Below are 115,343 nucleotides of genomic sequence, written 5' to 3' on the forward strand. Positions count from 1 at the left end.
TCTTTCCGATCCGATTTCCTCGGTGCTTTCCAGGTTCCCGCTCTCGCGTTTCCCTTTCCAGCGGTTCCGACTTTATCAGAGATTCTGAGTCGGAATTTCCGCCCCCTCCGGGGACTGATTCCGAGGCACGAAGCGCTCGGGTTCCCGGTCAGGCGGAGCCGTAAACGTACTGGAGCGGGGCGCCTCGATGCAAATCGAGGCGCCCCGCTCCTGGTTCACGCAGTCGAACGTCCGACGGACCGTCAGACCTCCACCACCACAGGCAGGATCATCGGCCTGCGCCGGTACGTGTCGGAGACCCACTTGCCCAGGGTCCGCCGCACCAGCTGTTGCAGCTGGTGGGGCTCGACCACACCGTCCTGGGCAGACCGCTCCAGTACCTCCGTGATCTTCGGGATGACGTCCGCGAAGGCGGAGTCCTCGATGCCGGAGCCGCGGGCCTGGATGTGCGGGCCGCCCGTGATCTTGCCGGTGGAGGAGTCCACCACCACGAAGACCGAGATGATGCCCTCGTCTCCGAGGATCTTGCGGTCCTTGAGCGCCGGCTCGCCCACGTCGCCGACCGAGAGGCCGTCGACGTACACGTATCCGGCCTGGACCTTGCCGGAGATCTTGGCCTTGCCCTCGATGAGGTCGACGACGACGCCGTCCTCGGCGATGACGATGCGGTCGTGCGGGACGCCGGTGAGGGCGCCCAGTTCGGCGTTGGCCCGCAGGTGGCGCCATTCGCCGTGCACCGGCATCAGGTTCTTCGGGCGGCAGATGTTGTAGAAGTACAGCAGCTCGCCGGCCGAGGCGTGGCCCGAGACGTGGACCTTGGCGTTGCCCTTGTGGACGACGTTCGCGCCCCAGCGGGTCAGTCCGTTGATCACGCGGTAAACCGCGTTCTCGTTGCCGGGGATGAGGGACGACGCCAGGATCACCGTGTCGCCGTCGACGATGCGGATCTGGTGGTCGCGGTTGGCCATCCTCGACAGGGCGGCCATCGGCTCGCCCTGGGAGCCCGTGCAGACGAGGACCACTTCGCTGTCCGGGAGGTCGTCGAGGGTCTTGACGTCCACCACCAGGCCCGGCGGGACCTTGAGGTAGCCCAGGTCGCGTGCGATGCCCATGTTGCGGACCATCGAGCGGCCGACGAAGGCGACCCGGCGGCCGTACTCGTGGGCCGCGTCCAGGATCTGCTGGATGCGGTGGATGTGGCTGGCGAAGCTCGCCACGATGATGCGCTTGCGGGCGCCCGCGAAGACCTGGCGCAGGACGTTGGAGATGTCCCGCTCGGGCGGGACGAAGCCCGGAACCTCCGCGTTCGTCGAGTCCGAGAGGAGGAGGTCGATTCCCTCCTCGCTCAGGCGTGCGAAGGCGTGTAGATCGGTGAGGCGGTTGTCCAGCGGGAGCTGGTCCATCTTGAAGTCGCCGGTGTGGACCGCCATGCCCGCGGGAGTGCGGATGGCCACGGCGAGGGCGTCGGGGATGGAGTGGTTGACCGCGACGAACTCGCAGTCGAAGGGACCGATGCGCTCGCGGTGCCCCTCCGCCACCTCGAGGGTGTACGGGCGGATGCGGTGCTCCTGGAGCTTGGCCTCGATCAGGGCGAGGGTCAGCTTGGAGCCGATCAGCGGGATGTCCGGCTTCTCGCGGAGCAGGAAGGGGACGCCGCCGATGTGGTCCTCGTGGCCATGGGTGAGGACGATGCCCTCGATGTCGTCGAGGCGGTCCCGGACGGACGAGAAGTCCGGCAGGATCAGGTCGATTCCGGGCTGCTCCTCCTCGGGGAAGAGCACTCCGCAGTCGACGATCAGCAGACGGCCGCCGTACTCGAAGACCGTCATGTTCCGGCCGATCTCGCCGAGACCGCCGAGCGGGGTGACCCGCAGGCCGCCTTCGGGGAGCGGCGGGGGCGGGCCGAGTTCAGGATGCGGATGACTCAAAAGACTCTCCTCACCACGCGCGCCACGTACCGGTCGGGCACGTGGCGCGCGTGACGTTCGTGCAGAAGCAGTTGTCGTTGTGTGTAGTGCGCAGGCACCGGTGGCCCGCTTATTCAGTTGTGGAGTCTGCTGCGCGGCCGGCGCGCGAAGTCTGGTGTTAGAGCTGTACCCCGCCGGCGGCAAGATCGATCTTGAGCTGCTCGATCTCCTCGGGTGAGCACTCCGCCATGGGGGCGCGCAGCGGCCCGGCGGGCAGGCTCTGGAGGGCGAGCGCTGCCTTGGTCGTCATGACGCCCTGGGTGCGGAACATGCCGGTGTAGACCGGGAGCAGCTTCTGGTGGATCTCGGTGGCCTTCTGGACGTCGCCGGAGACATACGCGTCGACGAGGGCGCGCAGATCGGGGGTGACGACGTGGCCGACGACCGAGACGAAGCCGACCGCGCCCACGGAGAGCAGCGGCAGGTTCAGCATGTCGTCGCCGGAGTACCAGGCGAGGCCGGAGCGGGCGATGGCCCAGCTGGCTCGGCCGAGGTCACCCTTCGCGTCCTTGTTGGCGACGATGCGCGGGTGCTCGGCCAGGCGGACGATCGTCTCGGTGTTGATCGGGACGCCGCTGCGGCCGGGGATGTCGTAGAGCATCACCGGCAGCTCGGTGCTGTCGGCGATGGCCTTGAAGTGCCGGTACAGGCCTTCCTGCGGGGGCTTGTTGTAGTACGGCGTGACGACCAGCAGACCGTGTGCGCCCACCTGCTGGGCCGCGCGGGCGAGCTCCAGGCTGTGGTGGGTGTTGTTGGTGCCGACTCCCGCCACCACGTGGGCCCGGTCGCCGACGGCCTCCACTACCGCTCGTACGAGGTCCGCTTTCTCCGCGTCGCTGGTGGTGGGGGACTCGCCGGTGGTGCCGTTGATGATCAGGCCGTCGTTGCCTGCGTCCACCAGGTGCGCGGCGAGCCGCTGTGCGCCGTCGATGTCGAGTGCGCCGTCCGCCGTGAAGGGCGTGATCATGGCGGTGAGGACCCGCCCGAAGGGGGTCTGCGGAGTGGAGGTCGGAGCCATGGGTTACACGCTACTCGTTGCGCACGGCCGGGTCTGCCCTCGGGGGGTGCGGGTAAGTCCGGACAAATATGGAGCCCGGCACTGCCTGCTCGGGGGTTCAAGCAGTGCCGGGTCCGTTTGATCAGGCTAGATGAACTTCTCTAAATGCCGCAATACGGACACTTCATGAGGCTGACGCCCGCCCCCGTGCCAGGGACTCGTTACGGCGCCACACGGCCGTTGGCATTGAAGGCGGCGTACGTCAGCGGCATGAGCCTGGCCCACTCCGCCTCCATCTTCTCGCCGACCATCTCGATCTCCCGCTGCGGGAAGGACGGAACCTTGGCCAGCTCGTGCTGGGTGCGCAGACCGAGGAAGTGCATGAGGGAGCGGGCGTTGCAGGTGGCGTACATCGAGGAGAACAGGCCGACGGGGAGGACGGCCCGGGCGACCTCGCGGGCGACGCCGGCGGCGAGCATCTCCTGGTAGGCCTCGTACGCCTGCCGGTAGGAGTCCTCCATGGTGCGGCCCACCAGCTCCTGCTGGGCCTGGGTGCCCTCCACGAAGACGTACTTGCCCGGGCGGCCCTCCTGGACCAGCTTGCGGGAGGCGTCGGGGACGTAGAAGACGGGCTGGAGCTCCCTGTAGCGGCCGCTCTCCTCGTTGTACGACCAGCCCACGCGGTGCCGCATGAACTCGCGGAAGACGAAGATCGGGGCGCTGATGAAGAAGGTCATCGAGTTGTGCTCGAAGGGGCTGCCGTGCCGGTCCCGCATCAGGTAGTTGATCAGGCCCTTGGAGCGCTCGGGGTCCTTCTGCAGCTCCTCCAGGGACTGCTCACCGGCGGTGGAGACGCGGGCAGCCCACAGCACGTCGGAGTCGGCCGCGCTGTGCTTGACCAGCTCGACGGAGACATCGCTGCGGAAGCTGGGCTTGAGGTCGTCGGCGGGGGTGTCGGTCACGGCTCGGGGGGTCCTTCCATCACTTCTGCGGGCGGCGCCCACTCTACGGGGCGGCACTGACAACGGGGCGTTCGGTGCCGGGTCGCGACATACGTCGGCGAACGTCAGCGAATTTCTGTGAATTCGGTGAAACCGGGCACCTTTTGGGGCACTCGCTCGTCTGTCTTGGTGACGGTCACCCATACGATCCAGATGCTCCCGAGAGGAGAAGACTCCCGATGTTCCGTCGGCGCGAGTCCGTACCCTTCGCCTTCCTCGCCGAAGCCGACCGATTCCGCAGCAATGTCGCTCCCCCGCCCCGTGAGCGGCCCTCCGCCGGTCAGATGGCCGGGCGCTGGCTGCTGGGGCTCACCATCGTCGCGGGGCTTGTGGGCTCGCTGGTGGTCGGTATGCCGGCCCTGTCGACCGACACCGGCTCACCGGCCCAGCAGTCCCAGGCGTCCCAGGGGCGCTGACCCCTTCGGACCCCCAAGGGTGGTGAGCGGGGACCCGGCTCGATAGCCTCACCGGGCACAGCCCATGCATGGATTGAGTGAGGACCAGCCGTGCCCCTGCCCTTCCTGACGGCCGATCGCGCTTTCGAGGCAGCCGACGACGTCGCGCTGCCCTTCGACGACCACGAGCGCTGGCGGCGGCCCTACCGCCCCGGTCCGTGGCGGGTGGGCGCGGCCGCGCTGTGGCTGCTGCTCGCCTCGTTCGTGCTGTTCGCGGCCGTCATCATCGCCCTGACCGGCACGATCAACGAGGCCGGTGTCGTCTTCGGCCTCGCGTTGGCCATCATCGCCGGTGCGCTGCGGCTGCTGCGCATGGGCGTGTGGGTGAGCTCGCGCGGGCTGCGGCAGGTCAAGTTCCTCGGCACACGGACGGTGCCCTGGGAGCAGGTCGCCGCGGTGCGCACGGTGCAGCAGCCGGTGCGCTGGCTGGGGCTGCCGCGCACGGTGCAGGGCCAGGGGCTGATGCTCGTACGGCATGGTCGTGGCGCGGACGACGTGCCGATGCTGATGACCACGCACAACGCCGACTTCCTCGCCCGGGGCGCGGCCTTCGACCGGGCCACCGACTCCATCGAGGCGTGGGCCGCGGAGAACGCGCGCGGCTGACCGCGCGGAGCAGGCGAAGGGGCCGGTCCGCCTGAGCGGACCGGCCCCTTCGGCATACGGCCGGGTAGGCGCCGTACGGATTCGGCGTACGGCGCGGTCGGCGCCGTACGGAGTCGATCAGGCCTCGACGGTTCTGCCGTCGTGCAGGGCGATGGCGCGCTGCATCGCCTTGCGGGCGCGCGGGGTGTCCCGGGCGTCGTGGTAGGCGACCGCGAGGCGGAACCAGCTGCGCCAGTCGTCCGGTGCCGCCTCCGTCTCGGCCTTGCGCCTGGCGAAGACCTCGTCGGCCGAGTCACGGTCGATGCGCCCGCTGGGCGTGCGCTTCAGCTCGTCGACGGGCAGACCGCCCTCGGCGTCGAGTTGGGCGGCCAGCGCATTGGCCCGGCGGACGAACTGGGTGTTCTTCCACAGGAACCACAGGCCGATCACCGGCAGGATCAGCACCGCCACGCCGAAGGTGACGGTGAGGACCGTGCCGGACTGGACGAGCATCACGCCACGGCTGCCGACCAGGACGAAGTAGACGACCAGGACGGCGGCCGTTATGGCGTAGGACAGCTTTGCGCGCATCAGCCCAGGTCCAGGAAGTGTTCCAGGCCGAAGGTGAGACCCGGAGTGGTCACCACGCGGCGCGCGCCGAGCAGGATGCCCGGCATGAAGCTGCTGTGGTGGAGGGAGTCGTGGCGGATGGTGAGGGTCTCGCCCTCGCCGCCGAGCAGGACCTCCTGGTGGGCCAGCAGTCCGCGCAGCCGGACGGAGTGGACGGGGACGCCGTCGACGTCCGCGCCGCGCGCGCCGTCCAGGGACGTCTCCGTGGCGTCCGGTGCCGGGGCCGTGCCCGCCTCGGCGCGGGCCGAGGCGATGAGCTGGGCCGTGCGCGTGGCCGTGCCGCTCGGGGCGTCGACCTTCTTCGGGTGGTGCAGTTCGACGACCTCGACCGACTCGAAGTAGGGCGCGGCGATCTGCGCGAACTTCATGTTCAGGACGGCCCCGATGGAGAAGTTCGGCGCGATGAGCACGCCGGTCTCCGGGGAGGCGGCCAGCCAGCCGTTCAGCTGCGCGAGGCGGTCGTCGGTCCAGCCCGTCGTACCGACGACCGCGTGGATGCCGTGGTTCACGCAGTAGTCGAGGTTGGCCATGACCGAGTCGGGCGTGGTCAGTTCGACGGCCACCTGGGCGCCCGTCTCCGCGAGGGTCTCCAGCTTGTCGCCCCGGCCGAGGGCGGCGACCAGCTCCATGTCCTCGGCGGCCTCGACCGCCCGTACCGCCTCGGAGCCGATACGGCCCTTGGCGCCGAGGACCGCCACGCGCAGCTTGCTCATCTCTTGTGCTTCCTTCAGCAGGGGGTGGTCAGGCGACGGCGTCGTTCAGCCGGGACGCCTGCTTGTCCTTCAGCGGGCCGATGACCGACAGCGAGGGCCGCCGGCCCAGGATGTCGCGGGCGACCGAGCGGACGTCGTCCGGGGTCACGGCCGCTATCCGGGTCAGCATGTCGTCGACGGACATCTGCTCGCCCCAGCACAGCTCACTCTTGCCGATCCGGTTCATGAGCGCACCGGTGTCCTCCAGACCGAGGACGGTGGAGCCGCGGAGCTGGCCGATGGCGCGGTCGATCTCGTCGTCGGACAGGCCGTGTTCGGCGACGTGGTCGAGTTCGTCGCGGCAGATCTTCAGCACGTCGTGGACCTGCGAGGGGCGGCAGCCCGCGTACACGCCGAACAGGCCGCAGTCGGCGAAGCCGGAGGTGTACGAGTAGACGCTGTAGGCCAGGCCGCGCTTCTCGCGGACCTCCTGGAAGAGGCGGGACGACATGCCGCCGCCCAGGGCCGTGTTCAGCACACCCAGCGCCCAGCGGCGCTCGTCCGTGCGGGCCAGGCCGGGCATGCCGAGGACGACATGGGCCTGCTCGGTCTTGCGGCCGAGGAGTTCGACGCGGCCCGCGGTGCGCAGGGCACGGCTGCCGCCTCGCGCGGCGATGGGGGCCGCGTCGCCGTTCTTGAAGGCACCGGCCTTCTCGAAGGCCGCGCGGACCTGTCGTACGACCTTGTTGTGGTCGATGTTGCCGGCGGCCGCCACGACCAGGTGCGTCGGGTCGTAGTGCTTCTTGTAGAAGCGGCGGATGCGGTCGGCGGTGAGGGCGTTGACGGTGTCGACGGTGCCGAGGACCGGGCGGCCGAGGGGGTTGTCGCCGAACATGGTGTGCGCGAACAGGTCGTGCACGCAGTCGCCCGGGTCGTCCTCGGTCATGGCGATCTCTTCGAGGATCGCGCCCCGCTCGACGTTGACGTCCTCTTCGAGGATCAGCGACCCCGTCAGCATGTCGCAGACGACGTCGATGGCGAGCGGCAGGTCGGTGTCGAGCACACGTGCGTAGTAGCAGGTGTACTCCTTCGCCGTGAACGCGTTCATCTCGCCGCCGACGGCGTCGATGGCGGCGGAGATGTCCAGGGCGGACCTGCGGGTGGTGCCCTTGAAGAGCAGGTGCTCCAGGTAGTGCGTGGCGCCGTTCAGGGCCGGCGTCTCGTCGCGGGAGCCGACGTGCGCCCAGATGCCGAAGGTCGCGGAGCGGACCGAGGGCAGGGTCTCGGTGACGATGCGCAGGCCGCCCGGGAGGGTGGTCTTACGGACGGTGCCGATGCCGTTCTCGCCCTTGATCAGGGTTTGGGTACGGGCGACGGCCCGCGCCTCCGAGGAGGTGCGGGCCGTCGCCGTGGAGCTACTCGACGTCACTTGTCGGAGTCGTCCTTCTTGTCCTCGGAGGCGTCGGCCCCTTCCTCGCCCTCGATCACGGGGACGAGGGAGAGCTTGCCGCGGGAGTCGATCTCGGCGATCTCGACCTGGACCTTCTGGCCCACGCCGAGGACGTCCTCGACGTTCTCCACGCGCTTGCCGCCGGCGAGCTTGCGGATCTGCGAGATGTGCAGCAGACCGTCCTTGCCCGGGAGCAGCGACACGAACGCGCCGAAGGTGGTGGTCTTGACGACCGTGCCCAGGTAGCGCTCGCCGACCTCCGGCATGGTCGGGTTGGCGATGCCGTTGATCGTGGTGCGGGCGGCCTCGGCGGCCGGGCCGTCGGCGGCACCGATGTAGATGGTGCCGTCGTCCTCGATCGTGATCTCGGCGCCGGTGTCCTCCTGGATCTGGTTGATCATCTTGCCCTTGGGGCCGATGACCTCGCCGATCTTGTCGACCGGGATCTTCACGGTGATGATCCGCGGCGCGTTCGGGGACATCTCGTCCGGCGTGTCGATCGCTTCCATCATCACGTCGAGGATGTGGAGGCGGGCGTCACGGGCCTGCTTGAGGGCCGCGGCCAGGACGGAGGCCGGGATGCCGTCCAGCTTGGTGTCGAGCTGGAGGGCGGTCACGAACTCCTTGGTGCCGGCGACCTTGAAGTCCATGTCGCCGAAGGCGTCCTCCGCACCGAGGATGTCGGTGAGGGTGACGTAGTGGGTCTCGCCCTCGATGTCCTGGGAGATCAGGCCCATGGCGATACCGGCGACGGGGGCCTTCAGCGGCACACCGGCGTTCAGCAGCGACATGGTGGAGGCGCAGACCGAGCCCATGGACGTCGAGCCGTTGGAGCTCAGAGCCTCGGAGACCTGGCGGATCGCGTAGGGGAACTCCTCGCGCGTCGGCAGGACCGGGACCAGTGCGCGCTCGGCGAGGGCGCCGTGGCCGATCTCGCGGCGCTTCGGGGAGCCGACGCGGCCGGTCTCGCCGGTGGAGTACGGCGGGAAGTTGTAGTTGTGCATATAGCGCTTGCGGGTCACCGGGGAGAGGGTGTCCAGCTGCTGCTCCATGCGGAGCATGTTGAGGGTGGTGACGCCCAGGATCTGGGTCTCGCCACGCTCGAACACCGCGGAGCCGTGCACGCGCGGGATGGCCTCGACCTCGGCGGCGAGCGTACGGATGTCCGTGACGCCACGGCCGTCGATGCGCTTCTTCTCCTTGATGACGCGCTCACGGACCAGGGTCTTGGTCAGCGAGCGGTACGCGGCGGAGATCTCCTTCTCGCGGCCCTCGAACTCCGGCAGGAGCTTCTCGGCGGCGAGCGCCTTGACGCGGTCCAGCTCGGACTCGCGCTCCTGCTTGCCGGCGATGGTCAGCGCGGAGGCGAGCTCCGGCTTGACGGCGGCGGTCAGGGCCTCGAGCACGTCGTCCTGGTAGTCCAGGAAGATCGGGAACTCGCCGGTCGGCTTGGCGGCCTTCGCGGCGAGGTCGGCCTGGGCCTTGCACAGGACCTTGATGAAGGGCTTCGCGGCTTCCAGACCGGCGGCGACGACCTCCTCGGTCGGGGCCTCGGCGCCACCCTGGACCAGCTTGATGGTCCCCTCGGTGGCCTCGGCCTCGACCATCATGATCGCGACGTCGCCGTCCTCCAGGGTGCGGCCCGCGACGACCATGTCGAAGACGGCGTCCTCGAGCTCGGTGTGCGTCGGGAAGGCCACCCACTGGCCGCGGATCAGCGCGACGCGGACGCCGCCGATCGGGCCGGAGAAGGGCAGACCGGCCAGCTGCGTGGACGCGGACGCGGCGTTGATCGCCACGACGTCGTACAGGTGGTCGGGGTTGAGCGCCATGATCGTGGCGACGACCTGGATCTCGTTGCGCAGGCCCTTCTTGAAGGACGGGCGCAGCGGGCGGTCGATGAGGCGGCAGGTGAGGATCGCGTCCTCGGAGGGACGGCCCTCACGGCGGAAGAAGCTGCCGGGGATCTTGCCGGCGGCGTACATCCGCTCCTCGACGTCCACCGTCAGGGGGAAGAAGTCGAGCTGGTCCTTGGGGTTCTTGGAGGCGGTGGTGGCCGACAGCACCATGGTGTCGTCGTCCAGGTACGCCACGGCGGAGCCGGCGGCCTGCTTGGCCAGGCGGCCGGTCTCGAAGCGGATGGTGCGGGTGCCGAAGGAGCCGTTGTCGATGACGGCCTCGGCGTAGTGGGTCTCGTTCTCCACTAGCGTTTTCTCCGTTACTTTTCGTCTTTTGTCCTGACCCGCCCGTGTGGCGGGGGGACGTACGCGGAGAAGCGCTCCATCTGGTGCGGGCCGGTCTTCGATCGAAGCACCCGGGGTTGATACCGCCCGGGGGCCACTACCGAGGACCGGCGGCGGCGAGGTGCACTTCTCCTCGTGGTACTGCGTTGTGCTACCACACTACAAAGTAGGTGTGACACTCCGCACGTTTCTGCACGTACGGCAAAGGGAGCGGCCCCCGATCCTCCGGGAACCGCTCCCCTCATGACGTCCTACTTGGCGCCCGCCGCACCACGGCGGATGCCGAGGCGGTCGACCAGCGTACGGAAGCGCTGGATGTCCTTCTTCGCCAGGTACTGGAGAAGACGGCGGCGCTGACCGACGAGGATCAGCAGACCACGACGCGAGTGGTGGTCGTGCTTGTGGGTCTTGAGGTGCTCGGTCAGGTCGGAGATCCGACGCGAGAGCATGGCGACCTGGACCTCGGGGGAGCCGGTGTCGCCCTCCTTCTGGCCGAACTCGGTGATGATCTGCTTCTTCGTAGCGGCGTCGAGCGGCACGCGTACTCCTCATGAGTCTTCTGTTGCCACCGAGTGCCCCTGGTCTGCTTCTCAGGGGGGCTTCCATGACTCGGGAGGCGGGGATCCGTAGGGCGCTTCCCCCGGTGGACCGGGGGCGCGTACACAAACGGCCGTCACACAGAGTACCAGCACGCGGGCACGCCCTTGACCGGCGGGCCCGCGCCCCGGCGGCGGTCAGACGCCGCCGCGCACCTTGCCGTAGACGTCGAGGACGGCCAGGCAGATCGGGACCAGGGAGAGCAGGACCAGCGAGTCGGCGAGGTCGAGCATGCGGCCCCAGAAGGGGGACAGGCCCTTCTGCGGGACGATCAGCGCGATCGCGATCAGCAGCAGCACACCGGCCCCGACGGAGGCGCCGAGCCACAGGGTGCGGACGTCGACCGGGCCGGAGTCGCCCTGGAGCAGATCGATGACGATGTCGGCCGGCGGCGAGATCGCCAGGCCCAGGACCAGCAGCGCGAGCGTGACGACACCGGCCACGAACAGGCACGTGACCTGCGCGGTGTAGCGGAACAGGCGGGCCCGCAGCATCGCGGCGAGGCCGGTGCACAGGGCCAGCAGCTGGGCCCAGCCGTTGTCGCTGAAGCCGAGCACGGCGCCGCCGGCGCCGATGATCACGGCGGCGCACCCGCCGACGAGGCCGAGCAGCAGTTCATGGCCGCGGCTGGTCTGGGCGACGATGCGCTGGACGTCGACGGCCTCGACGTCGCCCTCGCGGCCCTCACGGCGGGCGCGGGCCAGGTCCTCGGGGTTGCGGAAGCCGATCGGGAGCTTGGCGAAGCGGGAGGACCAGCCGGGCAGGAAGCCGACGACCGCCAGCGCGACGACCGAGGTGCCGGCGGCGATCTCCCGGGGCTCGGCCTCGGTGAGCACACCGCAGAACACGGCGAGGGTGCCGATCGCGGAGGCCAGCGCGGCGGCCACGAACGGGGCGTCGCCCTGCGGCAGCAGCATGATCAGTACGACGGAGCAGAGCAGGACGGCGACACAGCCGACGAGGAACTGGATCCGGCCCGGACCCTCGCCCGCGTCCTGCGGAATGGCGCCGGAGCCCGCGATGAGCGCGTGGGGCAGCGCCGAGATACCGAGCGCGACGGCGGAGCCACGGTCCTCGTACACCCGGGCCCGCACACCGGCGAGCGACATCAGGGCCACCGCGGTCACGCCGGCCAGGATGCCCTGCAGGCCGTGCATGTCGTGGCGCAGCGGATCCGCGAACCAGAAGACGAAGCCGAGCATGATCAGCAGCAGCGACCCCGCGACCAGGCCGGCGACCCGCATCAGGTTGTCGTTCCAGCTGCGGACGTCCTGCTTGACCGCGGCGGCGATGGCGTCGACGACGTCGTCGTGCACGGCCGGCGGCAGGGAGTCGGCGAAGGTGCGCAGCAGCAGCACCTCACCGTCCCTGACCCGGTGCTCCAGCAACGAACGGCTCGCGTCGAGTACTTGGCCCTCGCGGGTCACGAGGTGGTAACCGGCGGGACTGGTGTCCGACTGGACCAGGCCCGAGAGTCTGATGATCTCGGGAAAGAGGTCCTGGACCGGCAGGTCCTCCGGCAGCGCCACATCGACGCGACTGTCCGGCGCTGCGATGGTGATTCGGCAGAAACCTGTCGAAGTCCCCGTGCTCACCTGGTGTTCCCCCTGCTAGACAAGGCTCTTCGCACCGCTCCTACGGCGCGGGTCGCCACCTTATCCGCTGCCACCCCCGCGACAGGACCTACCTCCCGCATTCCTCCCAGGACCTGCGCCGCATCTCCATCCGCCTGCCTCCCTCGGGCACCCGGCGCATCAGTAGGATCGACCTCTACGCGAACGACGCCTACGCGAACGAAGAACACGTCGCGGTACACGGGGGCGTCGGTGCCAGGACGTACGTATCAATCGCGAAGGATGAGTGCATCGGTGAGCGTCGTCATCATCAAACGGCCACCGCGGATAGTGCCACCGGCCGTCCCGGACGGCGAGGTCAAACTGGAGACGCCCCCCGAGATCCCTCGCGAGGGCGACGAGAGCATGCTCATGAACCTGCTGCCCATGATGGGCATGCTGGGTTCGGTCGGTTTCTTCTTCATGCCCAACCTGCCCTCTTATATGAGGGTGGTCGGCGGGCTGATGCTGGCGTCGACGCTGGCCATGGCCATCGCCCAGTTCGCCAAGTCCCGGCAGGGCGGCGGCGCGGGGATGGCCCAGGACCGGCGTGACTACTTCCGCTATCTGGAGCAGGTCCGCAAGGACGTGCACAAGACCGCGGAACTCCAGCGGCAGAGCCAGCTCTTCCAGCACCCCGACCCGGAGCAGCTGTGGGCGGTGGCCGCCGACGGCAAGCGGCTGTGGGAGCGCCGTCCGACCGACGCGGACTTCGCCTCCGTGCGGATCGGGCGCGGTGTGCAGCAGCTGAACACTCCGCTGGTCGCGCCGGAGACGGCGCCCAAGGAGGAGCTGGAGCCGCTGACCGCGGCGGCCATGAAGGCGTTCCTCGACGCGCACGGGAGCCTGTCCGACCTGCCGGTCGCCATTTCGCTGCGCGCCTTTTACCACGTCACGATCTGCGGCGAGTCCGACACGGTCTACGGCAACGCCCGCGCGAGCCTGTCCCAGCTGGCGACGCTGCACTCGCCCGAGGACCTGATGATCGCCGTGGTGGCGCATCCCTCCGCGGCCGCTGACTGGGACTGGATCAAGTGGCTGCCGCACAGCCAGCACCCGAAGACCAAGGACGGGGCGGGCTCGACCCGGCTCCTCTTCGACGACCTCGGGGAGTTGGAGGAGGCGCTGGCGGACCAGCTGGGCGACCGGCCCCGCTGGAACCGTGAGGCCAACCCGGTCTACGACCAGCCGCACCTGATCGTGGTGCTTGACGGCGGCACCGTGCCGCCGGACTCCGAACTCGCCAGCAGCGAGGGCCTGCAGGGCGTGACGTTCCTGGAGATCTCGCCCGGTCCGCTGGAGGAGGAGCTGCGCGCCGGTCTGACGATCTACGCCAAGCCGGACCGGATGCGGCTGTTCGTCGGCCACGAGTCCGCCTACACCGGCAAGCCGGACCTCCTCAACCCGGCGCAGGCGGAGTCCCTGGCGCGGCAGCTGGCCCCCTTCCGGGTCGGCTCGGCGGAGGAGGGTGAACCCCTCCTGTCCAACCTGGACTTCACCGACCTCATGGGCATCGGCGACGCGGGCACGGTCGACGTCTCCCGCACCTGGCGTCCGCGCACGCTGCACGAGCGGCTGCGGGTGCCGATCGGTGTCGGCGAGAACGGCGAGCCGGTCATGCTGGACCTCAAGGAGGCCTCGCAGGAGGGCATGGGCCCGCACGGTCTGTGCGTCGGCGCCACCGGTTCCGGCAAGTCCGAGGTGCTGCGCACGCTCGTGCTCGGTCTCGCGGTGACGCACTCCTCGGAGACGCTGAACTTCATCCTCGCGGACTTCAAGGGTGGTGCGACCTTCGCCGGTATGGCGGACATGCCGCACACCGCGGCCGTCATCACCAACCTCGCCGACGACCTCACCCTCGTCGACCGTATGCGTGACTCGATCATGGGTGAGACGCAGCGCCGGCAGGAGCTGCTGCGCTCGGCCGGCAACTACGCCAACCTGCACGACTACGAGAAGGCCCGCGCCGCCGGCGCCGCGCTGGAGCCGATGGCCTCGCTGGTGATCGTGCTCGACGAGTTCTCCGAACTCCTCACGGCCAAGCCGGACTTCATCGACATGTTCATCCAGATCGGCCGCATCGGCCGATCGCTGGGCATCCACCTGCTCCTGGCGTCGCAGCGCTTGGAGGAGGGCAAGCTGCGCGGCCTGGACACCTACCTGTCGTACCGGATCGGTCTGCGGACCTTCTCCGCCGCCGAGTCCCGTACCGCGATCGGTGTCCCGGACGCCTATCACCTGCCGTCGATTCCCGGTTCCGGTTATCTGCGCTACGACACCGACACCATGGTCCGCTTCAAGGCGGCGTATGTGTCGGGGCCGTACCACGGCGAGGGCCCGTCCCGTGTGCACCGGTCGACGCAGCTGCGGCCGGCGCTGTTCTCCGCGGAGCACGTGGCGCTGCCGCCGCAGCCGGTGATCGAGGAGCCGGAGCCCGACAACCGGGTGGACGACGCGCTCGCCGACACCGTCCTGGACGTCCTCGTCAGCCGCATGATCAACCAGGGTCCGCCCGCGCACCAGGTGTGGCTGCCCCCGCTGGAGGAGGCGCCGTCGGCGGAGCAGCTGCTCCCGCAGCTCGCCGTCACCCCGGAGCGCGGCCTGACCGCCCCCGACTACACGGCGCTCGGCCGGCTCAACGTGCCGGTCGGTCTGGTCGACAAGCCGTTCGAGCAGCGGCGTGACGTGCTGTACCGGGACTTCGCGGGTGGTGCGGGCCACGGTCTGTTCGTCGGTGGTCCGCAGTCCGGCAAGTCGACGCTGCTGCGCACGCTCATCTCGTCGTTCGCGCTCACCCACACGCCGTCCGAAGTGCAGTTCTACTGCCTGGACTTCGGTGGTGGCTCGCTGATCTCGATGGAGGAGCTGGCGCACGTCGGCGGCGTCGCGAACCGTCTCGACGCCGAGAAGGTACGCCGTACGGTCAGCGAGGTCGAGGGCATCCTCAACGCGCGCGAGGAGTACTTCCGCGAGCACAACGTCGACTCGGTCACGACCTACCGTCAGCGCCGGGCCGCCGGTCAGCTGCCGGACCAGGTCTGGGGTGACGTCTTCCTCGTCATCGACGGCTGGGCCACGTTCAAGACCGACTACGAGATGCTGGAGGCGACCGTCACGGAGATCGCGACCCGCGGTCTCGGCTTCGGTGTGCATGTGATCCTGACGGCGAGCCGCTACACCGAGGTGCGGCCGGCGCTTAAGGACATGCTCCAGAACCGTATCGAGCTGCGGCTCGGTGACCCGACGGAGTCGGAGATCGACCGCAAGGTCGCGCAGAACGTCCCCGCAACGGTGCCGGGCCGTGGTCTGACGCCGGACAAGCTGCACTTCATGACGGCGCTGCCGCGGGTCGACGGCTCGTCGGCGACGGAGGACCTGTCCGAGGCGACGTCGATCCTCATCAGCGGCATCAACGAGAACTGGCAGGGCCAGCACGCTCCGGCCGTACGACTGCTGCCCACGATGATGCCGGCGGAGCGCCTGCCCAAGGGCTTCGAGCACCCGGAGCGCGGTGTCGCCATCGGTATCGACGAGTCGTCGCTCTCCCCGGTGTTCGTGGACTTCGAGACCGACCCGCTGTTCATCGTCTTCGGTGAGAGCGAGTCCGGTAAGTCCGCGATCCTCAGGATGCTGGTCAAGCAGATCACCGAGCGCTACACGCCGGACCAGGCGAAGATCGTCATGGGTGACTACCGGCGTGCGCACCTGGAGGGCGTGCCCGACTCGCACCTGTCGCGGTACTGCGCCTCGGCGCCCGCCCTCACGGAGACGCTGGAGGGCCTGGCCGGCTCGATGCACCGCCGGATGCCAGGACCGGACGTCACGCCCGAGCAGCTGCGCAACCGCAGTTGGTACAGCAGCCCGGACGCGTTCGTGATCGTCGACGACTACGACCTGGTGGCGACCGGCGTGAACCCGCTGGCCCCGCTGCTCGAGTACCTGCCGTTCGCCCGTGACATCGGGCTGCGCGTCATCATCGCCCGTGCCTCGGGCGGTGCGAGCCGCTCGCTGTACGAGCCGGTGATGCAGCGGATGCGCGAGCTCGGCGCCCAGGGCGTGGTGCTCTCCGGCGACCGGTCCGAGGGCCAACTGCTCGGCAACATCACCGCCACGCAACTGCCGCCCGGCCGTGGGTACTTCCACACGCGTCGGCGTGGTGGGCAGCTGATCCAGACGGGATGGCTGCCGAACCGGTTCTGAGGGACGGTCCGGCAGGGCCGAGGGGCGGCATCCGGTGGGTGCCGCCCCTTTCCGTTCCCCATTAAGGTGACGGCTGGACATAAATGACGAGCCACGGGGGGCAGTTGTGCCGTCGGACTACATGGATTCCGATCCCCAGGTCCTCAAGACCGAGGGCTTCCACATGTTCAACGCCGGAGTGGACTTCGCCAAGGCCGTGACGGCCCTGCAGAACGGGCTGACCGCGCTGGAGAAGGGCGACACCCCACCCTGGGGCGACGACGACATCGGCGAGAAGTTCGGCGTCGTCTACGAGGGGCTGCGCGACGGCATGTACGAGTCGATGGCCAGCCTTGCGGAGCGCATCGCCGGAATGGGCGTCGCCTTCACCAAGATGGGCGTGGCGCACGAGCTCAACGAGGCCGAGCAGGACGCCATCTGGAAGCAGACGACGGCCCAGTACGACGGCCAGGTCGAGGTGCCGACCGGGGTCGCGCACGCGAGGCTGCGACCGCACCAGGACCTCTGATCCGCGACGGGCGGGTGCGGGGCGAGCGACGCCAGTAGGGTGAGACGCGTTCGTCGTTCGCACGTCAGGAAGAGGCCCAGCAGCATGACCGAGGCACGGGACAACGAGGTCGGGACTCAGGCGGAGGACATCAAGGCGCGCAAGGAACGGGAGCGCGACGAGCTGTACGCCCTCGACATCTCCGGCGTCGAGTGGCACTGCGCGCCCGGTACCGAGCAGGACGAGGAGCGGGTCGAGATCGCGTACCTGCCCGAGGGCGCGGTGGCCATGCGGTCCTCTCTCGACCCGGGCACCGTGCTGCGGTACACCGAGGCGGAGTGGCGGGCGTTCGTGCTCGGGGCGCGGGACGGGGAGTTCGACCTGGAGGCGGCGCCGCGCAACGGTGGGCCGGTGGCCGACTGAGCGCTCCGCTGGGAGTGCCGCGCTATGCCGTCTTGCGGCTGCGGCGGCGTCGTGGCTGGTCGCGCCCACGCGGCAGAGCCGCAAATCGGTACTGCCCCGCGCCTCTTGAGGGCGCTGCCGAACCGCAGCTCCGCGCCTAAGATCGGCGTCGTACGCGATGGCATCCGCGAGGGCGGAGGACGGGGACCCATGACCGGCTCGACCGAGGACTACGCACCTCACCCCCACATAGGTGGCCGGACCGCCGCACTGCGCGCGCTCGCCGCATGGCGGGTGGCCGCGCCCGGCGCTCCGCGCGTGGTCGTGGTCACCGGCGGTTCCGGCAGCGGGCGTTCGCGGCTGCTCACCGGGTTTCTGATGCTGTGCGATCCGGGGTACCGCAAGCAGCTGCCGCTGGACGAGATGGATCCGTCGACGGTGCCACCGGAACTGCCCGCGCCCGCGGTACCGGCCGCCGAAGGGCTCACCGCCGCCCAGCTTCTCTGGCTGCTCGCCGACCACTACGAGCTGCACGCCGGCAGCACCGAGGACGTGTTCGCCGAGCTGGCCGGGCTCGCGGAGCCGGTGACCGTCGTCGTGCCGGATGTCGACCGAGCCGGCCCGGTGCGGTCCACCGGTGAGCCCGCCCGGCTCGTCCGGGAGGTACTGGCTCGGCTGGCCGCCGCCGGGACGGTCCGGCTGCTGGCCGAGGTACCGCGTCCGCAGGCCGCCGAGCTGGCGGCGGGGCTGCCGTCCGGCACCGTGCAGGTCATCGACCTCGACGAGCCGGAGTGGGCCGACCCCGAGGTCCTGGTGCTGCACGCGCAGGCCGCGCTGAACCCGGAGCACGGCGCACCCGAGCTGCCGTTCACCGTGGATCCCGCCGCCCGCCTCGCCCTGGGAGCGGCCATCGGCCGCCGGGCCGGGACCAGTCCGCTGGTCGTCCAACTCGCCGTCAACTGCCTCCTGATGGCTCCGGAGGGCTTCGATCCCGCCGACGAGAGATACCTGCCGACGTCCGTCGGTGAGGCCCTGGACCTGCATGCCGTGCGGCTCGGCGCCGACCCGCGGACTCTGCGGCTCCTGCTGGCACCGCTCGCCCTGGCCGAGGCCGACGGCATACCGGTCCACCTGTGGGCACGGCTGGCGAGCGCGGTCGCCGGGCAGGACATGAGCCGGGCCATCGCGGACGGGATGCTGCTCGCCGGGCCCTTCGTGCAGCCCCGGGAGGAGGAGACGGACATGGAGGACGGCCCGCGTACGGTGCTGGGGCTGCTGCATCCGGCCGTCGGGGACGAGATCCGCGCCGGTCTGCCCAGCGTCGGCGCCGCGCAGACCCAGGTCGCGATGGCGCTGCTGGAGGCCGTGCCGGAGCAGGACTGGAGCAAGGCCGACCCCTATGTGCGCGACCACATCGCCGGCCACACCCTGGAAGCCGGGCTGCTCCCCCAACTCCTCACGGATCCGGCCCTGTTCGTGCATGCCGACCCGGTGCCCCTGCGCGCCGCCGTGGAGGCCGTGCCGGCCGAGGACCTGGGCGCACCGGCCTGTACGTACCTGCGTACGGCGCCGCTGCTGACCCGTACCCGGCCGCCCGCACGGCTGCGCGCCGCTCTGCTGGAGACGGCGTTCGTCGAGGACGGCCTGCCCGAGTACGCGGACGCGATACACCAGCGGCTCGGCCTCGAACTGCCCTGGCGGACGCTGTGGAGCCTGCCCGTCCCCGGTATCAGCGCCGTGACGATCGGCAGCCTGCCCCACCCCGACGGTACGGCGACTGAGGTGGCCGTGCTGGTGGTCCCGGCGGGCACGCCCGGGGCGCTGCCGCTCCATGAGTCCGGCGGGGAGTCCTCGGCAGGTGCGCCGGAGGAGGAGTCGCGTCCGGCGGTGCTCGTCCATGGCCTCGTACAACCCGGTGTCCTCGATGACGTCGACCCCCGGCAGATCGTCCGTCCCTCCGAAGACGAGCGTGCCGCCGCCCCGCTGGGCCTGAGCCGAGGCGCCGACTACCTGCGCGTCTGGGAGCGGGCGGATCGGAAGGTCGTGGCCGCCCTGCTCTCCGACACACCCTTCACCGCGGCCGACCTGTCCCCCGACGGCATCCTGCTCGTCGCCACCGAGCGCGGGGCCAAGGCCCTCCGCATACGTGCCGCGGACTCGGAGATAGCCTCGTAGGCACGTGGACGACACCCGCGTGGAGGCCCGCACCACAGCTCCACACCGCCTTCCACTCCCCTCCCCGACCAGCCCCTTCGAAGGAGCCTCCCCGTGACCAGCCAGGAGCAGGCGCTCGCCGTCGCCGACCGTTGGCTCAACCCGGAAGGCTCCACGGAGCCGCGCCGCGAGGTCCGGATGCAGGAGTTCGACCTGGGCTGGGTCGTGTGGGCGGCGCCCGCGGAGCCCGAGCGTGACCCGGAGACCGGCGAGCGGCGGCCGCCCGCCGAGATCGGCAACGCCTGCGGGGTCGTGGACCGCCGTACCGGCGAGCTGACGGTCTGGCCGTCGGTGCCGGTCGACGAGGTCGTCCGGATGTACCGGCAGAAGCACGGGGGCACATCCGAAGGGGCCGCCCGTCCGGTCACCGGGCCCGGCAACACGGCCGTCTTCACATACGTGGACCCGGCCAACGGCGAGGAGAGCACCCTCTTCCGCACCTCGGCCCCGGGTCTGCCCCCCGCCGAGTACCAGGCGTGGGGGGAGCTGCGGCGGATGAACGTACCCGCCGACAATGTCCTGGCCGTCCACACCGACCTGCGTCCCAGCCTGCTCCCCGGCGGCTACACGGCCGAGCTCCTCAACACCTTCCGCAATGCCCGGCTCTCCTGCTCCCAGTCCTACGGCGCCCGCCCCGAGGCGCGTGCGGAAGGCATCGCGGCATTGGTCGAGCAGGTCGAGACGATGCACCGGATCGCCGGGCAGCAGCCGCCGCCGCAACCGCACCGGCTGCCGGTTCCCGCGCAGGTGACGCCCGCGGAGCCGCTACGGGACGTGGCCCTGGGCCGCCATCTCGTCGAGGTCTTCGGCGAGGACGGCGTACGCCGCTACGACGCCGACACCATCGCGGACAGCCCGCTGCCGGAGGCCACCGGGGCCACGCTCACCTGGGCGGGGCTTCCCGTCGACCTCCCGCTCTTCTTCACCGCCGACCGGCCCGACGCGCCTCCCGCGGGCGGTCTGTTCACGGACGTCGCCACGAATCTGCGCGAGCGGCGCAGCCCGGCCGGCGAGGAGAAGATCGGCGCCCTGGCGCACCTGGTCCGGATCGGCTTCGACGGCGTCGCGGTCATCGCGGTGCAGTACCTGCCGGGGGCGGGGCAGCCGGACGGTCTCGGCGCGGTCTGGGCGGTGGATCCGGTCACGGCCGCGGCCCGCTACGTCAACGTCTCGGTCGCCGCCTTCGCCCGCTCCCTGAGCCTGCTCGCCGCCGCACGGGAGCGGATGCGGGAGCTGGACCCGGTGGCGGCCGGTGCGGAAGTGGCCGCGTTGCAGGAGCAGTTGGCGGCTGTGGACGCGTCGGCGCTGCAGAACGCCGAGACGTGGTGGTCGCTGATCGTCGAGCAGATGTGGCACGGGCTGTTCTGACCGGCCACCACGCCCGACACACCGGCTACGCCGATTACGCCCCGCAGAGAGACCTGTGACTTCGGACCACCACCCGGCGCCGCCGCCCACCACCTGCGAGCAGGCCCTCACCATCGTGCGCGGCCGCTACGCGCAGCCCGAGCTCCCGGACGGCACTCCGGCCGAGCTGCGCGTGGAGGAGTTCGACCTCGGGTATCTGGTGTACGCGGTGTTCCCGCCCGTCACGGACGCCGCGGGCCGGCCGCGGCCCGCTCCGCCCGGCGGCAGCAAGATCGTGGTCGCCAAGGACACCGGCGAGACCGTCACCGTGCCCAACTTGCCGACGGCGGCGGCCATCGCGCTGTACCGGAAGCAGCGCCGGTCATGACACCGGTACCCGAGCGACGCCTCCACCTCTCCTGACCGGTTCCCACACAGCTCGCCCCCGGTGCGCGCTCGGCCGACGCCGGAGGGTAACGTGCGCCCGTCAACTTCGCGTTGATCTCCATCCGTTCAGCCAACCACGGGGTCCGCCAAGCATGTCCACGCCTCCTCCGCAGTACCAGAACCAGCCGCCGTACGGGCAGCCGCAGCAGCCGTACGGATACCCGCAGCAACCCCAGCAGCCTCAGGCTCCGTACGGATATCCGCAGCAGCCCCAGCCTCCCGGCGGGCCGCAGCGCCCGCAACCGGGAGCTGCCTTGCGGGCTGTGAAGTCCGCGGTCGTCGTCCTCGCAGTGTTCGGCGCCATCGGCTACTGGGTCTGGGACTACAACACCAGCCCCACCGGCGGCAAGGCGAAGGCGGAGGCGTCGGAGTCGGCGGCCGCCGCGGAGGCCAAGACGCACGACCCCGAGATCGGGGACTGCGTCAAGGTCGCCGACCCCAAGGGCGAACCACTGCCGACGGTCGTCGACTGCGGCTCGCCCGAGGCCGAGTACAAGACCGGGGCCCTGCTGCCCGGCCAGGACCAGGAATGCTCGGCGGAGTACGACTACGGCATCCAGTACCGCAACAGCCGGGGCTTCGACTACACGTTGTGCTTCACCAAGGCCTGACCCGGAATCGAACGGGTCAGGGCATCGCGTCCGCCAGCGACGCACCCGCCGCCGCGAGGATGATCGCCATCATCGCCAAGCGGGTGCGTCCGCGCCGCGCCGCCTCCACGCCGAGACCGGCGGAAGCGAGACTCAGGCCGTAGATCACGGTCCCCACCCCCACCTGCGTACCGCTCTTGAGATGCACCACGATCACCACGAGGCAGACGAGAGCCACCAACGCCCCGGCGCCCATGAGCCCACCGCGCGCGCTCCGTGCCTGCTGGGACCGCTGTCTCGCGAACCCCGGATCCGATTGCCCCGCGAAACTCGCCCTGAGTTCATCCATGCCGGGCCGTGCCGGATCACCCTCGTCGCCTCGAAGCTTCGTCTGGACTTGTTCCCCGCCGCGTTCCCGGCCGTGCGTCGTCATGAGGAGGGAGCGTAGGCCAGTTCGCTAAGCTCACGCACCATGTTGCCTTCGCACACGCCCTCCCCCGCGCCCGACGCCACGGTGATACGGATCGGCCGCCGCGGTGCCATGACCGGGCTCCCCTGCTCCGTCCTGCTCATCGCGCTGGGCGCCGTCGGCGTCATCGGCACGATCGTGGTTGCTACCGGGAACCAGAAGGGAGCGTCCGGCCCGGCCGGATACGTCGGCCTCGTGTTCATGTCGCTGCTCGGTGTGCTCGGGGTGTTCCTCTTCTTGGCCAACTGGGCGAACCGCCGTGCCCGGGTCCTGGTCGACGCCACGGGCCTGTGGGTCGAGAACGGAAGAGCCCGCAACGTCGTCCCCTGGCAGAGCCTCGCCGGAGTCGGCCTGTACTGGAGCAAACTCGGCCGGAGCCAGAAGGTCTACTCCCTGGAACTGTTCCCCAACGGCCCCATCGACCAGGACGACCCGGTCCTGTGGACCCTGGTCCGCGACGAGGAGCCGCTGCACCCCGGGCTGCCCCGCCTGCGTCACCGCCTCCCCTTCCCCGCCCCCTGCCGGCAGGAGATGGTCTCGGCGGTCCAGCAGTACGTCCCGCACCTCTGGCTCGGCGAGTCCGAACGCGCGACGGGCCACATCGGCCGACCCGACATCCAGGGACACCGACAGCGCACTCAGGGCCGTACACAGTGAGCCGTCTCCTGTAGCGCCACGCCCGGCAACGGCGGCGACCTGCAACGGACTTGTGACAGCCGACACCTCAAGTCGTCGGCGGTTGAGTCCGTAAACTTTGCGGACGGCTGTACTCCTGTGTGAATTCCCTTGGCTGGTGAGGGAGGGGTACGGCCGTGCTGTCCGACGGGGGTGTCTTCTGCTGTGGCGATGATGTTGCCGGACGAGCTCGAGTGGGTTCTCGAGATGCTGGGCTACAGATGGCCGACGGCGAACGAGGACAAGCTCAGAGACTGCGCCGCGCTGTGGCGGGAGTTCGGCGAGAAGGTCAACGGGCTCCACACCAAGGCGAACAGTGCCGCGCGCCAGGTCACCGCCCACAACGCCGGTGAGTCGATCGACAAGTTCACCAAGACCTACGAGAAGTTCGACGGCGGTGGTGGAGGAGACGGCTACCTGCGAAGCGCCGCCGAGGCCGCGTTCCTCGTCGCGAACGTGCTGGAAGCCTGCGCCTACCTCGTGGAGTTCGCCAAGTGGGCGGTGATCGCGCAGCTGATCGCCCTGGCGATCGAGATCGTCGCCGCCCACGCCGCCGCGCCCTTCACCTTCGGCCTGTCCGAGGTCGCCGGCCTCGGCGCCACCCAGGTCACCCGCCTCATCGTCCGACGCCTCCTCGACGAGCTCAAAAAGGCCATGATCGAGGCGATCGTGGAGACGTTGAAGGAGCCCGCGATCTCGGCGATCGAGGCGATCATCTCCGACCTCATCCGCCAGACCGTGAACGTCGGCTTCGGCGCCCAGGAAGGCTATGACGTCGGCGCCACCATCAAGAAGGGCGGCGAGGCGGGCCTCGACGCCCTCCGGCAGAGCCCGCAGACCTTCGCGGAGGGCGTGCGCGACAGCCTGGGGCAGAAGGCCGGCAGCCGGGCCCGGAACGCGATCGACAGCCGCATCGACGGGTACGACGGGCCGTCGGGGGGTGACCTCGGCAGTGACTCCGGGTCGGAGAGCCCGAAGTCCTCCTCGGATTCCTCTTCCTCGGACTCCTCTTCTTCGGATTCGTCGTCCACTTCGGATTCGTCGTCCACTTCGGATTCGTCGTCCTCCGACTCGAGTTCGCCGGGGTCCGACTCCAACACCTCGACCCGTGCGGGCAACGGCAACATTCCCGGCACGAACATAGGCAGCGGCATCTCGGCCGACACGGGCGGCAACGACATCGGCGCACCCAATATCGGTGCCGGCCCCGACTCCGGCTCCGGGTCAGGCCCGGATTCCGGGAATCCGTCGTCCTCCGACAGCCCGTACTCAAGGCCTGGTCCCTCTACGGGGCCCTCCCTGTCGGACTTCGACGACCCCTCACCCGGCGGTCCCTCGTCCAACGGCTCCGATTCCAGCAGTTCGAACAGCACTCCGAGCACGTCCGGCCCTTCGCACTCGGGCGGTGGCCCGTCCGTCTCCGGTCTCTCCTCGCCGAGCCCGCATTCCGGCCCGGCCCCCACATCGTCGGGTGGACCGTCGTCCTCGCCGGGCAGCGGCTCGATCGGCACCAACATCGACAGCCTGGCCGCCTCCACCCCCACGCAGTCCAACGCGGCACCGACGCCGACGGCCGACTCCTCTCCCTCCGCTTCAGGCGGCCGTTCGGACGGCGGCTCGGCCATACCTACGTCGCCCACGGCACCTTCCACCGGGGGTGCGGCACCGGGTGGGCACCACAGCCCGGGCGGCTCCGGCGGCAGTACGTCCGCCACGAGCCCGAATCCCCACTCGGGCCCGGCGAGGAACCCTTCCACCGGCACGCCCTCCACCGCAGGGACCGGGCCCGCGTCCACACCCAGCCCCACGTCACCGACGACACCTCGGAGCACTCCGGCACCGACACCGGACGGCCGGACACCCGGTACAGCGGATGGGCGTACGTCGAGCACGCCGGACGGTCGCATACCGACCCAGCGCCCCGGGAGTACGACCCCGGGCGACGGCAACGCGCCCCGGAACACGCCGGGCACGACGCCTGGCACCACGCCGGGTGACCGCACTCCGCCACGCATCAACCCGGGGACGTCCACGCCGGGTGACCGCACTCCGCCACGCACCAACCCGGGGACGTCCACGCCGGGTGACGGCACCACGCCCCGCAACTCCGCGGACTCGTCCGGCGGCACCCGTACCCGCCCTCCGGGCCAGGGTCAGAGTCCGGGTACGGCCACTGCGAACCAGGCCCCGTCCCAGTCGGCTCCTCCCAGGACCGCATCGCCGTCCACCAGCAGTCCCACGACCCCGCCCGCCACATCGACCGGCACCGGTCCCGGGCACACGTCGACACCGAGCGGCAGCACGCCGAACTCCTCGCCCTCGCCCTCGCCCCAGCCCGGCGCCACCAGTCAAGGCACGCCCGGCACCCCGAACCAGCCGAGCAGCGGCTCCGCCCCCAGCAGGCCGCCCCAGCACCCCACGGGGGGCACGCCGAACACCCCGAACCAACCGGGCGCGCAATCCAGCACCCACCAGCCCCCGGCGAACACCCCGAACCAGCAGCAGCAACAGCCTCAGGTCGTCGCGGTCCCGGTCCACCACGTGACCACCACACCGAACAACCAGCCCCAGCAGTCCAGCCCGGACTCCACACCCGGCAACCCCAGCCAGCAGCACTCCTCCGACAACCCGAAGCCGAACGAGACCCCGACCCCGGCCTCGGAGACTCGCAACACCAACCCTCCGGGCGGCGTCACCGACCCCACCCGCGCCGAGCAGGACGCCCTGGAGAACTCGGTCCCGCGAGACGAGAACGGTGACCCCACCCGGCCGCCGGACCCCGCGGACGGCCCTTGGGTGGAGCGCATCAACGGCGAGGGCAGGGACGCACCGGGCCGCAACAACAACTGCGTCGACACCGCCCTGTCCACGGTCGACACCTACGCCGGCAACCCCACGGCCGCGGGGGCGCGTACCCCGGACCTGGACGCGGACGGCAACCCGTCGGACCGCGGCGAGAAGGGCGGCCGCGACCGCATCGAGAACACGCTGGGCGCCCGTTTCAGCGACATGGGCAACGGGCGCGACGCGTTCAACCGCCTGGAGAACACCCTCCGCGACAGCGGCCACGGCTCGCAGGCCGTGATCATCACGCAGGACGCCAACGGGCGGGCCCACGCGTGGAACGCCGTCAACCACAACGGCAAGATCACATACATCGACGCCCAGACGGGGCAGCAGAGTTCGAAGCCACTGCACAGCGGGAACAACGGGGTCTTCGCGATTCCGCTGGACGGGAACAGGCAGCCGGTCTCGCCGGACAGGGGACCCACCGGTGACCACTCACGCCCCGACAGCACCAGCCGCGCCGATCGGCAATCCGCCACCACCCCTGCCAGAGCAGACCGACGGCCGCCCGAGGATCCAGCAGGCGCAGACCCGAAGAAGGACGGCCAGAAGCTACCCGACGATCCGACCCGGGAGGAGCGCAACACGTCGTTGCCCAAGCCGGAGTCCAGGACGGAGGAGCAACAGAACCTCTCTCCGGACTCGCCCCAACAGACGGTGCGCAATTACCCGGGCGACGACCAGCACGAGCACAACGAATACGACCCGGACGCTCCGCGCGGCCTGAAGGTCCACCGCATCGGGCTGGACCCGGTCCACGACAGTCTCAGGAACTGGGCGGATGAAGGCCGCCTGACCCCCCTCCTGCAGAGTGCTGCGGAGCGGATGGACGCGTACAACCAGGCACGTGAGAATGGCGATACGGACCTACCGCCCACCGCCTTCACGCGGCAGGAACTGGAAGACGCGCTGGGCGACGACTTCCGTCAGATGAACGACGGGCAGCGGTACGCCGTTGTGGCCTCGCTAGCCCGGCTCAGCCTCGGGTTCCACGAGAGCCAGGGTGTGGGACACAATCCCGAGCACGACCGGGACGGCCTGCCGTACGCGGACTCCAAACGCCCCGACGGTACGCCCGACGTGGCCGCCGACAACGATCGAGCTCGCAGCGCGGAGGCCCGGGACGAGGCCAACGCGAAATTCCCCAAGAAATACCGTTCGGATCCGGAGACCAACAAGAACATCGCCGAGCTCCATCATCGATTCACCGGACAGAAGAAATCCAATCCAAGCAACAACGACATCAATGCCCTCATCGACACCCTGGGCCCCCATAAACCAGACTTCTCCGGCAAGAACTACGCTGTCATCGAAGTGGTGGACAACAACGGGAACAGCACGTTCGTCGTTGACTCGTCGGTCCCTGCAGACCCCACCGGTGTCAGTCCCCGGCACTCGGAGAAACATCTCCTCGACTGGTTCGACCGGACGAACTCCGGCCCCGACGGCACGAAGTACCGGATGGCAGGCCTCTACACGGAACGTGAGCCGTGCGGTTCCGGGCAAGGGCACGCCGACTGTTCGACACGACTGCGGACGCACCCGGAATTGAAGGACGGCAAGGTGCCCGTCTACTACAGCACCACGTACCGGACCGATCCCGAAGGCGTGGCCCTGCGAGACGCAGAGCGCACCAAGTTGAAGAGCCAGCAGGAGAAGAGCGGACTCACCGACCAGCAGATCAGCAACAAGGTGAAGAAGATACGCACGGAGAACGAAGACGAGATGCAGGCCGAGATGGATCACCACCTCTCAGCCATCGGAGCGGTTTGGGCGAAGGCTATGCTGCACATCGATCCGCCGCAGTAGGGAGCCCAGCCTCGTGTCCGAGTCGTCCCCAGACCCCGAACGCTTCGCTCCGCCACAGGCAGTTGCACAAGTTCGCGACTGGTGGGGCGACGGCGCTCCCAAAAAGAAGCACCTGGACGTCGTCAGCCTCACCAACGCCACGGGCGTTCTTGAGGAAGTGCACCGGCACATCACCCAAAGCGTGCTGCTCAACGCCACGGAAGCGGGTGCGGAAGACGTGTTCCGAGACGCTCTCCGGCTCATAGGGGTGCCTGATGACCAGGCGCGGCCCTACATCTGGCGCCAGTCCGCCCGTCGGCACGGGGCCGGCAAGCTGGTCCTGATCACGCACGCGGGACGGGCCGGGCTCACCCGCAGGTCCGCTCAGTCGGCTCTCGTTCGCGACCGCGTGGCGGAGCGTCTCGCCCTCACCGGACCGAGCGTTGTGGTCGATACGCTGCCACCGGATCCTGACGCGTGGCCGCACCGTTGGCCCTCGCTCTGGCTGGACGATACGTCGCCCGACGGCGCCCAGAACACACTCGCGGCGGCAGTCGTGACCGCCTCGCAGTCCCCGCAACTGCGCGCGCTGGCACTGTCCGAGCCTCGGCGTGTGCCCTTGGAGGTGTGGAGCGAGTTGGCTCGGGCGGCCGGAGCCTCGGATTTCGACGAGGCGGCGCTGCGCGAGCTTGCCGACCGTTTCTCCGAACTCGTCACCCTCGCCGACGCGGAGGTCTCGTTCGCCGACGAGGCCGTGGCCGAAGCACTGCGTCGCGAGACGCCGGCGGAGTTGAGCGAGCGGGTCAACAGCCACATGGTCCGGTGGCTGCGAGGGCTCGCTCCCCGGCTGCGGCATCCGGACGGATGGGCCGCCACCGGTCCACTCGGGCGTTACGCCGCGCATGGTCTGGCCATGCACGCTGTGCAGGCAGGGGAGTTCGACGCACTGCTGCGAGAAGGCGGCGTACTCGCCAACCTTCCGCAGAACGCCCTCTTGGACGCTGCTCACTGTGCGTATGACGGTTCGGTGCCCGGTTCGAACGCGGCCGCCGACACGGCGTACACATGGATGTACGGGGTGGCGCCGACGGATCAGGGCGAGTGGGCTGCGTGGCTGCACCTGATGGCGATGGCGCGAAACGACAGCGAGCTGTGCGTCGGCATCGAACAGTCCGGCGTACGTCTTCCTTGGAAGGCCCGGTGGACGCGCTGGCGGCCACCGGGCGGATACGACCTGGAATACCTCGAACCCGGTCCGGTTTACACCCTGTTCGAGGTGCGCTGGCGCGATCGCCCGGCGGTGGCCGCGAAGGCCTCGGACAAAGGGGTGCGGGTATGGGACGCGGAAACTTCGGAGCTCCTGGCAGGCCCCTGGTTCGACGAGGTCTTCCCCGACGAGGCCGTGAATGCACTGACTTGGCCGCCGGAGACGGGCTGGGCCGGTCCCACCAGTCGCAGGGAACTCCTGGCTCACGACAACAGTGAGGAAGGACCTGAGAGCGAGTTCCTGCCTGTTTCACTGCGTCTTGGCAATCTGACGGTCTTCGCCGGCCCGGGAGGCATCTTCGCCGTGGAAGGCGCAGATACGGCAGCAGAGCACGTGATTGCTCCACTCCGTGGGGCGCCGCTCCTCGGCGCAAAGATCGCTGCAGGCCCCACTCTGCCCATGAATGCCCCCACGACGACCGCTGCCGATCTGGCAAAGCTCTTCCCTGAGGCGCCCGTCCTGCGCACCCCACCGGAGAGCCTGCCGACCGGGCTCACCGATGAAACCGCCCGCCGGGTACTGACCAGTGTCGGTCTTCCCGTCATGCAGGAAAAGGGAATCCGGCTGGAGCCCGAGTACGAACGTTTCCTGTGGGAGTTGCCCTGGACCAAGGACATCGAACAGCCCGCAGAAAGTGGCCCCTTCTTCCAGATCGGTCTGTGGATGGGCGCCGAGATCGTGATCGACGGCCCCTCCGGGCACGTCCTGCGCATGCCCCGTAGCGCCGATGAGAGTGGACTCGACGGCTTCCTCGTCGCAACGTCCCTCGACCACTTCCTGGCCATGGTCACTCAGTGGATCGCCGGACGCCGTATTCTTGGAACGCTGGACAACGGGGACGAAGAACATCTGTTCCGGCAGCACATCGAAGACGCGGTCTGGGAAATCGACGCGGCCGGCTCCCAGTCCGAAGCGTGGACGTACGCATTGCACAACGACTGACACTGGAAACCGCGTTCGTCGAAGACGCTGACCTGCCCGCGTACGCCGAGGCCATTCGCGACCGGCCCGTACCTGCCCCTGTCGTCTCTCCTCGCTACCCCTTCGCCTCTCGACACCCCAGTATCTCCCGTCACGTGCGAGAGATGCCGGTGGATAGTCCGCGCCAGTCAACTTCGCGCTGCCCTCGACTCGTTCACTCACATCACGGGAACTCCCGGGCCTCGAAGGGCAGCGGCTCGCCCCGGAACCGCGCGGCCACGGTCGGCCGGCCACCGCCCACCCCGACGTGACCAACCTCCGTTTCCAGAACGCCCTGCCCATCTGACCCTGACACTGGTCGACACCTACGCCGGCAATCCCACGGCTGCGGGGGCGCGTACCCGGACCTGGATGCGGACGGCAACCCGTCGGACCGCGGCGAGAAGGGCGGCCGCGACCGCATCGAGAACACGGCTGGGCGCCCGTTTCAGCGGCCTCGGCAACGGACACCTTGTGGCAATAGAACAGGAACCGGCAGGGCGAACTGTTCCGACTATCGCAGCCATGACATGGAGCGAGACACTGGCGATTCTCGCGCCCGCACCAAGAAGGCGCGGGAGAATCGCCCCGAGGAACAGCAGGAAAAACCCCCGGAAAGGTGATCTCCGCATCTCGTACGGAATCGGCTACATCAAGGGCGACATGGGGAACGAGGCCGCGGCCAAGGAAGCCGAGTACGACAGTCGGCGGAGTGGCGGGAAGCGATCAAGGAAGCCAGGGCCGAGGACATCGCCATGCGCCAGCAGGTGAAGGCGATGACCGACGAGCAGATGGTGAGATATCGCGGCGAGTGGTTGCGGGCTTGGATGAAGGCAGCGGGATCGGGAGCGGAGTGAGCCGCTGAACCCTTCGGATACCTTGGACGATCAGAACGCGAACGCTGAAGCGAGGAATCGAGTGGAACTGACACCCGAGCGGGCACTCGAACAGGCCGAAGCCTGGCTGGCAGAACCCCATCGCGTGTACCGAACCCTCGCCGTCCGGGGCGTACCGGGGTCCGGGAAGACTGCCTTGCTCAGCGAACTGGCAGCCCGGATCCCGGGAGCCGTCCATGTCGACTGCCGAGGCAGGACCGCTGATGAAATCGCCGATCACCTCCTGCGCGCCTGGGGTGTCACCGGCTCACCGGCCTCACTCGTTGCCGGTGCCCAGCGCATTCGGGTTGACGGCGTCGCGCTGCTCGGTAACGTTCAGTGGGCCGGCGAGTTCGTGACCTCAAGCGAGGCAAGCCTGATCAGCGGGCGCATGATCCGTACGCTCAAGCAGTTCTCGCGGCCGACCTTGCAGTTCGTGGTCGAGCGTTCCGCCGACAAGCCCTGGGTGCCGGCACCCACACGCAATGACATCGTCCTGACCTCGCCGGACGACGCAGAGACCCGGTCCGGGGAATGGCAGGACATCCTCACCCGGCACCCCGCTGTCCTGGCCCTGGCGACAGCAGAACTCCGCACCGTCTCCCTTCCTGTCTGGGTGGAGCTCTGCCGATGCCTGGGCATTCAGACGTCGTCCGGCGAACTCGTCGAACTCGCGCAGTCCCTCTCCGATCGCCTGCTCATCACTGAAGTCCCCGGCCTGGGCCACGAGTTCGGATTTCAAAGCGAATCGGATCGGCATCGCATCAGACTGCTCCGTCCTGTCGATCAGCGCAGTCTGCTCTCCGCACTCCTGGATCCGTTGAAGGCACGCGGTGCGACAGCATGGGAAAGTGTCGGCCCCACCGGTGTCTATGCCGCGCGAGCAGCCGCGCTCCATGCCTCCCGTGCGGGCCTCCTCGACACTCTGCTGGCTGACGGTCAGGTCATCGCGAATCTCGATGCGAAGGGGTTGTTGCAGGGCATGGCCGCGACCTGGCCTCGCGGTATTCCGCAGGGTGGCCTTCCCATCGATGCCCACTATTTCGAGCAGCTGGGGCTTGCGGCCGCACCGCATGCGGAGTGGGTGGCGTGGCTGCATCATGCGGCACTCAACCGGGGGGATGAATCGCTGGCCCGGTCGATCGTCGCCGAGTCCGGGGTCGAACTCCCCTGGAAAACCGTCTGGACCAGATGCCGCCCGTTCGGAACTTTCGGACGGTCGGAGCAGTCGGAAGAGCCCGAGAACGCACGAGAGTTTCCGGAGCTCACGGAGAGCCATTCCTGGCGCCTGCGTGCCGTAGGGCCACCGGTACGCCACATCTTCGACGGGCGCCCGGGCACCTCGCGCCCCTTCAGATCCAAGGCCGTGTCCGATGCGGAATGGCTGATCTCAGGCCCCACCGGCCCATTCGTCGTAGACGTAGCAACCTCCCCAGGGGAACAGCCTCACCTGGAGGCGCTGCCGGAACCGTTAGTCGGCCCCATCACCGAGGCAGCCCTCTGGCGCTGTCCTGCCCAAGCCGTGGCACCGAACGCTCCCACTCGCTCATGGCTGGAAGGCTCGTTCGGGCAAGGTACGTGCCGGGTGCTTTCAGCTGACGACCTGCCGGCCGGTCTGAGCGATTCGGACAGTCGGCAATTCCTCACCAGCGTCGGTTGGCCCTGCTTGACGGACCAACTGCCCTTCGTTCGCACGGCCGACCTGGCGAAGACGGGGCTGGTGGAAGTCCCCTGGCCGGATGACGTGGATCCTCCGGAGAGCGAGGGCCCCTTCTACTCACTTGCCGAATGGACGGGCGGTAGCGTGCTGCTCGATGGCGGGACCGGTGCCGTCGTCCAGGACTACAGCACGGGATACAGCTCGTTGACCTTGTCCACGAGTCTTCGCCAGTTCGCCACCCTTCTCTGCCTGTACCACGAATTCCTGACCAGCCCCTTCCCTACGCCCGCCGAACGCGAGGATGCCCGTCGCAGCCTGTGGCAGTGGGCGGAGGACATCGACCCGGCGACCGAGGACGCAGATCACTGGGAGCAGGTCTTCGACGGCGATCTGGACTCCTGGGGCACCGAATAGCCCGTCCCAGATCGACCCGTCGGCGGGATCTTCCGAGCCTTGGAAGACCGCATTCGGTGGAGGGTGAATGCTCAGCACGGCCCGCAGGAAGCCGCCGACCAGATCCGCGCGCAACTGGGATTCTGCTCCTCGACGGCCCCACCGGCCGCCCCGTACTTGGATCAGTACAGCGAGAACCCCCCGCTGTGACGCCCCTGCCCCTTCTTCGGCGGCTGGGAGGACTGGGTCTGCGGGCCCTTCTGCTCGGGGGACTCGGACGACGGGCCGCCGCCGGCGAGTGGCTCACCATGCCGGACCCGGTCACGCTCCTCCTCCGAGAGCGACTCCCACTGGCCGCGCAGGGACGCCATGCCTCCGCCCAGGGCGCGGGCCACGGCGGGGTCGTCCAGGGCATCGCGCAGGGCGAGGCGGCCGGAGAGCATTCTCTTCGCCGCCTCCTGCATGTCCTTGCTGACGCCGTCGGTCTCGGTCAGTTTGCGCAGGGCGGAGTTCAGCGAACGGATCTGCCCCGGTTCGAGCGCCTCGTCCAGCACGCCTCGCTCCTGCGGAGAGCCGTGCGGGTCGGGTGAGTTCTGCGGTTGCCTGGTCATGTCGTCTCTCCTCGTTGCCCTTCGCCTCTCGACACCCCAGTATCTCCCGTCACGTGCGAGAGATGCCGGTGGATAGTCCGCGCCAGTCAACTTCGCGCTGCCCTCGACTCGTTCACTCACACCCGGGAACTCCCGGGCCTCGAAGGGCAGCGGCTCGCCCCGGAACCGCGCGGCCACGGCCGGCCGGCCACCGCCCACCCCGACGTGACCAACCTCCGTTTCCAGGGCGCCCTGACCATCTGACCCTGACATTTGTCAGGACCGCTCAAGCCGCTCCCTTCTCTAGGGTTCGAGTCGTCTCCAGGCCCCGCTCGCATCGCATCGGTCGCGTCACGGGGCACCCTCCACAGCCAGGAAGAGACGGCCATCATGCGCCTGTTCCGCTCCACCCTCGCCACGGCCGCCGCCCTGTGTGCGGTCGCCACCGGCGTCGTACTCACCCAGCCCGCGCAGCCCGCACAGGCCGCCGCCTCCGACTGCGAGGGCGGCGCCCGCGGCTTCCGCGACCACCCCGACAACGCCGAGGGCGACACCGGCAAGCCGCGCAGCTTCAACCTCGGCAACGCCCGCTTCACGCTGGAGAAGGGCGTCTACGTCGGCCAGCAGATCGCCTTCGGCAAGATCAGCGGCGAGACCCGGCCCGGCGACAAGGTCTGGATGGACTGGCGTGCGGACGGCTGGGACCACGACAACGCCGTGTCGCCCTGGCTCCAGTGCGGCCCCTTCACCGTCCGGTCCGCCGGGCAGAGCCTGACCACTCCGTTCCGGCGCACCAGCACCGATCCGCAGTACCAGTTCCGGGTCTGCGGCTCGCTGATCTCGGACGGCCGCGTGACCTGCTCCGACTGGTGGTAGACCCGGCAGACCCTGGATCCGCGTCGCGTTCCCCGACTTCCCGCTCCTCCTCGCGCTTCCCTCTCCTCCTCGCGAAAGGCATGACCATGCGCAGACTCCTCCGCGGCGCCGCCGCGTTCGCCCTCGCCACCGCCGCCGTCCTGACCGGCACCACCCAGGCCCAGGCCGAGGGCGGCACGTGGGACGGCTGCCCGTACGGCGCCGTCTGCATCTATCCGCAGAACACGGTGCCGGTGGACAACCCGCACCCCAGCCACATCTTCTACTCGTACGGGTTCCACCCCATCTACAACCAGTACGGCAACCACTGGGTCTTCAACAACCAGTACGACGGCGCCCTCGTCGAGCTGTGCAAGTCCATCAACACGGACTGCCACGAGTCCATCCCTCCGCAGGAGGGCTGGTACGTCGACCTCACGCCGATCAACTCGCTCCACCTCAGGGAGCACTACCAGTGAGAGCCCTACCAGTGAGGCGCCGGCTCCTCACGTCCGCCGTCACGCTGCTGCTCGTCGGCGGCGTGGCGGGGTCCGCCGCGGCCGACGCCCCGGCCTGGCGGCCCTCGCAGGCCGCCGCCGCGTCCGTCCACGTGCCCGATGGCGTGACGGCGGGGGCGGCCGTCTTCGACCGGCAGACCGGCACCTTCACCGAGCAGCTCAACACGAGCGCCCGCTTCCGGTCCGCCTCCGTCGTCAAGGTGCTGCTGGCGCTGGACTTCCTGTGGAACCGGGGCCCCGACTACACCGTGCCCGCCGCCGACCGCGCCCTGTTGGAGCCGATGCTGCGCAGTAGCAACGACCAGGCGGCCAGCCACTACTGGTCGACGAACGGCGGCTCGGCGATCATCAACCGCATGGCCGACCGGCTGGGCCTGAGCGACACGGCACCGCCGCCCGCCGGGTACGAGGGCTACTGGGGCTACACCTCGCTCTCCGCCCGCGACACCGTGACGATCTACCGCTACCTCCTGGACAAGGCGCCGGGCCCCGTGCGCGACTTCGTGATGGGCAACCTGCGCCAGTCCACGCGATGCGCCTCGGACCGCTTCGACCAGCACTTCGGCATCGCCGGGGCGTTCGAGAAGCCGTGGGCGGTGAAGCAGGGCTGGGCGGGGTCGTCGTACGAGGAGGGCACCTGCGGTACGGGGGCCGCCGCATCCCGTACGTCAGTCCAGGCCCAGGCCCCTGCCTCGGCCCCGCGCTCCGCCCCTGCTGCCGCGGACGTGGACCTGACCCGACCGGCGCTGCACAGCACGGGAACGGTGGGCGCCGGTGACCGGTTCATCGTGGCCGTGTTCACCCTGCACCCGGTGGGGACGTCGTACGGAAGGGCGTACACGGACATCGGCCGGCTGACCCGCTCGCTGCACGTGCCGGGCGCGGCGCGGCCGGCGGGGTGGTGGTACGGCACATGGAGCGACCATGTGAACGTCCGCCCGGATCCGTCCACCTCGAACTCCGCGATCACTCAACTACCGGCGGGAGTCGAGGTGTTGGTGGGCTGTCAGAGGAAGGGACAGGAGGTCTCGGTGCCGCCCTACACCAACGACTGGTGGGCGTATCTGCCCCAGTACGGCGGCTGGATCTCCAACATCTACATCAGCTCGCCCGACAACAAGATCCCGGACGTCAAGGAGTGCTGAACCGGTGAGGCAGCGGCGCAGGGGACCGCTGCCTCACCGCTCGTACGCGGCGCCGGCCCTCTTTCCTGAACGGGTTCGGCGCATCTCGCCATCCTCCGCTCCCTTCACACCGCCCGCTCCGCCCCCGACGGCCCTCTCCCGATCTCACTGATAACTTGCTGTTCCTATTTGTTCACTCCGTGGGAATCCAATGAGCCAGCCGCCCTTCCAACCGCCCCCGCCGCCGTCACAGCCCCCGCATGACCCCAACAACCCATACATGCAACCGGCTCCGCCACAGCAGGCACCGGGATTCGGCGCGCCGCCGGTCCCTGGGCAGCCTCCGACGCAGCCCGGCCAGCCTTCGATGCAGCCCGGAATGCCGCCTGTCCCAGGACAGCCGATGTACCCGATGCAGCCCACCCCGCCGTTCCAGGCGCCCTACGGGCAGCGGCCGAACGCAAGCGGTCATCCCGTGGGGGCGGTCTTCCTCGGATTCTTCGCTTCGGTCGTCGTCTCGCTGCTCTACAGCGGTCTCATCCTGGCCACGTATGAGGACTTGACGGTCACCCAGGCCAACACCATGTACCTGGTCCACGCGCTGATCAACGGAGCGATCGTCGGCTGCCTGATCGGCCTGGTGGGTCACCGCAACACGGGCGCCCACGTCAGCGGGGCCGTCATCGCCGCGGCCGGCGCCTTCTTCGGCTTCACCAACGCCCTCCCGCTGATCATCGCCGACCGCCAGTCGCCCGCCGCCATCGGGGACATGATGGAGGCCGACCCCTTCATCCCCGCCAAGGCCTGGTGGAACAACGAGTTGGACGGCGGAGTCGACTGGTTCTCCCCCTCGGCCTGCTCCTCGCCGCGGCCGCGGCATGGGGTCTCGCCTACCTCATCGGCCGCAGGCGCCGCGCGATGTGATCGCTCCTTAGTTGCCACCCCGGGACACCGGGGCGTCCCGCTCGGCACGCTCACGAGCCAGATCGGCCCGCTGCCGCGCGTCCCACTCCACGAACCGGGCCCTGGAGTCCTGACGCTCCGCGTGGGTCTGGTCGTCGGCCGCCCGACGGATCTCATGCATCCGCTGGAACACGGCCTCGGTACAGCGCGGATCCCGAAAGGCGTCCTCGACATCGACGCTCCCGCTCAGCACGGACCGGGCCATCTCCCGCAGGTCCGGGCTGAGCGAGGTCGCATCGGCGATGGTGCGCAGGGAGCAGTGCAGCCGGAGGGCGTGCTCGGGGTCCTGGCGATCCCCATCAGTTCCTCGTCCTGGATTTCCCGGTCGGCGGCGGTCATGGGTGTGGGGATCTTCCTGCCAGAGGTGAGTGCCCCCGGGAGGGGACGATGACGTCATCCGAATTCATTGCGGGCCCAGTCGTCCGCGCCGGCTGAGGAGTTGGAGGGACCCGGGGAACCGGAGTTCGCCGCGGAGGCGGTGGCCACGGGCCTGTTGGCAGCCTGTGTGGTGTCGGAGGAGCCGACCCCGGATCCCGCGGATGCGGCGCCCGCCCCGGATTCCGTGGATGCGGAGCCGTCACCCGCCGCCGTCCCGTCGGCATCGCGCCGGGTGATCGCGTCGACACCGTGCTGTACGCGGTCCCCGGCCGCCCCGGTGACCCGCTCCGTCGCCGCGTCCACGGCGTTGTTCACATGCGAGGCCGGATCCACGTAGCCGGCGAATGTCGACCCCTCACCTCCGGTGACCTCGTTCTTCAGGCCATCGACATACTCACCGGCCGCCTTCTTGGCCACATCCGCCGTCTCGCCGAGGTCGACGCCGGATCGCGCGTCGAAATAGGTCTCGATGCTCTGCCGGCCGAGGTCCTGCGCCATTCCTACGGCGGCTTCGGTGGCCTTCTCCTTGGCCGCGTCGACCACCTTCTCCTGGACGAACTGCTTGACCTTGTCCTTGGCGATCTTCTTGACCGCGTCCATGGTGGCGTGCTCCATGGCCTTGGTGACCGCCTCCATGATCTCCCTCTTGAGCCGGTCCAGCAGCTCTCGGACGATCAGCCGCGTGGCCTGTGTCGCACCCAGAGCACCGACCTCGGAGAGTCCCAAGGTGAAGGGAGCAGCCGCCTGGGCGGCGATGATCTCGATGGCCAGGGCGATGAGCTGGGCGATGACGGCCAGTTTCGCCGTGAGCACGGCGACCGCGGCGGCGTCGAACGCGAAGGCGATCACTTCGCAAGCGATCCTCGCATCCGGCAGGTAGCGGTCCTCGCCGTTCGCGCCGGTGTAGGCACCCCAGTCCTTGCTGAATCCGTCAACGGCCGTACCGAAGTTGTGCGAGACGACGGTGCGGGCAAGCCCTTCGCCTTTCAGCTGGATCTCTTCGAGGTCCGCACCGAAAGCCCGCCAGGTCTCGGCGACCTTGTGCAGCGCTTCCTCGTCGACCTCCGGCCAGGTGTAGCCAAGGAGATCGAGCACCCAGACCAGCTCACCGGGAAGTGTGAGCGACATGCCAATAGCCCCCGAATTCAACTATACAATTGTAATTGACAGGTTGATCAGAATTGGCTGGAGATCCCGCTCATCAGCCCGCTGTTCGACGTGTCCGATGCGTCGTAGTTGCGGGCCATGTCCTGCAGGTTGCCACCGATCTTCTGAAGCCGTTCCGCGAGACTGTCCATGGATGTGAAGATTCCGTCGCGAATCGGCGTGTACACCTGCCCGAAAATCTCCCCGAAGTCCGCATCCGCCCATGGCTCGCCCAGCGCTTCGAGGGAATCCTGAAGCCACTTGGACGCGGTCGAGAAATCACCCCCGAGATCGGCGAACTTCCCTCCCTGCCTACGCAGTACATCCGTGTCCACGCTAAAGCTGTCGAACTCCATGACTCTCCCCCGAACCGCCCTTGCCGTAGTTCATATTGGACGACAGGCCGATACCTTAGACTCCTCGCGCACGGCGCCGCCAACCCGCCGGTCAAGAGTTCGTCAAGTTATCCAAAGGGGCACCAAAATTGGTGACAACACAGCCGCGTTACGCCAGCACCGGGAGTCTTTGGATAGGACGACTCCTCGGTTTGGGGCTGCTCCTCGTGGCCGCGATCGTCGCCATGGTGACCATTCCAGAACTACGCAGCGAACTCGCAGGTGACGGCACCGAAGGAACCCTCACGATTTCTTCATGCGAAAGTCACACGAAGACCCACTACGGCGCGCACAGGCGTTCTACGGAACTCAAGTTCAGCTGCACCGGAAATTGGAGCGCGCAAGGCGGTGAGGCCGCCTACCGGGACGCGTCGGTGGAGACGTCCTCACGCTTCGAAGCGGGTGCGAAAATCCCCGTGGTCCAAGTGGACGACACCTTCGAGCTACCGCAGGACCGGGACCCCGGCGACGACGCCGCGATTCTCGCGTTCTGCCTCTCCGTGCTGGCCTTCGGCGTCCACTGCCTCCTGACCGGCTTCGGCGCCCGCAACGGCCCCGGCTTCGCCGCCTCCTGGCACCGCCTGCCGGCCGCGGCTGTCACCGGCCCCGTACTGGGCGGCCTGTTCACTCTGGGCGCCCTGACGGCCCTCGTCTGCGCCCTCGTCCTGTGACCGCCACATCCCCCTCCTGAGGAACCCTCAATGACCCAAGTACAAGGGAACGCCGCGCCGAACGCCGCCGCCCCTGAAGAGCGGACGAGCCTCGGCCGCCTCATCGGCGCGGCCCTGATCCTCGTAGGCGTCGTCCTCATGGCACTCGGCGCCTACCTCGGCCCCTACACCTACGCCACGTCGACCCAGGGCAAGCTCACCGTCGACACCTGCACGGTCGACTACAAATACCGCTCGAGCACATCGAGCAGCTCACGGAAGAAGACGAAGACCCGGTGGTGCTACGGCACCTTCACGGCCGACGACGGCTCGGTCAAGGACCTCAACGCCGAACTCAAGAGCGACGCCCTGCACCAACGCGGCTTCGTCATCGAGGCCATCAGGACCGGCGAAACGTCCTACAAGCCGGACCATGGCTGGGTCGGCGCGATCGCGGTGGGCTGCGCGTGGTTCTTCGGCGGCCTGATGCCCCTGTCGATCGGCGTGTTGGGCGCCACCACCGGCTTCTCCTCCACAGAACCGTGGAGCCGACGCCGGTTCCGCCCCTACCTCATCACGACCCTGGTGGCCGTGATCGGGCTCATGGTCAGTTTGCTGGTGGGGCTCTTCACTTGACCAAGGCCCCGGCGGGCCCGCACGAAACCGGAGATCGCGGCATGGGCACGGGGCGCAGAGGCCGGTCGACGCGCAGCCCCGACGTGCGGATCACGCTCTCGCTGCCAGGATGTGCTGCCTGGCAACGAGAGCTCTCGTCGTACGGCTGGGGCGCTCAGCCGGGGAAAGACCCCTGCGGGTGGTGCATCACTCTGGGCGCCTGCGCAGCGGACTTCCGCCGGCCCGACACCACCAGCAACACACCACCGGCGAGAAGCGCCAGGCCCACGCCGCCCGCGACCAGCCCCGTCAGCCACACCTCCTGCTCCATCTCCGGATGCGTGGTCTTCGGTGTGCCGTCCGGGGTCGCCAGGTGCTCCTTGCCCTTGTAGTCCACCGGAGCTGTCTTGTCCGCGGGAGGGGATGCAGCCGCCTTCACCGCTGCGGCCGCATCGATCGGGCCGTGGCCGAGCAGGGCGTTGCCGCCTCCCGCCGGGCGATCCGCGGTGGCGATGAGGACGTCGTTCACCTGGGCGGGCGTCAGCTTCGGGTTCTTTGCCTTCATCAGCGCCACCACCCCGGCGGACAGCGCACAAGCCGGTGAGGTGCCATCGCCCTGCTTGTAGCCGCCGGTGTTCGTCGCGCTGATGATGTCGACACCCGGTGCGGCCACGTCGTTGTAGGTGTGCACGCTGGAGAAATCGGCGCGCGTGCCGTCCTGCTGCGTCGCGGCGACGGCGATCACGCCCGCGTAACCGGCCGGGTACGAGGACCCGTTGAGCACATCGCCCGCATTGCCGGCCGAGGCGAGCACCGTCACGCCCTGGCGTGCGGCACGGGCCAGGGCCGCGGCCTCGTCCTCGTCGTAGGAGCTGAACAGGTCGTCGCTGCCGAGCGACATGGAGATCACGTCGGCGCCGTGCTCGACCGCGTAATTGATGCCGTCGGCGATCGGGTTGTTGCCTTTCCCGAAGGACTCCTCCAGATCCTCCTCTGTCCGTTCCTCCTCGTGCTTGTCATCGATGACACGTACCGAGAGGATCTTGGCCTTCGGGGCTACCTTGAGGACGTCCGAGGCCATGGCCGTTCCGTGCCGCCCCCACTCCGAGTCGCCCGCCTCCAGCCCATCCTTGAAGTAGTCGGGGCCGGTGGTGACCTTGCCCTTGAGGGCGGGATGGTCGGCGTACACACCGCTGTCAAGAACGGCGACCGTCACTCCGTCGCCCTGGCTCAACTGCCGGGCCGCGGACAGGTTGAGTGCCGCGCCTTCCCATCCGACGGGCGTGGCCGCCTGCGCCGGCGCGATGGCCAGCGTGCTCAGCAGCCCTGCGAGGACGACTGCAGTCGAGGTCGCGCGTATGGTCCGGAACTTCACTGCAGGGCTCACCCTTCGAGGTTTGCGAGATGGATGCCGAAGGTCTTGCTGAATGCGTCCGCAGCGTCCATCCAGGGTTTCCTGTCCTCGTCGTTCGCACCGTAGTCCCCGAACTCACCAGGCAGGTTGCCCGACGTACGGCCGTCGACCGCGCCGGTCGTGACGGCGACGGCGTAGCCTTCCAGGGCATCACCGCCCATCCCGTTGCGCCTGTTCTCCCGCCACTTCGCGGCGAGCGTGCCCTGCACCGCGAACGGCACCACTGCCGCGTCAGGGACGTCCGCCTGCTCCTGGCTGTCGAGAAACTCGCCCATCTCCTGGCCGGCGGTGCCCTCGGGCACCACGATGATCGCGACGGTGGCAAGCATCTCACCGGTGAGATCAACGTACGTGGCACGCAGTACGGCCTCACAGCCAAGCCGCTCCGCGGTCTCCTTGGTCTCGCCGCTGAGGCCCTTGGAGCACGAAGTGTCCTGGGAGACGCCCATACGGCTCCACTGCGCGACCTTCCGGTCCGAGGCGTCGTGCTGATAGCTGGGCTCGCCGACGGTCGCCGGGAACAGGCGATCCGCGGTCTCGTTGCGCCACAGCGTCGGCCCGTAGTCGCTGTTGGGTATCGACCGCTGGCTGTTGCTGTACGCGTGAGCCGCCAGTGCTCCACCGCCGAGTGTGCCGAGCACACCGAACACGATGAGCAGACTGCCGAGGACCTTTCGGGCAGTGCCACCCCCACCCGGGGGAGGAACTGGCGCGCCAGGCATGTGGTTCCCGGGGACAGGGCTCCCGGGGACGGGGCTCCCGGGCGGGGCGTACGCACCGTGCTGAGACAGCCCCGGTTGCATCGGCGGCGATGCAGGGGGCGTGACCGGGGCGGGCGGGGGCACAGAGCCTGCTCCCTGCCATTGCGGCTGCCAACCACTCTGCTGGGGCGGCTGCCCATATGGGTTGCCGCTTCCCGGCGGCGGGGGATAAGACATCGGGTTCTTCCCTCTCACAGCTCTACCTGCGAGGGAGCACGATGGGTAGTCCGGGCTCTCGTGACAGAGCCGGCGTCTCAACTGACTCGCAACCCAGGTTGCTGCGCAGCCCACTTACAGCCACTCGCGTACCTTTCGGCGCCCCCGCGAATCTGGCGACAGCTTATGACCTTCGCAGACGCAAGCTGCATCCAGGCCCACCTCCGGTCCAGGGGGCCTGGGTTGAGCTTGCCTGCCGAACGACAGGCAGTTCACCCCGACAGGGCAACGGAGAATCAGATGATCTCCCGCCGGGAACGCCATCGGCGCGCGCCGGCGGTCCGTAACGGCCGTCGGACGACCGGCTTGTCAGGCCGCGTGCGGAATCGGGTCGAGATGGCTCAACCTCAACGGAAACGCCTCCGAGATCCGACTCCAACCCTTGCCCCCGAAGTGGACCGAGCACCACGAACCGTCGATGAACCCGATCTCGTGGTCACCGCCCGCCACGTCGCTGCGGTCCCGGATCCAGGTCACATCGCGAAGGTCCGTGGTCCATCCCACTTCGGCCGGCCCCGGCCTGCCGGTGAAGGAGCGAGCCTGGGACACGTACACCACCTGCAGGCGGCGGTCAGTGACCTGCAGCATCACGGCCCTGCTGTTCTTGGTCCGTGGTACCACGGCGAGGGCCAACTGGCCGGCCAGACTCTGCCAGCCGCCGTGGAACGGCTTACCCGGCTTTTTCTCCTCACGTTCCGTGAACGCCTCGACGAGCGCCTCGATCGGGTGCCAGGTGATCCCATAGAGCCTGGCGACCCAGAACACGGGCATCATCAGCCAGCTCCCGAGCGTGCGGCGTTCGGCACGCAAGGAGCGAGGTCGGCGGAAGTAGCCCGGCATCGGAGCTCGCTCGGCGAGGTAGACCCCGTGATCACCACGCAGCACCTCGCCCGTCGGCACCAACGCCCTTGCCCGCTCGACCGTCTCCCGGCCGCGGTCCGTCCTGGTCACCCGAAATCGTCCCTTACTGTCCTTGCCGCACCCGCAGGCGTGACGTCAGTACGCTCATCGAGACGCTGCGGATCGGGGCGCTGGTGGTATTCGTACCGCTCCTCCGCCACTCCCGGCCCGTCCTCCAGGAGACTCTCCTGGACCGCCCCCGCCGGGTCCGCGCCGATCACGTCCTTGACAACACCCTTCACACCCTTCTTGACCACCTTGTAGCCCACGTACATGGCCAGATCGTTGGGGTTGCGCACGGTGACTTCGTTGCCGAACTCGTCCCGCTTCTTCGTGCCGCGAATGAAACGCCCGAGGCCACCCTTGAAGTGCTTGGGGCCCTTACGCAGCGCGTTCCGGAGCTTCATCAGCTTACGCAGCAGCTGCATGCGCTTCGCGATGTCCGACAGGGCGTCGGCCAGCTTCGCGGTGATCCTCACGGCCTTGGCCGCCCTGCTGGCGACGCCCGCGGCGGCGATGAGCGGCCCGATGGCTGCTGCGGCGCCCGCCGTCAGAAGCGAGAGGATGGCTGTCGTCGCGGCGGTCGCGAGCACGACCTCCACGATCTCCACGATGAGGTCGAGCATCAACTGCTCGGCGGCCGCGCACTCTTGAGCCGCCATCTCGAGGAGCTCCGCCATGGTGTCCATGTCCGTGGCCTCGCCCTTGAGGGCGTCCTCGAACTCGGTCATCATGGTGTCGAACTTCGCGAACGCCTCGCCCTCCCACTGGGCGGCCAGCGTGCGGCGTTCGACGACCAGGTCCTCGGCCACTCCGCGCAGATCATTGGCTGCCTTGCGCCACTGGATCGCGGTCTCGGTGAGGAGCTCGTTGTCTCCGCTGACCTGTTCCAGGAGTTCGTCCAGATTGAACTGGCTGATGATGCCCCGGATGATCTCGTCCAGCACTCCGGCGAGCGGATTGCTCCAGTCCAGAACGAAGTTGATCCGGCTCAGGGCATCACCCGCTGCCTGCCCCGCGCCCATCAGTGGCCCCCGCCCAACATGCCCCGGTTGTTCGTCTCGGTGTCGTCATAGGCGGCCGCGGAGTCCTTGAGCGCATCGGCTATGGCGTACAGCGTGTCGACGGCGTCGGTGAGGTCATCGCCGGATTCCTTGCGCTGAGTGTCGTAGTCGGCCTTCAAGTCGTCCGACTGAGGCAGTTTCCCGAAAGCCTGCTGCGTGAGCTCCAGTTGCTGCGTACGACTTCGGATGCCGTCCACTCGGCCGGCTGCGGCTTCCACAGCCTTTGCGTACTTGCGCAGCGCATCGCCCTCGACATTGAATCCCCCGCTCATAAGTCCCCTCATCAGTCCAGCACTTGACGGCGGCCGAGTGCCGACCACCATGATCCATTCCACCACAGCACCGTGGTCGTCCCTCAGATGGCGCATGCGTCGCCCCCCACACCTGCTTCTGCAGACGCGAGACAAGAGGTGCGGCTCGCTCAGTGCGCGTGAGTACCGGCCCGCGGCCGGCGTGAAATCGAGCTACGCCCGTGGACTCAACGCAGGGGCCATTCCCGCTCTTTGAGTACAGTTCTCGAATTCACTGAGAAGATCAAAACCGCCCGTCCTCGGCCAACGGGCTGCTTCACGAGGGCCCAGCGCCACCCGCCTCCGCGACGAAAGGCTCAGCGTGCGTGGGCACTGAGGCCACCAATGCGATCCACGACCCGTCTGCAAAAACGAGCTCGAATCGACCGCGCTGCAGCACTCCCTTGGGATTGGCACGGACTCCCAGGACGCCAGTCCGAGGGGCTTCCCACTGGAGTTCGTACGCCCGACCGGTCTGCCACAGCTTGGCGCGGTCGGCGAAGGCAAGCACTCTGCGATCGGTGAAGGCGACTGCCAGCGTCGAAGCGGGCAAACGAGCGGCACTGTAATGCGTCACCAGGAACTGCCCGGCCTGGCTCTCCCAACCACCGTTCATGCCCTTGCCGTGAGCCGCCCGGGTGAAGGCATTCTCCGTGGCCTGGTCAGCACCTTCCATCGTCCGCTCGAACCGTGTGACGGGCTTTGGTTCGGCCGGCCGCAGGAACCTCTGTACCGCCCCCGGAAGGCGGGACTTGAGCCGGCGCTCCAGCTCCGACTCCTGCGGCGGTTGCCGCAGCCAGACCGGCCGCTCGGGTACGCCTGGAGCCGTTTCGCACTCGCACACCGCGAGGAGCCGCTCTCCGGGCTGGAGGTGCGGCTGAATCTGACCACGGCAGTCGTTGTTCATCCCGCGCTTTCCTTCTGATCAGGTGAGCAGTCAGCCGAAGGGGTTGTCCCAGTGCCGGGACTCCACGGTCCGGCTGTCGCTGTCCGACGGATTGGCGATGCCAAGGTCCTCACGCATGGGTGTGCTGGGATTGCGGTTTCCCTCCAAGCGGTCGTCGACCTCGTCGGCGGCGATGCCCGCGGCTCCCTCCAGCCCTTCCTGAGCTGTCTGCCCGACGGGGTCACCCGTGAGACCTGCCGCGCCGAGGACGGCCTTACCGGTGGTCTTCACAACCCGGTGGGCCGCGAACGCTGCCAGTCCGTCAGCGGTCTTCAAGTCACCGACATGCTTCCAGGTCCATGGCTTGGAGGTGCTGAATCGGTTCGTCTTGGCGACCGCCTTGAGGGCCTTCATGGCATCCGCAATCTTCCTCAGCGCCTGCGCAAGCCGCGACACCAGGCTCGCGATCCGCGTCGCGGCCAAGGCACCCTCGGCGGCGGCTGCGGCCGCGCCGGCCGCTGCGGAGATGCCGGCAGTGAGCGCGGCGAAGGCGGCAGAGGCAGCGAGGGTGATGAGGGCCCACTCGATCAGCTCGCGGATGACCGTCTCGACCAGGTCCTGGATCACGCGGCATTCTTCGGCCGCCTCGCGGAGCAACTCAGCCGTGGCGTCCATGTCCGCGGCCTCGGCCTCGAACTCCGCCTCCAGGTCGATGAGCTCTTCCATGAACCTGCGTGCCGCGTCACCGGACCACTCGTGGGAGAGATCCGCACGGTCACGGCGTTGGTCCGCGATGAGGTCGCGGAGTTCCTCGGCCTGCCTCGTCCAGAGGTCGGCCGCGCTGTGCAGCCCTTCGGGATCGCCGGTGACGAATTCGAGCTGCTCGGCCAGCGGTTCCACCAATGGGCGCATGAGCTCGTCGAGCAGTCCGCTGAGCGGGCTCATCCAGTCATTGACCTTGCTGTACGCGTCTACTGCAGCGCTTGCGGGCCCACTCACTGTGCCCACCGGGCCTCGGCCGCGATGGAATTGAGCTGTTCCGCGGTGCGGTCCTCCGCCTCCTGATAGGAATTGGCGGTTTTGGTGATGAGTTCCGCGATCTGATCCTGCTGCTCCGCGGCGAAGCCGAGGTTCTTCAATGTGGCCTCGGAGCGCTCTTCGTAGTCCTGGCCGGTCTCGTCAGACTCCGGGAGTTTGCCGAAAGCATTGGCGCCGGGTGAATGCTTACCCAGCGCCTGCCGTATCTCCCGCAGGCGACGGGCACGGTCCTCCGCGGTTTTCGAGAACCGCTTCAACGCGTCCTGCGTGACGGTGTACTGCTGTGTCATGCATTCCCCCATGTAGCGCAAAGATCAGATCAAGTATTCCCCAGCCTACACAGGCCGAGTTGGCCAGGTGCGCCCCCTACCTGCACGATGCGACTGCATCGTGGAGGGGCTGTCAAACCACCCAGAGGATCGTTCGGGTTCTGGGGTGTCGTGGGCGCTCCAACAGGTCGCGATCTACAAGGTCGCCATCACGGTCCTCGGCTACGAGGCGAACCAGCAACGCCGACGCACCTGACAAACCATTCCCTACGGGCCTTCGATGTTGCCCCAGATGTCGGCTTTGAGATTGCTGATGAAGGCTGTGAATGTTTCGTGCGGGAAGGTGAACGTGCACTGAGCCGGGAACTTCGTGTCGCGTATCGCCATTCGGTTGCGACGGAGGCATGGTGCGCCTCACAGCTCCTTCGCCAGCCTCTGGATGAAGTCACGCGGCCTCTCGGGCGCGAGCGACGCATCATTGCGTTCGTGGCGCCGGCGGAGCCGTCCATGTCGATAGGGATGATCCGCAGACACCCTCGAAAGAGCGGAGCCAATGCTGTCAGAACTCGTGACCAACCGCACTGGGGGCAGGGGCGCCGCGTAACCGCCAAGTCGGCGTGCGCATCGTCCACTCGGAGCAGGAAGGACTGCTGCGGCTGAAGGTGAGCATGCAAGAGCAGGTCGCCCGGAGGTACGGAATCCGACAAGGACGAGAAGGGCACGCGCAGAGAACTGTCGACGCCGCCGGGTCAGCCAGAAAGGGCTGTACTCGAGCATCCAAAAGGCCGTACCACACACCGCTCCCGGTCCGGCGCAACTGTTGCCCCCGGGCTTACTGCCCCGGATACGGGGGTTGCTGCGGGTAAGGGTTGGGGTGCTGCGGCGGCTGCGCGGGGGGATTGGGGTAGCCCTGAGGGGGTGTGGGCGGGTACGGCTGCTGGGGCGGGTAACCCATGTTCTGTGGGTAATTTCCCATCCCAGGGTTGACCGGGCCGGCACCGGAGTTGCGGCGGCTTCGGCTCATGGTGAAGGCGACGACGGCACCGATCACGGCTCCGATGCCGATGATGCCTACGACAAGGACGATGGCGCCCATGGAGGGGTATCCCTTCTCGTTCTCGGGCTGATTCGCTGAGGGCTGGTCACTGCCACGTCGCAAGTCCAGCGAGGCAGAGCAGCAAGGTTACGGCGTGCACCCATGCCCCCCGATTCCTGAGAACCCGGCTGTCCTCGCGATACCCGCGCAGCATGACCCAGAGGCCCACGTGCGTGCCGATCAAGTCCAGCAATGTAAGCCACAACATTTTGCCGGACAAGATCGACGCGACGACAAGGAGCCAAGGAGCGATGACTGCGATCCCGAGCAGAATGCCTCTGATCTGACTCGCCGTACGCGATGCCATTTCGTCGGCGGCGGTGCGGGAGTTCAGATCTGGAAGTTCGGGGTTCATAGCTCGTCGATGGGGCCGCGCACGCCCTCCGGCCTCCTACTGCCCCTGGTGTGGGGGCTGTTGGCTGTAGGAATTGGGGGGCTGGGGGAACTGTCCCGGAGGAGTGGAGTATCCCTGGTTGGGTGCCGAGTTGGGGTACGGCTGCTGGGCTGACGGGTACGTCGGGTGCTGGGGGCTGCCGCCACCGGAGCCGGGGCCGCCGCTACCGCCGTTGCGACGGCTGCGGATCACCACGAAGGCGATGGCGCCGATGACCACGACTGCTGCGATGCCGCCGATGAGAAGAAGGCTGCCGGAGGAGGACTTCTTCTTCTTTTTGGCCTGGGTCGAAGAGTCGGTTCCCTTGGATGACTGGCTGGAGACGGAGGACGACTGGAGCTGGCCGAGGGGGTTCTTCTTGGACCCGGCAGGGATGTCCATTGTGAGCGCCGAGTACGGCCGGACGATCCCGTAGCCGTACTCCTCGTCGGGCGCCTTCAATCCCTTGTGGTGGGCGAAGGTGGCCGTCTTGATCAGACGGTTGATTACCTGGCCGGCGGAGAGGTCGGGGTACTTGGAGCGGACGAGGGCGGCGGCGGCGGATGCGTAGGCCGTGGCTTCCGATGTACCGCTGGACTCACCATACCCATTGGACATCGTGCTGTTTGCGCCAACGATTTCGACACCGGGCGCTGTGAGCGTCAGCCCCTTGCCTGTGTTCGAGTCCGTCCACAGGTTGGCCTTCTCATCCACGGCACCAACGGATACAACCCCAGGCAGTGCCGCCGGTTCAATTACAGAACCAATTCCTTCGTTACCGGCCGCCGCAACAACAACTACATCGTGCGCTTGCGCATAAGCGATTGCCTCACGACCGTCACTTGTTGTCTTACTGCCACCATCGCTACCGAATGACAGATTGATGACCTTAGCGCCTTGATCCACTGCATATCGAACCGCAGGGCCCCATGTCTCTTCTAGATTCTTATCGTTCCTCGTCTGCAGCGTGCGAAGGGGCAAGATTTTGGCCTTAGGTGCGAGTCCAACCACACCCGAGTCATTTCCCGAACCATGCCCATGCCCCGCGATAATGCTTGCCATCTTTGTGCCGTGCCCAACGAGGTCCTCGCGGGCGTTCCCACCGCCCGTGAAATCTTTCCCCGCGAGAACTTGGCCGCTTAGGTCGGGGTGAGAGGCGTCGACGCCAGAGTCGACAACCGCAACAGTGACGCCCTGCCCCTGGGATTCAGCCCAAACGTCGTCTGCTGCGAATGCGTTCAGTGCCCATTGTTGATCTCTGACATAGTCCGCCGATGCAGTTGAGGCTGTAGTGAGGAGCAAAGCTCCTGTCAGCGCCACGACTCCCGTCGCAGACCAGACCCGCTTGAAACTCACTTCTCTGCTCCTCACTCAACACCGACTGGTTCCGCCAGTCTTCATACGAGCGAGCCGCACGATTTCGTCGTGCGGCTCGCTCACGCCCCTACTCGATGGTTCGCGGCACGTTCCGGTTGCGGTCTTCTTCCGAAATCCAGGTCTCCTCGTCCTCGACCAGGTAGTCGGGACGGTCTCCCCGGCTGTTCTCGTCTTCAGACCGGCGACCGTTGCGGCCGCCGATGCCACCGGCTCCACCCGCCATGGCGCCACGCGTACCGCCACGGCTGCCGTGCAGACCCGCGCCTCCACCGGCTCCCTTGCCGGCGATTCCCTTGGCGGCACCCACAACGCCACCGCGCGCCTTCGCGAGGGCTCCGCGTCCAGCGGCGCCGGCACCGCCTCGGCCAGCCGCACCGGCTCCCGCGCCACCCATACCGCCCATACCGGCTCGGCCTCCGGCGCCGCGACCTGCGCCAGCACCGCCAGCCATTCCACCACGTCCACCTGGGACGCCGATGCCGCCACGTCCGACCGCGCCGCGACCGAGGCCGCCAGCTCCACCAGTGCCCAAGATGCCCGGCCCTTGAGCCCCACCGGTCCCGCCGCCGCCCCCACTGATGTTGGGGCCACCGGTTCCGGCGTTCGGCCCGGGCCCGGTCAAGCCGGGGGAGATGCTGTCGATCTTCGTCTTGGCAGTCGGAAGCTGCGAGCCTCCCGTGATTCCTGGATCACGGGGCACCGCAGGCGTCGGCTTGATGGTGTTGGTCGAGCCTGCAGTCCACGGCTTATTACTCGGTACGGAGCCGCTTGGCCGTGTCGCACCCCCGCTCGGAACGGTAACAGGCGGGGGGTATTCCACGTTACGGTTGGGTTCTCCGACGTGGCCGTCGCCAGGGTCTCTGATCGGGTTATTCCTGAGGTTTCGTGTGATCCTCATGTACTGAGCGCCCAGGTTCTCCATGACAGCAACGCCATTGAGCTGGGCCTCTCGGCTGGCTCCGATCTTGCCCTCGTTGATCTCCGCAACTTCCTTCGCGGTCAGCTTGCGGTCCTGGAGGTCGCTGGCCACGGCTTCACCGTCGTCCCACTTCCAGTCACTGAGAGCGTCACCCAGTTTGGCCCAGCCACTGGGCTCCTCGATCTCATCCAACTGCGCCTTGAACCTGCGCAGTTGCGAGCCGGCGTCGGCCATCTGAGAGCTGTTGAGATCCGCGTGCCAAGCCGCGTTTCGGATGCTCTGTGCGATCTTGCGCGCCTCCTTCTCAAAGGCGCGAGCCGCATCCCCTTCCCAATGCTCCAGGACGTTGTCGACCGACTTGTCGAGCAGACCAGCGATCCCCCCACCCTCGCCACCGTCGAGGATTTCCTTAACCTTGCCCCAGTGGCGGCCGACCTCCTCGATCGCCCCCGGGTTGGTGCCGTCAAGCATCTGCTTGAGTTCTTTCAGCGAATACTCGACGAACTGAGTCTTGGTCTGAGGACGCCCCGGGTCCGCCACGCAGACGTCATTCTCAATCTTGGGCTTGGGCAGATCCTTCTCACCCATTTTGAACTCCTCCCTCTAACAGGTGATTCTCGATCGGACTACCTTGCAAACGAGCCGCCGTTCGAGCCCCCCGTGTCACCACCCATTTGGTTCTTGTTCGCGTACTCCTGCTCGGTGTACTTGTCCTTGACCTTAGAAGTGCTCTTGCCGAACTTGTCGATCAGGCCGTGCAGTCCCTTGATCGCAGCCTCAAGCTCACTCTTCGAGGACTTGTGAGCAGACTGGAGGTCGCCCGCCTCCAGGAACATGCAGGTGTTCCCGAACGCGTCCATCGAAATCTCAGTGTTGTACCGAGACGTCTGCCCGGCCTTGTCCATGTCGTCAAGCAACGTCCAGAGCTTCCGGATGACCTCATCCAGTGCGCTCAGATCAACCCGCATCCCGTTACTCATACCCCGTTGTCCTCTCCCCTGTATCTCAAGTTGTCAGCACCCACTCGGTGCCCGCGCCACGTCATCGCTGTCATCGCCGTCATCGCCCGCACCGCTAACCGGCACGTCCAGCCCGGCCGAGTTCTCTGGCTCGCCGGCTACGCCAGTCCCGCACAGCCACCCCGCTCCCCGCAACCACCAACGCCAACGCAAGTCCCGTACCCAGTACGTAGATCGCGACCCGGCGTTCCTTCTCCGCCTCGCTCTCCCCCATGGTCACAGCCATCGGGACGACGCCGCCCGCTCCGGGCGCAACCGGCGGGTCGGGCTTCGGAGAGGTTCCCGGTGTGGAGTCGTCCGACAGTGCGGCAACCGGATCCACGACCCCCCACCCGATGAACCGGTTGGGCCCCCGCCCCGGCCGCTGGGCCGTTTCCTCGATGCGGGTGGCGATCTGGGCCGCGGTCCAGTCGGGGTGCTTGTCCTTCAGGAGGGCCGCGACGCCCGCGACATACGGCGCCGCGAAGCTCGTACCGTCGGCCGTGCACTGGCCGTCCGTCGGGACCGTCGACACCATGCCTACGCCCGGTGCCGCGACGTCGACGAAGTCGCCCGCCTGTGAGAAGAAGGCACGTTCGTCGTTGCGGTCGGAGGCCGCTACGGCCAGGACGCCGGGGTACGACGCCGGGTACGTGTCCGCGGACTTGCCGTCGGCCCCGTCGTTGCCGGCGGCCGCGATGATCAGGGCGCCCGAGTCCACGGCGGCCGCGACGGCGTCCCGCAGAGGCCCGTTGTCCTTCCGGTTCGCGGTGTCCGAGGAGATGTTGATGATCTTCGCGCCGGCGGCCACAGCGGCCTTGATCGCGTCACTCATCGTCCCCGAGTTGCCCTGCTTCTCCTGACCGCCGGTGTAGCGGTAGGAAAGGATCGTGGCTTCCGGTGCGATGCCCACGAAGCCCGTGCCCTTGAGTGGGCGCGCGGCGATGATGCCCGCGACTCGCGTGCCGTGGCCTTCGATGTCCTTGGTGGCCGGGCCGTCGACGAAGGTCTTGCCCCCTGCCACGGCACTGCTGAGCTGCTTGTTGGACTGGTCCACGCCCGTGTCGATCACCGCGACCTTGACGTCCTTGCCCGTCGCCCGCTCCCACAGCTGGTCCAGGAGGATCCGCTGGAGCGACCAGGGCGTGGACTTGATGACGTCGCCGCCGAAGACACACTCCGTGCTGGCCGACAGGCCGAAGTCCGGGCTGCCACCCGAAGCGGAGAGGTCAGTCAGGCGAGTGGGGCTCACGCTCGTACGAGTGATCGCCGGCGTCCCGGACACAGACAATGTTCCGGGCACGGACGGTGTCGCGGGCACGGACGGTGTCGCGGGCACACGCGATGTCCCGGACACGGGCGACGTCCCGGGCACGGACGGTGTCGCGGACGCCATCGGTGTCGACGCAAGGCAGACCCCGGTCACCGCGAGCACGCCGAAAGCCCGCTGGAGTGCGCGGGTTCCACTGTTGCGGCCGGTGTGGCTACGCGAACGGGCTGTCCGGTCCTTCACGTTCAGGCCCTTCACGTCCAGGCCCCTCATGCTCAGGCCCCCAGGGTTTGCTTGCTTCCTTCGAAGCTCGGTCATGTAGGTGTCACGCGCGTGGCCGCGCGTGTGAATGTTTGCGGGATTTGCCGTGTGCACTCCCGCAGGAGGTGTGTACGGTCCCGAAGCAGAGGTCGGCCCAGCGGTCGCCGTGGCGTCCGCTGGGCCGATTCCCTTCATCTCATGTCCCTCGGGTCGCCGACGGGCTCAGCCCCAGGTCGAGGCGTTGCTCTTCTCGGTGGCCTGGTAGTTCTCGGCGGCGTTCTGAAGCGCCGTGGAGATCTTCAGCAGGGTGGCGTGCAGGTCGGCAGCGGTCTGGTCCCACTCGCGCTGCTTGCGCTGGTAGCCCTCCTGCGCCTCACCCTCCCAGGAGTTGGCCACGCGCTTGACGGCGGCCTCGAGGTCGTCGAGCTGCTGCTTGATGCGGCCGGCGGTCGACTTCACGTCCGTGGACGCGTTGGTGATCGTTGCGTAATTGACGAGGATCGACATCGTCGTTCCCTTTCAGGAAGATTCGTTGGAAGTCTGTGGAGATCGACTGGATCGACCGGATCGACCGGACTGCTTCCCCGGGGCCGGGTCGATCCGGAACGGCTGGAACAGCCGGATTCCGCTCGGCTCGATCAGCCGAAGTCCGACATGATCTTGCTGATCTCGGAGTTCTGCTGCTCTTCCGACGCGGAGTAGTTGCTCCGCGTGGAGTCCACGGCTTCCTTGATGTCGTTGAGGATGTCGCTCATCCGCTTCGCGTCCGCGTTCCAACGGTCCTGCAGCTGGCGGTACGACTGGGCCGCCTGGCCCTTCCAGCCGCCGGCGATCTGGTCGATCACTCCGTTGAGGCGGCGGATCTCGCCCTGCAGCTGACCGTTCACGGTGCTGATGTCACCGGAGAGCTTGGTGAGTTCGTCCTCTGTTACCCGGAACTGGCCGGCCATGATGAACCTTCCCCCATGTCGTCGTTTGTCCGGGATACCTGCTTCCGGTGCCCGGAGGTGCTTCGCACGCTTGAGCGCTGCAAACACTCTATCGTCAGCCTGTCACTCAACCACAGGCAAGGCCAATCAGTTACACGGCTCACACACTTGGGCGACGATCCTGTGACCCGTGCCTCGTCTTACTTTCAAGTGCCTTTGCCCACCGGCCTGTTGGCCCGGCCGTTCCCGTTGGCCCGGCCATCCCGGTCGGCCGGACCATCCCTGCCGACGGGCCATCGAGGCGATGCCCCGTCGGCCGGTGGGCGGCGCATGTCACTGGCTCTGCGGCTGCGACGCGCTCGTGGTGTCCAGCGTCGGGCCCTTCGGGATGAAGGTGGCCCAGGTCTGCGGCACGATCGACGGCTTGGACAGGTCCTCGTAGCCCAGCCGCGTACGCGCCTTGTCGGTCTCGCTCGGCCCGTTCTGTGACGCGCCGCTGTCGGAGGACGAGGCCGACGAGGACGAGCCGGAGTCGCCGCCCTCCGCCTCGCTGTCGTTGGTCGACGGCAGCGAGTAGCGCAGGCCCGTGTCCGTCAGCAGGTACACCCCGCCGCCGCCCTGGGCCTTACCGGCGACCTCCTGGAAGAGAAGGCCCGAGCCGGACGACACATAGGCGCTCAGCGAATCGCTGATGACCTTCTTGGGGTAGTTCGTCCCGGCCCACGCGGCGAGCTGCGGCTTTTCGTCCGTGCCGAACGCGCCTGTGTAGACGCTGCACGAGGTGTCGCGGGCGTCGCCGGACGCGGTGGCCGGGGAGTTGGCCTGCTTCGGTACGACCTGGGGCCAGCCGTTGTCCTTGTAGAAGCTGTCCGCCGGGCCGCCGTTGGCCTTGATGATGTCCGGGGTGCTGGCCTTGACCGGGGTGGTCCCGTCGTGGGCGACCAGCAGGGCGGCGACGAAAGGCGTGATGGAGGCGACCTCGTCCTTGAGCACGACATAGAACTCGTCGGTCTGCGCGTCGCGCGCCCGCAGCACCTGGCCGACCGTGCTCACTCCGGAGAGCCCCTGGACGGAGGTCGCGTCGCCGGCGGACGGGACCGTCGGGAAGTCGATGTCCTCACCCTCGTTGAGGGTGTTCAGCCACTCCTGGCTCACCGACTGCGACTTCGCCGTGGTGCTGCTGCCGATGACGGCGGAACGCAGCTGCTCCATCGAGACCTCGTCCAGGCCCGACTCGCCGCCCATCAGGAAGCGATTGCCCTTGCCGTCGACCAGGTACTCCCGCGAGGTCTTGGTGTCCTTGACGTACAGGGCCTCCAGCGGGTCGACCTTCCCCGAGTTCCCGAGCGACTTGGCGTCGTCGGAGTCGAAGACGAAGACCGCGCGATCGATGGCGCCTTCGGAACCCGGCGCCGGGCGCTCGCAGACAGCCCAGGTCTTGGCCTTCTCCGCGTCCTCCTTGGAAGGCATCCGGTCGGGGGCGTACGGAATGCCGATGGTCGCGCCGTGCCGGATACCGCTCTTGTCGATCTCCTTGCCGGGGACCTCCAGGACGGTGCCCTTGCCCTTGTCGAGCAGGAGCTTGGCGGAGGCGTAGTTGAGGACGGGGTGGAGGACCTTCTCCACCTTGCTGTCCTTCGGGTTCGGGTCCAGGACGACGTAGCGCGTCGTGGAGTCGCTGTCCACGATGATGTACTCGCCCGGGGTGTCCCAACCCTTGGGCGCGGTGGGCTTGATGACGCCCCAGGCGATGAAGCCGATCACCAGCACCACCCCCACCGCGAGGCTGGGCATCACCGTACGGACCGGACGCGGCGCGCCTTCCTCCGAACCACCGGGGGACGGCGCGAGGAACGCCGCGACGGTGCGTTTGCGAGCGAAGGTGTAGGCGGCGAGCTCGTCCCGACGCTGCTTTGCCATGGTCCCCGTTTCTCCCGTTTGTCATGCTCAATTGCGTTTGCGGCGTTACGGCCGCGGTCGGAACGACTGCACTCGATACGGCTGCACTCGATAGGACCGTGCTCGATACGACCGTGCTCCAAGGGCCACTTCGGCCACGCAGGCACCTACTATGCCCTGCGGCGCGCGAGGACGATTCATCAGGTGCGCGGCCGCCCCCGCATCTTCACAGAGCTTCACGACAGCGCTCCACCATGCGGGCCCTGTCCGTGAAAGGCTGGTCACCTGGGGTTTCGGTTCCCCTGTGTCGCCTCGCGTTCCGCAGCGGGTACCGTGAGCCACTCGCATTGACGATGGATGATTCACGATGTGGGCCCGGCGAACGGCCACTACTTCGCGAAAGGGATGTCCCGGGGGATGAGCAGCGCTACGAGCACCCGGCGCGGACGCCGCGCACCGCAGCAACAGGGAGGGCCGGGCGGCAGACGTACATCCGCCGCTCCCACCGCCCCCGCCGCCGCGTCACCCCGCACGCTGCCCCGCCCGGGCGGTCTGGGTCCGGTGCGGTTGCAGCAGCTGATCCTGGTGGAGCTCGCGGCCGCGGTCATGCTGGTCGCCTGGGCCGCCGACGCCTCCTGGCTGCTGGCTCCGGCCGGCGCCGTCGCGGCGCTGCTGCTCCTGATGGCGGTCCTGCGCCGCGGTCGTCGTCCACTGCCCGAGTGGTACGAGACGACGCGCGCGCTGCGGCAGCGCAAGCGTGACGCCAAGTTGCCCGTACCGCCCGGCACCGACGCGATGCTCGTGCCGGTCGTGGAGTGCGACCCCGCCCTGCGGACGTACTCCTTCGTCTCCCGTGACGACCGCTCCGTCGGCATGATCGGCGACGGCACCTTCCTGACCGCCGTCCTCTTCGTCCAGCCGGCCGACCAGCCGCTGCGCCCCGGGGCCGCCGGGCGTCAGCTGCCGCTGGGGCTGATCCAGGACGCGCTGGAGGTCGACGGGATCCGCCTCGCCTCCGCCCAGGTCGTGCAGCACACCCAGCCCGCGCCCGCGCCGCACCTGCCGCAGCAGTCGCTCGCCGCGCGCTCCTACGGCCCCCTGCAGGCGCAGGCCGGTTCTCCCGCGCTGCGGCTGACCTGGGTCGCCCTCAAGCTCGACCCGGAGCTGTGCCCTGAGGCCGTTCAGGCGCGCGGCGACGGCGTTCCCGGCGCGCAGCGTGCCCTGCTGCGGGTGGCCGACCAGTTGGCGAGCCGGCTGGCCGGTGCCGGTTTCAATGCGACCCTCCTGGACGAGACCGAGCTCGTGCAGGCCCTCGCGACCTCCAGCTGCCTCAACCCGCGCGCCAACGCGCAGCACGGGCAGGACGGTCGCACCCAGCGCCGTACGGTGGAGGCGGTGCGCACCTGGCGGGTCGACGACCGGTGGCACAGCACGTACTGGGTCTCCCGCTGGCCGCAGTTGGGCAGCGGCGGAGCGGCACTGCCGGAGCTGGTGACGCGGTTCACCTCGCTGCCGGTGCTCGCCACGACGTTCAGCATGACCCTGAGCAAGGCCGGGAACCGCGGTGTCTCGCTCACCGGCCACATCCGCGTCACCGCCCGCGGTGACAGCGAACTCGGCCAGGTGGGGCGGGAGTTGGAGCGGGCCGCGAGTGCGTCGAAGGTCGGCCTGGTCCGTCTCGACCGGGAGCAGGTCCCCGGAGCCCTCGCCACTCTGCCGCTCGGAGGTACGTACTGATGTCCCACCCCGCCCCGACGATGCCCCCGGGACAGCAGGGCCGTAACCCCGCACGCACTCCCGCACACGTGGCCTCGCCCACCGACACCGGCATGATCCCGATCATCCGGCAGCCGGAGCCGCCGCAGCAGCAACGCCGTATCTTCAGCCCCGGTTTCGGGCTGCGCGGCCCGCGTCGCAACCGTCATGTCGTCACCGCCGACGAGCTCGCGGCGATCAGCATGCCGCTCGGTGACGACGGTGTGATCATCGGCACCGACCCCGAGTCGCACCCGGCCGTGCTCGGGCTGTCGCGTCCTACCCCCTTCGACGTCGTGCTCGTGGGCGGCCTGTGGCTCGCCCAGGTGCTGGCGCTGCGCGCCGCCGCCACGGGGGCGCGCGTGGGTGTCGAGACCGGTCGTCCGCAGGCCTGGCAGCAGTTGGCCCAGGCGGCGGGCGGCGGCCAGCAGTGTGTGACCGTCTACCCGGTGGGCCGGGTGCCCGCGCAGGGTCCGTCCGTTTCGAGTCCGGTCGTGCTGTTCCGGGACTGCGGCATCCGTCCGCCGCGCGGTCGTGTGACGTCCGTGCCGTGGCAGGCCGTCGTGACGGTGCTCCCGTTCGTCAGCGAGCACGCGCCGCGCTGGCTCTCGCAGGCCCATCTGGTGGGTATTCAGCGCATTTCGCCCTACGAGACCGAGGCCGTACGGGACACGCTGGGCATCCCGGAGGACCAGCTCCAGCACCTGCCGACCCTGCACGACGGGGTCGCTCTGTGGTGCACCCGCAAGCACCAGAAGTTCGTGATGACCGAGCCCACCGACGCCGAGACGGGCCTGCTCGGTGTGGCCCGCCGCATGGACTGACCGTCGTCGTCGACGGGCGCGGAGGCGAACTGTGCCGCGCCCAGGGGGCGTTCCACCCACACCCAGCGGACTCTTCCGTCCAGGCACCCGGGGCTATACCGTCCGCGCCCATGGGGGCTTTTCCGTAGCGCCATGCGAGTGATTAGGCTTCTGGTGGTGCGGTGACGATCGCAGTCGCGTGGGACTCGCCACTCGGTCCGCCCGGCCGCGACGACGACACGCTCAGCAGCAGTGGCTGACCAGGAGGCAAGCAGTGAACAGGGATCGGTCCGAGTACAACGGCGGGAGCCCTTCCTCGGACGGGGACGATCACGAGGTGGATCTGACGGGCGAGTTCGAAATCGTCTACACACCTCCCGCCTGGTATGCCCAAAGCACGCAGGGTGGTTCGTCGGGAGGCGGACAGCAGGACGCCGGCCAGACCTCACCACCACCGCCGACCGGACCACCCGTCGGCACACCCACCGGGCCGCCCGGCGTCCCGGCGCAGGGGCCTCCGCCGGGGACTCCCGCACCGGCCCAGCCGCAAAACTTCGGCGTCCCGTCGCAGCAGCCCGCCCAGCCGTCGCAGCCGGCTCAGCCGTCCCAGAACACCCCGGCCCAGGGAACGCCCGCGGGCCAGCAGGGCGGCTACGGCTTCCCGCAGCAGCAGTCCGCGCCGAGTGGCACCCCCGGGGCCGGCGGATACGGCTACCCGCAGCAGGGGGGCGGTGCGCCGCAGCAGGGGCAGGACACGTCGGGTGGCTTCGGCGTCCCTCAGCCGAGCCAGGACACCTCCGGCAGCTACGGCTATCCGCAGCAGCCCGCGACCGGCGCACCCCAGCCCGGCCAGGACACATCCGGTGGCTTCGGCGCCCCTCAGCCGAGCCAGGACACCTCCGGCAGCTACGGCGTGCCTCAGCAGCACACTCCTGCCCAGCCGCCCGCCGCAGCCGCAGCCGCGTCCACGCCGCCGCCCGCAGCGCCCGCGCCCGCGCCCGCGCAGCCTCCGTCGGTCGCCCCCGCCGCGCCCGGCTTCCCCGTGCTGCGTCCGGTCGACGACGACGCCCAGGCCGCCGCCCCGGCCCCGACCGCCACCCCGGCGGCCGGCGTCCCGGCAGCGCCCGCTCCCGAACAGCCCGCTCCCGTACCGCCGGTGGCGCAGCAGCCCGAGGCCGAGCTGAACCACGCCGCCGCGGACGCGGAGGCCGCTCGCCTCTTCGGCGGCGACGATGAAGACGAGCCGGAGGCGGAACGCGCCGACGAGCCGGAGCAGGCCGACTCCACCGGATCGGTGTCCGGCGCCGAGGGCGACGAGCCCGCGCGCGTCCAGGCCGACGACGACTCCGCCGCGCAGGCCGACGCCCAGACCGCGCCGGCGACGGCGGAGCCGGAGCCCCAGCCCGAGCCGGAGGCCCAGGCAGCCCCGACGCCCCCCGCCCCCGCCGCCCCGCCCACGGCACCGGACCCGCAGCCGCAGGCCCAGGCCCAGCAGCCCCAGGCGCAGCCCGTCGGCCAGGCTCCCGAGCAGCCGCAGGCGCAGCCCCAGCAGCCCGTCGGCCAGGTTCCCCCTCCGCAGCAGGCCGGTCAGGGACTCCCCCCGCTGCCCCAGGGCTTCGTGCCCGCGCACCCCCAGCAGGGTGCACCGCAGCAGGCAGGCCACCCGGACCCGCAGGCGGCGGCCGCCGCTGCCGCAGCCGCCGATCAGGCCGGTTACGGCTACCCCCAGGCCCAGCCGCACCCCGACCAGCCCGGACAGCCCGGTCAACCCGGACAGCCCGGACAGCAGGCCCCGGGGCAGGGCGCGTTCGGCCCGGCCCAGCCGCAGCCCGGTCACCCCGCGCAGGGCGGACAGCCCGCGCCGGTCGACCCGCGTCAGGCGGCGCAGCAGCCCGGCTACCCGCAGCAGCCCGCACCGCCACAGGGCGCCGGATACGGCTACCCCCAGCAGGCACAGCAGCAGGCCCCGCAGCCCCAGCAGCACCCGGGCCAGCCGCAGCCCGCGCACCCGCAGCAAGGCCAGCCGCAGCCCCAGCCCGACGGCTACGGCTATCCCCAGCAGCAGGCACAGCCCGGCTACGGCTACCCGCCCCAGCAGCCGCAGCCCGGTTACGGCTACCCACAGCAGCCCGGCCAGCCCCAGCAGCAGCCGCAGGCCCAGCCCCAGGCTCAACAGCAGCCGCAAGCCCAGCCGCAGCCCCAGCAGCAGGCCCCGCAGCCCCCGGCCCAGCAGAACCCCGCCGCCTACGGCAACCAGGGCTGGAGCGCGCCTCCCGGACCGCAGTCAGGCCCCGGCGCGCCCCAGCAGCAGCAAGCCGCGCCCGGCACCCCGCTCGGCTACAACGCCGCCGTGGAGCTGTCCTCGGACCGGCTGCTGCGCAATCAGCCCAAGGCCCGCAAGAACAACCAGGGCCCGTCGCGCTTCAAGCTCGGCGCGAAGAAGGAGCAGGCGGAGCGCGAGCGCAAGCTCGGACTGATCCGTACGCCGGTGATGTCCTGCTACCGGATCGCGGTCATCAGCCTCAAGGGCGGCGTCGGCAAGACCACGACGACCATGTCGCTGGGCGCGACCCTCGCCACCGAGCGGCAGGACAAGATCCTGGCGATCGACGCCAACCCGGACGCCGGCACCCTCGGCCGCCGCGTGCGGCGCGAGACCGGTGCCACCATCCGTGACCTGGTCCAGGCGATCCCGCAGCTCAACAGCTACATGGACATCCGCCGCTTCACCTCGCAGGCGCCCTCCGGCCTGGAGATCATCGCCAACGACGTGGACCCGGCGGTCTCCACCACGTTCAACGACCAGGACTACCGCAGCGCGCTGGAGGTGCTGGGCCGCCAGTACCCGATCATCCTCACGGACTCCGGCACCGGTCTGCTCTACAGCGCCATGCGCGGTGTGCTGGACCTCGCCGACCAGCTCATCATCATCTCCACCCCGTCGGTGGACGGTGCGAGCAGCGCCTCGACGACGCTCGACTGGCTGTCGGCGAACGGCTTCGCCGACCTCGTCCAGCGTTCGGTCACCGTGATCTCCGGTGTCCGCGAGACGGGCAAGATGATCAAGGTCGAGGACATCGTCGCGCACTTCGAGACCCGTTGCCGCGGTGTCGTCGTGATCCCCTTCGACGAGCACCTCTCGGCGGGCGCCGAGGTCGACCTCGACATGATGCGTCCGAAGACCCGTGAGGCCTACTTCGACCTCGCGGCGCTCATCGCCGAGGACATCGCCCGTACCCAGCAGGGCTTCGGCAACCCGAACATGCAGTACCAGCAGCAGCCGCAGCAGGGCTACCCCGCCCAGCAGCCGCCGCAGCAGCAACCCCAGCAGCCCTACGCCCAGCCCGGCGGCACCCCGCAGCCGGGCCAGGGCTGGGGTCAGCAGGCCCCGCAGCAGCCCGGGCCCGGCCAGGGCTGGCAGCAGCAGGCGCCCCCGCAGGATCCGCAACAGGGCCAGCAGGGCTCCGTACCGCCGGGCTGGACCCAGCAGTAGCGGACGTACGACAACACGAAAGGGCCGGCACCCGCGGGTGCCGGCCCTTCGTCGTCAAGGCGTACCGATCAGGCGGCGTTCTCGATCAGCTCACGGCAGCGCTGCACGTCCTGCGCCATCGCCTTCAGCAGTGCGTCCAACGACTCGAACTTCTCCTGCCCGCGGACGTAGGCGAGGAAGTCCACCGCCACGTGCAGGCCGTACAGGTCGAGTCCGACGCGGTCGATGGCGTACGCCTCCACCGTGCGCTCCGTGCCGTCGAACTGCGGGTTCGTGCCGACGGAGATCGCGGCCGGCATGATCTCGCCCTGGGCGTGCAGCCAGCCGGCGTAGACGCCGTCGGCGGGGATGGCGGTGTGCGGCAGCGTCTCGACGTTGGCGGTCGGGAAGCCGAGTTCCCGGCCTCGCTGGGCTCCGCGGACGACGACGCCTTCCACGCGGTGCGGGCGGCCGAGGATCTCGGCGGCGCCGGCCACGTCGCCCTCGGCGACCAGGCGCCGGGTCAGCGTGGAGGAGAACGGCTCGCCGCCGCCCGCCTCGCCGGTGACGTACAGATCGACGACCTCGACCTCGAAGTCGTAGACCTTGCCCTGCTCGGCGAGGAACTCCACATTGCCGGCCGCGCGGTGGCCGAAGCGGAAGTTCGGGCCTTCGACGACCGCCTTGGCGTGCAGCTTGTCGACCAGGACCTTGACGACGAAGTCGGCCGGCGACAGCTTCGAGAACTCGGTCGTGAACGGCAGGATCAGCACCGCGTCCACGCCGAGGTCGGCCATGAGGTCGGCGCGGCGGTGGTGCGGGGCGAGCAGGGGCGGGTGGCTGCCGGGGCGGACGACCTCGCTGGGGTGCGGGTCGAAGGTGACGACGACCGCGGGAACTCCCAGCTCACGGGCGCGGTCCACGGCATGCCGGATGATCAGCTGGTGCCCGCGGTGCACTCCGTCGTAGGAGCCGATGGTGACGACGCTGCGCCCCCAGTCCTGGGGGATGTCCTCCAAGCCACGCCAGCGCTGCACTGTGCCTGCTCCTTGTCGCAAACTCGTCGAAGTCGAACCCGTGTCCGTCTTTGCCATACGGTCTTACGCAGGTCTAAGGGTGCCATGCCGGGCGCTCCCCGCCCGCATCGGCATGGACGCTGTGACGGGGTGCACGTGCCGCGGCGGTGTTCAGGCGGGGACCCGCACGCCGGCCAGGTTCTCGATCATCCGCCGGGTGCTGGGGCCGACCACGGCCGACCAGTCCTGCGGGGTGTCGGTCAGCCAGCCGGCGACCCGTACGGCGAAGCCGGGGACATGGCGGCCCAGGTCGACCAGGCCGCGGTCGAAGCGGGCGGCGCCGTCCGGGGTGCGCACGAGCAGCAGGCCGGTGTGGTGGACCAGGCCGCGCAGATCGTCGTCCGGCCGCTCTGCGCCCTCCTGGACGGTCGCGTGCAGGAAGGCGTCCAGCACGACGGGGGCGCGTTCATGGGCGAGGAGGAATTCGCGCAGCTCGCGACGCAGCGGCCGGGACGCGGGTGCGCCGGGTGTGGCGAGCACCGCGGCGAGGGCGGCCCGCACCTGTTCCGCGCCGCCGTCGAGCAGGCCGGTGACCAGCGGGAACAGTACGACGCGGGCGCTCGGGCCCTGGTCAAGGCGCCGGTCGACGTAGGCCGCCATGTCGGCCGCCGTCCCCGGCTGCCGCTCCACCGCCTCCTGCACGAGGGCGGCGACCCGACGGGCGAGGGCGGGCGTGGTGACGTCGGCGAGGGTGCGCAGCGCGTCTTTGGCACCCGGCAGTTTCAGCCGGGCCCGGAAGGCTTCGAGGACCGGCTCGGTGTGAGTGACCAGGGCGGCGACCAGGGCACTGGCAGGGAACTGCGGGTCGGCCGCGGCGAAGTGCGTGAGCGCCTGCGGGAGATGACGGGCACGCGTGAGTGGGTCCCGTACGAGAAGGGCGAGCGCGCCCCCGTGCAGGGTGCAGTCGTCGGGGCGGGCGAGCAGGGCGAGGGCGGCATAGCGCAACAGCTCGCGGTCGGCCTCGGTGCGCACGTGCGGCGCGACCCGCAGCCCGTACGCCACCGCGGCGACCCGTCGCGCGGGACGCTCGTCGTGCGCCCAGCGGTCGACGGCCCGGCAGATGGCGGATGTCTCGTCCTCGGACAGCACGGCGAGGAGTTCGTCGGCCTTGCGGTGCGCGCTGTCGACGAGCGTCTCGGTGAGCTCGTCGAGGGCGCCGTGCCGGTGCGTGTGCAGCAGGGCCTGGGCGGCGCAGGCGACGGTCGCGTGCGGGGTGGCGGGCAGCGGGCGGTCGTCGTCGAACCAGCGCGTGAGAAGGCGTTGTACGGCGGTGGGTTCGGTGGCGAGGAGCCGGGCGACGGCGTCGAGGTACCGGGGGTGGCCGGGCTCGTCGGCGTCGGTCGGCGGGCCGTCGGCGAGGACGAGGCGGCGGAGCAGGTCGAGACGCTCACCGTCCGGGAGCGGCAGCCCGGTCCAGAAGTGCGGGCCGAACTCCGGCGACACGGAACGCCGGTGCCGGCGCCAGGCCACGATCCGGTCGGTCAGCAGGTGCAGCACGCCCAGGTACGGCGTCGCGTCGGGGACGCGCAGCAGGGTCTCGGTGAGCAGCCGGGCGGCCCACCAGTCGTGGCGGTCGGCCTCCAGCGCGTGGGTCAACTCCTCCAGTCGGGCGGTGAGTTGGCAGTGCCCGTGGTGTCGTGGGAGCAGCAGGAGAGCCTGGACGACGGGGCCGGCCCGGTGGTGCGGCACGGGCAGGGGGTGTACGTCGCCAGGGTGGGTGCGGTGGCGGTGGACCAGGGCGTGCAGGGCCTCGTCGAGGTCGAGGTGCATGCCCTGGATCCAGTCGGCGAACTCCTCGTGGGCGAACCGGTAGCCGTTGCCGGCGGGGACCAGAAGGCCCTCGGTGAGGACGGCGGACGCCCAGCCGGTGCCGCCGCCGAGCGCGGCGGGGGCGGGGCCCCAGGGGAACACGGCCTCGAAGGAGGCCCGGTCCAGCTCGCCCTGGCCGGGGCCGAGGCTGCGGCGGGCGGCCTCGTGGACCTGCCCGGAGACCTTCGCGGCGAGCCGGCGCACGGCGGTGCCGCGCAGGCCGTTCTCGGCGGCGAGTCGAACGGCGATGCGCAGGCACATGAGGTCGAGGTGGGCGGAGAGGACGTCGTCGCGGTCCAGTTGGGGGTGGGGGGTGTCGGGGAGGGCTGCGCGGACCTCGGAGAGAAGACGGAGGGTGAGGGGGTGCCGGGCGTCGGGGTCGGCGAGGGCGTCTTCCGGGATGCCGTAGCGGGCGCGGGCCTGGCGGGCCTCGTCGGGGGTGAGGTCGTCGAGCCGTACGCACGGGGGGAACCGCCGGGTTGTCTCGCCCCCGCCGCCCTCACCCGTCCCCTCCCCAGGGGCTCCGCCCCTTCGCCCCCGCCAGGGGGCTTCGCCCCCTGGACCCCCATCGGCCTGCACGGCCTCGTCCTCAAACGCCGGACGGGCTGAAGGAACCGGAGCGGGATCGTCCTCGAACACCGGACGGGCTGAGATATGCGGACCGGCGCTCTCAGGTGCTCGGCTCTCCTCGTACAGCATCTCCCCCGGAAACTCCGCCCCCGCCCCCTCCCAGTACTCCGCCCGGCACGCCACCATCAGCCGTGCTCCGGTCTCCCGCAGCCACTGCGCCGTGCCGTCCGTCCAGTCCGTGAGGCGGTGGGCCAGTACGGGCGGCATCTCCTCGGGGCCGTCCAGGAGCAGCAGGAGGGGCCGGCCGGCGTCGAGGGCGAGCCGGACCAGGCGCTCCGGGGTCGTGTCGCCCAGGGTGCGGGGGTCGGACGGGGCGGCGACGATACGGGCGGCGCGGGCCAGCGCCCTGCGCGCGGCGTCGGCCACCGACGCGTCCTCGTCCTTCAGGTCGGCGCCGCGCAGCCACAGCGTGGGAGCGGGACGCGGGCCACGGCTGCGGCGGGCGGCGAGGGCCGCGAGTTCCGTCGTACGGCCGCTGCCCGGCGGCCCGACCAGGGCGAGCACCGAAGCAGCGCTCTCGGTGAAGGCGTCGAACTCCCGTGCCGTGGCGGACCGTTCCACCGGGCACTCGGCGCCCGCTCCCTCGGCGTCCCCGCGGCCCACATAGCCCGCCAGCGTCCCGGGCGGGCCGTCCTGCCCGACGGAGGTGGCCGTCAGTTCCAGGACGCCCGCGAGGTTCAGGTCGGCGCCGTACGCGGGCACCGTCGCCGCGTTCTCGGCGAGCAGCTCGGCCAGCGGTCCGTCCGAAGGCGGGCACAGCGGTACGGCGAATCCGGCGTCGCGCTGACCGGACTGCAGGGCCGTGCCGAGGACACCGACGACCGCGCCGGTCCCGGCGTCGAGCACGGGTCCTCCGGCGGCTCCGCCGCCGAGCCGCAGCGCGTCCCGGCCGGCCGTGCCGACCGCCAACTCCAGGGCCTGGCCGAGGAGATGGACGCGATCCGTCGCCGTGTACGTCACGGACGTCGCGCCCAGGACTCTGGCTTCCCGCCAGCCACCGGCCGCGATCCGCACATACGCGCCGCAGTCGATCCGCCCCCGCACACTCACCGGCAACGGGTCCACACCCAGCCCCTCGGTGCGTACGAGGGCCAGGTCCAGGCCGGGCAACGAGGTCACCGCGCTCGCCGGCACCACACAGCTGCGGTCACCGCCGGCGGCGAGCAGGACCAGCCGGGGCAGACCGTCGACGGCCTCGTGGCTGGTGACGAGGGTGCCGTGGTGATCGGCCACGAAGCCGAGGCCCCGGGGCCGGCCGGCCAGGTCGTGGATACGGACGAGGGGGTCGTCGCGGGAATCGGAGCGACGCGCGTCCTGCGCGCCGGCGTCTCCCTGACCCCAGCGATCCTGCGTGCCGGTGCCCTGCCCCCAGCGGTCCTGTGTGCCGGTGCCGCCCTGACTCCAGCGGTCCTGCGTGCCGGCGTCCCCCCGACCCCAGCGATCCTGCGTGCCGGCGTCCCTCTCCCCCCGGCGGTCCTCGTGTCGCATGCCCTCCGACATCCGATGGGCGCCGCCCGCCCGCGGGCCCCGTCCCGCCATTGTCGAACCTCCCCGCACCGCGCCCGTTCGCTCATCCGCCGCGTCTTTTTCCCGACGGTAGGCGTGATGTGATCAGCGGGACAGATCACGTGGCGAACGCGCCCCCTTCCGCTCCCTCGGTTCACTCCGAGCGCCTGCCCGGACGGGTGAACAGGCGCGGGTCGTTGGATACACCCTAGAAGTGGGGGAACCGAGGGGGGACCGTGGAGCGGCGGGCAGAGGACAACCCCGTGACCGCCGCTCCACGGGCAGGCCCTCGATGGGGCCGGTGTCTCAGCCGAACACGGCCAGGCTCTTGGCCTTGCCCTTCTGCTCCTCGACGAGCGCGAGGAAGCGCCCCTCCGGGTCGAAGACGGCCACCGGTCCTGAGCCCGCGTACTCGTCGGGCATGTCGAGCCGCACGCCGTTCGTGAGCAGCCGGGCACGCCGGGCGTCGACGTCCCAGCGCGGGAAGGCGGCTGCGGCGGCCTCGGCGACCGGCAGCACCGTGAGCTCCTGCTGCAGCTGGTCCAGCGTCCTGGCGGAGTCCAGCTTGTACGGCCCGACGCGGGTGCGGCGCAGCGCTGTGAGGTGGCCGCCGACGCCCAGGTCGGCGCCGAGGTCCCGGGCGAGCGCCCGGATGTACGTACCGGAGGAGCAGACCACCGACACGACCAGGTCGAGGACGGGCGTGCCGTCGTCGGCGACGGCGTCCCTGACGTCGTACACGGCGAAGGAGGAGATGGTGACGGGGCGGGCCGGGATCTCGAACTCCTCGCCCTCCCGTGCCCGCTTGTAGGAGCGCACCCCGTCGATCTTGATGGCGCTGACCCTGGACGGCACCTGCATGATGTCGCCGGTCAGCTTGGCGATCCCGGCGTCGATGGCGTCGCGGGTGACCTTCGAGGCGTCGGTGGACCCCGTGATCTCGCCCTCGGCGTCATCGGTGACCGTGTTCTGGCCCAGGCGGATGGTGCCCAGGTACTCCTTCTCGGTCAGGGCCAGGTGACCGAGCAGTTTGGTCGCCCGCTCCACGCCCAGGACGAGGACACCCGTCGCCATGGGGTCGAGGGTGCCGGCGTGCCCGACGCGGCGGGTGCGTGCGATGCCGCGCATCTTGGCGACCACGTCGTGCGAAGTGAAGCCCGACGGCTTGTCGACGATGACAAGGCCGTCGGGCGTGGTGTGCTTCTGCGTCATTCCGCGGTGTCGCCGTCCGTCTCGTCCTCGGGCTCCGGCTTGCGGTACGGGTCCGCCTCACCGGCGTACTTCGCGCCCGCCGACGCCTCACGCACCTTCGCGTCGGACTGACGCGCCTTGTCGAGGAGGTCCTCGATGGTGCGCGCGTTGTCCGGGAGGGCGTCCGCGACGAAGGCGAGGGTCGGCGTGAACTTCACACCGGCGGCCCGGCCGACCTCCGACCGGAGAATGCCCTTGGCGCTCTCCAGGCCGGCCGCCGCTGCCGCCCGCTCCTCGTCGTCCCCGTACACGGTGTAGAAGACGGTCGCCTCCCGCAGGTCACCCGTGACCCGGGTGTCCGTGATGGTGACGTGCGAGCCGAGCCGCGGGTCCTTGATCCCACGCTGCAGCTTCTGGGCCACCACCTCTCGGATGAGGTCCGCCAGCCTTTTCGCCCGCGCGTTGTCGGCCACTGGTCCGTCTCCTTCGTCACTTCTCTTGCTGCTTGCTTCAGTCTTCGTCGCTGTGGAGTCTGCGTCGAACCGAGAGCAGTTCCACCTCCGGCCGCCCGGCGACCAGCCGCTCACAGCGGTCCAGTACGCCGGAGAGGTGTCCCGTGTCCCCGGAGACCACCGCGAGTCCGATCTCGGCCCTGCGGTGGAGTTTCTGGTGCCCCGTCTCCGCCACACTCACCGCGTACTTGCGCTGGAGTTCGGCCACGATCGGGCGGACGAGAGAGCGTTTCTCCTTCAGTGAGTGCACATCACCGAGGAGCAGGTCGAAGGACAGAGTCCCCACATACATGTGTGTATCCGGATGTCCCGCCGGTTCGGGGTACGGGCGCCGTGCGACGCCGATACGGGAACCGTACACGCAACGGCCGGGGCCGATCGACGGAAATTCTGCTCCCGCCGATCGGCCCCGATCGCGTGCTGCGTGGATCAGACGCGCGGCTTCTCGCGCATCTCGTACGTCGCGATGACGTCGTCGACCTTGATGTCGTTGAAGTTGCCGAGGTTGATACCGCCCTCGAACCCTTCGCGGATCTCGGTGACGTCGTCCTTGAAGCGACGCAGACCCTCGATGTTGAGGTTCTCCGCGACCACCTTGCCGTCGCGGATGAGGCGCGCCTTGGTGTTGCGCTTGACCTCGCCGGAGCGGATGAGAACACCCGCGATGTTGCCCAGCTTGGACGACTTGAAGACCTCGCGGATCTCCGCCGTACCGAGCTCGACCTCCTCGAACTCCGGCTTGAGCATGCCCTTGAGGGCCGCCTCGATCTCCTCGATCGCCTGGTAGATGACCGAGTAGTACCGGACGTCCACGCCTTCGCGCTCGGCCATCTGCTGCGCACGCCCGGCGGCGCGCACGTTGAAGCCGATGACGATGGCGTCGGAGCCCATGGCCAGGTCGATGTCGGACTCCGTGACCGCACCGACGCCGCGGTGCAGGACGCGGATGTCGACCTCTTCGCCGACGTCCAGCTGGAGCAGCGAGGACTCGAGGGCCTCGACCGAACCGGAAGCGTCACCCTTGATGATGAGGTTGAGCTGCTGGACCTCGCCGGCCTTGAGCACCTTGTCCAGGTCCTCGAGGGAGACACGGCGCGTGCGCTTGGCGAACGCGGCGTTGCGCTCACGGGCGGCGCGCTTCTCGGCGATCTGACGGGCCGTACGGTCCTCGTCCACCACCAGGAAGTTGTCGCCCGCACCCGGGACGTTGGTCAGACCCAGGACCTGAACCGGCGTGGAGGGGCCGGCCTCGGCGACGTTGTTGCCGTTGTCGTCGAGCATGGCGCGGACGCGGCCGTAGGCGTCGCCCACGACCATCGTGTCGCCGACCCGCAGGGTGCCTCGCTGGACGAGGACCGTCGCCACGGCACCGCGGCCGCGGTCGAGACGGGACTCGATCGAGATGCCCTGCGCGTCCTGGTTCGGGTTGGCCCGCAGGTCGAGCGAGGCGTCCGCGGTGAGGACCACGGCCTCCAGCAGGGAGTCGATGTGCAGACCCTGCTTGGCGGAGATGTCGACGAACATGGTGTCGCCGCCGTACTCCTCGGCCACCAGCCCGTACTCGGTGAGCTGACCGCGCACCTTGGTCGGGTCGGCGCCCTCGACGTCGATCTTGTTGACCGCGACGACGATCGGGACGTCGGCCGCCTTGGCGTGGTTGAGCGCCTCGACCGTCTGCGGCATGACGCCGTCGTTGGCCGCGACGACCAGGATCGCGATGTCCGTCGACCGGGCACCACGGGCACGCATGGCGGTGAACGCCTCGTGACCCGGGGTGTCGATGAAGGTGATCGCGCGGTCCTCGTCGTTGACCTGGGTCGAGACCTGGTAGGCACCGATGTGCTGGGTGATGCCGCCGGCCTCGCCCGCGATGACGTTCGTCTTGCGGATGGCGTCGAGGAGTCGGGTCTTACCGTGGTCGACGTGACCCATGACGGTGACGACCGGCGGGCGGACCACCAGGTCCTCCTCGTCGCCCTCGTCCTCGCCGAACTCGATGTCGAAGGACTCGAGAAGCTCGCGGTCCTCCTCCTCGGGGCTGACGATCTGAACCGTGTAGTTCATCTCGCTGGCCAGGAGCTCCAGCGTCTCGTCGGAGACGGACTGGGTCGCGGTGACCATCTCGCCGAGGTTCATCATGACCGCGACGAGCGACGCCGGGTTGGCGTTGATCTTCTCCGCGAAGTCGGTGAGGGAGGCACCGCGCGACAGGCGAATGGACTCGCCGTTGCCGCGAGGCAGCATCACGCCGCCGACCGACGGGGCCTGCATGGCCTCGTACTCCTGGCGCCTCTGCCGCTTCGACTTGCGGCCACGGCGCGCGGGACCACCGGGACGACCGAAGGCGCCCTGCGTGCCACCACGACCGCCCGGACCACCGGGACGACCGCCGAAGCCGGGACGGCCACCGCCGCCACCGCCGGGACCACCCGGACGGCCGGCGAAACCGCCGCCACCGCCACCGGGACCACCGGGACGGCCGGCGAAGCCGCCACCGCCGCCGCCACCGGGACGGCCGGCGAAGCCGCCGCCACCGCCCGGACGACCGCCGCCACCGGGACGACCGCCGCCGCCGGGGCCGCGGCCACCGCCGGGGCCACCGCCGGGACGCGGGCCGGCAGCCGGACGCTGCGGCATCATGCCGGGGTTCGGACGCGGGCCACCGGGGCCGCCGCCGGGACGCGGGCCGCCGCCCTGCGGACGGGGCATGCCGCCCGGCGAGGGACGCGAGCCGCCCGGAGCCTGCGGGCGGGGACCGCCCTGACCCTGGGGACGGGGACCGCCCTGGCCCTGCGGACGCGGAGCGCCGCCGGGAGCGCCGGCGCCACCGGGGCCGCCGGGACGCGGGGCGCCGCCCGGACGGGGCGCCTGCGGGCGCGCCATGCCGGTGGAGCCACCAGAGGTGAACGGGTTGTTGCCCGGACGGGGACCGGCCGGACGGGCACCGGGACGCGGGGCACCGCCACCCGGACGCGGAGCGCCGGGACGGTCGCCGCGGTCACCACGGCCCTGGCCGCCCTGGCCACCGGGACGCGGAGCGCCGGGGCGCGGGGCCTGGCCACCCGGACGCGGGGCGCCCGGACGCGGGCCGGAGCCCTGGCCCTGGGAGGCGGCCGGAGCGGCGGGTGCCGCCGGCGGTGCCGTGAACTCGGGCGCGCTCGGAGCCGGGGACGCCGGGGCGGGCCGCGGCGCGGGCTTCGGGCCCGGGGTGGGACGGGGGCCGGGAGAGGCCGGCGCGGCCGGGGCCGCGGGCTTCTCGGCAGCCGGCTTGGGGGCCGCCGGGCGCGGCGGAGCCGGACGGGCTGCCTGCGCCGGGGAGGGGGCTGCCGGCTTCGCCGGGGCAGCCTTACGAGCGGGGGCGGACTTGCCGCCTCCGCCGCCCTGCTGGAGGGCGTCCGTCAGTTTGCGGACGACGGGCGCTTCGATGGTCGAAGACGCCGAACGGACGAATTCACCGAGTTCCTGGAGCTTGGCCATGACGACCTTGCTCTCCACACCGAACTCCTTGGCGAGTTCGTATACCCGGACCTTAGCCACTTCGCTCCTTTTAGGTCCGGGTTGCGGCCGGACCGTCGCTACTTCATGGGCGTACTCATCGCGTGCTCATCGAGTGCTCATCGCAATCTCGACCTACTTCCAACTCGCGGGGTACCTGGGCCGCACGGCGGTTCCGCACGACGCTTTCTTACGGTGTTGCCTGCTCAGCAACTGTTGTCTGCTCGACGTACCGGCGCAACGCCTTTGTGTCGAGCGCTCCCGGGGCGCGCAGCGCCCGCGTGAACGCCCGTCGGCGCACCGCCTGGTCGAGACAGACCAGGGCGGGGTGTACGTACGCACCCCGGCCGGGCAGCGTACCGCTTGGATCAGGGACGCACTCGTCCTTGATCGCCACGATCCGCAGCAGATCAGCCTTGGCCGCTCGCTCCCGGCACCCCACACAGGTACGTTCAGGGCAGGCGCGGGCGCGTGTCCGGCCAGACATCACTAAGTCTACCTCCCCGTACCGACCTCACCCCTTTGGGGCAGGATTCGAACAGTTGCCGCCCGGTAACCTGACGTGATCTGAGCGCCTGGCGGCTTGGATCTATTCCCCGGCCTGCTCGGTGTCCGGGCGGATGTCGATCCGCCAGCCGGTGAGCCTGGCGGCGAGCCGGGCATTCTGCCCTTCCTTGCCGATCGCCAGTGACAGTTGGTAGTCGGGCACGGTCACCCGCGCGGAGCGGGCCGCCATGTCCACGACCTCGACCTTGGAGACCCGGGCCGGGGACAGCGCGTTCGCCACCATCTCGGCCGGGTCGTCCGACCAGTCGACGATGTCGATCTTCTCGCCGTTCAGCTCGCCCATGACGTTGCGCACCCGGCCGCCCATGGGGCCGATGCAGGCGCCCTTGGCGTTCAGACCGGAGCGGGTGGACCTTACGGCGATCTTGGTGCGGTGGCCGGCCTCGCGGGCGATGGCGGCGATCTCCACCGAGCCGTCGGCGATCTCCGGCACCTCCAGGGCGAAGAGCTTCTTCACCAGGTTGGGGTGCGTCCGGGACAGGGTCACGGAGGGACCGCGCACACCCTTGGCCACCCGGACGACGTACGACCGCAGCCGCATCCCGTGCGGATAGGTCTCGCCCGGGACCTGCTCCTGCACCGGCAGGATGGCCTCCAGCTTGCCGATGTCCACGAGCACGTTCTTCGGGTCGCGGCCCTGCTGGACCACGCCGGTGACGATGTCGCCCTCGCGCCCCGCGTACTCGCCGAGCGTCGCGTCGTCCTCGGCGTCGCGCAGACGCTGCAGGATGACCTGCTTGGCGGTGGTGGCGGCGATCCGGCCGAAGCCGGAGGGGGTGTCGTCGAACTCGCGGGCCTCCTGGCCCTCCTGAAGATCCTCGGGATCCTCCTTCGCCCACACGGTCACATGTCCGGTCTCCCGGTTCAGCTCCACGCGCGCGTGGCGGCGGCTTCCCTCGGTGCGGTGGTAGGCGATGAGGAGGGCCGACTCGATCGCCTCGACCAGCAGGTCGAAGGAGATCTCCTTCTCCCGAACCAAGCCCCGCAGGGCACTCATGTCGATGTCCACGGCTACGCCTCCTCTTCCTTCTTGTCCTTGCGGTTGAACTCGACCTGCACGCGGGCCTTCTCGATCTGCGGGAAGCCGAGTCTGCGGCTGGTGGGCCTGCGGCCCTTGACTCCGGGCACTTCGAGATCGAGGCCCTCGTCGTCCACCTTCAGGATCCGGGCCACCAGTTCCCCGCCCTCGGCCAACTGGAACTTCACCAGCCGGTCGACGGCGCGCACATAGTGCCGGTGCTCACTGAGGGGGCGTTCCGCGCCCGGGGTGCCGACCTCGAGGGTGTACTCGCCCTCGCCCATCGCGTCGGTCTCGTCGAGCTTCGCCGAGAGCCCACGGCTCACATCGGCGATCTGGTCCAGGTCCGCCCCGGAGTCGGAGTCGACCACGACGCGCAGCACTCGCTTGCGTCCGACGGAGTCCACTGCGATCTCTTCGAGATCGAGGCCCTGAGAGTTGACGAGCGGTTCCAGAAGTTCTCGCAGCCTCTCGCTCTGGGTGGTGCTCATCCGGGTGACTCCTCGGCCGCGTGTGCTGTTGTGGGATGGGTCGCGTGTCTGGTCAAAGGGTATCGGGTCGCGGGGAGTGTTGCGTCCAGCCTCCGGCGGCGGGGCCGCGTCGCCGAAGGGGTCGGGACTGCGGGTTTGCGGGCGAGTGCGGGTTCCCTGTGGGTGATCGCGCCCGCGCGGCGGAGCCGCAGATCGACACGGCCCCGCGCCCCTCGAGGTCGGCTGTCGAGCCGGTGACATGACTCTGCCGGACGCGCGGGTACGGTGATCACGGCGGGCGCGTCCCGCCTGCGTGTTCGTACGAGTCCCCGAGGACGTGTGCCGTGCCGTATCCCCCGCCCTCGCGCCACCCCTCGGGGCCGCGCAGAAGAACCCTGCTCGCCTCGGCCGCCGGTGCCGCGCTGCTGGTGGGCTGCACCTCCCGGTCCGACGATGCGGACGGCGGCACCAGCGGCAGCCCGTCCCTGGCCGAGAAGGCACGCGCGCGTGCGGCCCGCGACAGCGAGGACCTGGTCGGGCACTACGACGCCGTGCTCGCCGCCCATCCGGCGCTGACGGGGCTGGTGGGGCCGTTGCGGGCGGAGGCCATGCGACACACGGCGGCGTTCGGCGCGGGTCCGGCCGGAGGGTCCACCGGTTCGCCCACGTCGTCCGGGGCGCCGAAGGGCGGTACGGCGTCGCCGTCGGCCTCCCCGTCGCCGGGCGTGTCCGTTCCGGCGAACGAGCGGGACGCGCTGGCCGGGCTGGCCGCCGCCGAACGGGCACTGGCGGACCGGCGGGCGAAGGCACTGCTCGAAGTGCCCGGCGAACTGGCGCGGCTGCTGGCCTCGGTGGCCGCGGCCGGTGCGGCGCACGCGTATCTGCTGACGGAGGGGGCCAAGTGAGCGAGACGAAGCAGGCGACCGTCAAGGCCCTCCAGGCGGCGCTCGCCGCCGAGCACGCGGTCGTGTATGGATACGGCGTCGTCGGCGGCCGGATCGCCGAGGAACGGCGCTCGGAGGCACGTGCGGCATACGCGGCGCACCGGGCGCGGCGGGACGCGCTGGCACGCGAGGTGCGCGACCGGGGCGCCGAGCCGGTCTCCGCGAGCGCCGCGTACGCGCTGCCCTTCCCGGTGCCGGACTCGGCTTCGGCCGTCCTGCTGGCCGCCGAGCTGGAGGACCGGGTGGCTGGGGTGTACTCCGACCTGGTGCGGGCAGCCGAGGGTGAGCTGCGGGGCAGGGCCGCCGAGGCGCTGCGGGAGGCCGCGGTGCGGGCGGTGCGCTGGCGGGGCGGGAGCGTAGCCTTCCCTGGGCTCGCCGAGCGCGCGGGCACCACGTCCCCGTCGGCGGCGCCCACCGTGTGACGCGGGACCGCGGCACACGTACGGGCAGTACGGGAAGGGAACGACTCGCGCATGGCTTTCGAACCGCCGCAGCGTCTGGTCCGGGCGCTCGGTGAGACGGCACCGGACGGTGACGACTGGTTGGAGAAGCTGCCGGAGGCGGCCCACCAGGCCGTCGCGCTACGCGAGTTGACCGTTGAACGGGTGCAGGTGCCGGGCGGCCGCAGCAGCCTGGTGGTGCTGGTGCGGCGGCCGGACGGCACGCCGGCCGTGCTGAAGCTGGCGCCGCCCCGGGCCCGCCCGGAGAGCGAGCGGGCCGCGCTCGCGCACTGGGGCGGCACGGGTGCCGTACAGCTTCTGGAGCCCCTCGTGACCGAGGGCGTGCTGCTGCTGGAGCGGCTGCGTCCGGATCTGTCGGTGCGGTCGTTGCCGGAGGCGAAGGCGCTGCTGGAGGCGGCGGGGACGCTGCGGCGGCTGTGGGTGGAGCCCCCGGCCGGCCCACAGTTCGAGACGGTGGCCGAGCGGACGGGGCGGCAGGCCGAGGCGATGCGGGCGACCGCGTCGACGGACACGGAGGTGGCGGTGCTGGTCGACGCCGCGCTGGCCGCCCGCGAGGAACTGCTGGCCGCGCCGCCCGAACGGCGGTTGCTGCACGGGACGTTCCGGCAGAGCAAGGTGCTCGCCGGGGAGCGGATGCCGTGGCTGGCGGTGGGGCCGGATCCGGTCGTGGGTGAGTGCGCGTTCGACCTGGCGCGCCTGGTGCGGGACCGGGTGGAGGATCTGATCGCCTCGCCGTCGGGGGCGGCCACGACGCGGCGGCGGATCAAGCGGCTCGCGGAGTCGCTGGAGGTGGATCAGGAGCGGCTGCGGGGGTGGACGCTGTTCCGGGCCGTGGAGTCCGGGGTGCGGGCCCGGCGGGTCGGGCGGCCGCAGGACGCGGAGTTGTTGCTGGAGTTCGCGGGCTGGCTGTCGTAGCCCCTGCTCCTGCGGCGCCGGATGCCATGGACGGACCACGCCCCCCTGCCGTGGGTCGGAGCAGAGGGGCGTGGTGGATCCGGTCGACTTGCCTCCCGAGCCTGCCGACCGGGGTCTCGCGGGGGCGCCGGACGGCCGGCCGGCGCCTTCAGTGCTCGCCGGGCCGCAGAGGCGTCACCGCCGCCCAGGTCTCGGCCGTCGCGCCCGAGAGGATCCCCTCCATCGCCAGCAGCCTGGTGTGCCTGCGGATGTGGGCCGACTGATCGGGCGGCGCGGGACGGTCCGTGGTGACCGGATGCGCGTACGGGACATGGGCGAACAGCGGCACCTCGGCAGGTGACAGCCGCCAGGACAACTGCCGTCCCCCGGCCTCGACGCACAGCAGGTGGACGCCGTCCGGACCGGAGCCGGCGTCGGGGGTGAGCACCGCGCTCGCCGGGTGCAGCGCCGCCAACCAGGCCAGCAGCAGGGCGCGTTCACGCCGTACGTCGGTCAACTCCCGTTCGTAGGAGTCGGCGTGCCGCTGCCAGCGCTCGCGCTCCTGTCGGCAGTCGTCGAGGTCGCGGCCCAGGCGGTGGCGGGGGCCGGTCCGCCGCGCGCCGCGCCGCCGCAGGACTCGGCGCAGGGCGGCGGCCGCGCGGCCGAGGGGACCCGGGCTCCGGGGACGGCCGGCTCCGGGCGCGTCGGGCAGGGGATCCGACGGGGTCGAGGACATGAGGTACTCCGGTTGCGGTGAGGGGATGTCAGCTCGGGTCGCCGGACGTCGCGGCGCGATGTCGGGCGGGGTCGCGATGTCGGGCGGGGTCGCGGGGGCGGAGGCGGGGCTGCTCCCGCAGGTCACCGGTGGAGCCGGTGGGGCGACCGGAGTCGCGGGGCATGGCCTGCTCCCGCAGGGCACCGGTGGAGCCGGTGGGGCGATCGGAGTCGCGGGGGCAGGGCTTATCCCGCAGGTCACGCGTCGAGCCGGGGTGGCGACCGGAGTCGCGGGGCATGGCCTGCTCCCGCGGGTCACGGGTCGAGCCGGTACGGCGGTAGCGGCCGGCCTCTCGGGCGTTGGCGGCGCGGCACGCCTCGTCGACGGGTTCGCCCCGGCGCAGGTGCCGTTGGTAAGCGGCGCGGGTGCCGCAGGGGGCGGGCAGGGGGCGCGGGGCTGCGGACGGGGCACGGGATTCCGCCGGGGCACGGGATGCCGCCGGGGCACGGGGTGCGGCGCGATCGGCGGGCTCACCGGGTCGCGGTGCCGGCCGGCGCTGCTGTGCCCGTGACAGGTTCGCGGCGCGCTCCAGGTCATGCCGCTGGGGACCCGTCAGTCCGGCCACGACGCCCTGGCGGCGGCACCGTGCCAGACCCTTCTCCCGTTGCAGTACAGCGGCCAGGCATGGTTCGAGCACGGGACAGGCCGTACAGATCGCCACGGCCGTGGGCCAGGAACTGCGCGAGAACCAGAGGTCCGCGTCCCGTTCCCCGCAGGCGGCGCTCGCCTCCCAGACCCGCGAACCTCCGTCCGCCGCCACCGCGCCCGGGATCCGCGCGCCTGCCCCACCGGCAGTCATACGACCGGCCCGATCGGGCCGCACATCAGTCCGGAGGGCCCTGTCGGCACGGGTAACGCCCGGACGTCGGCGGACACGACATCCGGTGTGACGGCCCGCACCGGCGACAACGGCCCCAGATGAACCGCCAGATTGGCGAGGGAGCACCGCTCGGACCGGCCGTCCAGAGACATCAGGGGCATGCCGTCGTGGCTCCGGCAGCCCTGGAAGTACCAGATGTCGCCCTGCGCGTCGCGCTGCGGAAGCGCCAGGTCGTAGGTGACGCCACCGAGCCGGAAGAGACGCGCCCGCGGTCCGGGCGCCGAGGAGGCGAGGGCGGGTGCCGCCAAGGGGATGGCCGTGGGCGGAGGCGCCACAGGCGGGGGTTCCGCAGGCGGGGGTGCCACAGGCGAAGGCACCACGCGCCGGGTTGCTGCAGGCGAAGTTGCCGCAGGCGGGGTTGCCGCAGGCGCGGGCGCCACGCGCAGGGTTGCCACAACCGGGGTTGCCGCAGGCGGAGTTGCCGCGGGCGCGGCTGTCGTGGACGGGGTCGCCTCCGCCCGTGGCGCCATGCGCGGTGGCGCCGCGTGCGCGGCCGTCGGTGGGGTCGCCTCCGCCCGTGGCGCCATGCGCGGTGGCGCCGCGTGCGCGGCCGTCGGTGGGGTCGCCTCCGCCCGTGGCGCCATGCGCGGTGGCGCCGCGTGCGCGGCTGTCGGTGGGGTCGCCTCCGCCGGTGGCGCCATGCGCGGTGGCGTCGAGGTGGCGCCATGGGCCACCACCGTCACCCGGACGCCGCCACGCTCGCCCTCGCCGACCACCGTGTGCGGGCGGGTGCCCGCCCCGACGGCCGTGACGCCCAGGTACGCGCGCCAGCGGGCCCACGGGAGGGGGCCGTCGACGCGGAGCACGACCCGCACCCGGTCGCCGTCCACGCGCACGCCGGAGGGACCGGCGTGCCCGGCCAGTCGGCGTTCGATGGCGTGTGCCACGGAACGTGCCCGTGCGCAGGAGGCGTCCCAGGCCAGGGCCTTGCGCTCCAGGTGGGTGAGGGGGCGCGGCGCCGGGGTCCAGCCGCCGTCCGGCGTCCGGTGCAGTACGGCACCGAAGGAGCGCCCGGGGTCGACGAGGAGGCGGGCGGAGTCGAGCGCGTGCGCGACCGCGGTCGCCCGGTCGGCCCCGGTGGACTCCAGTACCGCGCGGATCACGCCGACGGCGTGCGGGACGTTGCTGTTCATCCGGACACCGCCCCGGTCGGCCGACGCAGCTTGCGCAGGGCGCGGTAGGTCAGCGTCTTGACCGCGCCGACGCTCCGGCCCATCGCCAACGCCGTCTCCTGCGGCGTCAGTTCGTCGAGGAAGCGCAGTTCCACGCAGTGCCGCTGCTGGGCGTTGAGGGTGTGCAGGGCGGTGCGGACCGCCTCATGGGCCTCGACGGCCTCCAGTGCGCGCAGGGCGAGCGCCTCCGTGTCCCGGCCGGTCTCCCCCGGGTCGTCGAACTCGGCGACAGAGGTTTCCAGACGGGTACGGCCACGGCCGAGTTCGTCGAGGTAGAGGTTCTTCGCGATGGTGGTCAGCCAGGCGGCGAAGGTCGTGCCCTGCCAGGTGAAGGCGTCGATGCGCCGCAGGGCGCGGGTGAACACCTCCTGGGTCAGGTCCTCCGCCAGATGTCTGTTGCGCGTGCGCACCAGCAGAAACCCGTACACCACGCGGTAGTGCTGGTGGTACAGGGCCGCGAACGCCTCCCGGTCGCCCGTGCGGGCCCGGGCGACGAGCTCGGGTTCCGGGTCGCCCGGAGCGGTGATGACGTTGTCCGGTAAGGACACGATCGGTTCTCCCGTCGAGTCGATCTCTCGAATCTTCAATATTCATGTAGATGTAGATTCTCAGGGCGTGCGACAACATCTCGCACCAGGGGCCGCGATCCACATCCGGAGTCATCTACAGTCTTCATGTAGATGCAGATAGTGTCAAGATACCTACGGAGCGTGAGAAATGACGGGCGGTCCGGGGAGGCTGGGGGCGCGCGATTGCACGGCCGCCCGCGCAGCGCTCCCGCGCGCTCCCGACGCCTTCGTGAGCGATCTGCGATCTACTTGCGCTTGTAGATATTGATGCCGGATCCTCGATGCGTGACGATCCAGCAGAGCAGCGCAGGAGACCCGGAACCCGGCCAGGATCCCCCTCGCCGGGACGAGGACCTGGCGGCTCTGCTCGAACATCTCCTGGCACAGGTGCCGGGCCGAACCCAGAAGGACCTGGCAGCCGAGGCCGGCATCTCCTATCCGACGCTGAACGCCTGGATGAACCGCACCCGCGGCACCTCGCGCATCGATCCGGAGAAGCTGCGGGCCATGGTCGAGGTGTTCCGGCGCTGGGGCGTGCGGACCACACCGAGGGAGTTCTTCGAGGCGGTCGGCCGCCCCGTTCCGGGGCCCAGCGGGGACGAGCGCGAGGCCCGACTCCTCAAGCTGTACCGGCAATTGCCGGAGGCACGTCAGCGCGCACTGCTGAAGGACGCCGAGGCGATGCTTCAGGTCAGCCGCATCGGCTGAGGTCAGGGGCTCGTTTTCGGCCATCGGGCCGTACCGCCGGCGCGTGCCGGGTGTGACGGAAGCTTCCGGTGCGACGGGAGAATATGACGAAACTCCTCACGCACCCGACCGCCGTCGGTACCATCAGTCAGCCGCTGACCTCCCGGAGCGGATCACTCCGTGCCGTAGTGCATCCCTGGGGAGACAGTTGTGTGCGTGCACATTGCCGTGACGGACGGTCTGGCGAGCATCGCGGTCTGGGACCCGGACGAGGTCAGCATCCGCGTAGCCAGAGGTGCCCCGGCGCGTGAGGTGCTCCGGGAAGTGGCGGACATCCTGCTCATCGACCTGGGCGCCCCCGGCTCACGCGGCGGGCCCCTGCGCTGCTTCTGCGGCATGCGCGTCGAGCTGCCGCACGAACTCCTCCCCCGCGTGCTCACGGCCGAGGCCGGCTGAACCGATGTGGTGAGCCGATACGCAGGACCGTTCCCCTCCGTGCGGCACCGACGCTGTGTCAGTGCCACGGAGAGGAACGGTCAGGCGGTTCCTACGGGTTGCGCTACGCCGTCAGGCGGGCGATCGCCTCGTCCACCGTCAGCTCCTCGCGCTCACCGGTCCTGCGGTCCTTCAGCTCGACGACGCCCTCGGCCGCGCGCCGCCCGGCCACCAGGATCTGCGGTACGCCGATCAGCTCCGAGTCGGTGAACTTCACGCCCGGCGAGACACCGGCGCGGTCGTCGCACAGGACGCGCAGGCCGGCCGTGGCCAGCTTCTCGGAGACGTCGAGGGCGAGTTCGGTCTGCAGGGCCTTGCCCGCGGCGACCACGTGGACGTCGGCCGGGGCGACCTCGGCCGGCCAGCACAGGCCCTTGTCGTCGGCGGTCTGCTCGGCGAGGGCGGCGACAGCGCGGGAGACACCGATGCCGTAGGAGCCCATGGTGACGCGGACCGGCTTGCCGTTCTGGCCGAGGACGTCGAGCTTCAGCGCGTCCGCGTACTTGCGGCCGAGCTGGAAGATGTGGCCGATCTCGATGGCGCGGTCCAGGTTGAGGCCGGTGCCGCACTTCGGGCAGGGGTCGCCGTCCTGGACGACCACCACGTCGACGTACTCGTCCACCTCGAAGTCACGGCCCGCGACGACGTTCTTCGCGTGCATGCCCTCCTTGTTGGCTCCGGTGATCCAGGAGGTGCCGGGGGCCACGCGCGGGTCGGCGAGGTACTTCACCTTCTCGCCCAGGCCCTGCGGGCCGACGTAGCCGCGCACCAGGTCCCGGTTCTCCGCGAAGTCCGCCTCGGTGACCATCTCGACGACGGCCGGGGCGAAGTGCGCCTCGACCTTGTCCATGTCGACCTCGCGGTCGCCGGGGACACCGACGGCGACGATCTCGCCGTCGACCTTGACCAGCAGGTTCTTCAGGGTGGCGGAGGCCTCGACGCCGAGGTGGGCGGCGAGGGTCTCGATGGTGGGGGTGTCCGGGGTCGGGATCTCCTCGAGCGCGGCCACGCCGGCGGCGTCGACCGGCTTCAGTTCGTAGGTGATCGCCTCGGTGTTGGCCGCGAAGTCGCAGTTCGGGCAGTCCGCGAAGGTGTCCTCGCCGGCCTCGGCCGGGGCGAGGAACTCCTCCGACTTCGAGCCGCCCATCGCGCCGGCGGTGGCGGCGCAGATGCGGTAGTCGAGGCCGAGGCGCTCGAAGACGCGCTGGTAGGCCTGGCGGTGCAGGGCGTAGGACTGGGCGAGGCCCTCGTCGGCGGTGTCGAAGGAGTAGGAGTCCTTCATCAGGAACTCACGGCCGCGCAGGATGCCGGCCCGCGGACGGGCCTCGTCACGGTACTTGTGCTGGATCTGGTAGAGGATGACCGGCAGGTCCTTGTACGAGGACGCCTGGTCCTTCACCAGCAGGGTGAAGATCTCCTCGTGGGTCGGGCCGAGGAGGTAGTCGCCGCCCTTGCGGTCCTTCAGGCGGAACAGCTCCTGGCCGTACTCGTCCCAGCGGCCGGTCGCGTCGTACGGCTCACGCGGCAGCAGCGCCGGGAGCAGCACCTCCTGGGCGCCGATCGCGTCCATCTCCTCGCGCACGATGCGCTCCACGTTGGCGAGGACGCGCTTGCCGAGGGGCAGCCAGGACCAGATGCCGGCCGCCGTGCGGCGGACGTAGCCGGCGCGGACGAGCAGCTTGTGGCTGAGGACCTCGGCGTCCGCCGGGTCGTCGCGCAGCGTCTTCGCCATCAACTGGGACATGCGCTGGACCGGTGCGTTGGCCATGGTTCTCGTACTCCTGCCGGATGTGGGTTATGGCAGGAGGTTAGCCGGGCGGTACGGGACGGTGGAAATCGGTTAACGGCGGCGGAGCGGGAGAGGCGCGCCCATCACGGCGTACGGCTTGGGAGCGCTGGGGAAAAGGACCTGGCGGGCGAGGTCCTCGTAGCCCAGGGAGTGGTAGAGACCACGGGCCGGGCTGTCGACGTCGATGGCCGAGAGGATCGAGCGGGGTTCGGCGGCGCCGTCCGTGATCGTGGTGATCAGTGAGCGGCCGACGCCCCGGTTCTGGTAGCGGGGGTGGACGTGGAGTTCCGTGATGACGAAGGAGTCGTCGAGCCAGATGTCGTGGCCCTGGGCCCGCAGATAGGGCTCCACGACGGTGGACCACCAGTGGGTACGGTCGTTGGGCATGCCGTAGACGAAGCCGACGAGGGTGCCCGAGGTGGTCGCGCCCAGGGCTCTCGCTCCGGGGTAGGTCATATGGCGCAGGACGATCTGGCGGCGTACGGCGACTTCGTCGGGGCCCAGGCCGAACGCCACCGCCTGGACCGCCAGGGCCTCGTCCACGTGGGCCGAGAGGTCCAGGGGGCCGATCACGATGTCGTCTGGTTGGCGGCGATGTGCGTGACCGGGAAGGCGCATGGTGGGGAGCCTACCTGGACGGACGTTCAGAACAGGACGCTCATGAAGGCGCCGACCTCCTGGAAGCCGACTCTCTGGTACGTCCTTCTCGCCGCCGTGTTGAAGTCGTTGACGTAGAGGCTGACCACCGGGGCCACGTCCGCCAGGGCGTAGCGCAGGACGGCGGCCATGCCGGGGGCCGCCAGGCCCTGGCCGCGGTACTCGGGGGCCACCCAGACGCCCTGGATCTGGCAGGCGCGGTCGGTGGCGGCGCCGATCTCGGCCTTGAAGACGACCTTGCCGTCCGGGTCGAGACGGGCGAACGAGCGGCCGGACCCGACGAGTTCGGCGACCCGGGCCTGGTAGAGAAGTCCGCCGTCGCCGGCCAGCGGTGAGACGCCGACCTCCTCGGTGAACATCGCCACGCACGCCGGCATGATCGTCTCCATCTCGTCCTTGCGGATGCGGCGGACGTACGGATCCGGGGTGATGTCGGCGGGCATGCGGTCGGTGATCATCAGGGGCTGGTGGGAGCGGATCTCGCGCGCCGGGCCCCAGTTGGGCTCCAGCAGGCGCCACAGCTGGGCGGTGGAGTCGGCGGGGCCGACGATGGAGGAGCAGCGGCGGCCCGCGCGGCGGGCACGGTCGGCGAAGGCCCGTACGGCTCGGGGGGTGGCGCAGATCGGGACGAGGTTGGCGCCCGCGTAGCACAGGGACGTCAGCATGCCGTCCTCGTACCAGCCCCACATCTCGCCGCCGAGGCGCCAGGGGTCGAGGCCGGCGATCTGGACGCGGGACGTCACGAAGGCGTTCGCGACCGGCTCGCGGTCGAGGACGGCGAGCGCCGCGTCCAGGTCACTCGGTTCGAGGACCCGTGAGGTGGTCTGGGTCAACACGGTGCGGGGGCCTCACGCTGGGGTTCTGCTGGTCCCCGCACTGTACCTGCGGAAGCTGAGCCATGCCGCCCCCGGCTGCGCCGCTGGGCCGGGCGCCTGTGAGCTCGGGACGCTGGGGCCGGTTGGCGGCTGCGGGCGGTGGGGGCCGGTCGCGCAGTTCCCCGCGCCCCTGGGAGGGCCTGCGGCCCTCCATTCAGCCCGTCCGGCGTTTGAGGACGAGGCCCCTTCAGGGCCGAAGCGGAGGTCCGGGGGCGGCAGCCCCCGGGGACGGGACGGGTGAGGGCGGCGGGGGCGGAAGACTCAGCCCGCGACCGCCACCGACGGCTCGCCCGACTCCACGCCCTCCGCCTCCATCTGCTCGGCGATCTTCATCGCCTCCTCGATGAGGGTCTCGACGATCTTGGACTCGGGGACCGTCTTGATGACCTCGCCCTTGACGAAGATCTGGCCCTTGCCGTTGCCGGAGGCGACGCCGAGGTCGGCCTCGCGGGCCTCGCCCGGGCCGTTGACGACGCAGCCCATGACGGCGACGCGGAGGGGGACCTCCATGCCGGTCAGGCCGGCGGTGACCTCTTCGGCCAGCTTGTAGACGTCGACCTGGGCTCGGCCGCAGGACGGGCAGGAGACGATCTCCAGGCCGCGCTGCTTGAGGTTCAGGGACTCCAGGATCTGGTTGCCGACCTTGACCTCCTCCACCGGAGGGGCCGACAACGAGACGCGGATCGTGTCGCCGATGCCCTGGGAGAGGAGGGCGCCGAAGGCGACCGCGCTCTTGATCGTGCCCTGGAACGCCGGGCCCGCCTCGGTCACCCCGAGGTGGAGGGGGTAGTCGCACTGCTCGGCCAGCAGCTGGTAGGCCCTGACCATGACGACGGGGTCGTTGTGCTTGACGGAGATCTTGATGTCCCGGAAGTCGTGCTCCTCGAAGAGCGACGCCTCCCACAGGGCCGACTCGACGAGGGCCTCGGGGGTCGCCTTGCCGTACTTCTGGAGCAGACGACGGTCCAGCGAGCCGGCGTTGACGCCGATGCGGATCGGGGTGCCGTGGTCCTTGGCGGCCCGCGCGATCTCCTTGACCTTGTCGTCGAACTGCTTGATGTTGCCCGGGTTGACCCGGACCGCGGCGCAGCCGGCCTCGATGGCGGCGAAGACGTACTTCGGCTGGAAGTGGATGTCCGCGATCACCGGGATCTGGGACTTGCGGGCGATCGTCGCCAGGGCATCGGCGTCGTCCTGTGTGGGGCACGCCACGCGCACGATCTGGCAGCCGGAGGCCGTGAGCTCGGCGATCTGCTGGAGGGTGGCGCCGATGTCCGACGTACGCGTCGTGGTCATGGACTGGACCGAGACCGGTGCGTCCCCGCCGACCGGGACGGATCCGACCTGGATCTGACGGCTCTTCCGGCGCTCGGCGAGCTTGGTCGGTACGGACGGCATGCCGAGAGAAATCGCAGTCATCTGCTGTGCAACCCCAAGTCGTGGATCAAGGTCCGGTCCCGTCAGCAGCGGGCTCCAGGCTTCGAGATTACGGCACGGGCCCTCCCGCCAGCACATCACGGCCCCTAAACCCACTCAATGGAAGGCGGCCCTGGACGTACCGTCCCGGGCCGCCTCGAACTCCGTGTGACTAGGAGATTCTGACCGGGTTAACGAGGTCCGCGACCAGCACCAGCAGCGTGAAGCAGACGAAGATTCCGGCCACCACGTACGCCACGGGCATCAGCTTCGCCACGTCGAACGGACCGGGGTCCGGACGGCGCAGGACCCTGGCCAGGTTGCGGCGCAGCGACTCCCACAGGGCGCCCGCGATATGGCCGCCGTCGAGCGGCAGCAGCGGGAGCATGTTGAAGAGGAACAGGGAGAGGTTGAAGCCTGCCAGGAGGAACACGAACGTCGCCAGCTGCTGTGACGCCGGGATGTCCAGGGTCGCGATCTCGCCGCTCACCCTCGCCGCGCCGACGATGCCCATCGGGGAGTCCGGTTCGCGCGGGCCGTCGCCGAAGGCGGCGTCCCACAGAGCGGGGATCTTGGACGGCAGGGCGACCAGGGAGTCGACGGCCTCGCCGACCCGGTCGGTCATCCAGGACACGGAGTCGCCGAAGTCCTGTTTGACGACGCCGGTGGCCGAGCTGAAGCCGAGGAAGCCCGCCCGGACGTAGTCGTCCTGGACATACGCCCCCCCGGCGTCCTTCTTCAGGACCCAGTTGGTGGCGATCTTCGCGTGCAGGGTCAGCTGCTCGCCCTTGCGGTCGACGACGATCGCCACATCCTCGCCGGCGCTCTTGCGGATGAGGTCGGACAGGGCGTTCCAGTCCTGGGTCTCCACTCCGTCGAAGGAGACGATCCTGTCGCCGGCCTTCATGCCCGCGGCGGCGGCCGGGGACCTTTCGTCGGACGCCTTGCAGTCCTCGCGCTTCTCGGTCTGTGCGATGACGCACTGGGAGACCGAGCTCACGGTGGTGGTCTGCTGCTGGATGCCGAAGCCCATCAGCACGGTGAGGAACAGTCCGAAGGCGAGGACCAGGTTCATGAAGGGGCCCGCGAACATCACGATGACGCGCTTCCACGGCTTGCGCGTGTAGAACAGGCGGGTCTCGTCGCCGGGCTTGAGCTCCTCGAACGCGGCCGAGCGGGCGTCCTCGATCATGCCGCGCCACGGCGAGGTGGAGCGGGCCTCCAGGCGGCCGTCAGGGCCGGGCGGGAACATGCCGATCATGCGGATGTAGCCGCCGAACGGGATCGCCTTGACGCCGTACTCGGTGTCGCCCTTCTTCCGCGACCAGAGGGTCGGGCCGAAGCCGACCATGTACTGCGGCACCCGGATGCCGAACATCTTGGCCGTGGACAGGTGGCCCAGCTCGTGCCAGGCGATCGAGGCGAGCAGCCCGACCGCGAACAGCACTATGCCGAGGATGAACATCAGGGTCGTCATGCACGGGCCTCCGCCGTGTGTGCCGCCAGTTCCCGGGCCCGCCGACGGGCCCAGCTCTCCGCTTCGAGGACGTCCGCGACGGTCAGCGAAGTTCCCGCACGCGGGGTGCCGTGCTCCTCCACCACCCGCGTCACGGTCTCCATGATCCCGTTGAACGGCAGCGCGCCGGCCCGGAAGGCCTCCACGCACTCCTCGTTGGCCGCATTGAACACCGCGGGCGCCGTGCCCGCGAGCTTCCCGACCTGGCGCGCCAGGTCGACCGAGGGGAACGCCTCGTTGTCGAGCGGGAAGAACTCCCAGGTCGACGCCTTGCTCCAGTCGAAGGTGGGCGCGGCGTCGGGGATGCGCTCGGGCCAGCCCAGGCCGATGGCGATGGGCCCGCGCATGTCGGGGGGCGTCGCCTGGGCGATCGTGGATCCGTCGGTGAACTCAACCATCGAGTGAACATACGACTGGGGATGCACGACGACCTCAATGCGGTCGAAGGAAATGTCGTAGAGCAGGTGCGCCTCGATGACCTCCAGGCCCTTGTTGACCAGGGTCGCGGAGTTGATCGTGATCACCGGGCCCATGGCCCAGGTGGGGTGGGCGAGGGCGTCCTCGACGGTCACGTTCGCCAGCTCGGCCTTCGTACGGCCGCGGAAGGGGCCGCCGGACGCGGTGACGACGAGTTTCCGTACGTCCGCCCTGTTCCCGGACGCCAGCGCCTGGAACAGGGCGGCGTGCTCGGAGTCGACGGGGATGATCTGCCCGGGCTTGGCGAGCGCCTTGACCAGCGGGCCGCCGACGATCAGGGACTCCTTGTTGGCGAGCGCGAGCGTGCGGCCCGCCTCCAGGGCGGCGAGGGTGGGGGCCAGGCCGATGGAGCCGGTGATGCCGTTCAGGACGGTGTGGCAGTCGGAGGCGGCGGCCTGGGTGGCCGCGTCCGGTCCGGCGAGGATCTCGGGGAGCGGCTCGCCCGTGCCGTACTGGGCCGTCAGGGCCTCGCGCAGCGCCGGTACGACGTCCTCGCGGGCGACCGCGACGGTCCGCGCCTTCAGCCGGTACGCCTGCTCGGCGAGAAGGGCGACCCGGCCGCCGTTCGCCGACAGGGCGGTGACCCGGAACCGGTCGGGGTTACGAAGAACGAGATCGATGGCCTGGGTGCCGATGGAGCCGGTGGAGCCGAGGATCACCACGTCCTTGGGGCCGTCGCCCGCTACGGGGTCGTAGACCAGATGCGGGTCGGCGAGGGCGCGGGGCGGAAGCCCCGTCGTCCGCCCGGAGGGCGGGCCCTGCGGCGTCAGGTGCGTGCTCTCGCCGTGCCGGGCGTCGGCCCTCGTACCGGATGTACTTGGGCCGGCGCCCGGTGCGGCGAGAGTGCGTGCATGGCGTCGCAGGGCAGACGGGGCTTCCGCCCCGCGCCCTCGGGGGGCTGGACTGTCGCTCATCCCCCCATTGTGGCCGCAACGGCTGACGGGGAGGACAGGGCATCCCCATCCGGCAGGTAACAGGATGGTGAGGGGTCGCCGCCGGCAGTGAGCTGCCGGCGGCGACCCCTCACCGTGACGGTCACCGGATCGGGCGGTGCACGTTCTCCCGCTCGCTCGGGCCCGGGGTCGCGTCCGCGATCCACACACCGCCGTCGTCCGACGGGTCGACGATGCCCGACTCCAGCCACTCGTAGGTGCCTGCCATGACTCCCTTGACGACCTTGCGGTCGAGGTCGTCGGTGTTGGACCACAGCCGGCCGAAGAGCTCCTCGACGCGCAGCCGGGACTGCCGGCAGAAGGCGTCGGCGAGCTGGTAGGCCTCGCGGCCGTGCTCACCGCGGGCCCGCAGATGCTCGGCGCGGACACAGGCCGCGCTCATGGCGAACAGTTCGGCGCCGATGTCGACGACCCGGCCCAGGAAGCCCTGCTTGGTCTCCATGCGGCCCTGCCAGCGGGACATGCCGTAGAAGGTGGAGCGGGCGAGCTTGCGGGAGGTGCGTTCGACGTAGCGCAGGTGCGGCGAGAGGTCGACGCCGCGTTTGAACTCGCCGTAGGAGTACGGCAGTTGTCCCTGTCCGGCGACCAGCTTCGGCAGCCACTTGGCGTAGAAGACACCGGCGTTCGCGCCCGCCTTGGCCTTGTCCTGGAGGGACTTGTCGGGGTCGATGAGGTCACCGGCGACCGACAGGTGGGCGTCGACGGCCTCGCGGGCGATCAGCAGGTGCATGATCTCCGTCGAGCCCTCGAAGATGCGGTTGATGCGCAGGTCGCGCAGGACCTGCTCGGCGGGAACCCCGCGCTCGCCGCGCGCCCTGAGCGAGTCGGCCGTCTCGAAGCCGCGGCCGCCGCGGATCTGGATGAGCTCGTCGGCCATGAGCCAGGCCATCTCGGAGGCGTACAGCTTGGCGAGGGCGCCTTCGATGCGGATGTCGTTGCGGTCCTCGTCGGCCATCTGCGAGGCGAGGTCGGTGACGGCCTCCAGGGCGAAGGTGGTGGCCGCGATGAAGGAGATCTTGGAGCCGACGGCCTCGTGGTGCGCGAGCGGCTTGCCCCACTGCTCGCGAGCCGCCGACCACTCGCGGGCGATCTTCAGGCACCACTTGCCGGCCGCGACGCAGGACGCGGGCAGCGACAGCCGCCCGGTGTTGAGGGTGGTGAGGGCGATCTTCAGACCCGCGCCCTCCGGGCCGATGCGGTTCGCCGCCGGGACGCGGACCTGGTGGAAGCGGGTGACGCCGTTCTCGATGCCGCGCAGGCCCATGAAGGCGTTGCGGTTCTCGACGGTGATGCCGGGCGAGTTGGTCTCCACGACGAAGGCGGTGATGCCGCCCTTGTGCCCGTCGGACTTCGGCACCCGCGCCATGACGACGAGGAGGTCGGCGACCACGCCGTTGGTCGTCCACAGCTTGACGCCGTCGAGGACGTACTCGTCCCCGTCGGGGACGGCGGAGGTGGCCAGGCGGGCCGGGTCGGAGCCGACGTCGGGCTCGGTCAGCAGGAAGGCGCTGATGTCGGTGCGGGCGCAGCGCGGCAGGAACTGCTCCTTCTGCTCGGGGGTGCCGAACAGCTTCAGCGGCTGCGGTACGCCGATCGACTGATGGGCGGAGAGCAGGACGCCGATCGCCGGGCTGGCCGAGCCGGCCAGGGTGAGGGCCTTGTTGTAGTACACCTGGGTGAGGCCGAGACCGCCGTACTTGGTGTCGATCTTCATGCCGAAGGCGCCGAGTTCCTTGAGGCCGTCGATGACCTCGTCGGGGATGCGGGCCTCGCGCTCGATGAGGGCGCCGTCGACCTTCGTCTCGATGAAGTCACGCAGTTTGGCGAGAAACTCCTCGCCCCGCTGGGTGGCCTCGTCGGTGGGCATGGGGTGGGGGTGGATGAGGTCCAGGCGGAAGCGGCCGAGGAACAGTTCCTTGGCGAAGCTGGGCTTGCGCCAGTCCTGTTGCCGGGCCTCCTCCGCCACTTGGCGTGCCTCACGCTCAGTGACAGTAGGCTTCGTGGGTGCTGCGGACATGAGGCTCACCTCGCCGCGAATCGGGATCTTGGGCCGTTTGGTTACCGACGGGTGCTACCCGATCGTATGTACCCGATTACAGGCGCGCCCACCACCCCGTGCGCGCCGAACGGGTGCTCACGCCGTCCGAGAAAAACTGTCGAAGCGCTTCGACAGCCTATGGACACCCAGGCGTGCCAGAGTTAGTGTCGAACCACCCTCACACCCGCCCTAATCCCAGTGCGCACTGTCGAAGCGCTTCACAAAAGCTTGGAGAGCTGGATGGTCACCCTCGCCGAGGTCGCCCAGCACGCCGGAGTCTCGGCGAGCACGGTGAGCTATGTCCTCAGCGGCAAGCGGTCGATCTCCGCGACCACCCGGCAGCGGGTCGAGCAGAGCATCCGCGACCTCGGCTACCACCCGAACGCGGGTGCCCGTGCGCTGGCCAGCAGCAGGTCGAACATCATCGCGCTGATGATCCCGCTGCGCACCGACATGTATGTGCCGGTGATGATGGAGATCGCCATCGCGGTGGCCACCACGGCCCGGACACACGGGTACGACGTCCTGCTGCTGACGGGTGAGGAGGGGCCGGACGCCGTCCGGCGCGTCACCGGCAGCGGGCTGGCCGACGCGATGATCCTGATGGACGTCGAGCTGGACGACGAGCGGCTGCCGCTGCTGCGCGCCTCCCACCAGCCGTCCGTGCTGATCGGGCTGCCCGCCGAGACCGCCGGGCTGACCTGTGTCGACCTCGACTTCGCGGCGACCGGAGCGCTGTGCGTGGAGCATCTGGCGACGCTGGGGCACCGCGACATCGCTGTCATAGGAGAGGCCCCGGCCGTCTACGAACGGCACACCGGTTTCGCGGAGCGCACGCTGGACGGACTCAGGCTGCGCTCCCGGGAGTTGGGGATGCGGCTGCTGCACCGGCCGTGCGAGCGCGGGTACGACGCCATGGCCGTCACCCTCGCCCGGATCTTCGACGAGCGCCCGAGCACCACGGGGTTCGTCGTGCAGAACGAGTCGGCGATCGAGCCGCTGCTCGCCCTGCTGCGCCGGCAGGGCCGTGCCGTGCCGGAGGACATGTCGGTCGTCGCGATCTGCCCCGACCAGGTCGCCACACAGGCCTCGGTGCGGCTGACATCGGTCTCCATCCCCGCGCAGGAGATGGGCCGGCATGCGGTGGAACAGCTGGTCGCCAAGCTGGACGGGCGCGGCTGCGACGAAGTCGTGCTGATCGCACCCGAGTTGACGGTCCGGGCGAGCACGGGTCCGGCCGCGTCCTGACGGGTTCCTCCCGCCCTCCGCACATGTCGCCCCCGCCGGGGCACCCCCTTGCCCGAAGTCCTCCAGTGTCCGCCCTCGGTGTCCGCACTCCTCCAGGAGCACGCAACGTGAATCACCCCGCTGAAACCCGGCCCCAGGTGAGCCTGGAGCAGTCCTCCCCCACCGTCGGCACGTTTCGTGAGCGGGACGGTGCGCTGGAGTGGAGCGGCCGGCAGGAGACCGTCCGCATCGAGCCCTGGGGGCCGGACGCGGTCCGGGTGCGTGCCAGGCTCGGTGGTCCGATCCTCGAGGGGCTGCCGGGTGCGCTGCTCGACGAACCGCCGGCCACGGAGAGCTCGGTCAAGATCGGTGACGGGGAGGCGCAGCTGACCGTGGGCGCGCTGACCGTCCAGGTCGGCGCCGAGGGCCTGATCCGCTTCCTGCGCACCGAGGACTGTGCCGAGCTCCTCGCGGAGGCCCGCGCCCACTTCTGGTGGCCGGGCCCGCGTCTGTATACCGCCGTCGGCAACGGCCACCACCGTCTGGAGCAGCGGTTCGCCGCCTACGAGGACGAGCGGCTGTACGGCCTCGGCCAGCACCAGCACGGCCGCCTCGACCAGAAGGGCCTGGTCCTGGACCTGGTCCAGCGCAACGCCGAGGTCTCCATCCCGGTGCTCTCCTCCAGCCGGGGCTACACCCTGCTGTGGAACAACCCGGCGATCGGCCGTGTGGAGCTCGCGCACAACGGCACCCGCTGGGTCGCCGACTCCGCCCGCCAGATCGACTACTGGATCACCGCGGGCACTCCGGCCGACGGCCAGCGCCGCTACAGCGCGGTGACGGGCCGTACGCCGATGCTGCCGGAGTGGGCGGCGGGCTTCTGGCAGTGCAAGCTGCGCTATCGCACCCAGGACGAACTCCTCGCCGTGGCACGGGAGTACAAGCGCCGGGGACTGCCGATCTCGGCGATCGTGTGCGACTTCTTCCACTGGACGCACCTGGGCGAGTGGAAGTTCGACCCGGCCGAGTGGCCGGACCCCGCCGCCATGGTCCGCGAGCTGGACGAGCTGGGCATCAAGCTGGTCGTGTCCGTGTGGCCGTCGGTGTCACCGCTGAGCGAGAACCACCCCGTGATGGAGCAGCGCGGTTACTTCATCGGCACCCAGTACGGCCCGATGGCACACGCCGACTGGCCCGACAAGCAGGTCGCCTCCACCGTCCAGATCGCCTTCTACGACGCCACCAACCCCGAGGCCCGGGAGTTCGTGTGGTCGAGGATCAAGGAGAACTACCTCGACCCGTACGGCATCACCGCCTTCTGGCTGGACGCCTGCGAGCCGGAGGTCAAGCCCGGCTTCCCGGAGAACCTGCGCTACTGGACGGGCCCCGGTCTGGAGGTCGGCAACAGCTACCCGGCCGAGAACTCCCGCACGTTCCACGAGGGTCTCCGCGCGGCGGGCGAGGACGAGATCGTCACCCTCAACCGGTCGGCGTGGGCGGGCAGTCAGCGCTACGGCGCCGCCCTGTGGTCCGGTGACATCGGCACCGACTTCCCGACCCTGCGCCGCCAGATCGCGGCCGGCCTGAACACCGCGCTGTCCGGCATCCCGTGGTGGAACACCGACATCGGCGGCTTCCACGGCGGCGACCCGGACGACCCGGCGTACCGCGAGGTCATGATCCGCTGGTTCCAGTTCGGCACCCTGTCCCCGCTGATGCGGCTGCACGGCTTCCGCGATCCGGGCATGCCGCTCGGCCCGGAGATGACGGGCGGTCCGAACGAGGTGTGGTCCTACGGCGAGCAGGCCGGTCCGATCCTGGAGAAGTACCTGCGGCTGCGCGAGCGCCTGAAGCCGTACGTCCTCGACGTGATGCGCGAGGCCCACGAGGAGGGTCTGCCGGTGCTGCGGCCGCTGTTCCTGGAGTTCCCCGGGGACGAGCCGGCCTGGCAGGTCGCCGACGCCTACCTGTTCGGGGCGGACCTGCTGGTGGCGCCGGTCCTGGAGGCGGGCGCGACGACCCGGACGACGTATCTTCCGGCCGGGGCGCGCTGGACGGACGCCTGGACCGGCGAGACGTACGAGGGCGGGCGGACGGTCACCGTCGACGCCCCGCTGGACCGGATCCCGCTGTTCCTGCGGGACGGGGCACGCCTGCCGATCGCCGAATAGTCAACTCAACTCGCCTCCTTTCAGGGCCCGTTCGGCGCGATAGGGTCGCCCCGTGTCCACGCCTCCCCTCGCTCTCGCCCTGGCCAATCAGCTGCTGCGGCCGGCGTTCGGCTCGCGGCGCCGTCCCGACCGGATCTTCGACCGGATCGTCGTGGAGACGGGAGAGGCCCCGGGGGACGGGCAGTTCGTCGACGACTTCCGGGCGCTGCTCGGCTGGTGGGCCAAGGCCGACAACCTCACCCCGGTCGGCTGGCAGTCGGCGCAGGTCTTCGTGCGCCGGCAGCTCGCCAACCGGGCCCGGATCCGCAGACTGATCGCCGAGCGTCCGGAGATCGAGCGGGAGCCGATCGACAAGCCGGTGTTCGTGGTGGGCCTGCCGCGCACCGCGACCACGGTCACCCACGCCGTGCTGGCCCTGTCGGCCGAGCACCGCGGCCCGCTGCTGTGGGAACTGCTCGCCCCCGACCTGGAGTTGCCGCCCCGCGAGCGCCGCAAGGCGATCACGGCCGGGCGCCGGATGGTCCAGGGCACCCACCTGTTCACGCCGCGCTTCCGCGACATCCACCCGATGGCGGCCGAGGGCCCGGAGGAGTGCACCTTCGCGCTGCCGCACGCCCTGATGCCGCTGTCGCAGGCGCTGATCCCCGAGTACGAGACGTGGTACCGCGAGCGGGACTTCACCGACGACTACCGCCATCTCAAGCAGGTGTTCCAGGTCCTGCAGTACGGCCGTCCGCGCCGCCGCTGGGTCCTGAAGTCGCCGCTGCACCTGGGCAACCTGGACGCCCTGCACAAAGTGTTCCCGGACGCCACGCTGGTGTGGTGCCACCGTGACCCGGTCACCGCCGTGGCGTCCTTCTGCAGTCTGATCGAGCACGGCATGACCGTCAGCACCCGCCCGCTCGACCTCCACGGCATCGGCGCGACCTGGTTCGGCCTGCTCGGCCGTGCCATGCGCCGCGGACTCGCGGCCCGTGCCGCCCTCCCCCGCGAGACGGTCGTGGAGGCCCCCTACTCCTGGCTCGGCACCGAGCCGGCCGCCGGGGCGCCCAAGCTCTACGACGCGGTCGGCGCGCGCTGGACGGACGCCGAGGCCGCCCGGCTCGCCAGTGCCGTCGCCCGCCCGAAGGGCACCCGCCCGCACCGCTACGACCTGGCCCGCTACGGCCTGGACCGCGATGAGGTCGAGGCCGCCTTCGCGGACTACAACGCCCTGCGGGCCGAGGTCGACCCCGTCTGAGGCGGGACGTGGGCCGGCCCCGGCCCCGGTGACACGTCAGCTGCTGCTGACGGTCAGATTGTTGGTGACGAAGTCGAGGCCGCCCGACGACGAGGTGATCTCGTAGCCGAACTGGACGTCACCGATGGTCTCGCCGCTGGACATCCAGCCCTTGGTGCCCGAGATCCAGGTGAGGATCGGCTTGATGTTGACGCTCCCGGAGCTGGAGTCGGAGGTCCGCAGGAACGAGAACACCTCGTTGGCGCCGTTGCTGCCCTTGTAGACGGTCCAGGTGTGACCGCCGAGGGTGACAGTGCCCTGGGAGGTGCCGAGCGGGCCGACGGCGCCGTTGTGGTTGACCCAGAGCATGATCTCGTAGTCGTAGTCGGTGTCCCAGATGTCGTACGACGTGTTGTACGCGCCGGACGACGGGACGGTGACGTTGTAGTTGCTGGTGAGCGAGCCGAGGGAGGCGATCGTCTTGTTGATCACCTTCTTGGCGTTCGGGTAGGACTTGATGCCGCCGGTGTTGGGATGGCTGGCCCAGACGCCCCAGTTGGTGCCGGAGTTGGCCCAGACGCACTGGCTGCCGGCGCCGGAGCCCCAGATGTTGTTGTAGAGCGTGTAGCCGTTGAGACTGGTGTTGCCCCACTGGTCGCAGGAGTTCCAGATGGCGGCCGAGGCGGGGGCGGAGGCGAGGCCGACGGTGGCACCGAGGGCCATCGCCGGGGCCAGCACGGCCGTGCTGATCTTGCGCAGTGCGCTCTTTGCCATGGTGTCCCTTTCCATGGGTGGGGGGAATCGCGGGGGATGTGCGGGGGTCACCACGCCCCGAGCTTGAGGACGTGGTCTTCTCCGGCGACGAGGTCGAGCGGTTGCGCGTCGCCGGCGGAAGTCCGGAGTTCTGTGCGGACGGTGCGGGACGGCCGCAGGACCGCCGTCGCCCCGCTGGACGTCCAGGTCAGGTCGACCTCTGCGCCGAACCTCGTGCGTACGCCCCGCAGGCGTCCCTCCGGACAGGTCTCCGGCACCGCCGGCAGCAGGACCAGCCGGTCCGGGGTCGACTGCACGAGCATCTCGATCAGTACGGCGGGCAGCGTGTGCGCGGCGTCCGCGTTGTAGACGTCGCGGCGCGGATAGTGGGCGCTCATCAGGGAGACGTGGAAGAAGTCGCCGCCGAGGACCTGGTCGAGGGCGTGGGCGACCCGCTCGCCGTCCCCGAGCCGGGCCGCGATCAGGGCGTGGTGGAGATGGCCGTGCGCGGAGTCGTTCTCGGCGCCGCGCAGTTCCAGGGCGCGGTGCGCGGCCGCCGCGAGGCCGGGGGTGTCGTACGGGTTGATCTCGTCGAGCGGCCAGACGCCGTAGAGGTGGCTGAGATGGCGGTGGTCGTAGGTGTCCTCCAGTCCGGGCCGAGCCCATTCCGCGAGGGCTCCGTCGGCGTTGATCCGGTGCGGCGGGAGCCGGTCGGCGAGGGTGCGCCAGCGGTCGGCCGCGGGGGTGCCGGGGTGGTAGCGAGCGGCCGTGCGCAGGGCGTGCCGGGCCGCCGAGAGGTCCATGGCCGCGTTGACCGCGCCCCAGCTCGCGTTCGCCGGGCGGTTCTCCGGCGAGTAGGAGGGGACGACGACGAGATGGCCGTCGTCGTCGGTGCGGGTGAGGAAGTCCTCGTAGAACAGGGCGGCTTCGGCGAGGGCGGCCGCGGTGCGCGGGTCGCGCTCGCCCCAGGTCTCGTCGTGGTCGACCAGGGGCTTGAGGAGCCAGTCGGCGCCCGCGGTCCACAGGTGCAGCGGGTACTCGCGGCTGAAGTGGTAGAGGTGCCCGGACTCGCCGTCGGTGTGGGCCGGCGCCACCACGCCCCGGGCGCCGAAGATCGCGCGGGCGTTGTCGCGCCAGTGGTCCATCTGGCCGTGGACGAGGGTGGCGTGGGCCTCGGTCACCTCGGGGAGCGCGGCCGACGCGGCCGACGCGGTCTGGAGGTTGAGGTTGGCGTCGGTGGTGAAGGCACCCGACCAGGCCGTGTTCCAGTCGCCGGTCCACAGGCCGGTGAGACGGGGCGGCAGCATGCCGGAGGCGGAGAGCAGGTGGTAGCGGCCGGCCGCGAAGAGGCGTTCCAGAAGGGCGGGGCTCTTTCGGCGGCGGACCAACTCCGAACCGGGAAGGGCCCTTTCGGTGTCGTCCGCGGCGAGGTCGAGGCCGGCGCGGAGGTAGGCGGGGCGGTGCAGGGCGGTGTGACGGGCGAGGAGCGAGGCGTAAGGGTCCTCGTCGGCGCCCTCCGGCAGGAGCGCGCGCAGGGCGCGTGCCTCGGCGAGGACGTCCAGATCGCCGGTGTGGCGCCGGACGCGGGTGAGGAGGAGCAGGGCACCGGCGTTCTCGACCCGGACGCCGGGGACGGAGGTGTGGGTGCGGCCGCCGGTGACGACGGCGAGGGTGACGCCGGTGTAGGCGCGGTCGCTGCCGGGATAGCGGACGCGGAGGGCGAGCAGCGCGCCCTCGGGGGTGAGGACGGTGCTGTGCCCCACCGCCAAGTCGCGCGGTGCGCCCGGGAGTCGGTGGTCCAGGGTCACTACGGTGGTGAGGCCGGGCTCGGTGACGCGGTGGACGATGACGTCGTCGGCGCGGGAGACGAAGACCTCGCTGTGCCAGGCGCCCTGGACGGCCGTGCAGACGCCGGTGGTGAAGTCGACCTCGCGACGGTAGTCCGCGCCCGCCTCGGGGGCCGCGCCGCCCAGCCGGATCCGGAACGCCGGATGGAAGGGCTGCACCCACTGGAGTTCCCGCCCGTCCGTGAAGCTCTCGGCGGCGGCGACGTCCCCGGTCAGCAACCGGTCCTGGAGCAGCGGGAGTTCGGCGGCGAGGGCGGGTGGCCGGGCGTGTTCGCCGCCGTTGGGGCGGACCAGGGTGTGATGGTTGACGATGACCCGGTCGACGTTCGGATCGCCGAACGCCATGATGCCGTGCCGGCCGTTTCCGCTCAGGAAGGCGTCCTCCCAGCGGGCGGCGGGGGCCGGCTCCCAGGTCCCGTGCACCGGCCGGCTCATGAGACGGCCTCCAGCACGGCCACCCCGTACCGCCCGAGTTCGACGGTGTCGGCGACATCGGCGCCGGTCAGCAGCTCACGATGGCGGCCGGGCACCGGCACGGTGACCCGGTCGCGCCCGTGATGGAGCAGGAACAGCAGCTCTCCCCGTCGTACCGCCTCCACCCCGGCCGGAAGCCCGGCGAGGACCGGCCGTACGCCCGCCTCGGCGGCGATGTCGGCGAGCAGCGTGCGCAGGGCGTGCGGCTCGGGAAGGGTGGAGAAGTACCGGGCGCGCCCCTTGCGCAGAACCGCCGGGAGCCCGTCCAGCTCGCCGCCCTTGTACGGGGTGACGGCGTCGATGTCGTCCGCCGCCTCGATCTCCTCGGACCACAGGGTGCCGCGGAACCCCTCGACGTGCACCGTCTCCCCCGCGTCCAGCGGCCACCACTCGTGCAGCACGCGGATGCCGAACAGGTCGCGCAGCCGGGCGTCCATGCCGCCCTCGCGGACCCGGTCGTCCTCGTCGGCGACGCCGGTCTGGAAGCCGGCGACGAGGGTGCCGCCTTGGTGGACGTAGGTGACGAGGTTGTCGATGGCCGCGTCCGTCATCAGACAGAGCTGCGGGACGACGGCCAGTTTGTACGCCGACAGGTCGTGCTCGGGATGGGCGAAGTCGGCGGTGGTGTGCGCCTCCCACAGGGCGCGATGCCAGGCGCGGACGACCTGCGGGAGGTCGGTCTCGGAGGACAGCCGTCCCTCCTGCCGGCTCGCCCACCAGGCGTTCCAGTCGAGGAGTACGGCGACCTCGGCGGCCTCGGCCCGGGTGTCCGCCACCTTCGCGCCGAGCAGGGCGAGTTCGGCGCCGATGCGCTTGACCTCCTGGAAGGTGCGGCCGTGCTCGCCCGCGTGACCGACCATCCCGGAGTGGAACTTCTCCGAGCCCTGCCGTGACTGACGCCACTGGAAGTAGCAGACGGCGTCGGCGCCGCGGGCCACCGCCTGGAGGGACCAGAGCCGGTTGAGTCCGGCGGGCTTGGGGTGGTTGACCCCGCGCCAGTTGACCGGCCCCGCGGCCTGCTCCATCACCATCCAGGGGCCGCCCCGGGCCTGCGAACGGGTCATGTCGTGCACGAGCGCCCCGTACTGCCCGCCGAACGGATCCCTGGGATCCGGGTAGACGTCGACGGAGACTACGTCCTCCTGCCCGGCCCACCGCCAGGCGTCCAGCCCCTGCCACAGCGCCATGAAGTTGGTCGTCACCGGGATGTGCGGGGTGTGCCGGGTCACGATATCCCGCTCGGCGAGGTAGCACTCCAGCAGCGCGTCGGAGGTGAACCGCCGGAAGTCCAGAACCTGGGTGGGGTTCTTCATGTAGTGCGCCCGGCGTGGCGGCAGGACCTCGTGCCAGTCGCCGTAGCCCTGGCTCCAGAAGGCGGTTCCCCAGGCCCGGTTGAGGGCGTCGAGCGTGCCGTACCTGGCCCGGAGCCAGCCGCGGAAGGCCGTCTCGGCCTCGTCGCCCCAGTCGTAGGTGCAGTACTCGTTGTTGATGTGCCACATCCGCAGCGCGGGGTGGCCTGCGTAGCGGGCGGCGAGGTCCTCGGTGATGGCGGCGGCGTAGCGGCGGTAGGTCGCGCTGGAGTGGGAGAAGTGCTGGCGGGAGCCCCACCACTCGGTCCGGCCGTCCTCGTCACGCGGGAGGGTCTCGGGGTGCAGACGGCCCATCCAGGGCGGCGGCGAGGAGGTGGGGGTGGCGAGGACGACGCCGATGCCGTTCTCGTGCATGAGGTCCATCAGACGGTCCAGCCAGCCGAACTCCCGGGCGCCCGGCCGGGGTTCGAGCTTCGCCCAGGAGAAGACACCGAGGGTGACCGAGTTGACCCCGGCCTCCTTCATCAGCCGGACGTCCTCGTGCCAGATCTCCTCGGGCCACTGCTCGGGGTTGTAGTCGCCGCCGAAGAGGACGCGGCCGCGGGTGGCGTCGCTCAGGGCAGGACCTTTTCGCTCCGGCATCAGACGGGCTCCCCGTACTGCACGCCCCGCCCGTTGGTGGCGAGGTAGACACGGCCGTGGATGCGCGGGTCACCGGTGATCGCGGCACCGATCCAGCCCCACTGATGCCGGTCGTCGTTGATCCGCACCCAGCTCTTCGCCTCGTCGTCGGAGCGGTACACGGCGGTGCCGGTCCCGGTGGAGCCGACCAGGTAGACGGCCGGGTAGGAGGCGCCCGGGGCGGCCCTGCCGAAGCCGAGGGTGTACGAGGCCCAGCAAGTGGAGACCTTGGTGAAGGTGCCGCCGCCGTCGGTGGAGCGGTAGAGGCCGTTCCACTTGAGGCTCAGCCACAGGTCGCCGGACCGGCCGGGCGCCACGGCCAGCTGGAACTCCCTGTCGCCCGAGCTCAGCCCGCCGGCCCGCGCGGCGAAGGTCAGTCCGCCGTCGGTGCTGGCGTGGAGGGTGCCGGTGGCGGTGTCGAAGGCGTAGAAGACGGACGGGTCGACCGGGTCCGCGACCGGCGTGGCGCCCTTGGGGAAGGTGCTGACCTCGGACCAGGTGGCGCCATTGTCGGCGGAGCGCTGCGCCGGGTAGGGGGTGCCGTCCCAGTGCACGAAGGACCACAGCAGCACGCTGCCGTCGGCGTTGGCGGCGATCGGCCCCGGCGCGTCCTTGGCGATGGCGGGCTGCGCCGGGAAGGGCGTCCAGGTCCGGCCGCCGTCGTTCGACCAGGCGCCGTTGCCGTGGTCGCCCCAGCCCGCACGGACGACGTACGACGGCCTGGCGGCGGCCTGCGCGAGTCCGGTGGCGGTCCCGAAGACGGGGTTGTCGGCCATGCCGCGCGCCGGGGACGCGGTGAGCGACTCGTGGTACATCACGCCGATGTCCCCGTTGCCGCTGATCAGGTGGGCCTTCCCGGCCGGCGGCGAGATCAGCTGACGGACGGAGGTCTCCTCCAGACCGCGGATCTGCGGGGCCCAGTGCCTCAGATCCCGAGTGCCGTAGAGAGTCGCGCCCGTCCCGTACACGACATGCCGTGAGTCGTACGGGTCGAGGGCGACGGCCTGGATCCACCAGCCGAACTTCGGCTCGTCCTCGCCCCACTTGAGGTAGGGCGTCTCGGAGACGTCGAGGACGGCCGTGTCCTTCAGGGACGTCCAGGTGCGGCCGGCGTCGGTGGTCCGGTACAGGGTGTCGACGGCGGCCCACCGGTTGTTGGTGGAGACGACGACGGTGCCGGGGCGGCGGGCGTCGACGGCGACCCCGCCGTACCCGAAGGTGTCGCTACCGCCGGGCTTCACCGGCGTGACCTCCGTCCACTCGCCGTCCGTCGTGCGCAGCCGGTGCACACTGCCGTCCGCCTGCCCGTTGGGTCCGGGCGCGTCGGCGTACGTCACGTACAGCTCGCGGGTGTGGCGGTCGTACGCGGCGCGGACGGGCACCTTGGCGGCGGTGCCCGTTGGCTGTCCGGGCACGGCCTCCCAGGTGGTGCCGTCGGACGTGCGGTACAGGTTCACGGCCCCCGCGGTGCCGTCGCCGTCACCCCAGCCGGCGTAGACGGCCCGGCCCGCGGCGACCAGGAAGGTCACGCCCTGACCGGCGGCAGCAGGTGGGGCCGGGAAGCTCGCCGCCCGCCAAGTCGCGCCCCGGTCGGTCGACTTGCGCAGCCCGTCGTGCCGGGTGCCGAGCCAGAGCGTGTCGCTGTCCCGCGGATCCACGAGCAGCCGCTCCCCGCACCCCCGCCCGTCCTCGTTGGCCCCGAGCTTCACGGCGAGATCGGTGCGCTGCCAGGTGCTCCCGCGGTCCTCGGAGCGCAGCACGGCTCCGTTGCCGGCCCACGACTGGGCGTAGGTGCCGAGGGCGAGGTACAGCCGGTCGGGGTGCCGTGGGTCGACGGCCATCGCCTCCACCCCGAGCAGATTCCAGTCGTCCCACCCGATGTGATCGGTCAACGCCACCCACCGCCCGTCCCGCTCGTCCCACCGGTAGCCACCACCGATATCGGTACGGGCGTAGACGAGACCGCGAACGGAGGGGTGGAAGAGAACACCAGTCACGAATCCGGTGCCACCGATGACGGCGTTGCGCCAGCGGTACGCGTGGCTGGCGGCGACCGCGGGCGAGGGGAGGGTGGTGAGCACGGCGGCGACAGCGGCCCCGGCAAGTACGGCTCTCCTGCTAGGCATGACATACCTCGTTCTGCAACAGGGGGAGGGAAACGCGCCCCAAAGGGGCGCGGGCCTGTATCGATATGCGGCTCCGCCGCGGGGCGCGACCAGCCACAAACAACCCGCACCCGCCAATCAGCCCTTGACCGCCCCCGTGAGCATGCCTTTCTTGAAATGCTTCTGGACAAAGGGAGAAAGCACGGCAACGGGCAGCAACGCCATCACCATGACCGCCATCTGCACAGCAAGCCCCGACAGCTGCCCCGTCTTGATGGCCTGCCCCAGCCCGACCGGCGCTTCCTGCTTCTGCACCAGCTGGATCATGACGTTCTGGAGCGGCATCATGTCCTGGTCGTTCAGATACAGCGAGGCGTTGAACCACGCGCTCCAGTACCCCACCGCGTAGAACAGCGTGATCACCGCGATGACGGCCCGCGACAACGGCATGACGATCTGCCAGAGGATCCGCAGCTCCCCCGCCCCGTCGATGCGCGCGCTGTCGATGAGTTCCTGCGAGATCCCCATGAAGAACCCGCGCAGCACAAGGATGTTGAACACACTCACCGCGCTCGGCAGGATCAGCGCCAGATAGGAGTCCGTCAGCCCGAGGGTCTGCACCAGCAGATACGTCGGGATGAGCCCGGCGCTGAAGAACATCGTCGCCAGCAGCGTCAGCAGGATCCAGCGGTGGCCCAGCGACCCGGTCCGCGACAGCCCGTACGCGCACAGCACGGACACGGCCATCGAGAACAGCGTGCCGACGAGGGTGACCAGGACGCTGATGACGGCCGCCCGCGTGACCTGCCCGCCGCTCAGCAGTTCCGTGTAGGCGATGAAGGTGATGTCCTTCGGCACCATCACCAGGCCCCCGGCCTCGTCGATCGTCTTCCGCGACGACAGACTCGTCACGACGACGATCCACAGCGGGAAGAGGATCCCGAGGCAGGCAAGCGTCAGCGCGAGGCCCTTGCCCGCGAGGCCGGCCCGGGAGGGCTCCTCCTCCCAGCTGGGCCGGGGCGGCGCCGCCCACCGGCCGGGCCCGCGCACCGTCTTGTCGATCACGGCGGTCACTTCTTGTACACCCCCTGCTCGCCCATGAGATGGGCCACCTTGTTCGCGGCGAGGACCAGTCCGAGGCTGACGACTCCCTTGACCAGGCCGGCGGCGGCCGCGTAGCCGAAGTCCTGGTTGCGCACGCCGTTCCACCACACGAAGGAGTCGAGGACCTCGGCGGCGCCCGGCCCGACCATGTCCCGTTGCAGCAGGATCTGTTCGAAGCCGACGGTCAGCGCGTCCCCCACCCGCAGCACCAGCAGCAGGGCGATCACGGGCCGCAGCGCGGGCAGCGTGACGTGCCACATGCGGCGCCACCGGCCCGCGCCGTCCATCGCGGCGGCCTCGTAGAGGTCGGGCGGCACCGAGGCGAGCGCGGCGAGGAAGACGATGATCCCCCAGCCGGCGTCCTTCCACACGCTCTGTGCGGTGATGAGCAGCGGGAAGGTGTTCGGGTCGGTCATGAAGTCGAGGCCGTCGTAGCCGTGTTGCCGCAGCAGCTGGGAGAAGATCCCGGCGCCGCCGAACAGTTGCTGGAAGACGGCGATGACCAGCACCCAGGAGAAGAAGTGCGGCAGGTACAGGATCGCCTGTGAGACCGCCCGGATCCGGGGCCTGACCACGCTGTTGATGAGCAGGGCGAGCAGGATCGGGATCGGGAAGAACAGCACGAGCTGGAGGAAGAACAGGATCAGCGTGTTCTGGACGGCGTTCCAGAACGCCGAGTCCTCGAAGATCCGCTGGAAGTTCTCCATGCCCACGAAGGGGCTGTTCAGGATGGAGACGACGCCGTTGTCGCTGATGTAGGGGTCGTAGTCCTGGAAGGCGACGACGTTGCCGAGGATCGGTACGTAGTTGAAGAGCAGGACCAGCACGACGGCCGGCAGCGTCATCAGGAGCAGCAGCCGGTCCCGTCTGAACCGGATCCTGAAGCTCAGCTTCCCCGGCGGACGCTTCCCCGCGGGGCCGGTGGCGACGCCTGACGCCACCGGGGTCTTCGCCGTCATGTCCGCCTCGGCCCTGTTCCGAGGCACCGTGCTGTGCGACACGGCCATCTCCTCGCCTCGAACCCGGATCAGTCGGCCGCGCTGCCGTTCTCGTCGAGGATCTTCTTGTACCAGTCGCGCAGCTTGTCGCCGCCCTTGCTCTTCCAGTCGGAGACGGCCTGCTGCATGTCGCCGATCTTCTTGCGGCCGCGGGCGATGTCGTCCTCCAGTTGCTCGAAGTCGTTGGAGAGGTTGGTGTAGCGGGCGGGCTCGGTGATCTGCATGCCCCAGAACGACGACTTCTTGGTGAGCGCGCCCATCCGCTGCTGCCACTCGACCTGCGCCTTGGCGATGTCCGGGAAGTCGGGGTGGGCGAGGGTGGAGGCGGGGCTCGCGACCATGACGTAGGCGTTGAGGACTTCGTTGTTCCCCTGGTCGGTCTTGACCGGGACGCCGTCCTTGAGGGTGTAGTGGGTGCCCTCCACGCCGTAGTTGGTGAGCATGTACTCCTTGGTGCCGTACGGCGCCGCCGTGACGTTGGCGACGGCCAGCGCGTCACGGACCACTGCCTCCGGGGCCTTCTTGTTGACGAAGGCGAAGATGCCGGCGGGCTGTGCGGCCCACGGGATGGGGTCGTTGCCGCCGGCGCCGAAGATGTCCATGCCGGAGACCTTGAAGTCCGGGTTCTGGGTGGCCTGGGAGGCGGTCAGGCCGTACCAGCTGGAGATGTCGTTGTTGTAGATCAGGAACTCACCGGCGGCGAACTTGGTCTGCGGGTCGGTGGCCTGGCTCTTGCCGAGCTTGAAATCGGGGTGCACGACGCCGACCGCGAACAGCTTGCGCGTCCACTCCAGCGCCTCCAGGTACTCCTCGGTCTCGATGCGGTAGACCAGCTTGCCGTCGACGAGGTTCCAGCCGAGCGGTTTCTCCGAACCGGACAGCACGCCGAAGGAGTTGAACGCGGTCCACTTCATGTCGCCGCAGGCCCACACCTTGGCCTTGGCGTTGGTGATGTCCTTCGCAAGCGCCAGGAACTCGTCGGCGGAGGTGGGGACCTGGTACCCCTCCTTCTCGAAGACGTCCTGGCGGTAGAGGGGCACGATGTTGGTGACGTACGACGCCGGCATCGGCAGTCCGCGCAGCGCGCCGCCGAAGATCGAGCGCTGCCAGGCGTCCGTCGGGATCGCCGCGAGGTTGGGGTACTCCTTGACCTTGTCCCCGGAGAGGTAGGGGCCGAGGTCGGCGAACTTGCTGATGATGGCGCTGGGTATCTTGCCGCCCATGTTCCAGCCGGGGACCACCACGATGTCGGGGACGTCGCTGGAGGCGAGGACCGCGCCGAGCTTCTGGTCGTAGGTGTTGCCGTCCTGGTTCTGCCACCGGACGTCGACGCCGATCAGGTCGTTCATGGCCGTGTAGTAGGGGTTGGAGCCCTTCGGCGGGGAGCCCCAGAACGGCGACATGACGGTGACCTTGCCGCCCTTGCCGAGCTTCCTCGTGACCGACGTCTTCAGGTCCGCGAGGTCGAGCTTGCCGGTGAAGCCGTTCGAGGAGCCGTTCTTCGACGGGATGTCCGGCGTCACCACGTTGCCGGCCACGTACGTCGGCAGGATCTTCTTCGCGTCCTTGCCAGAGGTGGTCCCCTCACGCGAACCGCTGTCCGAACCGCCGCACGCGGCGAGCAGCGGCATCCCGCCGGCCACCGCCGCGGTGGCGACCGCCGTGGAGGCGAGGAAGCTTCTCCGGCTCGGTCCGGAGGAGACGGAGGAGGCGGCTTTCGGCGTCATTGCGTCAACCCCACTGTCGAAGCGCTTCGATGTTGCAGCGAGGTTAAGTGAACGCCCATGGGTGCACAAGAGTCGCTTCCAAGATTCCCTAGGTGTCTTGACACCCACCCCGCAGCCGAATCAGCATCGAAGCGCTTCGAAAGAGCCGAGCCGATCCATCGCAAGGGGATCCCCACGTGACCGCACACACCCCGCACACGCCACCCTTCCGCGATCGGCGCCTGCCGTTCGCGAAGCGCATCGACGACCTTCTGTCGCGGCTCACGCTCGACGAGAAGATCGGGTTGCTGCACCAGTTCACGCCCGCGGTCGAGCGGCTGGGCGTCGCGGCCTTCCGCACCGGCCAGGAGGCGCTGCACGGGGTGGCGTGGATGGGCCCGGCCACCGTGTTCCCGCAGGCGGTCGGCCTCGGCGCGACCTGGAACACGGACCTCGTACGACGCGTCGGCGAGGCCGTCTCCAAGGAGGCCCGCGCGATGCGCGCACGCGACGACCGCGTCGGCCTCAACGTCTGGTCCCCCACGGTCAACCTGCTGCGCCACCCCCTGTGGGGCCGGGGCGAGGAGGGCTACTCCGAGGACCCGAACCTCACCTCCGCCATCGCCACCGCATACACCCGCGGCCTGCGCGGCAACCATCCCACGTACTGGCGCACCGCGCCCGTCCTCAAGCACTGGCTGGCGCACAACAACGAGACGGGCCGCGACGTCACGTCCTCCTCGGTCCGCCCGCGCGTCCTGCACGAGTACGACCTGCGCGCCTTCCGCGCGACGGTCGAGGCGGGCGCGACGGCCGGGGTGATGCCGGCGTACAACCTGGTCAACGGCCGCCCCAACCACCTCTCGCCGTATCTGCGCGAGCACCTGCGCACCTGGACCGACGAGGACCTGCTGGTCTGCTCGGACGCGGGCGCGCCGTCCAACCTGGTCGACTCCGAGCACTACTTCGACACCCACGAGGAGGCCACCGCCGCGGCCCTGCTGGCCGGCGTCGACAGTTTCACCGACCACGGCACCGACAGCTCGAAGATCACCGCACGGGTCCGCGGCGCCCTGGACCGGGGCCTGCTGACCGAGGCGCACCTCGACACGGCCGTGCGCAGACAGCTCTCGGTGCGCTTCCGGCTCGGCGAGTTCGACCCCGAGGACGACCCGCACGCCCTCACCCGGGACTTCGACACCCCGGCGCACCGGGCCCTGGCCCAGGAGGCCGCCGAGCAGGCTGTGGTGCTGCTGAAGAACAGCGCGGGCCTGCTGCCGCTCGCACCCGACACCCGGCTCGCGGTGGTCGGCCTGCTCGCCGACGAGTGCAAGCTCGACTGGTACAGCGGCACGCTCATCCACCGCTCCACCCCGCTGGAGGGCCTGTACGAACGGTTCGGCGCGCGGCGCGTCGAGTTCGCGGAGGGCGTCGACCGCATCCTGCTGAAGACCTCCTCCGGCGCCTTCCTGCACGTCCCGGAGGCGGACGCCGACGACGACGTGCACGGCGCCGAGGGCGCCCTCGACCCGGCACTGCTGGCCGGCCGCACCGACCTGCCGGCCCTGACCACCGACCCGGTCGGCACCGAACTCGCCCTGGTGGACTGGGGCGAGGGCGTGCTGACCCTGCGCGCACCCGACGGCCGCTATCTTTCCGTCGCAGGGGACGGCCGGGTCCGCGCCTCCGCCGACCAGCCGGGGGGCTGGGTCGTCCAGGAGACGTTCCGCCTGGAACCGCACGCGAGGGGACACCTCCTGAGGCACATCGGCACCGGTCACCACGTCTCAGTCGCCGCCGACGGGGTGCGGGTTGCCGGAGCCGACCCGGAAGTCTTCGAGCTGATCGTCGTCGAGCGCGGCGAGGACGCGGTGGCCGGGGCCGCCGCGCAGGCCGACGTGGTCCTGGTGGTCGCGGGCAACGACCCGCACATCAACGGCCGCGAGACCGAGGACCGTACGACGCTCGCCCTCCCCGCCCACCAGGAGCGCCTGCTGCGCGCCGCCCGCGCCGCCAACCCGAACACGGTCCTGGCGCTGGTGTCGGCGTACCCGTACGCGTTCGACCCGGCGGATCTCCCGGCGATCCTGTGGACGTCCCACGGCGGCCAGGCGGCCGGCACCGCCCTGGCCCGCGTCCTGGCCGGCGACGTCTCCCCCGCCGGCCGCCTCCCACAGACCTGGTACGCCTCCGACGCCGACCTGCCCGATCTCCTCGACTACGACGTGATCGGCGGCCGGCAGACCTACCTGTACTTCGAGGGGACGCCACTGTTCCCGTTCGGCCACGGCCTGTCGTACGCGGCCTTCTCCTACGCCGATCTGACGACCCGTACGGCGGACGGCTCGCTGCACGTCTCCTTCACGGTCACGAACACCGGCGACATGGCGGCCGACGAGGTGGCGCAGGTGTACGCCCGCGCCGTGGATCCGTCGGTGCCCCGTCCGCGCCGCGAGCTGCTGGCGCACGACAGGGTGCGTCTGGAACCGGGCGAGCGCAGGGAGCTGGCCTTCGAAGTCCCCCTGTCCGCCTTCGACTTCTGGGACGTGGCGCGGGGCGGATGGCGCCGCGAGCCGGGATCGTACGAGGTGCTGGCCGGCGCCTCCAGCCAGGACGTCCGGCTGCGGACGACGGTCGTCCTGGACGGCGAACCCGCGGCCCCGCGGCCCGTCCTCCGACGGGGCCTGTCCGCGGCCGACTTCGACGAGCAGAGCGGCGTCGCGATCGTCGACCGCACGAAGACCTCGGGCGACGCGGTGACGGCGGCCGAGGGCTGGTCGGGCGCACTGCTCTACCGCGACTGCGACTTCGGTGACGGAACCACCGAGGTGTCGGTGACGGTGTCGGGCGAGGGCACGGTCGAGGTGTCGGCGGCCGACGGTCCGGTGCCAGCGGGCGACGGCCCGGTGTCGGCCGTACTGACGTCGAGGGTGTCCGGGTCGGGCCCGTACGACTACCGGACGCTCACCGCCCGGTTCACCGCCCAGGGCATCCGCGACGTCCGCATCGGACTGCGCGGCCCGCTGCGGCTCGCGCACGTCGGCTTCTCCGGTTGAGGGTCCGGACCAGGCCGGCGCATGGAAGGGGCCCGGCACCGGAAGGCATCGGTGCCGGGCCCCTTCGGGAAGCCCAGCCTAGCTGAAAATGGTTCCCATTTACTAGAGAGTGATGCCGGTGAGGACCATCACGCGCTCGTAGGTGTAGTCGTCCATCGCGAACTTCACACCCTCACGGCCGACACCGGACTGCTTGACGCCGCCGTACGGCATCTGGTCGGCGCGGTAGGACGGGACGTCGCCGACGACGACACCGCCGACCTCCAGCGCCCGGTGGGCGCGGAAGGCGGTCTGGAGGTCATGGGTGAACACACCCGCCTGGAGGCCGTACTTGGAGTCGTTGACGGCGGCGAAGGCGGCGGCCTCCCCGTCGACCTTCTGCACGGTGAGGACGGGTCCGAAGACCTCCTCGCAGGAGAGCGTGACGTCGGCGGGCACGTCGGTGAGGACGGTCGGCGCGTAGGAGGCACCGTCGCGCTTGCCGCCGGTGATGAGGGCGGCCCCGGCGGCGACCGCCTCGTCCACCCACGTCTCCACGCGCTTGGCGGCGTCCTCGCTGACCAGCGGGCCGACGTCGGTGGCGTCGTCGTTCGGGTCACCGGTGACCTGGGTCTCGACGGCGGCGACGATGCGCGGCAGCAGCCGGTCGTACACCGAGGCGTCCGCGATCACCCGCTGCACGGAGATGCAGGACTGGCCGCCCTGGTAGTTGGAGAAGGTCGCGATGCGGGAGGCGGCCCAGTCGAGGTCCTCGTCGGAGGCGAAGTCGGCCAGCACGACCGCGGCGCCGTTGCCGCCCAGCTCCAGGGTGCAGTGCTTGCGCGGCACCGAGTCCATGATCGCGTAGCCGACCTTCTCGGAGCCGGTGAAGGAGATGACCGGCAGGCGCTCGTCCTGGACCAGGGCGGGCATCTTGTCGTTCGGCACCGGCAGGATGCTCCAGGAGCCGGCCGGAAGCTCGGTCTCGGCGAGCAGGTCACCGATGATCAGGCCGGACAGCGGGGTGGCCGGGGCGGGCTTGAGGATGATCGGCGCGCCGGCGGCGATGGCCGGGGCGATCTTGTGGGCGCACAGGTTCAGCGGGAAGTTGAACGGCGCGATGCCGAGGACGACGCCCTTGGGGAAGCGCCGGGTGAACGCGAGCCGCCCCTGACCGCCGAGGTCGGTGTCGAGCCGCTGGGCCTCGCCGCCGTTGAAGCGCCGGGCCTCCTCGGCCGCGAACCGGAACACGGACACGGCACGGCCGACCTCGCCCCGGGCCCACTTCATGGGCTTGCCGTTCTCTGCGGAGATCAGCCGCGCGATCTCCTCGGTGCGCTCGACGAGACGCCGGCTGACGTGGTCGAGGGCGGCGGCCCGCACATGCGCCGGGGTCGCGGCGAACTCGTCCCGCACGGCGTACGCGGCGGCCACCGCTCCCTCGATCTGCGCGTCGGTCGGCACGCTGACCGTGCCGACGACCCGGCCGTCCCACGGGGAGGTCACATCGAAGCTGTCCTCGCCGGTGACCTGGCGGCCGGCGAGCCAGAAGGCGTGGGTGGAAGTCATAGCGATTCCCGGCCCTTCCGCGTTGGGTGTCCTGTGTGTCGTGGTCCACGGTAGGGGCGCGGGGCCGGACGGGCGTTTGTCCGGGGTGTAGTGGTGACGGGTCGGGGTTCGACGGTTTGGCACAGCAGGGGACCCACTGGGCGCCGGTCCGTGTCTTTCAGCCCGTCCGGCGTTTGAGGACACAAGCCGGTCTGCGCCCATCCAGCCCGTCCGGCGTTTGAGGACGAGGCCGTTCAGGCCGATGCGGGGGTCCGGGGGCGGCAGCCCCCGGGGACGGGACGGGACGGGACGGGTAGGGGCGGCGGGGGCGAGAAAAGCCGGGGCCGCGCCCTCCGACACACGCGCACACCCGCCCACCCCGCCTACTCCGTCGACGTCGCCTTGAGCGCCAGCCACAGCTCCATCCGCACATCCGCGTCATCCAGCGACCGCCCGAGGATCTCCTCCACCCGCCGCATCCGGTACCGCAACGTGTGCCGGTGCACCCCCAGATCCGCGGCCGCCGCGTCCCACTGCCCGTGCCGGGACAGCCACGCCCGCAGCGAGGCGACCAGATCACCCCGGCCCGTCGCGTCGTGCTCGTGCAGCGCCCGCAGCAGCCCGTCGGCGAACGCCTTCACCGCGTCGTCCGCGAGCAGCGGCAGCACGGACCCCGCGGCCAGCTGCTCGTGCTCCACGAACACCCGCCCCCGCCGCCGCGCCACCGACAGCGCCTGCTCGGCCTGCTTGTACGCCGCCGCGGCGGCGATGGGCCCGGCCGGCGCCGACAGCCCGACGACCAGCTCGTCGTCGACACCCCCGGGCTGCTCCGGCACAGGGGCTCCCCCGCGCGCCGCCTCCAGCGCCGCCGCGTACTCCGCACACGCCGAGACGGCCGCACCGCCGTCCCCCGCGAGCACCACCAGCCGCGCGGTCTCGCCCTCCCCCTCCGGCACCACCAGCACCGCCTCCCCGGCGCGGGCCGCCGCGGACTCGACGATCTCGGTGAGCGCTCCCAGCGGGTCGCCGTTCGCCTCGGCGGCCGCGACCAGCACCGCGGCGGACGCCTTGTTCAGCGCCACCCGCGACCCGGAGTCCACGACCCGCGCCGCCGACACCGACGCCGACTCGGCGACGATCATCCGGAAGGGCGCGTCCAGCAGCCCGCCGTACAGGCCCCCGGCCACGGCCCGGGCATGGTCCGGCTGACCGGCGAGCAGCATGCGCAGCACGGCCGCCCCGATCCGCTGCTCGGCCGCCTGCAGGGAGCGGGAGCGCTCGGTCGTCAGGGTCAGCAGGGCGATGGCCGAGTGCACGGCGTAGCGCTCCGCGGTGCCGAGCGCGCTCGCCGTTCCGACGGCCAGGGCCGCCCGGGGCCGCCGGCCGGTGCCCAGGCTGTGCAGTTCGACCCGGTCCTCGTTCTCCGGTCCGCCGACCACGGACGACGCGGGCGCGGGCCGCTCGCGCAGCCGCTCCACGTCGGCCGTGAGCCGTGCCGCCCGCCGCCCGGCCCACTCGGGCGCGGTCGCGACGACGGCACCGGAGGCGTCGTACAGCGCCGCCCAGCCGTCCACCTGGGAGGCCAGCGCGGACAGCAGCCCTTCGGGGCCGTCGGTCAGGGCGTGCTTGGTCAGCTCCCGCTGGGCCGCGAAGCCCGCCGTCACCGCGCGGTACTGGTCCGCCGCGATGGCCGCGGAGACCGCCTTGCTGATGGCGAGGAAGGGGGTCCGGCGGGGCACCTCCAGCAGCGGAAGGTCCTCCTCCACCGCCGCGTCGACCAGCGCCTCGGGGATGTCCTCATGGTGGACGCCGACCGCGAAGCCGAGCCCGACCACGCCCGCGCCCACCAGGCGCCGCACATAGCGCCGCATCGCCTCGGGGTTCTCGGCGTCCAGCTTCAACGCGGTGATCAGCAGCAGCTCCCCGCCCTCCATATAGGGCACGGGATCGGTGAGCTCACTGGCATGCGCCCAGCGCACGGGCACGTCCAGGCGGTCCTCGCCCGCCCGCACGGTCAGCTTCAGCGCGGAGTGATGGACGAGCGAGGAGAGCGTGGGGGGCATGCGGCCTTCAAGTCGGTGTGATCTCGGTGATCGTCGGTGTGATCTCAGTGATCGTCGGCGGGATCTGTGCGATCTCTGTGATCTTTTGGCCGCCATGTATGAACGACCTGTGTCGATTCTGCCTCACCGTACGGTCCCCGCGTGGCCTCGTGCCCGGATATCCAGGTCAGCCCCGCAGATCCACCAGGAGCGGCGGCGCATGCTCGCCCTGCACGCTGGTGAGCGAGAGCACCGCATGCCCCGGCGGCACCCCGTGCGCCAGCTCGGAGGCCGACCACCGCTCCCGCTCGACCTGCCGCACGGTGACCGCCCGCGCGGTCGGCGCCTTGCCGGTGATCACCCGGCGCACCGCGTGCAGCGCCTTGCCGGCCGGGGTCTCGGCGATGATCTGCCGGTCGGTGACGTCCCGTGCCTCGGTCCACTCCTTGCCCCACACCTCGGCGAAGTCCTGCCCGTCCCAGGGGGTGACCCCGGCCAGCGCCATCCGGCACCCGGTGGACCCCAGCAGCGGCCCGCGCAGTGGCCTAGCTACGTCGTCCAGGGTGCGCAGCGTGAGCACCGCGCCCGCGTTGCCCGACCGCAGCCGCTGGATCCCTCGCACGGCCTCCGGGGTCACGACGCCCGTCGCGTCGTCCAGCACCAGGCAGGCGAACAGCGAACGGTCCTCCCGTACCGCGACACTCGCCGTGAACTGCGCGAGCACCAGCCTCGCCAGCATCCGTGAGGCCTCGGCGTGCCCGCGCGCGGGCAGGTCGATCCGGACCCGGACGGGGTGGTCGAGGGCCTTCAGCGTGAACGGCCGCGACTGCCCGGAGGTGTCGAAGAACCCGGCGAAGGCCGGACGGTCGAGCAGCGCCACCCGGTCCGCGAGCACGGCCGCCACATCGCCGGGGTGCCCCAACTGCCGCTCCCGGGCGTCCAGTTCCCGCAGCAGCGACTCCTGCCCGGAGCCTTCCAGCGCCGTACGCAGCCCGCCGAGCGCGCCGGGCGCGCCGTCCAGCAGCTGCCGTAGCTCCGGCACGGACGGGAAGCGGTCGTGAACCGCCCGGAACGGTCCGAGGAGCTGCGCCAGCACGGTCGTGGAGCGGCGGCTGTCGCTGCCCGGATGCGGGTCGGCGAGGTCGCCGACGAGCGCCTCGGCGAGCACGGCGGCGGCCTCGTCGGGGTCGTTGGTGCCGCCGTACAGGTCCAGGTCGTAGACCGACTCCGGGTTCCCGATCCGTACGACGACGTCGAACGCGTCGGCCGGTCCGAGCCCGGTGCCCGCCGCGCCGACCACGACGACGGAGGCCCGCCCGGCCAGCGCGTGCAGACACAGCGACTCGGCGAGCGGGCGCACGACGGTGCCCGTCTTGCCGGACCCGGCCGGCCCGACCACGAGCAGGGAGGTGCCGAGCAGATCGGGCCCGAGGCCGAGTCCGGTGCCGCGGTAGGCGTACGGATTGCGCGGGTCGTCGGCGGTTGTGCCGAGCCGCACCTGGCCGCTGACGAGGTCGTGCCGGGCGACCCTGGCGGACAGGTCGCGCTCTCCGGAGGGGTGCAGACAGGCGGCGGCGCCGTCCTTGAGCACGGCACCGCTGAAGGTGGGCAGGTCGTGCCGCCCGGTGCGCACGCCCTGCCACGCCCGGACGATCCGGGCGTAGTCGACGTCCCGCATCAGCCCGGACCGGGCATCGGCGGCCAGCCGCTCGGCGGCGTCCGCGGCCCCGGCGGCACGCAGCGCGGGCCAGGACGCGGGGTCCTGCTCGGGAGCGGGCGCCCGCTCGGCCACGGGGGTGGCACGCCGCCAGGCGGGCGGACCGAAACGGCGCCAGACCTCGCCCCAGCGGCCGAGGCGGCCGACGGCGAGCATGATCGCGAGGGCGATGAGGGTGTAGTAGCCGTACCAGAGGAAGGCATTGCCGACGCGGTCGTTGTTCTCGCGCCATGAGTCCGGGGTGAACAGCTCCAGGGGCAGCACCCACCAGCCGCCGAGATAGCCGTTCCACAGCAGCGACCAGAGCAGCCACCCGCACAAAAACGCGATCAGCGCCCCGCTCAGCAACTGTCGTGTCGGGATCTGCTCGGGCTCCTGGTCCGGCCGGGGCACATGTCCCAACCGCCATACACCGGGTGCCGCCTCCGGCCGCGGCGCCCGCAGCCAGGTCAGGAACTC

General features: G+C 70.2%; 90 protein-coding genes (1 of these 90 running past the window's edge). 31 read left to right on the forward strand and 59 right to left on the reverse strand.

The genetic code is table 11. From position 1 onward, the window contains the following. Positions 1 to 242 precede the first annotated feature (242 nt). The 3 genes from ACFPQ9_RS19525 to thyX all read right to left on the reverse strand — a co-directional run bounded on the left by ACFPQ9_RS19525 (position 243) and on the right by thyX (position 3,926). On the reverse strand, positions 243 to 1,928 hold the full coding sequence (locus ACFPQ9_RS19525) for a ribonuclease J (RefSeq protein WP_380854498.1): 1,686 nt from the start codon (positions 1,926 to 1,928) through the stop codon (positions 243 to 245). 157 nt (positions 1,929 to 2,085) lie between these two features. Beyond that, positions 2,086 to 2,985: a 4-hydroxy-tetrahydrodipicolinate synthase gene (dapA, locus tag ACFPQ9_RS19530; RefSeq protein ID WP_380854500.1), complete on the reverse strand. Its 900-nt coding sequence runs from the start codon at positions 2,983 to 2,985 to the stop codon at positions 2,086 to 2,088. 200 nt (positions 2,986 to 3,185) lie between these two features. Continuing rightward, positions 3,186 to 3,926, reverse strand: coding sequence for an FAD-dependent thymidylate synthase (thyX, locus tag ACFPQ9_RS19535; RefSeq protein WP_380854502.1), 741 nt, complete (start codon positions 3,924 to 3,926; stop codon positions 3,186 to 3,188). A 218-nt stretch (positions 3,927 to 4,144) separates the two neighbouring features. Here thyX and ACFPQ9_RS19540 point away from each other — a divergent pair, with 218 nt between their 5' ends. Together ACFPQ9_RS19540 and ACFPQ9_RS19545 are read left to right on the forward strand one after the other, a co-directional pair. Further along, positions 4,145 to 4,381: a hypothetical protein gene (locus ACFPQ9_RS19540; protein ID WP_380854504.1), complete on the forward strand. Its 237-nt coding sequence runs from the start codon at positions 4,145 to 4,147 to the stop codon at positions 4,379 to 4,381. Between the two features lie 90 nt (positions 4,382 to 4,471). Further along, positions 4,472 to 5,026 carry a PH domain-containing protein gene (locus tag ACFPQ9_RS19545; RefSeq protein WP_380854506.1) on the forward strand — a complete coding sequence of 185 codons (555 nt, stop codon included), beginning with the start codon at positions 4,472 to 4,474 and terminating at the stop codon, positions 5,024 to 5,026. A gap of 117 nt (positions 5,027 to 5,143) precedes the next feature. On the opposite strand, the gene ACFPQ9_RS19550 is transcribed toward ACFPQ9_RS19545, so the two are convergent. From ACFPQ9_RS19550 to eccD, 6 genes are all read right to left on the reverse strand, one after another. After that, positions 5,144 to 5,596: a tetratricopeptide repeat protein gene (locus tag ACFPQ9_RS19550; protein ID WP_380854508.1), complete on the reverse strand. Its 453-nt coding sequence runs from the start codon at positions 5,594 to 5,596 to the stop codon at positions 5,144 to 5,146. Then, positions 5,596 to 6,348 carry a 4-hydroxy-tetrahydrodipicolinate reductase gene (gene dapB, locus ACFPQ9_RS19555; protein WP_380854510.1) on the reverse strand — a complete coding sequence of 251 codons (753 nt, stop codon included), beginning with the start codon at positions 6,346 to 6,348 and terminating at the stop codon, positions 5,596 to 5,598. The genes ACFPQ9_RS19550 and dapB overlap by 1 nt, the downstream gene beginning before the upstream one ends. Before the next feature lie 28 nt (positions 6,349 to 6,376). After that, positions 6,377 to 7,756: a M16 family metallopeptidase gene (locus tag ACFPQ9_RS19560; RefSeq protein ID WP_380854512.1), complete on the reverse strand. Its 1,380-nt coding sequence runs from the start codon at positions 7,754 to 7,756 to the stop codon at positions 6,377 to 6,379. Beyond that, positions 7,753 to 9,981 carry a polyribonucleotide nucleotidyltransferase gene (locus ACFPQ9_RS19565; protein ID WP_380854514.1) on the reverse strand — a complete coding sequence of 743 codons (2,229 nt, stop codon included), beginning with the start codon at positions 9,979 to 9,981 and terminating at the stop codon, positions 7,753 to 7,755. Before ACFPQ9_RS19565 ends, ACFPQ9_RS19560 begins: the two co-directional genes overlap by 4 nt. A gap of 290 nt (positions 9,982 to 10,271) precedes the next feature. Then, positions 10,272 to 10,559, reverse strand: a complete 288-nt coding sequence (gene rpsO / locus ACFPQ9_RS19570; RefSeq protein ID WP_062701899.1) for a 30S ribosomal protein S15 — start codon at positions 10,557 to 10,559, stop codon at positions 10,272 to 10,274. 195 nt (positions 10,560 to 10,754) lie between these two features. Further along, positions 10,755 to 12,212, reverse strand: coding sequence for a type VII secretion integral membrane protein EccD (gene eccD, locus ACFPQ9_RS19575; protein ID WP_380854517.1), 1,458 nt, complete (start codon positions 12,210 to 12,212; stop codon positions 10,755 to 10,757). Between the two features lie 273 nt (positions 12,213 to 12,485). Between eccD and eccCa the strand changes: the two genes are divergently transcribed. From eccCa to ACFPQ9_RS19610, 7 genes are all read left to right on the forward strand, one after another. Beyond that, positions 12,486 to 16,430, forward strand: a complete 3,945-nt coding sequence (gene eccCa, locus ACFPQ9_RS19580; protein WP_380854519.1) for a type VII secretion protein EccCa — start codon at positions 12,486 to 12,488, stop codon at positions 16,428 to 16,430. 121 nt (positions 16,431 to 16,551) lie between these two features. Continuing rightward, positions 16,552 to 16,938 (forward strand): hypothetical protein, encoded by a 387-nt coding sequence (locus tag ACFPQ9_RS19585; protein ID WP_380854520.1) that lies wholly within the window; start codon positions 16,552 to 16,554, stop codon positions 16,936 to 16,938. A gap of 84 nt (positions 16,939 to 17,022) precedes the next feature. After that, complete coding sequence (locus tag ACFPQ9_RS19590; protein ID WP_380854522.1) at positions 17,023 to 17,340, forward strand: DUF397 domain-containing protein; 318 nt, start codon at positions 17,023 to 17,025, stop codon at positions 17,338 to 17,340. A gap of 189 nt (positions 17,341 to 17,529) precedes the next feature. Further along, positions 17,530 to 19,494: an ATP-binding protein gene (locus tag ACFPQ9_RS19595; protein ID WP_380854524.1), complete on the forward strand. Its 1,965-nt coding sequence runs from the start codon at positions 17,530 to 17,532 to the stop codon at positions 19,492 to 19,494. A 93-nt stretch (positions 19,495 to 19,587) separates the two neighbouring features. Then, positions 19,588 to 20,901 (forward strand): SUKH-4 family immunity protein, encoded by a 1,314-nt coding sequence (locus tag ACFPQ9_RS19600; RefSeq protein WP_380854526.1) that lies wholly within the window; start codon positions 19,588 to 19,590, stop codon positions 20,899 to 20,901. Between the two features lie 55 nt (positions 20,902 to 20,956). Continuing rightward, on the forward strand, positions 20,957 to 21,268 hold the full coding sequence (locus ACFPQ9_RS19605) for a hypothetical protein (protein WP_380854528.1): 312 nt from the start codon (positions 20,957 to 20,959) through the stop codon (positions 21,266 to 21,268). 151 nt (positions 21,269 to 21,419) lie between these two features. Continuing rightward, positions 21,420 to 21,938 carry an LppU/SCO3897 family protein gene (locus ACFPQ9_RS19610; RefSeq protein ID WP_380854530.1) on the forward strand — a complete coding sequence of 173 codons (519 nt, stop codon included), beginning with the start codon at positions 21,420 to 21,422 and terminating at the stop codon, positions 21,936 to 21,938. Positions 21,939 to 21,954: 16 nt separating this feature from the next. Here the strand turns inward: ACFPQ9_RS19610 and ACFPQ9_RS19615 are convergent, their stop codons facing one another. Then, on the reverse strand, positions 21,955 to 22,350 hold the full coding sequence (locus tag ACFPQ9_RS19615; protein ID WP_380854532.1) for a hypothetical protein: 396 nt from the start codon (positions 22,348 to 22,350) through the stop codon (positions 21,955 to 21,957). A gap of 39 nt (positions 22,351 to 22,389) precedes the next feature. Here ACFPQ9_RS19615 and ACFPQ9_RS19620 point away from each other — a divergent pair, with 39 nt between their 5' ends. The 4 genes from ACFPQ9_RS19620 (at position 22,390) to ACFPQ9_RS19635 (ending at position 32,872) form a co-directional block, all read left to right on the forward strand. Continuing rightward, entirely contained in the window at positions 22,390 to 23,043 is a 654-nt protein-coding gene (locus tag ACFPQ9_RS19620) for a hypothetical protein (RefSeq protein ID WP_380854534.1), read from the forward strand. Between the two features lie 192 nt (positions 23,044 to 23,235). Next, the gene (locus tag ACFPQ9_RS19625) at positions 23,236 to 27,717 is read left to right on the forward strand and encodes a toxin glutamine deamidase domain-containing protein (RefSeq protein WP_465269581.1); all 4,482 of its coding nucleotides are present in this window, start codon (positions 23,236 to 23,238) and stop codon (positions 27,715 to 27,717) included. A 13-nt stretch (positions 27,718 to 27,730) separates the two neighbouring features. Continuing rightward, a complete protein-coding gene (locus ACFPQ9_RS19630; protein ID WP_380854538.1) occupies positions 27,731 to 29,905 on the forward strand; it encodes an SUKH-4 family immunity protein in 2,175 nt (724 codons plus the stop codon). Between the two features lie 936 nt (positions 29,906 to 30,841). After that, positions 30,842 to 32,872: an SUKH-4 family immunity protein gene (locus tag ACFPQ9_RS19635; RefSeq protein WP_380854540.1), complete on the forward strand. Its 2,031-nt coding sequence runs from the start codon at positions 30,842 to 30,844 to the stop codon at positions 32,870 to 32,872. Positions 32,873 to 33,033: 161 nt separating this feature from the next. Here the strand turns inward: ACFPQ9_RS19635 and ACFPQ9_RS19640 are convergent, their stop codons facing one another. Further along, positions 33,034 to 33,462 carry a hypothetical protein gene (locus tag ACFPQ9_RS19640; RefSeq protein ID WP_380854542.1) on the reverse strand — a complete coding sequence of 143 codons (429 nt, stop codon included), beginning with the start codon at positions 33,460 to 33,462 and terminating at the stop codon, positions 33,034 to 33,036. A gap of 369 nt (positions 33,463 to 33,831) precedes the next feature. On the opposite strand from ACFPQ9_RS19640, the gene ACFPQ9_RS19645 reads away from it, so the two are divergent. From ACFPQ9_RS19645 to ACFPQ9_RS19660, 4 genes are all read left to right on the forward strand, one after another. After that, a complete protein-coding gene (locus ACFPQ9_RS19645) occupies positions 33,832 to 34,317 on the forward strand; it encodes a hypothetical protein (RefSeq protein WP_380854544.1) in 486 nt (161 codons plus the stop codon). Between the two features lie 86 nt (positions 34,318 to 34,403). Beyond that, positions 34,404 to 34,775 (forward strand): hypothetical protein, encoded by a 372-nt coding sequence (locus ACFPQ9_RS19650; RefSeq protein ID WP_380854546.1) that lies wholly within the window; start codon positions 34,404 to 34,406, stop codon positions 34,773 to 34,775. After that, on the forward strand, positions 34,772 to 35,959 hold the full coding sequence (locus ACFPQ9_RS19655; RefSeq protein ID WP_380854548.1) for a hypothetical protein: 1,188 nt from the start codon (positions 34,772 to 34,774) through the stop codon (positions 35,957 to 35,959). Before ACFPQ9_RS19650 ends, ACFPQ9_RS19655 begins: the two co-directional genes overlap by 4 nt. 382 nt (positions 35,960 to 36,341) lie before the next feature. Then, entirely contained in the window at positions 36,342 to 37,292 is a 951-nt protein-coding gene (locus ACFPQ9_RS19660) for a hypothetical protein (protein WP_380854550.1), read from the forward strand. A gap of 2 nt (positions 37,293 to 37,294) precedes the next feature. Here the strand turns inward: ACFPQ9_RS19660 and ACFPQ9_RS19665 are convergent, their stop codons facing one another. Together ACFPQ9_RS19665 and ACFPQ9_RS19670 are read right to left on the reverse strand one after the other, a co-directional pair. Further along, complete coding sequence (locus tag ACFPQ9_RS19665; protein WP_380854552.1) at positions 37,295 to 38,407, reverse strand: WXG100-like domain-containing protein; 1,113 nt, start codon at positions 38,405 to 38,407, stop codon at positions 37,295 to 37,297. Positions 38,408 to 38,454: 47 nt separating this feature from the next. Continuing rightward, positions 38,455 to 38,781, reverse strand: a complete 327-nt coding sequence (locus ACFPQ9_RS19670) for a hypothetical protein (protein ID WP_380854554.1) — start codon at positions 38,779 to 38,781, stop codon at positions 38,455 to 38,457. Positions 38,782 to 39,194: 413 nt separating this feature from the next. Between ACFPQ9_RS19670 and ACFPQ9_RS19675 the strand changes: the two genes are divergently transcribed. Both ACFPQ9_RS19675 and ACFPQ9_RS19680 read left to right on the forward strand, forming a co-directional pair. After that, positions 39,195 to 39,491 (forward strand): hypothetical protein, encoded by a 297-nt coding sequence (locus ACFPQ9_RS19675; protein WP_380854556.1) that lies wholly within the window; start codon positions 39,195 to 39,197, stop codon positions 39,489 to 39,491. A gap of 30 nt (positions 39,492 to 39,521) precedes the next feature. After that, a complete protein-coding gene (locus tag ACFPQ9_RS19680) occupies positions 39,522 to 40,106 on the forward strand; it encodes a hypothetical protein (protein WP_380854558.1) in 585 nt (194 codons plus the stop codon). A 154-nt stretch (positions 40,107 to 40,260) separates the two neighbouring features. Here the strand turns inward: ACFPQ9_RS19680 and ACFPQ9_RS19685 are convergent, their stop codons facing one another. The 16 genes from ACFPQ9_RS19685 to eccB all read right to left on the reverse strand — a co-directional run bounded on the left by ACFPQ9_RS19685 (position 40,261) and on the right by eccB (position 56,066). Beyond that, positions 40,261 to 41,472, reverse strand: coding sequence for a S8 family peptidase (locus ACFPQ9_RS19685; protein WP_380854560.1), 1,212 nt, complete (start codon positions 41,470 to 41,472; stop codon positions 40,261 to 40,263). Next, on the reverse strand, positions 41,469 to 42,140 hold the full coding sequence (locus ACFPQ9_RS19690) for a hypothetical protein (protein WP_380854562.1): 672 nt from the start codon (positions 42,138 to 42,140) through the stop codon (positions 41,469 to 41,471). Before ACFPQ9_RS19690 ends, ACFPQ9_RS19685 begins: the two co-directional genes overlap by 4 nt. A gap of 645 nt (positions 42,141 to 42,785) precedes the next feature. Then, entirely contained in the window at positions 42,786 to 43,427 is a 642-nt protein-coding gene (locus ACFPQ9_RS19695) for a hypothetical protein (RefSeq protein WP_380854564.1), read from the reverse strand. Next, complete coding sequence (locus ACFPQ9_RS19700) at positions 43,424 to 44,401, reverse strand: WXG100 family type VII secretion target (RefSeq protein ID WP_380854566.1); 978 nt, start codon at positions 44,399 to 44,401, stop codon at positions 43,424 to 43,426. The genes ACFPQ9_RS19695 and ACFPQ9_RS19700 overlap by 4 nt, the downstream gene beginning before the upstream one ends. Continuing rightward, positions 44,401 to 44,712 (reverse strand): WXG100 family type VII secretion target, encoded by a 312-nt coding sequence (locus ACFPQ9_RS19705; protein WP_380854568.1) that lies wholly within the window; start codon positions 44,710 to 44,712, stop codon positions 44,401 to 44,403. Before ACFPQ9_RS19705 ends, ACFPQ9_RS19700 begins: the two co-directional genes overlap by 1 nt. A 295-nt stretch (positions 44,713 to 45,007) precedes the next feature. Further along, complete coding sequence (locus ACFPQ9_RS19710; protein ID WP_380854570.1) at positions 45,008 to 45,637, reverse strand: hypothetical protein; 630 nt, start codon at positions 45,635 to 45,637, stop codon at positions 45,008 to 45,010. 30 nt (positions 45,638 to 45,667) lie between these two features. Next, on the reverse strand, positions 45,668 to 46,561 hold the full coding sequence (locus ACFPQ9_RS19715) for a WXG100 family type VII secretion target (RefSeq protein ID WP_380854572.1): 894 nt from the start codon (positions 46,559 to 46,561) through the stop codon (positions 45,668 to 45,670). Positions 46,562 to 46,611: 50 nt separating this feature from the next. Beyond that, complete coding sequence (locus tag ACFPQ9_RS19720; protein WP_380854574.1) at positions 46,612 to 46,944, reverse strand: hypothetical protein; 333 nt, start codon at positions 46,942 to 46,944, stop codon at positions 46,612 to 46,614. Between the two features lie 1,121 nt (positions 46,945 to 48,065). Further along, on the reverse strand, positions 48,066 to 48,374 hold the full coding sequence (locus ACFPQ9_RS19725; RefSeq protein ID WP_380854576.1) for a hypothetical protein: 309 nt from the start codon (positions 48,372 to 48,374) through the stop codon (positions 48,066 to 48,068). Between the two features lie 36 nt (positions 48,375 to 48,410). Further along, positions 48,411 to 49,748, reverse strand: a complete 1,338-nt coding sequence (gene mycP / locus ACFPQ9_RS19730; protein WP_380854578.1) for a type VII secretion-associated serine protease mycosin — start codon at positions 49,746 to 49,748, stop codon at positions 48,411 to 48,413. Between the two features lie 88 nt (positions 49,749 to 49,836). Further along, positions 49,837 to 51,276, reverse strand: coding sequence for a WXG100 family type VII secretion target (locus ACFPQ9_RS19735; protein WP_380854580.1), 1,440 nt, complete (start codon positions 51,274 to 51,276; stop codon positions 49,837 to 49,839). Positions 51,277 to 51,314: 38 nt separating this feature from the next. Next, the gene (locus ACFPQ9_RS19740; protein WP_380854581.1) at positions 51,315 to 51,668 is read right to left on the reverse strand and encodes a hypothetical protein; all 354 of its coding nucleotides are present in this window, start codon (positions 51,666 to 51,668) and stop codon (positions 51,315 to 51,317) included. Positions 51,669 to 51,762: 94 nt separating this feature from the next. Next, entirely contained in the window at positions 51,763 to 52,938 is a 1,176-nt protein-coding gene (gene mycP, locus ACFPQ9_RS19745) for a type VII secretion-associated serine protease mycosin (protein ID WP_380854582.1), read from the reverse strand. Positions 52,939 to 53,439: 501 nt separating this feature from the next. Further along, positions 53,440 to 53,724 (reverse strand): WXG100 family type VII secretion target, encoded by a 285-nt coding sequence (locus ACFPQ9_RS19750; protein WP_030943852.1) that lies wholly within the window; start codon positions 53,722 to 53,724, stop codon positions 53,440 to 53,442. A 131-nt stretch (positions 53,725 to 53,855) separates the two neighbouring features. After that, a complete protein-coding gene (locus tag ACFPQ9_RS19755) occupies positions 53,856 to 54,167 on the reverse strand; it encodes a WXG100 family type VII secretion target (RefSeq protein WP_019754507.1) in 312 nt (103 codons plus the stop codon). Between the two features lie 312 nt (positions 54,168 to 54,479). Beyond that, positions 54,480 to 56,066 carry a type VII secretion protein EccB gene (gene eccB, locus ACFPQ9_RS19760; protein WP_380854583.1) on the reverse strand — a complete coding sequence of 529 codons (1,587 nt, stop codon included), beginning with the start codon at positions 56,064 to 56,066 and terminating at the stop codon, positions 54,480 to 54,482. Positions 56,067 to 56,462: 396 nt separating this feature from the next. Between eccB and eccE the strand changes: the two genes are divergently transcribed. The 3 genes from eccE to ACFPQ9_RS19775 all read left to right on the forward strand — a co-directional run bounded on the left by eccE (position 56,463) and on the right by ACFPQ9_RS19775 (position 62,096). Next, complete coding sequence (eccE, locus tag ACFPQ9_RS19765) at positions 56,463 to 57,782, forward strand: type VII secretion protein EccE (RefSeq protein WP_380854584.1); 1,320 nt, start codon at positions 56,463 to 56,465, stop codon at positions 57,780 to 57,782. After that, positions 57,782 to 58,624, forward strand: coding sequence for a hypothetical protein (locus ACFPQ9_RS19770; protein WP_380854585.1), 843 nt, complete (start codon positions 57,782 to 57,784; stop codon positions 58,622 to 58,624). The genes eccE and ACFPQ9_RS19770 overlap by 1 nt, the downstream gene beginning before the upstream one ends. 253 nt (positions 58,625 to 58,877) lie before the next feature. Further along, on the forward strand, positions 58,878 to 62,096 hold the full coding sequence (locus ACFPQ9_RS19775) for an SCO5717 family growth-regulating ATPase (RefSeq protein ID WP_380854586.1): 3,219 nt from the start codon (positions 58,878 to 58,880) through the stop codon (positions 62,094 to 62,096). Between the two features lie 68 nt (positions 62,097 to 62,164). On the opposite strand, the gene ACFPQ9_RS19780 is transcribed toward ACFPQ9_RS19775, so the two are convergent. From ACFPQ9_RS19780 to rimP, 9 genes are all read right to left on the reverse strand, one after another. Continuing rightward, positions 62,165 to 63,112, reverse strand: a complete 948-nt coding sequence (locus tag ACFPQ9_RS19780; protein ID WP_380854587.1) for a bifunctional riboflavin kinase/FAD synthetase — start codon at positions 63,110 to 63,112, stop codon at positions 62,165 to 62,167. 150 nt (positions 63,113 to 63,262) lie between these two features. Then, positions 63,263 to 67,078 carry a serine protease gene (locus ACFPQ9_RS19785; RefSeq protein WP_380854588.1) on the reverse strand — a complete coding sequence of 1,272 codons (3,816 nt, stop codon included), beginning with the start codon at positions 67,076 to 67,078 and terminating at the stop codon, positions 63,263 to 63,265. 324 nt (positions 67,079 to 67,402) lie between these two features. Continuing rightward, the gene (truB, locus tag ACFPQ9_RS19790; protein WP_380854590.1) at positions 67,403 to 68,308 is read right to left on the reverse strand and encodes a tRNA pseudouridine(55) synthase TruB; all 906 of its coding nucleotides are present in this window, start codon (positions 68,306 to 68,308) and stop codon (positions 67,403 to 67,405) included. Beyond that, positions 68,305 to 68,760: a 30S ribosome-binding factor RbfA gene (gene rbfA / locus ACFPQ9_RS19795; RefSeq protein ID WP_380854592.1), complete on the reverse strand. Its 456-nt coding sequence runs from the start codon at positions 68,758 to 68,760 to the stop codon at positions 68,305 to 68,307. Before rbfA ends, truB begins: the two co-directional genes overlap by 4 nt. A gap of 37 nt (positions 68,761 to 68,797) precedes the next feature. Further along, positions 68,798 to 69,091 (reverse strand): DUF503 domain-containing protein, encoded by a 294-nt coding sequence (locus ACFPQ9_RS19800; RefSeq protein ID WP_380854594.1) that lies wholly within the window; start codon positions 69,089 to 69,091, stop codon positions 68,798 to 68,800. A 137-nt stretch (positions 69,092 to 69,228) separates the two neighbouring features. Then, positions 69,229 to 72,336: a translation initiation factor IF-2 gene (gene infB / locus ACFPQ9_RS19805; RefSeq protein ID WP_380854596.1), complete on the reverse strand. Its 3,108-nt coding sequence runs from the start codon at positions 72,334 to 72,336 to the stop codon at positions 69,229 to 69,231. A gap of 148 nt (positions 72,337 to 72,484) precedes the next feature. After that, entirely contained in the window at positions 72,485 to 72,781 is a 297-nt protein-coding gene (locus tag ACFPQ9_RS19810) for a YlxR family protein (protein ID WP_093748946.1), read from the reverse strand. A gap of 102 nt (positions 72,782 to 72,883) precedes the next feature. Continuing rightward, the gene (gene nusA, locus ACFPQ9_RS19815) at positions 72,884 to 73,870 is read right to left on the reverse strand and encodes a transcription termination factor NusA (RefSeq protein ID WP_380854598.1); all 987 of its coding nucleotides are present in this window, start codon (positions 73,868 to 73,870) and stop codon (positions 72,884 to 72,886) included. Between the two features lie 2 nt (positions 73,871 to 73,872). Next, positions 73,873 to 74,370, reverse strand: coding sequence for a ribosome maturation factor RimP (rimP, locus tag ACFPQ9_RS19820; protein ID WP_380854600.1), 498 nt, complete (start codon positions 74,368 to 74,370; stop codon positions 73,873 to 73,875). Between the two features lie 323 nt (positions 74,371 to 74,693). On the opposite strand from rimP, the gene ACFPQ9_RS19825 reads away from it, so the two are divergent. Genes ACFPQ9_RS19825 through ACFPQ9_RS19835 form a run of 3 tightly spaced genes read left to right on the forward strand, consistent with a single transcriptional unit; the run spans position 74,694 to position 76,669 of the window. Next, on the forward strand, positions 74,694 to 75,254 hold the full coding sequence (locus ACFPQ9_RS19825; RefSeq protein WP_380854602.1) for a hypothetical protein: 561 nt from the start codon (positions 74,694 to 74,696) through the stop codon (positions 75,252 to 75,254). Continuing rightward, entirely contained in the window at positions 75,251 to 75,715 is a 465-nt protein-coding gene (locus tag ACFPQ9_RS19830) for a DUF4439 domain-containing protein (protein WP_380854604.1), read from the forward strand. The genes ACFPQ9_RS19825 and ACFPQ9_RS19830 overlap by 4 nt, the downstream gene beginning before the upstream one ends. A 51-nt stretch (positions 75,716 to 75,766) precedes the next feature. Continuing rightward, entirely contained in the window at positions 75,767 to 76,669 is a 903-nt protein-coding gene (locus tag ACFPQ9_RS19835; protein ID WP_380854606.1) for an aminoglycoside phosphotransferase family protein, read from the forward strand. Between the two features lie 148 nt (positions 76,670 to 76,817). On the opposite strand, the gene ACFPQ9_RS19840 is transcribed toward ACFPQ9_RS19835, so the two are convergent. Genes ACFPQ9_RS19840 through ACFPQ9_RS19855 form a run of 4 tightly spaced genes read right to left on the reverse strand, consistent with a single transcriptional unit; the run spans position 76,818 to position 80,023 of the window. After that, positions 76,818 to 77,384 carry a hypothetical protein gene (locus ACFPQ9_RS19840; protein ID WP_380854608.1) on the reverse strand — a complete coding sequence of 189 codons (567 nt, stop codon included), beginning with the start codon at positions 77,382 to 77,384 and terminating at the stop codon, positions 76,818 to 76,820. 28 nt (positions 77,385 to 77,412) lie between these two features. Next, positions 77,413 to 78,222 (reverse strand): WhiB family transcriptional regulator, encoded by an 810-nt coding sequence (locus tag ACFPQ9_RS19845; protein ID WP_380854610.1) that lies wholly within the window; start codon positions 78,220 to 78,222, stop codon positions 77,413 to 77,415. Next, positions 78,219 to 79,436: a BN159_2729 family protein gene (locus tag ACFPQ9_RS19850; RefSeq protein WP_380854612.1), complete on the reverse strand. Its 1,218-nt coding sequence runs from the start codon at positions 79,434 to 79,436 to the stop codon at positions 78,219 to 78,221. Before ACFPQ9_RS19850 ends, ACFPQ9_RS19845 begins: the two co-directional genes overlap by 4 nt. Next, the gene (locus ACFPQ9_RS19855; protein WP_380854614.1) at positions 79,433 to 80,023 is read right to left on the reverse strand and encodes an RNA polymerase sigma factor; all 591 of its coding nucleotides are present in this window, start codon (positions 80,021 to 80,023) and stop codon (positions 79,433 to 79,435) included. Before ACFPQ9_RS19855 ends, ACFPQ9_RS19850 begins: the two co-directional genes overlap by 4 nt. A gap of 306 nt (positions 80,024 to 80,329) precedes the next feature. Between ACFPQ9_RS19855 and ACFPQ9_RS19860 the strand changes: the two genes are divergently transcribed. After that, positions 80,330 to 80,752: a helix-turn-helix domain-containing protein gene (locus ACFPQ9_RS19860; protein ID WP_380854616.1), complete on the forward strand. Its 423-nt coding sequence runs from the start codon at positions 80,330 to 80,332 to the stop codon at positions 80,750 to 80,752. Between the two features lie 195 nt (positions 80,753 to 80,947). Further along, positions 80,948 to 81,187, forward strand: coding sequence for a hypothetical protein (locus tag ACFPQ9_RS19865; protein WP_380854618.1), 240 nt, complete (start codon positions 80,948 to 80,950; stop codon positions 81,185 to 81,187). A 103-nt stretch (positions 81,188 to 81,290) separates the two neighbouring features. Here ACFPQ9_RS19865 and ACFPQ9_RS19870 read toward each other — a convergent pair whose 3' ends face one another. The 7 genes from ACFPQ9_RS19870 to ACFPQ9_RS19900 all read right to left on the reverse strand — a co-directional run bounded on the left by ACFPQ9_RS19870 (position 81,291) and on the right by ACFPQ9_RS19900 (position 90,926). Next, entirely contained in the window at positions 81,291 to 82,994 is a 1,704-nt protein-coding gene (locus tag ACFPQ9_RS19870; protein WP_380854620.1) for a proline--tRNA ligase, read from the reverse strand. A gap of 72 nt (positions 82,995 to 83,066) precedes the next feature. Next, positions 83,067 to 83,633 (reverse strand): GNAT family N-acetyltransferase, encoded by a 567-nt coding sequence (locus tag ACFPQ9_RS19875; RefSeq protein WP_380854622.1) that lies wholly within the window; start codon positions 83,631 to 83,633, stop codon positions 83,067 to 83,069. A 26-nt stretch (positions 83,634 to 83,659) separates the two neighbouring features. Continuing rightward, positions 83,660 to 84,508: a GNAT family N-acetyltransferase gene (locus tag ACFPQ9_RS19880; protein ID WP_380854624.1), complete on the reverse strand. Its 849-nt coding sequence runs from the start codon at positions 84,506 to 84,508 to the stop codon at positions 83,660 to 83,662. A gap of 300 nt (positions 84,509 to 84,808) precedes the next feature. Next, positions 84,809 to 85,966 (reverse strand): flavodoxin-dependent (E)-4-hydroxy-3-methylbut-2-enyl-diphosphate synthase, encoded by a 1,158-nt coding sequence (ispG, locus tag ACFPQ9_RS19885; protein WP_380854626.1) that lies wholly within the window; start codon positions 85,964 to 85,966, stop codon positions 84,809 to 84,811. Between the two features lie 169 nt (positions 85,967 to 86,135). Next, positions 86,136 to 87,428 carry a M50 family metallopeptidase gene (locus tag ACFPQ9_RS19890; RefSeq protein WP_380855300.1) on the reverse strand — a complete coding sequence of 431 codons (1,293 nt, stop codon included), beginning with the start codon at positions 87,426 to 87,428 and terminating at the stop codon, positions 86,136 to 86,138. Between the two features lie 8 nt (positions 87,429 to 87,436). Then, positions 87,437 to 88,870 (reverse strand): 1-deoxy-D-xylulose-5-phosphate reductoisomerase, encoded by a 1,434-nt coding sequence (gene dxr, locus ACFPQ9_RS19895; protein ID WP_380854628.1) that lies wholly within the window; start codon positions 88,868 to 88,870, stop codon positions 87,437 to 87,439. A gap of 121 nt (positions 88,871 to 88,991) precedes the next feature. Beyond that, positions 88,992 to 90,926, reverse strand: a complete 1,935-nt coding sequence (locus tag ACFPQ9_RS19900) for an acyl-CoA dehydrogenase family protein (protein WP_380854630.1) — start codon at positions 90,924 to 90,926, stop codon at positions 88,992 to 88,994. A 261-nt stretch (positions 90,927 to 91,187) separates the two neighbouring features. Here ACFPQ9_RS19900 and ACFPQ9_RS19905 point away from each other — a divergent pair, with 261 nt between their 5' ends. The 3 genes from ACFPQ9_RS19905 to ACFPQ9_RS19915 all read left to right on the forward strand — a co-directional run bounded on the left by ACFPQ9_RS19905 (position 91,188) and on the right by ACFPQ9_RS19915 (position 95,585). Further along, on the forward strand, positions 91,188 to 92,195 hold the full coding sequence (locus ACFPQ9_RS19905) for a LacI family DNA-binding transcriptional regulator (protein WP_380854632.1): 1,008 nt from the start codon (positions 91,188 to 91,190) through the stop codon (positions 92,193 to 92,195). A gap of 107 nt (positions 92,196 to 92,302) precedes the next feature. Continuing rightward, complete coding sequence (locus ACFPQ9_RS19910) at positions 92,303 to 94,345, forward strand: glycoside hydrolase family 31 protein (RefSeq protein WP_380854634.1); 2,043 nt, start codon at positions 92,303 to 92,305, stop codon at positions 94,343 to 94,345. A 52-nt stretch (positions 94,346 to 94,397) separates the two neighbouring features. Further along, on the forward strand, positions 94,398 to 95,585 hold the full coding sequence (locus ACFPQ9_RS19915; protein ID WP_380854636.1) for a sulfotransferase family protein: 1,188 nt from the start codon (positions 94,398 to 94,400) through the stop codon (positions 95,583 to 95,585). Positions 95,586 to 95,621: 36 nt separating this feature from the next. On the opposite strand, the gene ACFPQ9_RS19920 is transcribed toward ACFPQ9_RS19915, so the two are convergent. The 7 genes from ACFPQ9_RS19920 to ACFPQ9_RS19950 all read right to left on the reverse strand — a co-directional run bounded on the left by ACFPQ9_RS19920 (position 95,622) and on the right by ACFPQ9_RS19950 (position 106,563). Beyond that, positions 95,622 to 96,338, reverse strand: coding sequence for a glycoside hydrolase family 12 protein (locus ACFPQ9_RS19920; protein ID WP_380854638.1), 717 nt, complete (start codon positions 96,336 to 96,338; stop codon positions 95,622 to 95,624). Positions 96,339 to 96,385: 47 nt separating this feature from the next. Continuing rightward, on the reverse strand, positions 96,386 to 98,599 hold the full coding sequence (locus tag ACFPQ9_RS19925; protein ID WP_380854640.1) for a glycosyl hydrolase family 95 catalytic domain-containing protein: 2,214 nt from the start codon (positions 98,597 to 98,599) through the stop codon (positions 96,386 to 96,388). Next, on the reverse strand, positions 98,596 to 100,590 hold the full coding sequence (locus tag ACFPQ9_RS19930; protein WP_380854642.1) for a beta-galactosidase: 1,995 nt from the start codon (positions 100,588 to 100,590) through the stop codon (positions 98,596 to 98,598). The genes ACFPQ9_RS19925 and ACFPQ9_RS19930 overlap by 4 nt, the downstream gene beginning before the upstream one ends. Continuing rightward, positions 100,590 to 102,755, reverse strand: a complete 2,166-nt coding sequence (locus tag ACFPQ9_RS19935; RefSeq protein WP_380854644.1) for a WD40/YVTN/BNR-like repeat-containing protein — start codon at positions 102,753 to 102,755, stop codon at positions 100,590 to 100,592. Before ACFPQ9_RS19935 ends, ACFPQ9_RS19930 begins: the two co-directional genes overlap by 1 nt. A gap of 117 nt (positions 102,756 to 102,872) precedes the next feature. After that, positions 102,873 to 103,808, reverse strand: coding sequence for a carbohydrate ABC transporter permease (locus tag ACFPQ9_RS19940; protein WP_380854646.1), 936 nt, complete (start codon positions 103,806 to 103,808; stop codon positions 102,873 to 102,875). Further along, a complete protein-coding gene (locus tag ACFPQ9_RS19945) occupies positions 103,805 to 104,839 on the reverse strand; it encodes an ABC transporter permease (RefSeq protein WP_380854648.1) in 1,035 nt (344 codons plus the stop codon). Before ACFPQ9_RS19945 ends, ACFPQ9_RS19940 begins: the two co-directional genes overlap by 4 nt. 26 nt (positions 104,840 to 104,865) lie before the next feature. Next, complete coding sequence (locus ACFPQ9_RS19950) at positions 104,866 to 106,563, reverse strand: extracellular solute-binding protein (RefSeq protein ID WP_380854650.1); 1,698 nt, start codon at positions 106,561 to 106,563, stop codon at positions 104,866 to 104,868. A gap of 176 nt (positions 106,564 to 106,739) precedes the next feature. Here ACFPQ9_RS19950 and ACFPQ9_RS19955 point away from each other — a divergent pair, with 176 nt between their 5' ends. After that, positions 106,740 to 109,598 (forward strand): glycoside hydrolase family 3 C-terminal domain-containing protein, encoded by a 2,859-nt coding sequence (locus tag ACFPQ9_RS19955; protein WP_380854652.1) that lies wholly within the window; start codon positions 106,740 to 106,742, stop codon positions 109,596 to 109,598. Between the two features lie 102 nt (positions 109,599 to 109,700). On the opposite strand, the gene ACFPQ9_RS19960 is transcribed toward ACFPQ9_RS19955, so the two are convergent. The 3 genes from ACFPQ9_RS19960 to ACFPQ9_RS19970 form a co-directional block, all read right to left on the reverse strand. Further along, the gene (locus ACFPQ9_RS19960) at positions 109,701 to 111,146 is read right to left on the reverse strand and encodes an aldehyde dehydrogenase family protein (RefSeq protein ID WP_380854654.1); all 1,446 of its coding nucleotides are present in this window, start codon (positions 111,144 to 111,146) and stop codon (positions 109,701 to 109,703) included. A gap of 362 nt (positions 111,147 to 111,508) precedes the next feature. Beyond that, positions 111,509 to 113,188 (reverse strand): PucR family transcriptional regulator, encoded by a 1,680-nt coding sequence (locus ACFPQ9_RS19965; protein WP_380854656.1) that lies wholly within the window; start codon positions 113,186 to 113,188, stop codon positions 111,509 to 111,511. 166 nt (positions 113,189 to 113,354) lie between these two features. Next, positions 113,355 to 115,343: the 3' portion of an ATP-binding protein gene (locus ACFPQ9_RS19970; RefSeq protein ID WP_380854657.1), read on the reverse strand. It continues 129 nt past the right edge of the window; only the last 1,989 of its 2,118 coding nucleotides appear in the window; its start codon lies beyond the right edge, outside the window — the gene reads right to left on this strand; its stop codon occupies positions 113,355 to 113,357.

This window comes from Streptomyces coerulescens (assembly GCF_042657965.1).
GTDB classification, from domain to species: domain Bacteria; phylum Actinomycetota; class Actinomycetes; order Streptomycetales; family Streptomycetaceae; genus Streptomyces; species Streptomyces coerulescens.

Bases quoted from the DNA above. Each gene is read 5' to 3' on its own strand.
- eccB (WP_380854583.1), bottom strand. From the start codon at position 56,066: ATGGCAAAGCAGCGTCGGGACGAGCTCGCCGCCTACACCTTCGCTCGC.
- ACFPQ9_RS19750 (WP_030943852.1), bottom strand. From the start codon at position 53,724: ATGTCGATCCTCGTCAATTACGCAACGATCACCAACGCGTCCACGGAC.
- ACFPQ9_RS19705 (WP_380854568.1), bottom strand. From the start codon at position 44,712: ATGAGCGGGGGATTCAATGTCGAGGGCGATGCGCTGCGCAAGTACGCA.
- ACFPQ9_RS19950 (WP_380854650.1), bottom strand. From the start codon at position 106,563: ATGACGCCGAAAGCCGCCTCCTCCGTCTCCTCCGGACCGAGCCGGAGA.
- ACFPQ9_RS19770 (WP_380854585.1), top strand. From the start codon at position 57,782: ATGTCCCACCCCGCCCCGACGATGCCCCCGGGACAGCAGGGCCGTAAC.
- ACFPQ9_RS19755 (WP_019754507.1), bottom strand. From the start codon at position 54,167: ATGGCCGGCCAGTTCCGGGTAACAGAGGACGAACTCACCAAGCTCTCC.
- ACFPQ9_RS19785 (WP_380854588.1), bottom strand. From the start codon at position 67,078: ATGCGACACGAGGACCGCCGGGGGGAGAGGGACGCCGGCACGCAGGAT.
- truB (WP_380854590.1), bottom strand. From the start codon at position 68,308: ATGACGCAGAAGCACACCACGCCCGACGGCCTTGTCATCGTCGACAAG.
- ACFPQ9_RS19810 (WP_093748946.1), bottom strand. From the start codon at position 72,781: ATGTCTGGCCGGACACGCGCCCGCGCCTGCCCTGAACGTACCTGTGTG.
- ACFPQ9_RS19585 (WP_380854520.1), top strand. From the start codon at position 16,552: ATGGATTCCGATCCCCAGGTCCTCAAGACCGAGGGCTTCCACATGTTC.
- ACFPQ9_RS19620 (WP_380854534.1), top strand. From the start codon at position 22,390: ATGTTGCCTTCGCACACGCCCTCCCCCGCGCCCGACGCCACGGTGATA.
- rimP (WP_380854600.1), bottom strand. From the start codon at position 74,370: ATGAGCACCACCCAGAGCGAGAGGCTGCGAGAACTTCTGGAACCGCTC.
- ACFPQ9_RS19645 (WP_380854544.1), top strand. From the start codon at position 33,832: ATGCGCCTGTTCCGCTCCACCCTCGCCACGGCCGCCGCCCTGTGTGCG.
- dxr (WP_380854628.1), bottom strand. From the start codon at position 88,870: ATGAGCGACAGTCCAGCCCCCCGAGGGCGCGGGGCGGAAGCCCCGTCT.
- ACFPQ9_RS19890 (WP_380855300.1), bottom strand. From the start codon at position 87,428: ATGTTCATCCTCGGCATAGTGCTGTTCGCGGTCGGGCTGCTCGCCTCG.
- ACFPQ9_RS19715 (WP_380854572.1), bottom strand. From the start codon at position 46,561: ATGAGCCCGCTCAGCGGACTGCTCGACGAGCTCATGCGCCCATTGGTG.
- ACFPQ9_RS19625 (WP_465269581.1), top strand. From the start codon at position 23,236: ATGTTGCCGGACGAGCTCGAGTGGGTTCTCGAGATGCTGGGCTACAGA.
- ACFPQ9_RS19670 (WP_380854554.1), bottom strand. From the start codon at position 38,781: ATGGAGTTCGACAGCTTTAGCGTGGACACGGATGTACTGCGTAGGCAG.
- ACFPQ9_RS19700 (WP_380854566.1), bottom strand. From the start codon at position 44,401: ATGGGCGCGGGGCAGGCAGCGGGTGATGCCCTGAGCCGGATCAACTTC.
- ACFPQ9_RS19610 (WP_380854530.1), top strand. From the start codon at position 21,420: ATGTCCACGCCTCCTCCGCAGTACCAGAACCAGCCGCCGTACGGGCAG.
- ACFPQ9_RS19550 (WP_380854508.1), bottom strand. From the start codon at position 5,596: ATGCGCGCAAAGCTGTCCTACGCCATAACGGCCGCCGTCCTGGTCGTC.
- ACFPQ9_RS19900 (WP_380854630.1), bottom strand. From the start codon at position 90,926: ATGTCCGCAGCACCCACGAAGCCTACTGTCACTGAGCGTGAGGCACGC.
- ACFPQ9_RS19595 (WP_380854524.1), top strand. From the start codon at position 17,530: ATGACCGGCTCGACCGAGGACTACGCACCTCACCCCCACATAGGTGGC.
- ACFPQ9_RS19920 (WP_380854638.1), bottom strand. From the start codon at position 96,338: ATGGCAAAGAGCGCACTGCGCAAGATCAGCACGGCCGTGCTGGCCCCG.
- ACFPQ9_RS19740 (WP_380854581.1), bottom strand. From the start codon at position 51,668: ATGAGTAACGGGATGCGGGTTGATCTGAGCGCACTGGATGAGGTCATC.
- ACFPQ9_RS19870 (WP_380854620.1), bottom strand. From the start codon at position 82,994: ATGGCCAACGCACCGGTCCAGCGCATGTCCCAGTTGATGGCGAAGACG.
- ACFPQ9_RS19615 (WP_380854532.1), bottom strand. From the start codon at position 22,350: ATGACGACGCACGGCCGGGAACGCGGCGGGGAACAAGTCCAGACGAAG.
- ACFPQ9_RS19835 (WP_380854606.1), top strand. From the start codon at position 75,767: ATGGCTTTCGAACCGCCGCAGCGTCTGGTCCGGGCGCTCGGTGAGACG.
- ACFPQ9_RS19680 (WP_380854558.1), top strand. From the start codon at position 39,522: ATGACCCAAGTACAAGGGAACGCCGCGCCGAACGCCGCCGCCCCTGAA.
- ACFPQ9_RS19660 (WP_380854550.1), top strand. From the start codon at position 36,342: ATGTACCCGATGCAGCCCACCCCGCCGTTCCAGGCGCCCTACGGGCAG.
- ACFPQ9_RS19720 (WP_380854574.1), bottom strand. From the start codon at position 46,944: ATGACACAGCAGTACACCGTCACGCAGGACGCGTTGAAGCGGTTCTCG.
- ACFPQ9_RS19640 (WP_380854542.1), bottom strand. From the start codon at position 33,462: ATGACCAGGCAACCGCAGAACTCACCCGACCCGCACGGCTCTCCGCAG.
- dapA (WP_380854500.1), bottom strand. From the start codon at position 2,985: ATGGCTCCGACCTCCACTCCGCAGACCCCCTTCGGGCGGGTCCTCACC.
- ACFPQ9_RS19540 (WP_380854504.1), top strand. From the start codon at position 4,145: ATGTTCCGTCGGCGCGAGTCCGTACCCTTCGCCTTCCTCGCCGAAGCC.
- ACFPQ9_RS19925 (WP_380854640.1), bottom strand. From the start codon at position 98,599: ATGAGCCGGCCGGTGCACGGGACCTGGGAGCCGGCCCCCGCCGCCCGC.
- ACFPQ9_RS19665 (WP_380854552.1), bottom strand. From the start codon at position 38,407: ATGTCGCTCACACTTCCCGGTGAGCTGGTCTGGGTGCTCGATCTCCTT.
- ACFPQ9_RS19710 (WP_380854570.1), bottom strand. From the start codon at position 45,637: ATGAACAACGACTGCCGTGGTCAGATTCAGCCGCACCTCCAGCCCGGA.
- ACFPQ9_RS19800 (WP_380854594.1), bottom strand. From the start codon at position 69,091: ATGTATGTGGGGACTCTGTCCTTCGACCTGCTCCTCGGTGATGTGCAC.
- ACFPQ9_RS19930 (WP_380854642.1), bottom strand. From the start codon at position 100,590: ATGCCGGAGCGAAAAGGTCCTGCCCTGAGCGACGCCACCCGCGGCCGC.
- ACFPQ9_RS19935 (WP_380854644.1), bottom strand. From the start codon at position 102,755: ATGCCTAGCAGGAGAGCCGTACTTGCCGGGGCCGCTGTCGCCGCCGTG.
- dapB (WP_380854510.1), bottom strand. From the start codon at position 6,348: ATGAGCAAGCTGCGCGTGGCGGTCCTCGGCGCCAAGGGCCGTATCGGC.
- ACFPQ9_RS19845 (WP_380854610.1), bottom strand. From the start codon at position 78,222: ATGACTGCCGGTGGGGCAGGCGCGCGGATCCCGGGCGCGGTGGCGGCG.
- ACFPQ9_RS19875 (WP_380854622.1), bottom strand. From the start codon at position 83,633: ATGCGCCTTCCCGGTCACGCACATCGCCGCCAACCAGACGACATCGTG.
- ACFPQ9_RS19590 (WP_380854522.1), top strand. From the start codon at position 17,023: ATGACCGAGGCACGGGACAACGAGGTCGGGACTCAGGCGGAGGACATC.
- ACFPQ9_RS19905 (WP_380854632.1), top strand. From the start codon at position 91,188: ATGGTCACCCTCGCCGAGGTCGCCCAGCACGCCGGAGTCTCGGCGAGC.
- ispG (WP_380854626.1), bottom strand. From the start codon at position 85,966: ATGACTGCGATTTCTCTCGGCATGCCGTCCGTACCGACCAAGCTCGCC.
- ACFPQ9_RS19725 (WP_380854576.1), bottom strand. From the start codon at position 48,374: ATGAACCCCGAACTTCCAGATCTGAACTCCCGCACCGCCGCCGACGAA.
- ACFPQ9_RS19840 (WP_380854608.1), bottom strand. From the start codon at position 77,384: ATGTCCTCGACCCCGTCGGATCCCCTGCCCGACGCGCCCGGAGCCGGC.
- ACFPQ9_RS19650 (WP_380854546.1), top strand. From the start codon at position 34,404: ATGCGCAGACTCCTCCGCGGCGCCGCCGCGTTCGCCCTCGCCACCGCC.
- ACFPQ9_RS19735 (WP_380854580.1), bottom strand. From the start codon at position 51,276: ATGGGTGAGAAGGATCTGCCCAAGCCCAAGATTGAGAATGACGTCTGC.
- ACFPQ9_RS19965 (WP_380854656.1), bottom strand. From the start codon at position 113,188: ATGCCCCCCACGCTCTCCTCGCTCGTCCATCACTCCGCGCTGAAGCTG.
- ACFPQ9_RS19960 (WP_380854654.1), bottom strand. From the start codon at position 111,146: ATGACTTCCACCCACGCCTTCTGGCTCGCCGGCCGCCAGGTCACCGGC.
- ACFPQ9_RS19850 (WP_380854612.1), bottom strand. From the start codon at position 79,436: ATGAACAGCAACGTCCCGCACGCCGTCGGCGTGATCCGCGCGGTACTG.
- eccE (WP_380854584.1), top strand. From the start codon at position 56,463: ATGAGCAGCGCTACGAGCACCCGGCGCGGACGCCGCGCACCGCAGCAA.